The 112,457-nt window shown below is 68.0% G+C and carries 114 protein-coding genes (2 of these 114 only partly in view); 52 read left to right on the top strand and 62 right to left on the bottom strand.

What is annotated here, in order from left to right; translation table 11 throughout:
* From DEU34_RS02880 to DEU34_RS02865, 4 genes are all read right to left on the bottom strand, one after another.
* Nucleotides 1-75: the 5' end (the start) of a hypothetical protein gene (locus tag DEU34_RS02880; protein WP_121148698.1), read on the bottom strand. The gene continues 645 nt to the left of window position 1, outside the view; only the first 75 of its 720 coding nucleotides appear in the window; its start codon is at nt 73-75; its stop codon lies beyond the left edge, outside the window.
* 8 nt (nt 76-83) lie between these two features.
* On the bottom strand, nt 84-527 hold the full coding sequence (locus DEU34_RS02875) for a hypothetical protein (RefSeq protein WP_121148696.1): 444 nt from the start codon (nt 525-527) through the stop codon (nt 84-86).
* 111 nt (nt 528-638) lie between these two features.
* On the bottom strand, nt 639-1,271 hold the full coding sequence (locus DEU34_RS02870; RefSeq protein ID WP_121148694.1) for a YoaK family protein: 633 nt from the start codon (nt 1,269-1,271) through the stop codon (nt 639-641).
* 117 nt (nt 1,272-1,388) lie between these two features.
* Nucleotides 1,389-1,793, bottom strand: coding sequence for a YccF domain-containing protein (locus DEU34_RS02865; protein WP_121148692.1), 405 nt, complete (start codon nt 1,791-1,793; stop codon nt 1,389-1,391).
* A gap of 84 nt (nt 1,794-1,877) precedes the next feature.
* Here DEU34_RS02865 and DEU34_RS02860 point away from each other — a divergent pair, with 84 nt between their 5' ends.
* The 3 genes from DEU34_RS02860 to DEU34_RS02850 all read left to right on the top strand — a co-directional run bounded on the left by DEU34_RS02860 (nt 1,878) and on the right by DEU34_RS02850 (nt 4,799).
* Nucleotides 1,878-2,168 carry a hypothetical protein gene (locus DEU34_RS02860; RefSeq protein WP_147423996.1) on the top strand — a complete coding sequence of 97 codons (291 nt, stop codon included), beginning with the start codon at nt 1,878-1,880 and terminating at the stop codon, nt 2,166-2,168.
* Between the two features lie 148 nt (nt 2,169-2,316).
* Nucleotides 2,317-3,105: a DUF4239 domain-containing protein gene (locus tag DEU34_RS02855; RefSeq protein WP_121148688.1), complete on the top strand. Its 789-nt coding sequence runs from the start codon at nt 2,317-2,319 to the stop codon at nt 3,103-3,105.
* 167 nt (nt 3,106-3,272) lie between these two features.
* Nucleotides 3,273-4,799, top strand: a complete 1,527-nt coding sequence (locus tag DEU34_RS02850; protein WP_121148686.1) for a sugar transferase — start codon at nt 3,273-3,275, stop codon at nt 4,797-4,799.
* 793 nt (nt 4,800-5,592) lie between these two features.
* On the opposite strand, the gene DEU34_RS02845 is transcribed toward DEU34_RS02850, so the two are convergent.
* The 8 genes from DEU34_RS02845 to DEU34_RS02820 form a co-directional block, all read right to left on the bottom strand.
* Nucleotides 5,593-6,759 carry an O-antigen ligase gene (locus DEU34_RS02845; protein WP_183042332.1) on the bottom strand — a complete coding sequence of 389 codons (1,167 nt, stop codon included), beginning with the start codon at nt 6,757-6,759 and terminating at the stop codon, nt 5,593-5,595.
* Nucleotides 6,760-6,887: 128 nt separating this feature from the next.
* Nucleotides 6,888-7,643: a hypothetical protein gene (locus DEU34_RS16080; RefSeq protein WP_147423995.1), complete on the bottom strand. Its 756-nt coding sequence runs from the start codon at nt 7,641-7,643 to the stop codon at nt 6,888-6,890.
* A complete protein-coding gene (locus DEU34_RS02840) occupies nt 7,640-8,782 on the bottom strand; it encodes a lipopolysaccharide biosynthesis protein (protein ID WP_183042331.1) in 1,143 nt (380 codons plus the stop codon). Before DEU34_RS02840 ends, DEU34_RS16080 begins: the two co-directional genes overlap by 4 nt.
* Nucleotides 8,783-8,832: 50 nt before the next feature.
* Nucleotides 8,833-9,969, bottom strand: coding sequence for a glycosyltransferase (locus tag DEU34_RS16075; protein ID WP_147423994.1), 1,137 nt, complete (start codon nt 9,967-9,969; stop codon nt 8,833-8,835).
* A 19-nt stretch (nt 9,970-9,988) separates the two neighbouring features.
* Nucleotides 9,989-10,675, bottom strand: a complete 687-nt coding sequence (locus DEU34_RS02835; protein ID WP_396652110.1) for a glycosyltransferase family 4 protein — start codon at nt 10,673-10,675, stop codon at nt 9,989-9,991.
* A 410-nt stretch (nt 10,676-11,085) separates the two neighbouring features.
* Nucleotides 11,086-11,781 (bottom strand): glycosyltransferase, encoded by a 696-nt coding sequence (locus DEU34_RS16170; protein ID WP_183042330.1) that lies wholly within the window; start codon nt 11,779-11,781, stop codon nt 11,086-11,088.
* Nucleotides 11,782-12,164: 383 nt separating this feature from the next.
* A complete protein-coding gene (locus DEU34_RS02825; protein ID WP_121148677.1) occupies nt 12,165-13,265 on the bottom strand; it encodes a glycosyltransferase in 1,101 nt (366 codons plus the stop codon).
* On the bottom strand, nt 13,265-13,834 hold the full coding sequence (locus DEU34_RS02820) for an acetyltransferase (protein ID WP_121148675.1): 570 nt from the start codon (nt 13,832-13,834) through the stop codon (nt 13,265-13,267). Before DEU34_RS02820 ends, DEU34_RS02825 begins: the two co-directional genes overlap by 1 nt.
* A 51-nt stretch (nt 13,835-13,885) precedes the next feature.
* On the opposite strand from DEU34_RS02820, the gene DEU34_RS02815 reads away from it, so the two are divergent.
* Genes DEU34_RS02815 through DEU34_RS02800 form a run of 4 tightly spaced genes read left to right on the top strand, consistent with a single transcriptional unit; the run spans nt 13,886 to nt 17,468 of the window.
* A complete protein-coding gene (locus DEU34_RS02815) occupies nt 13,886-15,169 on the top strand; it encodes a glycosyltransferase (RefSeq protein ID WP_121148673.1) in 1,284 nt (427 codons plus the stop codon).
* A 12-nt stretch (nt 15,170-15,181) separates the two neighbouring features.
* Nucleotides 15,182-16,210: a GDP-mannose 4,6-dehydratase gene (gene gmd, locus DEU34_RS02810; RefSeq protein WP_121148671.1), complete on the top strand. Its 1,029-nt coding sequence runs from the start codon at nt 15,182-15,184 to the stop codon at nt 16,208-16,210.
* Entirely contained in the window at nt 16,207-17,187 is a 981-nt protein-coding gene (locus DEU34_RS02805; protein ID WP_121149682.1) for a GDP-L-fucose synthase, read from the top strand. The genes gmd and DEU34_RS02805 overlap by 4 nt, the downstream gene beginning before the upstream one ends.
* Entirely contained in the window at nt 17,187-17,468 is a 282-nt protein-coding gene (locus DEU34_RS02800; RefSeq protein ID WP_121148669.1) for a Dabb family protein, read from the top strand. The genes DEU34_RS02805 and DEU34_RS02800 overlap by 1 nt, the downstream gene beginning before the upstream one ends.
* A gap of 32 nt (nt 17,469-17,500) precedes the next feature.
* On the opposite strand, the gene DEU34_RS02795 is transcribed toward DEU34_RS02800, so the two are convergent.
* Complete coding sequence (locus DEU34_RS02795; RefSeq protein ID WP_183042328.1) at nt 17,501-18,943, bottom strand: YcaO-like family protein; 1,443 nt, start codon at nt 18,941-18,943, stop codon at nt 17,501-17,503.
* 48 nt (nt 18,944-18,991) lie between these two features.
* Between DEU34_RS02795 and DEU34_RS16165 the strand changes: the two genes are divergently transcribed.
* The 5 genes from DEU34_RS16165 to DEU34_RS02775 all read left to right on the top strand — a co-directional run bounded on the left by DEU34_RS16165 (nt 18,992) and on the right by DEU34_RS02775 (nt 23,342).
* Nucleotides 18,992-19,255: a hypothetical protein gene (locus DEU34_RS16165; protein WP_183042327.1), complete on the top strand. Its 264-nt coding sequence runs from the start codon at nt 18,992-18,994 to the stop codon at nt 19,253-19,255.
* Nucleotides 19,252-19,842 (top strand): polysaccharide deacetylase family protein, encoded by a 591-nt coding sequence (locus DEU34_RS02790; RefSeq protein WP_121148665.1) that lies wholly within the window; start codon nt 19,252-19,254, stop codon nt 19,840-19,842. The genes DEU34_RS16165 and DEU34_RS02790 overlap by 4 nt, the downstream gene beginning before the upstream one ends.
* 369 nt (nt 19,843-20,211) lie before the next feature.
* Nucleotides 20,212-21,501: a sugar ABC transporter substrate-binding protein gene (locus DEU34_RS02785; RefSeq protein ID WP_121148663.1), complete on the top strand. Its 1,290-nt coding sequence runs from the start codon at nt 20,212-20,214 to the stop codon at nt 21,499-21,501.
* Complete coding sequence (locus DEU34_RS02780) at nt 21,498-22,427, top strand: carbohydrate ABC transporter permease (protein WP_121148661.1); 930 nt, start codon at nt 21,498-21,500, stop codon at nt 22,425-22,427. Before DEU34_RS02785 ends, DEU34_RS02780 begins: the two co-directional genes overlap by 4 nt.
* A 9-nt stretch (nt 22,428-22,436) precedes the next feature.
* The gene (locus DEU34_RS02775) at nt 22,437-23,342 is read left to right on the top strand and encodes a carbohydrate ABC transporter permease (RefSeq protein WP_121148659.1); all 906 of its coding nucleotides are present in this window, start codon (nt 22,437-22,439) and stop codon (nt 23,340-23,342) included.
* 79 nt (nt 23,343-23,421) lie between these two features.
* Here DEU34_RS02775 and DEU34_RS02770 read toward each other — a convergent pair whose 3' ends face one another.
* Together DEU34_RS02770 and DEU34_RS16160 are read right to left on the bottom strand one after the other, a co-directional pair.
* On the bottom strand, nt 23,422-23,874 hold the full coding sequence (locus tag DEU34_RS02770) for a GNAT family N-acetyltransferase (protein WP_121148657.1): 453 nt from the start codon (nt 23,872-23,874) through the stop codon (nt 23,422-23,424).
* Nucleotides 23,874-24,374 carry a DUF4916 domain-containing protein gene (locus DEU34_RS16160; RefSeq protein WP_183042326.1) on the bottom strand — a complete coding sequence of 167 codons (501 nt, stop codon included), beginning with the start codon at nt 24,372-24,374 and terminating at the stop codon, nt 23,874-23,876. Before DEU34_RS16160 ends, DEU34_RS02770 begins: the two co-directional genes overlap by 1 nt.
* Nucleotides 24,375-24,582: 208 nt before the next feature.
* Between DEU34_RS16160 and DEU34_RS02760 the strand changes: the two genes are divergently transcribed.
* Nucleotides 24,583-25,998 carry an HNH endonuclease signature motif containing protein gene (locus tag DEU34_RS02760; protein WP_183042325.1) on the top strand — a complete coding sequence of 472 codons (1,416 nt, stop codon included), beginning with the start codon at nt 24,583-24,585 and terminating at the stop codon, nt 25,996-25,998.
* A gap of 231 nt (nt 25,999-26,229) precedes the next feature.
* Here the strand turns inward: DEU34_RS02760 and DEU34_RS02755 are convergent, their stop codons facing one another.
* Both DEU34_RS02755 and DEU34_RS02750 read right to left on the bottom strand, forming a co-directional pair.
* The gene (locus DEU34_RS02755) at nt 26,230-26,685 is read right to left on the bottom strand and encodes a YbhB/YbcL family Raf kinase inhibitor-like protein (protein WP_121148654.1); all 456 of its coding nucleotides are present in this window, start codon (nt 26,683-26,685) and stop codon (nt 26,230-26,232) included.
* Between the two features lie 88 nt (nt 26,686-26,773).
* Entirely contained in the window at nt 26,774-27,853 is a 1,080-nt protein-coding gene (locus DEU34_RS02750; RefSeq protein ID WP_121148652.1) for a hypothetical protein, read from the bottom strand.
* 538 nt (nt 27,854-28,391) lie between these two features.
* Here DEU34_RS02750 and DEU34_RS16155 point away from each other — a divergent pair.
* From DEU34_RS16155 to DEU34_RS02710, 9 genes are all read left to right on the top strand, one after another.
* Nucleotides 28,392-28,553, top strand: coding sequence for a hypothetical protein (locus tag DEU34_RS16155; RefSeq protein ID WP_183042324.1), 162 nt, complete (start codon nt 28,392-28,394; stop codon nt 28,551-28,553).
* Between the two features lie 115 nt (nt 28,554-28,668).
* Nucleotides 28,669-29,703 carry a GDP-mannose--glycolipid 4-beta-D-mannosyltransferase gene (locus DEU34_RS02745; protein WP_121148650.1) on the top strand — a complete coding sequence of 345 codons (1,035 nt, stop codon included), beginning with the start codon at nt 28,669-28,671 and terminating at the stop codon, nt 29,701-29,703.
* Entirely contained in the window at nt 29,700-30,572 is an 873-nt protein-coding gene (locus tag DEU34_RS02740; protein WP_121148648.1) for an alpha/beta hydrolase, read from the top strand. Before DEU34_RS02745 ends, DEU34_RS02740 begins: the two co-directional genes overlap by 4 nt.
* Before the next feature lie 158 nt (nt 30,573-30,730).
* Nucleotides 30,731-32,101 (top strand): polysaccharide biosynthesis tyrosine autokinase, encoded by a 1,371-nt coding sequence (locus DEU34_RS02735; RefSeq protein WP_121148647.1) that lies wholly within the window; start codon nt 30,731-30,733, stop codon nt 32,099-32,101.
* A gap of 15 nt (nt 32,102-32,116) precedes the next feature.
* Nucleotides 32,117-34,297 carry a glycosyltransferase gene (locus DEU34_RS02730; protein ID WP_121148645.1) on the top strand — a complete coding sequence of 727 codons (2,181 nt, stop codon included), beginning with the start codon at nt 32,117-32,119 and terminating at the stop codon, nt 34,295-34,297.
* Between the two features lie 10 nt (nt 34,298-34,307).
* Entirely contained in the window at nt 34,308-35,279 is a 972-nt protein-coding gene (locus tag DEU34_RS02725; protein ID WP_121148643.1) for a glycosyltransferase, read from the top strand.
* Nucleotides 35,242-36,753, top strand: coding sequence for a right-handed parallel beta-helix repeat-containing protein (locus tag DEU34_RS02720; RefSeq protein ID WP_183042323.1), 1,512 nt, complete (start codon nt 35,242-35,244; stop codon nt 36,751-36,753). The genes DEU34_RS02725 and DEU34_RS02720 overlap by 38 nt, the downstream gene beginning before the upstream one ends.
* Entirely contained in the window at nt 36,734-37,885 is a 1,152-nt protein-coding gene (locus tag DEU34_RS02715; RefSeq protein ID WP_121148639.1) for a glycosyltransferase, read from the top strand. The genes DEU34_RS02720 and DEU34_RS02715 overlap by 20 nt, the downstream gene beginning before the upstream one ends.
* Nucleotides 37,886-37,973: 88 nt before the next feature.
* Nucleotides 37,974-39,089: a glycoside hydrolase family 5 protein gene (locus DEU34_RS02710; RefSeq protein WP_147423993.1), complete on the top strand. Its 1,116-nt coding sequence runs from the start codon at nt 37,974-37,976 to the stop codon at nt 39,087-39,089.
* An 8-nt stretch (nt 39,090-39,097) separates the two neighbouring features.
* Here DEU34_RS02710 and DEU34_RS02705 read toward each other — a convergent pair whose 3' ends face one another.
* Nucleotides 39,098-40,333: an Ig-like domain-containing protein gene (locus DEU34_RS02705; RefSeq protein ID WP_121148635.1), complete on the bottom strand. Its 1,236-nt coding sequence runs from the start codon at nt 40,331-40,333 to the stop codon at nt 39,098-39,100.
* A 538-nt stretch (nt 40,334-40,871) separates the two neighbouring features.
* Between DEU34_RS02705 and DEU34_RS02700 the strand changes: the two genes are divergently transcribed.
* The 3 genes from DEU34_RS02700 to DEU34_RS02690 are packed head-to-tail and all read left to right on the top strand — an operon-like array spanning nt 40,872 to nt 45,097.
* A complete protein-coding gene (locus tag DEU34_RS02700; RefSeq protein ID WP_147423992.1) occupies nt 40,872-41,675 on the top strand; it encodes a glycosyltransferase in 804 nt (267 codons plus the stop codon).
* A 2-nt stretch (nt 41,676-41,677) separates the two neighbouring features.
* A complete protein-coding gene (locus tag DEU34_RS02695; RefSeq protein WP_121148631.1) occupies nt 41,678-43,915 on the top strand; it encodes a glycosyltransferase family 4 protein in 2,238 nt (745 codons plus the stop codon).
* A gap of 6 nt (nt 43,916-43,921) precedes the next feature.
* On the top strand, nt 43,922-45,097 hold the full coding sequence (locus tag DEU34_RS02690; protein WP_121148629.1) for a glycoside hydrolase family 5 protein: 1,176 nt from the start codon (nt 43,922-43,924) through the stop codon (nt 45,095-45,097).
* Nucleotides 45,098-45,112: 15 nt separating this feature from the next.
* Here the strand turns inward: DEU34_RS02690 and DEU34_RS02685 are convergent, their stop codons facing one another.
* Genes DEU34_RS02685 through DEU34_RS02665 form a run of 5 tightly spaced genes read right to left on the bottom strand, consistent with a single transcriptional unit; the run spans nt 45,113 to nt 51,588 of the window.
* Nucleotides 45,113-46,120, bottom strand: coding sequence for an acyltransferase family protein (locus DEU34_RS02685; protein WP_121148627.1), 1,008 nt, complete (start codon nt 46,118-46,120; stop codon nt 45,113-45,115).
* On the bottom strand, nt 46,117-47,244 hold the full coding sequence (locus DEU34_RS02680) for an acyltransferase family protein (RefSeq protein ID WP_183042322.1): 1,128 nt from the start codon (nt 47,242-47,244) through the stop codon (nt 46,117-46,119). Before DEU34_RS02680 ends, DEU34_RS02685 begins: the two co-directional genes overlap by 4 nt.
* A 23-nt stretch (nt 47,245-47,267) precedes the next feature.
* Nucleotides 47,268-48,503: a polysaccharide pyruvyl transferase family protein gene (locus tag DEU34_RS02675; protein ID WP_121148623.1), complete on the bottom strand. Its 1,236-nt coding sequence runs from the start codon at nt 48,501-48,503 to the stop codon at nt 47,268-47,270.
* The gene (locus DEU34_RS02670; protein WP_220659915.1) at nt 48,500-49,963 is read right to left on the bottom strand and encodes a lipopolysaccharide biosynthesis protein; all 1,464 of its coding nucleotides are present in this window, start codon (nt 49,961-49,963) and stop codon (nt 48,500-48,502) included. Before DEU34_RS02670 ends, DEU34_RS02675 begins: the two co-directional genes overlap by 4 nt.
* Before the next feature lie 53 nt (nt 49,964-50,016).
* Nucleotides 50,017-51,588, bottom strand: a complete 1,572-nt coding sequence (locus DEU34_RS02665) for an O-antigen ligase (RefSeq protein ID WP_121148619.1) — start codon at nt 51,586-51,588, stop codon at nt 50,017-50,019.
* 230 nt (nt 51,589-51,818) lie between these two features.
* Here DEU34_RS02665 and DEU34_RS02660 point away from each other — a divergent pair, with 230 nt between their 5' ends.
* The 8 genes from DEU34_RS02660 (at nt 51,819) to DEU34_RS02625 (ending at nt 58,800) form a co-directional block, all read left to right on the top strand.
* Nucleotides 51,819-53,144, top strand: a complete 1,326-nt coding sequence (locus DEU34_RS02660) for a UDP-glucose/GDP-mannose dehydrogenase family protein (protein WP_121148617.1) — start codon at nt 51,819-51,821, stop codon at nt 53,142-53,144.
* A 250-nt stretch (nt 53,145-53,394) separates the two neighbouring features.
* Entirely contained in the window at nt 53,395-54,591 is a 1,197-nt protein-coding gene (locus DEU34_RS02655; RefSeq protein WP_121148616.1) for an NAD(P)/FAD-dependent oxidoreductase, read from the top strand.
* Nucleotides 54,592-54,622: 31 nt separating this feature from the next.
* Entirely contained in the window at nt 54,623-55,015 is a 393-nt protein-coding gene (locus DEU34_RS02650) for a DUF5684 domain-containing protein (protein WP_121149680.1), read from the top strand.
* Nucleotides 55,012-55,476, top strand: a complete 465-nt coding sequence (locus tag DEU34_RS02645) for a VanZ family protein (RefSeq protein WP_183042321.1) — start codon at nt 55,012-55,014, stop codon at nt 55,474-55,476. Before DEU34_RS02650 ends, DEU34_RS02645 begins: the two co-directional genes overlap by 4 nt.
* Nucleotides 55,473-55,652 (top strand): hypothetical protein, encoded by a 180-nt coding sequence (locus DEU34_RS02640; RefSeq protein WP_121148612.1) that lies wholly within the window; start codon nt 55,473-55,475, stop codon nt 55,650-55,652. The genes DEU34_RS02645 and DEU34_RS02640 overlap by 4 nt, the downstream gene beginning before the upstream one ends.
* Before the next feature lie 218 nt (nt 55,653-55,870).
* Nucleotides 55,871-56,806 (top strand): diacylglycerol kinase family protein, encoded by a 936-nt coding sequence (locus DEU34_RS02635; protein ID WP_121148610.1) that lies wholly within the window; start codon nt 55,871-55,873, stop codon nt 56,804-56,806.
* Between the two features lie 296 nt (nt 56,807-57,102).
* On the top strand, nt 57,103-58,095 hold the full coding sequence (locus DEU34_RS02630; protein WP_147423991.1) for a hypothetical protein: 993 nt from the start codon (nt 57,103-57,105) through the stop codon (nt 58,093-58,095).
* Nucleotides 58,096-58,440: 345 nt separating this feature from the next.
* Nucleotides 58,441-58,800, top strand: a complete 360-nt coding sequence (locus DEU34_RS02625) for a hypothetical protein (protein WP_121148606.1) — start codon at nt 58,441-58,443, stop codon at nt 58,798-58,800.
* A 150-nt stretch (nt 58,801-58,950) separates the two neighbouring features.
* On the opposite strand, the gene DEU34_RS02620 is transcribed toward DEU34_RS02625, so the two are convergent.
* The 4 genes from DEU34_RS02620 to DEU34_RS02605 all read right to left on the bottom strand — a co-directional run bounded on the left by DEU34_RS02620 (nt 58,951) and on the right by DEU34_RS02605 (nt 63,228).
* Nucleotides 58,951-59,517 (bottom strand): SIS domain-containing protein, encoded by a 567-nt coding sequence (locus DEU34_RS02620; protein WP_183042320.1) that lies wholly within the window; start codon nt 59,515-59,517, stop codon nt 58,951-58,953.
* A gap of 62 nt (nt 59,518-59,579) precedes the next feature.
* Nucleotides 59,580-60,590 (bottom strand): ABC transporter permease, encoded by a 1,011-nt coding sequence (locus tag DEU34_RS02615; protein WP_205781275.1) that lies wholly within the window; start codon nt 60,588-60,590, stop codon nt 59,580-59,582.
* 5 nt (nt 60,591-60,595) lie between these two features.
* A complete protein-coding gene (locus tag DEU34_RS02610) occupies nt 60,596-62,122 on the bottom strand; it encodes a sugar ABC transporter ATP-binding protein (protein WP_121148602.1) in 1,527 nt (508 codons plus the stop codon).
* 41 nt (nt 62,123-62,163) lie between these two features.
* Entirely contained in the window at nt 62,164-63,228 is a 1,065-nt protein-coding gene (locus DEU34_RS02605) for a sugar ABC transporter substrate-binding protein (RefSeq protein ID WP_183042319.1), read from the bottom strand.
* A gap of 224 nt (nt 63,229-63,452) precedes the next feature.
* Between DEU34_RS02605 and DEU34_RS02600 the strand changes: the two genes are divergently transcribed.
* A complete protein-coding gene (locus DEU34_RS02600; protein ID WP_147423990.1) occupies nt 63,453-64,199 on the top strand; it encodes a GntR family transcriptional regulator in 747 nt (248 codons plus the stop codon).
* 3 nt (nt 64,200-64,202) lie between these two features.
* Here the strand turns inward: DEU34_RS02600 and DEU34_RS02595 are convergent, their stop codons facing one another.
* The 4 genes from DEU34_RS02595 to DEU34_RS02580 form a co-directional block, all read right to left on the bottom strand.
* Nucleotides 64,203-65,546, bottom strand: a complete 1,344-nt coding sequence (locus tag DEU34_RS02595) for an L-fuculokinase (protein WP_121148596.1) — start codon at nt 65,544-65,546, stop codon at nt 64,203-64,205.
* Nucleotides 65,547-65,663: 117 nt separating this feature from the next.
* Entirely contained in the window at nt 65,664-67,106 is a 1,443-nt protein-coding gene (locus DEU34_RS02590) for an FGGY family carbohydrate kinase (protein WP_121148594.1), read from the bottom strand.
* Nucleotides 67,107-67,158: 52 nt separating this feature from the next.
* On the bottom strand, nt 67,159-68,604 hold the full coding sequence (locus DEU34_RS02585; RefSeq protein WP_121148592.1) for an L-fuculokinase: 1,446 nt from the start codon (nt 68,602-68,604) through the stop codon (nt 67,159-67,161).
* 12 nt (nt 68,605-68,616) lie between these two features.
* Nucleotides 68,617-69,456: a class II fructose-bisphosphate aldolase gene (locus DEU34_RS02580; RefSeq protein ID WP_121148590.1), complete on the bottom strand. Its 840-nt coding sequence runs from the start codon at nt 69,454-69,456 to the stop codon at nt 68,617-68,619.
* Between the two features lie 174 nt (nt 69,457-69,630).
* Between DEU34_RS02580 and DEU34_RS02575 the strand changes: the two genes are divergently transcribed.
* From DEU34_RS02575 to DEU34_RS02555, 6 genes are all read left to right on the top strand, one after another.
* Nucleotides 69,631-69,837: a hypothetical protein gene (locus tag DEU34_RS02575; protein ID WP_121148588.1), complete on the top strand. Its 207-nt coding sequence runs from the start codon at nt 69,631-69,633 to the stop codon at nt 69,835-69,837.
* Between the two features lie 108 nt (nt 69,838-69,945).
* Nucleotides 69,946-71,772, top strand: coding sequence for a DUF2207 family protein (locus DEU34_RS02570; RefSeq protein ID WP_183042318.1), 1,827 nt, complete (start codon nt 69,946-69,948; stop codon nt 71,770-71,772).
* 45 nt (nt 71,773-71,817) lie between these two features.
* The gene (locus DEU34_RS16150) at nt 71,818-71,958 is read left to right on the top strand and encodes a hypothetical protein (protein ID WP_183042317.1); all 141 of its coding nucleotides are present in this window, start codon (nt 71,818-71,820) and stop codon (nt 71,956-71,958) included.
* A 70-nt stretch (nt 71,959-72,028) separates the two neighbouring features.
* Nucleotides 72,029-72,967 carry an ABC transporter ATP-binding protein gene (locus DEU34_RS02565; RefSeq protein ID WP_121148585.1) on the top strand — a complete coding sequence of 313 codons (939 nt, stop codon included), beginning with the start codon at nt 72,029-72,031 and terminating at the stop codon, nt 72,965-72,967.
* The gene (locus DEU34_RS02560) at nt 72,964-73,818 is read left to right on the top strand and encodes an ABC transporter permease subunit (protein ID WP_121148583.1); all 855 of its coding nucleotides are present in this window, start codon (nt 72,964-72,966) and stop codon (nt 73,816-73,818) included. Before DEU34_RS02565 ends, DEU34_RS02560 begins: the two co-directional genes overlap by 4 nt.
* 361 nt (nt 73,819-74,179) lie before the next feature.
* Entirely contained in the window at nt 74,180-75,151 is a 972-nt protein-coding gene (locus DEU34_RS02555; RefSeq protein ID WP_121148581.1) for an LLM class F420-dependent oxidoreductase, read from the top strand.
* 6 nt (nt 75,152-75,157) lie between these two features.
* Here the strand turns inward: DEU34_RS02555 and DEU34_RS02550 are convergent, their stop codons facing one another.
* From DEU34_RS02550 to DEU34_RS02530, 5 genes are all read right to left on the bottom strand, one after another.
* The gene (locus DEU34_RS02550; protein ID WP_121148579.1) at nt 75,158-75,772 is read right to left on the bottom strand and encodes a hypothetical protein; all 615 of its coding nucleotides are present in this window, start codon (nt 75,770-75,772) and stop codon (nt 75,158-75,160) included.
* 72 nt (nt 75,773-75,844) lie between these two features.
* Nucleotides 75,845-78,676: a M14 family zinc carboxypeptidase gene (locus tag DEU34_RS02545; protein WP_147423989.1), complete on the bottom strand. Its 2,832-nt coding sequence runs from the start codon at nt 78,674-78,676 to the stop codon at nt 75,845-75,847.
* A 167-nt stretch (nt 78,677-78,843) separates the two neighbouring features.
* Nucleotides 78,844-79,809: a carboxypeptidase-like regulatory domain-containing protein gene (locus DEU34_RS02540; RefSeq protein ID WP_121148575.1), complete on the bottom strand. Its 966-nt coding sequence runs from the start codon at nt 79,807-79,809 to the stop codon at nt 78,844-78,846.
* Between the two features lie 84 nt (nt 79,810-79,893).
* Complete coding sequence (locus DEU34_RS02535; protein WP_121148573.1) at nt 79,894-80,145, bottom strand: hypothetical protein; 252 nt, start codon at nt 80,143-80,145, stop codon at nt 79,894-79,896.
* A gap of 51 nt (nt 80,146-80,196) precedes the next feature.
* Entirely contained in the window at nt 80,197-80,745 is a 549-nt protein-coding gene (locus DEU34_RS02530; protein WP_183042316.1) for a helix-turn-helix domain-containing protein, read from the bottom strand.
* A gap of 222 nt (nt 80,746-80,967) precedes the next feature.
* On the opposite strand from DEU34_RS02530, the gene DEU34_RS02525 reads away from it, so the two are divergent.
* On the top strand, nt 80,968-81,999 hold the full coding sequence (locus DEU34_RS02525) for a TerC family protein (protein WP_121148569.1): 1,032 nt from the start codon (nt 80,968-80,970) through the stop codon (nt 81,997-81,999).
* Between the two features lie 131 nt (nt 82,000-82,130).
* Here the strand turns inward: DEU34_RS02525 and DEU34_RS02520 are convergent, their stop codons facing one another.
* Nucleotides 82,131-83,300: a glycoside hydrolase family 3 N-terminal domain-containing protein gene (locus tag DEU34_RS02520; RefSeq protein ID WP_121148567.1), complete on the bottom strand. Its 1,170-nt coding sequence runs from the start codon at nt 83,298-83,300 to the stop codon at nt 82,131-82,133.
* 67 nt (nt 83,301-83,367) lie between these two features.
* Between DEU34_RS02520 and DEU34_RS02515 the strand changes: the two genes are divergently transcribed.
* Entirely contained in the window at nt 83,368-84,186 is an 819-nt protein-coding gene (locus tag DEU34_RS02515) for an endo alpha-1,4 polygalactosaminidase (RefSeq protein WP_121148565.1), read from the top strand.
* Nucleotides 84,187-84,198: 12 nt separating this feature from the next.
* On the opposite strand, the gene DEU34_RS02510 is transcribed toward DEU34_RS02515, so the two are convergent.
* A complete protein-coding gene (locus tag DEU34_RS02510) occupies nt 84,199-84,585 on the bottom strand; it encodes a DoxX family membrane protein (protein WP_183042315.1) in 387 nt (128 codons plus the stop codon).
* Nucleotides 84,586-84,672: 87 nt separating this feature from the next.
* Between DEU34_RS02510 and DEU34_RS02505 the strand changes: the two genes are divergently transcribed.
* Nucleotides 84,673-85,128, top strand: a complete 456-nt coding sequence (locus tag DEU34_RS02505; RefSeq protein ID WP_121148563.1) for an SRPBCC family protein — start codon at nt 84,673-84,675, stop codon at nt 85,126-85,128.
* A gap of 53 nt (nt 85,129-85,181) precedes the next feature.
* Here the strand turns inward: DEU34_RS02505 and DEU34_RS02500 are convergent, their stop codons facing one another.
* Entirely contained in the window at nt 85,182-85,559 is a 378-nt protein-coding gene (locus DEU34_RS02500) for a PPOX class F420-dependent oxidoreductase (RefSeq protein WP_121148561.1), read from the bottom strand.
* Nucleotides 85,560-85,671: 112 nt separating this feature from the next.
* On the opposite strand from DEU34_RS02500, the gene DEU34_RS02495 reads away from it, so the two are divergent.
* The gene (locus DEU34_RS02495; protein WP_121148559.1) at nt 85,672-86,157 is read left to right on the top strand and encodes a MarR family winged helix-turn-helix transcriptional regulator; all 486 of its coding nucleotides are present in this window, start codon (nt 85,672-85,674) and stop codon (nt 86,155-86,157) included.
* A gap of 12 nt (nt 86,158-86,169) precedes the next feature.
* Here the strand turns inward: DEU34_RS02495 and DEU34_RS02490 are convergent, their stop codons facing one another.
* The gene (locus DEU34_RS02490; RefSeq protein WP_121149678.1) at nt 86,170-86,493 is read right to left on the bottom strand and encodes an ATP-dependent DNA ligase; all 324 of its coding nucleotides are present in this window, start codon (nt 86,491-86,493) and stop codon (nt 86,170-86,172) included.
* A 316-nt stretch (nt 86,494-86,809) separates the two neighbouring features.
* Between DEU34_RS02490 and DEU34_RS02485 the strand changes: the two genes are divergently transcribed.
* Together DEU34_RS02485 and DEU34_RS02480 are read left to right on the top strand one after the other, a co-directional pair.
* Nucleotides 86,810-87,841, top strand: a complete 1,032-nt coding sequence (locus tag DEU34_RS02485; RefSeq protein ID WP_121148557.1) for a glycoside hydrolase family 6 protein — start codon at nt 86,810-86,812, stop codon at nt 87,839-87,841.
* A 130-nt stretch (nt 87,842-87,971) separates the two neighbouring features.
* Nucleotides 87,972-88,988, top strand: coding sequence for a response regulator transcription factor (locus DEU34_RS02480; RefSeq protein ID WP_121148555.1), 1,017 nt, complete (start codon nt 87,972-87,974; stop codon nt 88,986-88,988).
* Nucleotides 88,989-89,068: 80 nt separating this feature from the next.
* Here the strand turns inward: DEU34_RS02480 and DEU34_RS02475 are convergent, their stop codons facing one another.
* Both DEU34_RS02475 and DEU34_RS02470 read right to left on the bottom strand, forming a co-directional pair.
* The gene (locus DEU34_RS02475) at nt 89,069-90,544 is read right to left on the bottom strand and encodes a glycosyltransferase family 2 protein (protein ID WP_121148553.1); all 1,476 of its coding nucleotides are present in this window, start codon (nt 90,542-90,544) and stop codon (nt 89,069-89,071) included.
* 122 nt (nt 90,545-90,666) lie between these two features.
* A complete protein-coding gene (locus DEU34_RS02470; RefSeq protein ID WP_121148551.1) occupies nt 90,667-91,398 on the bottom strand; it encodes a fructose 1,6-bisphosphatase in 732 nt (243 codons plus the stop codon).
* A gap of 180 nt (nt 91,399-91,578) precedes the next feature.
* On the opposite strand from DEU34_RS02470, the gene DEU34_RS02465 reads away from it, so the two are divergent.
* On the top strand, nt 91,579-93,240 hold the full coding sequence (locus tag DEU34_RS02465; protein WP_121148549.1) for a cell wall metabolism sensor histidine kinase WalK: 1,662 nt from the start codon (nt 91,579-91,581) through the stop codon (nt 93,238-93,240).
* A gap of 12 nt (nt 93,241-93,252) precedes the next feature.
* Nucleotides 93,253-94,371 (top strand): hypothetical protein, encoded by a 1,119-nt coding sequence (locus tag DEU34_RS02460; RefSeq protein ID WP_121148547.1) that lies wholly within the window; start codon nt 93,253-93,255, stop codon nt 94,369-94,371.
* On the opposite strand, the gene DEU34_RS02455 is transcribed toward DEU34_RS02460, so the two are convergent.
* Complete coding sequence (locus tag DEU34_RS02455; protein ID WP_121148545.1) at nt 94,372-94,998, bottom strand: hypothetical protein; 627 nt, start codon at nt 94,996-94,998, stop codon at nt 94,372-94,374. It lies immediately after the preceding gene.
* A gap of 76 nt (nt 94,999-95,074) precedes the next feature.
* On the opposite strand from DEU34_RS02455, the gene DEU34_RS02450 reads away from it, so the two are divergent.
* Together DEU34_RS02450 and DEU34_RS02445 are read left to right on the top strand one after the other, a co-directional pair.
* A complete protein-coding gene (locus DEU34_RS02450; protein WP_259460008.1) occupies nt 95,075-96,850 on the top strand; it encodes a DUF4012 domain-containing protein in 1,776 nt (591 codons plus the stop codon).
* Nucleotides 96,851-96,992: 142 nt separating this feature from the next.
* On the top strand, nt 96,993-97,547 hold the full coding sequence (locus DEU34_RS02445) for an LPXTG cell wall anchor domain-containing protein (RefSeq protein ID WP_259460007.1): 555 nt from the start codon (nt 96,993-96,995) through the stop codon (nt 97,545-97,547).
* Between the two features lie 60 nt (nt 97,548-97,607).
* Here the strand turns inward: DEU34_RS02445 and DEU34_RS02440 are convergent, their stop codons facing one another.
* Both DEU34_RS02440 and truA read right to left on the bottom strand, forming a co-directional pair.
* Complete coding sequence (locus DEU34_RS02440; RefSeq protein WP_121148541.1) at nt 97,608-98,309, bottom strand: endonuclease/exonuclease/phosphatase family protein; 702 nt, start codon at nt 98,307-98,309, stop codon at nt 97,608-97,610.
* Between the two features lie 76 nt (nt 98,310-98,385).
* On the bottom strand, nt 98,386-99,237 hold the full coding sequence (truA, locus tag DEU34_RS02435; protein WP_121148539.1) for a tRNA pseudouridine(38-40) synthase TruA: 852 nt from the start codon (nt 99,235-99,237) through the stop codon (nt 98,386-98,388).
* 72 nt (nt 99,238-99,309) lie between these two features.
* On the opposite strand from truA, the gene DEU34_RS02430 reads away from it, so the two are divergent.
* Nucleotides 99,310-101,205 carry an acyltransferase family protein gene (locus DEU34_RS02430; RefSeq protein WP_121148537.1) on the top strand — a complete coding sequence of 632 codons (1,896 nt, stop codon included), beginning with the start codon at nt 99,310-99,312 and terminating at the stop codon, nt 101,203-101,205.
* A gap of 71 nt (nt 101,206-101,276) precedes the next feature.
* Here DEU34_RS02430 and rplQ read toward each other — a convergent pair whose 3' ends face one another.
* From rplQ to infA, 6 genes are all read right to left on the bottom strand, one after another.
* Complete coding sequence (rplQ, locus tag DEU34_RS02425; protein WP_121148535.1) at nt 101,277-101,837, bottom strand: 50S ribosomal protein L17; 561 nt, start codon at nt 101,835-101,837, stop codon at nt 101,277-101,279.
* 38 nt (nt 101,838-101,875) lie between these two features.
* Nucleotides 101,876-102,865 (bottom strand): DNA-directed RNA polymerase subunit alpha, encoded by a 990-nt coding sequence (locus DEU34_RS02420; RefSeq protein ID WP_116648313.1) that lies wholly within the window; start codon nt 102,863-102,865, stop codon nt 101,876-101,878.
* A 124-nt stretch (nt 102,866-102,989) separates the two neighbouring features.
* Nucleotides 102,990-103,388, bottom strand: a complete 399-nt coding sequence (rpsK, locus tag DEU34_RS02415) for a 30S ribosomal protein S11 (protein WP_116648312.1) — start codon at nt 103,386-103,388, stop codon at nt 102,990-102,992.
* 32 nt (nt 103,389-103,420) lie between these two features.
* Complete coding sequence (gene rpsM, locus DEU34_RS02410) at nt 103,421-103,795, bottom strand: 30S ribosomal protein S13 (RefSeq protein WP_121148533.1); 375 nt, start codon at nt 103,793-103,795, stop codon at nt 103,421-103,423.
* A gap of 197 nt (nt 103,796-103,992) precedes the next feature.
* Complete coding sequence (rpmJ, locus tag DEU34_RS02405; protein WP_005050492.1) at nt 103,993-104,109, bottom strand: 50S ribosomal protein L36; 117 nt, start codon at nt 104,107-104,109, stop codon at nt 103,993-103,995.
* 64 nt (nt 104,110-104,173) lie between these two features.
* Nucleotides 104,174-104,395, bottom strand: a complete 222-nt coding sequence (gene infA / locus DEU34_RS02400) for a translation initiation factor IF-1 (RefSeq protein WP_116648310.1) — start codon at nt 104,393-104,395, stop codon at nt 104,174-104,176.
* Between the two features lie 301 nt (nt 104,396-104,696).
* Between infA and DEU34_RS02395 the strand changes: the two genes are divergently transcribed.
* Nucleotides 104,697-105,659 carry a hypothetical protein gene (locus tag DEU34_RS02395; RefSeq protein WP_121148531.1) on the top strand — a complete coding sequence of 321 codons (963 nt, stop codon included), beginning with the start codon at nt 104,697-104,699 and terminating at the stop codon, nt 105,657-105,659.
* A gap of 68 nt (nt 105,660-105,727) precedes the next feature.
* Here DEU34_RS02395 and DEU34_RS02390 read toward each other — a convergent pair whose 3' ends face one another.
* The 11 genes from DEU34_RS02390 to rplE form a co-directional block, all read right to left on the bottom strand.
* Nucleotides 105,728-106,417: a thioredoxin domain-containing protein gene (locus tag DEU34_RS02390; protein WP_121148529.1), complete on the bottom strand. Its 690-nt coding sequence runs from the start codon at nt 106,415-106,417 to the stop codon at nt 105,728-105,730.
* Between the two features lie 3 nt (nt 106,418-106,420).
* Nucleotides 106,421-107,260, bottom strand: a complete 840-nt coding sequence (gene map / locus DEU34_RS02385; protein WP_121148527.1) for a type I methionyl aminopeptidase — start codon at nt 107,258-107,260, stop codon at nt 106,421-106,423.
* Nucleotide 107,261: 1 nt separating this feature from the next.
* Nucleotides 107,262-107,849, bottom strand: coding sequence for an adenylate kinase (locus DEU34_RS02380; RefSeq protein WP_121148524.1), 588 nt, complete (start codon nt 107,847-107,849; stop codon nt 107,262-107,264).
* Entirely contained in the window at nt 107,849-109,171 is a 1,323-nt protein-coding gene (secY, locus tag DEU34_RS02375) for a preprotein translocase subunit SecY (RefSeq protein WP_116648305.1), read from the bottom strand. Before secY ends, DEU34_RS02380 begins: the two co-directional genes overlap by 1 nt.
* Before the next feature lie 143 nt (nt 109,172-109,314).
* Complete coding sequence (gene rplO, locus DEU34_RS02370) at nt 109,315-109,863, bottom strand: 50S ribosomal protein L15 (RefSeq protein ID WP_116648304.1); 549 nt, start codon at nt 109,861-109,863, stop codon at nt 109,315-109,317.
* A complete protein-coding gene (gene rpmD / locus DEU34_RS02365; RefSeq protein ID WP_091484804.1) occupies nt 109,863-110,048 on the bottom strand; it encodes a 50S ribosomal protein L30 in 186 nt (61 codons plus the stop codon). Before rpmD ends, rplO begins: the two co-directional genes overlap by 1 nt.
* A complete protein-coding gene (gene rpsE, locus DEU34_RS02360) occupies nt 110,048-110,719 on the bottom strand; it encodes a 30S ribosomal protein S5 (protein ID WP_259460006.1) in 672 nt (223 codons plus the stop codon). The genes rpmD and rpsE overlap by 1 nt, the downstream gene beginning before the upstream one ends.
* Before the next feature lie 20 nt (nt 110,720-110,739).
* A complete protein-coding gene (rplR, locus tag DEU34_RS02355; RefSeq protein WP_121148520.1) occupies nt 110,740-111,099 on the bottom strand; it encodes a 50S ribosomal protein L18 in 360 nt (119 codons plus the stop codon).
* Nucleotides 111,100-111,101: 2 nt separating this feature from the next.
* Nucleotides 111,102-111,638, bottom strand: coding sequence for a 50S ribosomal protein L6 (gene rplF / locus DEU34_RS02350; RefSeq protein ID WP_121148518.1), 537 nt, complete (start codon nt 111,636-111,638; stop codon nt 111,102-111,104).
* Between the two features lie 6 nt (nt 111,639-111,644).
* The gene (gene rpsH, locus DEU34_RS02345; protein WP_116648301.1) at nt 111,645-112,043 is read right to left on the bottom strand and encodes a 30S ribosomal protein S8; all 399 of its coding nucleotides are present in this window, start codon (nt 112,041-112,043) and stop codon (nt 111,645-111,647) included.
* Nucleotides 112,044-112,112: 69 nt separating this feature from the next.
* Nucleotides 112,113-112,457, bottom strand: the 3' portion of a protein-coding gene (gene rplE / locus DEU34_RS02340; RefSeq protein WP_116648300.1) for a 50S ribosomal protein L5. It continues 246 nt past the right edge of the window; the window shows 345 of its 591 coding nt (coding positions 247-591); its start codon lies beyond the right edge, outside the window — the gene reads right to left on this strand; it ends in the stop codon at nt 112,113-112,115.

The raw sequence follows: 112,457 nt of genomic DNA, 5'->3' as shown, positions 1-112,457 counted from the left end.
GAGGGCGAGGGCGAGCACGCCGGTGAGCGCGAGGCCGGCCAGGGTGGAGCGAGCGGAACGGGTGCGGGTCGTCATCAGGCGCCTCAGCATTCTGCGTCGAGGTAGTCGCGGATGACCCCGGTGGGCTCGTCGAGCTCGCCGACGATCTCGATCACCCGGGAGTCCATGACGGGCTCGCTCGGGGTGGTCTGCTCGGCGATCTCGACGCTCTCGGCGTAGAGGTCGCGCGTGGTCTGCCACTCCGTCGCGATCTCGTCAGGTGCGGTGACCGCGTCGAAGACGGCGATGCGCTCGCTCAGGTCGGCGATCGTCTGTTCGGCGGGCAGCCCGATCTGGAAGTTACTGGGTGTCGCCAGCGTGCCGCCGACGTCGGAGTAGTCGGCGCAGAACGTGCTCGAAGCGGATGCTTGCGACTCCTCGGCGGCGGGGGTGACCGGCGAGACTTCAACCTCGGCGGCCGAGCAACCGACCAGCAGAGATAGGGCGGCACCCGCGATGACGATCAGGCTGACAGGGCGCAAACGCATGAATTTCTCCTCAATGGCGGACGTTTCGACCCTATCGACGCACCCCCGACGAGCCATTTCGCCCGCGGGGCTTGACACCCCGCCCCGGTCGCCGGACCGTGCCGCACGACGTCAGCGCCGCGAGAAGACCCTCATCGTCACGGCGAGCGCGGCCGCGCCGAACGACGCCGCCCACAGCGAGGCGGAGCCGACCAGCGCATAGCCCACGGCTCCCCCGACTGCTCCCACGAGCATGGCGCTCCACAGCACCAGGTAGGGCACCCATCCCCACCGGGCTCCCCCGCCCAGGGCGAACGCCAGGTGCTCGCCGACCTTCACGAGCGCCCCGGTCATATACGTGACGCCGAACGAGACCCTTCCCCGCTCCGACAGCACCGTGTTCGACGCTCCCATCGCGAGGGCGAGCACGCCGCCGGTCGCCACCGTCAGCTGCCACGTCGCGATGACGGATGCTGCGGCCAGGGCTACGGCGATGAGCCACAGCACGGTACCCCCCGCACGACGCGCGGCGATCGCGGTTCCGGCGGCGGCGCCGACGACGAACGCGGCGATGAAGAGCCCCGCCACCGCCGCGACCGACAGGTCGATCTCGGCGAGCGACACGCCGGCACGGGTGGTGTTGCCGCTCATGAACGAGACGAAGTATCCGCCGAGGTAGACGAACCCGAAGCCGTCGACGTAGCCCGCGAGCACGGCGAGTCCGGCGGCGAACGCGAGCCGTCGCTTTGTCAGCGTATGGACCATCCCCCACCACCCCCAGCTGTGACGCTAGCCGGTCCGCGGTCGAGGACGCTCCCGGCTACTCGCTGAGCCCACCCGGCCGGTCGGTGAGCCGGTCGAAGCGCCCGGCGCTTCCCCGCCTCAGCGCTTGATCGCCTGGTCGAACGTGCCGCGGCGCGAGTCGACGATCTGCTTGCCCAGCGGCATGAGCGAGACCGAGACCAGCTTGAAGTTCGCGATGCCCAGCGGGATGCCGATGATCGTGATGCACAGTGCGAGCCCAGAGAGGATGTGTCCGAGCGCGAGCCACCAGCCGGCGAGGATCACCCAGATCACGTTGCCGATCGCCGAGAAGACGCCCGACCGCGGCTTGTCGACCACGTCGCGCCCGAAGGGCCACAGCACGTAGCCTGCGATGCGGAACGACGCGATCCCCCAGGGGATCGTCACGATCAGCACGCACAGGATGACGCCCGCGAGCACGTATCCGAGAAACAGCCAGAACCCCGACAGCACGAGCCAGAGAACGTTGAGTATGGTGCGCATGCCTCGATCATGCCCCCTCGCGTCAGCACCGCCCTAGGGGTTGCGGGCGCGATCTTGGCCGGACGCTGGCGCTACGTTTCCCTCATGACCGATTCGTCAACAAAGCTCGCGGATGGTGACCCGGGTGCGCCCCGCCGGACCCATTGGGTGTTCCGCTTCAGCGTCTACGTGATCGCGTGTCTCGTAGCGACGCTCGGGATCGTTTGGCACCCGGCCGAGTGGATCGTCGCCGTCGCAGGATTCTTGATCAGCCTTGGCATCGCGCTCTGGTCAGCGATAGTGAACCGACGCACCGCATGGACGGGCCTGGATATTCTCGCCGCCCTTGGTGCCTTCGCTTCGCTTTTCGCGCTGACCAATTCGCTCAGCAACTGAGGCCGAGCCAGTAACGAGATGGGCGTTCGCACAGTCGCCGAGCCAGGACCACCCGTTCGCCGAGTCCGACGAAGCGGTCAGCGCATCCACCAAGAAATCGCAACGCTCTCTCCCCTGTTCCGCCAAACTGCTCACGTGGAGAACACTCATGTGGCTGTATGACCTGCCGATAGCCGTCGGGCTACCGCTCTTCGTCCTCGTCGTCGTCGGCGGATCGCTCGGCATCCTCCTGGTGCTCCGACGCTGGGTGCGCAGAATGGCACGCGAAGACATCGAGTGGGATCGCGTGCTCGGCTACGCCGTCGGCGCCTACGGCGTGTTCTACGGAGTCACGCTCGGGCTCATCGCGGCCGGCGCCTACGGCAACCTCGTCGAGGTCGACGACGCAGTCTTGTCCGAGTCTTCGTCCATCGCGGTGATGTACCGCAGCGCCGACCAATTCCCCGAGCCGGTCTCGTCCGAACTGCAGGCCGCGCTCATCGATTACACGGAGAAGGTCGTCGAACTCGACTGGCCCCTGCAGCAGCGACTGATCGTGCCCGAGACGACGGATGCGGAGGTGGGGATTATTCAAGACGCGATCCTCTCGCTCGACCCGGCGTCTACGACCGAGACCACCCTGCAGGCTCAGACGCTCGTCGTCTTCAACGATTTCGTCGCCGAACGGCGGCAACGTCTCGCGCTGACGAGCCTGGCCCTGCCAGGGGTGCTGTGGATTGTTCTTGCCGTAGGCGCGGTCTTGAACGCCGTGCTCATCGGCCTGATCCAGGTCACCAACCTGCGGATACACCTCCTAATGGCGGGGCTCATCGCTCTGTTCGTCTCCCTGCTGCTCTACGCGGTGGCAGGGTTCGACCATGCCTACGCGGGACCCGTTGCCGTCGAACCCATCTACTTCCAAGACCTCCTAGATGGGCTCTTCATCCAAGTTCCCTGAGTATCCCGCCCCCTCCGCAATCCGTCGTTACGACCCGTGTTATACCGCCGACACAAACGGGTGATACCGTTCCCCCACGGGGAGATTCTTAAGGGGAAAGGGATCGCACAACTGTGACGTCGCACCTTCGGGTCGACGCGACACCGGCGTCGCAGCGAGCCATTCAAATGAGTTCCAACCGTTCCGACGAGCTGAGCGACGCCCTCGCTGAGCCCACGTCTCCCGCAGATCAACCCCCTGCCCCTGCCGTGCCAGCCTTCAACTGGCGAAAGCGCTACGCGCGCATGTTGTGGATCAGTGACCTACTCACTCTGACCTGGGTCGTTTTCGGCGCGCAGATCGCGTGGTTCGGCATGGGCAACGCGGCTGTCGCCATACGCGAAGACTCGCGCATTACAGAGTTCTCGTACTGGACGTTCTCAGTCATCCTCATCGCCGCGTGGATGTACACACTGACGTTCGTCGACTCGCGCGGATACCGCGTCATCGGCAGTGGGTCGACTGAGTACGTGCGCGTCGCGACGTCGAGTTTCCGCCTGTTTGGCGTGATAGCGATCGTCGCGTTCCTCTTCCGGGTCGATGTGGCGCGCGGCTTTCTTCTGATCGCACTTCCCGCCGGCATCCTGGTATTGCTCGCGGAACGCTGGCTGTGGCGTCAATGGCTGGGCATGAAACGCCGTAGCGGGGAGTACTCCGCAAGGGTCCTACTTGTCGGCTCCGAGTCATCTGTGGCACAAATCGCACGCGAGCTGCACCGCTCCCCCGGCTCTGGCTACCAGGTCGTCGGCGCGTGCGTACCGTCGGGCCAGGTTGCTGGAACCATAGCTGGCACGACGATCCCAATCATGGGCTCGGTCTCAGCCGTCGGTCGAGCGATTCAAGCGACTGGTGCAGACACAGTCGCAGTCACGAGCACAGACGAGCTTCCCCCTGACAAAGTCAAAGAGATCTCGTGGAACCTTGAGGCCGGCAAGCAGCACCTAGTTCTCGCGCCCAGCATTGTCGACATCGCTGGCCCGCGTATTCACATGCGTCCCGTGTCGGGCCTGCCCCTCATCCACGTCGAAACACCCCGCTTCACCAAGGGTCAGCTCTTCGTGAAGCGCACGCTGGACCTCAGCGCCTCGATCATCGGGGTCATCCTGATCAGCCCGATCCTGGCGTTGCTGGCCATCACCGTGCGCCTCACCAGCCAGGGACCCGTGTTCTTCCGACAGACCCGTATCGGGCTGCGCGGCAAGGAATTCACCATGATCAAGTTCCGGTCGATGGTGACGAACGCTGAAGACCTTCTCGAGCAGCTGCGGCGCGAGCAGCGCGATGTCGGTAACGAGGTGCTCTTCAAGATGAAGAACGACCCTCGAATCACACCCGTCGGGCGGATCATGCGAAAGTTCAGCCTGGACGAACTGCCCCAGCTGTTCAATGTCATTGGCGGGTCAATGTCATTGGTCGGTCCCCGTCCTCCGCTCCCACAAGAGGTTGCCCAATACGCAGACCACGTCCACCGGAGGTTCCTTGCCAAGCCGGGCATCACCGGCCTTTGGCAAGTCAGTGGCCGCTCATCGCTGTCGTGGGAAGATTCCGTCCGTCTAGACCTCTCCTACGTGGAGAACTGGACCTTCATCGGCGACATTGTCATACTGGCCAAGACCGGACGCGCCGCTCTGGCACCCGGAGAAACTGCGCATTAGCGGCGCAAAGGGGCTCGAGTTCGGCCCTCGTTCGGGCGCGGATCTTCGACATCAGCTCGGGGCGGGCCAGCCGTCGTTGTTGCCCGGCCAGATTTCCCCAAGCGTCTAAAGCATCAAGGCTCAAGTCGTGCGGGACGCTAAGAATCCAAGCTCACCGTCTCCGAAGAACCGCACAACAACACCGAGCGCAATTAATTCCACCATGCATTCCATCTAATCGCCGTCACGAGGAACGTTTGTGACGAATGAACAGATTGTTGGTGCACCCGCAGGTTCGAGCAATGCAACTCGATCACTCGAGCGCGTAGCTGCGCCAGGCATTCCGCGCCACCCACGCGAACAAGCGCCCCGAAAGACCGACACGGCTTGGATAACGGAGTCGCGAGAAATACGGACCCCAGCTCGACACCGTCACCCAGATTTCATTGACGGAACTCATATGTGACGACGTCGCTTCTGTGACCACTGAACTCATAGTGACCGTCGACCTTTGCGGCAAACCGCTCAACCCGGACGCCTCAAACCAGCGCAAAATCGAGGGCGTTGCTGGGGAGAGCCCACGGTCTGGTAAAGCGCGGTGCCAAGAAGGCGCGAGGTTGCCCGATAGCGGACCGCGGATCGCTCTCTAAACGTGAGCATGGCCAAACAAGCCGTGGTGACAATATTCGCTCGGAGACATTAATCCCCGGCGGCAGGATGGTCTACACAACTGCATACACAGCATTCCCGACGAGCTGTCTCAGACCAAACTCGGGAGGCGTCCCACCAGAACGCTTATTTCGTCATCCTCAAGTTATGTAATGCGTTTCAAACGTGAAAGATCACGATTGGAAACGCGCGGGTACGCCGCCACAAGACAAAGCGGAAACCAAAACGAAACCCGCTCAGCGTACCCGTTATTTAATAAGCCGAACACGAGCACAGCAAGAAGCATCAGAACGAACGCCGCCCTCCATGACACCGGAACCCCCCTCACCCGCGAAAGCAGTGCCAGCGGGAAAGTGTAGTAAGCGGCTAGTAAGACAACGCCACCAGCGGACAGCAGCAGCAGAGGGACAGATACGCCGCTCGCAGAAGTCAAACCGGTCCCGAAGATCGGCGACTGCGCCCACGTTTCTATACCCGCACCCGCCAACTCAGCGCGCCTGATATAGCTCAAATCGCGCGTCAAGTTAACCGAGAGTCGAGATTGAAAAAAGACTACCGGAGCCAGCATGATCACGGCAATCGCGATGAGGGGAACCAGCAGGAGCGCAAATCCCCCCCTCCATTCTCGGAAAGCAATAACCAGGAAGCTGACGAGCAGCGCGGGCAGCCCGACAACAAGACCAGCACGGGAATCAGCCGTGAACAGCGCATTGACAGCAAGGAGCAAACCGGCGAGAGATAGTAGGCGCACCAACACATGCCGCCCACGCATTAGGAACAGAGTTACAAGAACGGGACATGCGAGCGCCACCGACAACGAGAGCGTATTCGGATGCGCGGCCAACCCAAACGCGCGCTCCCCGGTCGTGCCTTCCACAATCCCCTCTACGTTCACCAGCTCGACGCTAGTCAAGAGCGCTACGAACGCGTTGAGCGTTACTCCCGCCACCCAAGCGCCCGCTATCCACCTAAGCCGTCGACGACTCAGCTGAGCCTGCACAAGAATCAATACGGCTGGGACAGCAGTCGTGAAAACTATCCGGCTGGCAAATCCGATCGCGGAGCCTAGAGCAACCCCCGGCACCTCTGCGAGAATGGCCCCGATTGGAGCTAGAGCGATAGCCACGAACGATGGTAATACCACCCAGAAAGGAATGCGCAAGACAACCAAACGCGCCAGCCAGAAGTAGACCAACATCGCGAGTGCAGCAAGAGCAAATGCGTCGTACAGCGGGTAAATCGTGCGCGCACCCGTCCACGAAGAGGTCAGCGCGCTTAGGGAGATAAATACCGTGAAAGCCTTGCTACTCACAGATGAATGTAACCCAGCAGAAGCAGGGGACGTACGCGCCTTCACTCGATTGCGTGAACCCGCCCGACTATCCGTCGCGGAGCTGTTACCCAGCCGACTTACCCCCGCGGCAAAATTCCGCCTATCCATCATACCTGTTTTCTCTGCGCGAGTGCAGCAAGCTTGGACTCCACATAACGCTGCGGAACGGCAATGAGACGGCGAAACTTGTTACCACCATAAATTCCCCCGGTGGTCCCGGAGACACCGAGAAATACCGGCTTCCAAGGAAAGCGCGACATCGAAATTTGACGTAGCGCAAGCCCAGTAGCGATTCGCGCCGCTAAAACATGTTCGACGTACACCCCACGCATGTCATCTATGTCAGCAACCATATCCTCGAGAAGAAATTGCCATGCCGAGCGACCAGCGCCCACCAGTCGCGTATCTACATATGAGCGATCGAGAGCAGCCCGCGCTCGAACTTCCTCATCCCTCAGCGGAACTACCAGCCGCGCCGCGTCTTCGAGTGCCAATCGCCCGGTAACCTTGTATATGGTCTGATACTTACCTCTCAATCCACTCAGGTAACGTTCCACAACCTCAAACTCCGCGGAACCCTTACCACGCCGTTCTGCTTCGGGAGATGCGGGTATCACTGTAACGACGACACGTTCACGAGCATCTATGGGAATAGACTCCCTGAGCTCATCCGTAAAACATCCGGTTGTCTCCAGAATGACTAAGTGCACTTCCGGAGGCGTGTCACGGATCCAACTTTCCAGAGCTGACCGATACTGCGAGAGCCGCACCTTAGGGTCGACGACTGCTACCGGACCCGCAGCCTTCGGCGTGATGGCCGCGGTTAGCAGAACCAACGTACGCGCTGAGCTTTCAACGGTCACTGAACTTCCCCTCCCGGATTCGGGCGCACCCGGCTGAACGCTAGGGCCATAAGACCAAGAATCACAACTTGCGCGGCGACGGGAGCCAGGCCCAGCCAGCCCGGGGAGAGAGCTACCCCGATCACTGCAACACACGCCAGACCCACCACTGCGCCCACTCCGATTGACCTGGCGACAGACCGCGCATCGCCTATCGCAAAAAGCATCGACTGATACACCTTACTGACACCGCTGACGCCCGCCGCAATTACAAATCCCGCAACAATTGGGAATGCCTCGGAGTACTCTGGCCCCAGCACCAACAAAACAGCGTAGGAAGCCGGGAACGACAGCATAATCAGCCCGAACAAGAGGCCAAACGCCGCCAGCCGAACGCGACGGAAAATGTCCAGCCTGCGAGTTTCGTCATCCTGCGAGGCAATCTCCGGCACGAGAACGTTGAGCAGAGCATTCGCCAACAAGCTGGCAGGGCTGACAACTCTATTGGCAGCCGCGTAAAGCCCGACAGGCCCCGCACCTGCGACTATTCCGATCAGAGGCGACTCGAGCTGCGATACGTTCGACAACAGAGACGCTGACCAATAGTGACGTGATCGAGCGATCAGAGCGAACAGCGACGACGGCACGGAGAGGTAGGGCAACATCCCCAGTGTCGTTACGCCCAGCGCGACACCTAAACCGAGCGAAAGCCCGCCTAGGGAGTCACCGAAAGCGGATCCGATCAGTATCCCGCAGAGAGGGGCGAGTCTTTGACCAACGAGCACAAGCGCAGCGCGAAGGATCTTGCGCTGGCCGGACATTACTCCCTGGCCAAGCTCCCCCAGGAGCTCCACCGCGGCCGAAAGAGCTCCGACTAGGACTACTGCGCTCGACGAGTCTGCAGTCGAAAGGGCGATGGCCGCGGCTACTGACACAATCGCGACCGTCGTTCCAATCCGCGTGATCAGCATTGTGGTGACGGTGGACCTGTGATTGGTACCGCTCTCCGTCATACGCAGCGCGTACGACCCGAACCCGAAGCCCAGCGCGGCGCCCGCAAGTAAACAGCCGGACAAAACCACCCCGAAAACTCCAAAGTCTGCGGGACCTGCCTCGCGGGCGAACGCTGCAAACCATATGGCCTGAAACAGCGATGCCACCACCAAAGCGAAGAGGCGGAGAGTGAACCGCGGGCCAAGCCCACGCCAATTCATGCCTCATTCCTGCTCTTGGAAGATCTTAATAACATGACCTCGCAGAACTGAGATTTGGAGGCCAGAGGTCTGGTCATGGGCAACGGTTCCACATTTCTTGATTTCGCCATCGCATACGCGAGTTCTTTCGGGGTTGACCCCGACCAGGTCGCCACCTGCCGGGCAGAAGCCCAATCACGTTTGAGGCTGCGCGCACCGCCGAGTATAAGCCGGGTGCCTGCGGCCGCTGCCTTGCCCACCACCCCGCTGGGGCCGTTGTTGGAATGCACAACCGCAACGCAATCCACCGCCGAGATTACAGCGTCAAAATCTGAATCTGAGAGCGAGCCAAAGTGCGTGATCAGCCTCCCTTCTGCCAGCAGCTGCCGCAGGAATGGTTCGGCAAGCGCTCGCGCATCGGCAGTGAGCGAACCCGCGAGAACGAGACCACCCCACGGGATCGAGGCGACTGCTTCGGCAATAGCGTCCAGGTTCTTGCGCCGGGTTATCAGGCCCAAGACGGCCACCCAATACTCGCCCTGACCCGCCTCCATCTCACGCCGAAGTTCCCTCGTAGCGATTTCACTTGGCGCGAACGACACCGGGTCTGGTACCGACGGAACCATTCTTGTCCCCTCTCGCAACGAGCTCGAAAGCGCCCGCACATGAACGCGCCTGCGCAGATTGACTGCGAGAATAAGGATCTTCTTCAGCACACCCGATCCGACGGCACGAAGCCGCCCTCCAGATGCTTGGCCATCCGGTCGCATCACTAGGAGAGAGATTCGAGAGGACGACCGCCAACCGTGGAGAAACAAATGCTTGAGATACTTGTCTCCGTCGGGGATCACTACCACGCTTGCCGCCCGTTCGTCAGCCAAGCGGGCGAACTGCTCTAAATTCTCAGACTCGTCCAACTCAACAGCACCTTCGAAAGAACCCAGGTGCAACGCCCATTCGGGTGAGTCGCGCGCAACCTTGCTCGTCAATATAGAAATATTCATCGCAGATTCGTCAGCCGCGTCTGCAAGAAGGGAGACGTAGCTCAGTCGATGCCCGGTGGGGTTCCCCTCCACGATGATAACGGACGACGGCGCACCCTCGTTCGGGGTATCAGGTAGCCCCGCATCGTATCCATTGAGGCTCTTAATCATTGCGCGACGGCCTCCTAGCCTAATTACCAACCCGCGGACCAATATCGGCAATCATTCTTGACGCGACATCTCGCCACGTCAGCCCCTCAGTCGCAATGGAGCGCTGGGCCGCATCTCCGAGCCTCACGCGAAGGCATGGATCGCCCAACAGCCGTTCCAGTGCAACCGCCAGAGATTGGTCGTCGCCGCGCGGAACAACGATGCCTGACACCTCGTCCTCGACAAGGCGCGGCAACTCGTTGGCGTCTGATACCACGCACGGGAGACCACTATTCATCGCTTCTGCGATCACAAGACCATACGGTTCGAATAACGCGGGCAGCACAAATACCGCCGCACTAGCGTATAGGTCAGCCAACTCTTGACGGTCAGATAGACGACCAACCCATCTAACTCGCGGATCCGCCGACGGTCTAGCTTCCGGTCCCACGATCACCAGCTCAGCATTAGGAACGGTCACCTTCGAGAACGCGCGGAGGAGGACATCCCCACCTTTCCGTTCGAAGTCGTAGCCGACGAACAGAACGCGGCCTTCTTGTCGCGGGACACCCGACTGCGGGACGGGATTCAATCCCCCCCCAACCGCAACAACGCGATCGAGGGGTAGGGAGTATTCTTTCGATATCTCCGCCCTCACATGGCGTCCTGCCGTGTAGGTGGCGACGCTCATACGGAACTGACGTTGTTCCGCACCGAACCGACGCACGTACTCACGGCGGGGAAGGGACCAAGGCTCCCACTCGCGTTGGCTCAAAGACGCTACGTTGTCTACGAAGTTCACGTACGCCGCGTCGGCGTACGGAGCATAGGTATTGCGCACATGTATCACCACGTCAACTTGGTGCGAGCGCAAGAGCTGATCGCGCCTCCGGGACCTCGCCCAACGCGCCAGAGTGCCCTTCCGAAAGGTCGACCGCCAGTATCTGGGGGCAGAAATGATCGCGACTGCAGCGGTGAACAGTCGAATAGCAAGTGGTGGCGTGGAGTCGACGGTGGCGACAACGTCAACGCGTGGATCGCGCCGAAGGCCACTCAAAAGGCCGGCGGCTACCCCTGAATTCGTCGAACGTTGTTCGGGGTCACCATCTGCAACTATCGCAATCCGCAATGGAGCCTTCACGCCAACATCCTATGAACGCCATGCGCAAAGTTCTCGGTCATCTGCTCGAGACTTGGAACAGTTCGCTTACGCCGCACAAATGCGCCTCCATGCACAACCCGCGCAAAATCAGCAGGTTCATCCGCAGCATAGAAAACGGAGTCACCCTCTTGTAAATATTCAGCTTCGGGAGCGTGGAATGGCCAGCGGGTCGACACGAGGGGCACCCCAAGGGCGAGAGCATCGCAAGCAATCAAACCTATCCGCCCTGGCATTAGAATAGCCGAAGATACCGCTCCGATTGCCGCCTTCGTGCTGTTGTCAGCAAAGCCGAGACGGACAACTTGCCCACGGTTCACATGACTTGAGAGCAAATCCGCATCGCGCCCTTCACCCGCCACCAGAACTCGTGCACTTCGGTCGATCTCCCACAACCGGTCTAGTGATTCAGCAAGGAAGCCGACGCGCTTACTTGCGTCTAGACCCCCGATATATCCGTATACTCGCTCGCCGGGGCGAAGTCCCCAGCGCTCCCGGAACGCCAGAACCGTGTCAGGCGCTAGCGCCTGCGATGCGTAGCTTGTGTCGAGCGTGTTCATTACGGTTGTGATTCGATCCAGGTTCACACCTGATTCCCGGGCGAATTCTGCGCCGCCCGGGGTGTATGCGAACACTTGATCCGATCGCTTCATGAGCATCCGCTCGAGCGCCATGTCCAATTGGTTTGCGGGGGCAGTGTAAGCCTTGACGTGACCCCATAGACCCAGGCGACGGCGACCGAGGGATGAAGCCAACGCTCCGAGGTGAGCTTGGGGCAATGACCCAACCAGTCCGACTATGACGCCATCTGCCTCCGAGAAGCCACGTCCGGGTTTAGGAAACGTGATGCGCTTGCGCCCGATTTGAAAGCTTTGCTGAGAGATCCTCACTTCCCACGAATGCTGCGATGACGCGTCACCGCGGCCCGCTTGTTCTCCCACCGGTGAGCCTGCGAAAACGCGAATCTGTACCCCGTCCATGAGGAGGCGGGATTGAAGCGATTCGAAAAACGGAACGCGGTAGCCTGGGACGTAGGGCTGCAGGATATGCACGTTTTTCATACCTTCACCACGCTTTCATATATCTTCTCCAGCTGAGAGCTCGCATGGTCGATGCCCCACCTTGCTTGAACCAACTCATTGCCTCTATCCCTAGCAGTGGAGATGAGACGCTCGTCGGCAAGTGCGGATCGTATCGCAGCAGTCAGCCCGGCGCGAGTGCCGTCGAATACGCGACCAAGATTGAGCGCCGCTAGCTCACGGCCGAGCGAAGATGTGTGGTCAGCGACCACCGGGGTTCCGTTGCTGACGGCCTCCAGCAGAGTCAGCCCGAAAGGTTCGTTGATCGCAGGCAAGACATATAGGTCCGCTAGAGCCATGGTCCTCGCTACATCCCCCGCATCAACGCTGCCGATACGTTCGACTGTCGCCCCCGCGCTCGCGATCAGCGTGTCTAAAAGAGCGCCCTGACCCTCGTCTGGCCCAGCTACGATGAACCGCATTCGTGCACCCTCTGCAGCTAAGTCGAGAGCTGCTTCAACAAAAAGGGTGGGGCGTTTGCGCTCGTGTAACCTCGCGAGGAAAAGGACCGTCTGAGGCCCATCTGCCGAGCCACGTGATCCGGACCCTGCACGAACGGGGTTGGGCAAGACGAACCCGGAACGAATTTTGTAGCGGGCCTCCAACTCGGCCAGCTCTGCATCGTTGAGCGCCACAACCGCGCTGGCACGCGCCACCGCATTTGCAGTCAACAATTGGTCGACTAAAAGGTGCAGAGAGGACGAGCGAGACGAGAGCATGCCGTGAGGCTGAACCACGAGCGGGATAGGCATTTTTAGTGCGATAGGGAGTGTAGTCAGATCGCGCGCGAGATGAATGTGAGCGACGTCAAATCCACGAGCAATGCGTCTGACGTACGCGGACATGCCGGGAGTGAGGCGGTATGCGTACGATCGACCGACCACCCGTCGAGACCTGAAGAGAGCTGCAGGAATATCACCGATATTCTCGGTCCCTGGCTCGAACCCCTCGCTCCCAGCGACGAGAAGCACCTCGTGCCCCCGGGCGATGAGCCCTTCGGCCTGAGTCGCAGCCACGGAGTTCGGCCCACCATACAGGCGGTCGGGCGACGCGTGCGCGAGGATATGCAATACCTTCATTACGACGCCGAGGAGGGCTGAAACCGGAGCGCTAGTCGTGCGGCGGGATTGCCGCCCCACACCTCACCCGGCGGGATATTGCCCGCAATCAGCGAGAGCGGCCGGACCAACGCGGACCTCCCAATGCGTACGCCGCCCAAAACAACACAGCGGCTCGTCACCCATGCCCCCTCTTCGATAGTGACCGGCCGCGTGACCAATGCCATGTCATGCCGATGCCGATGGCTACCCGTGGTCAAGAATGTCTCCTGGGAGATCACCACGTCGTGCCCGATACTGATGTGGTCCTGATTGTGGAACCAGACCCCCTCGCCGATCCAGGAGCGGTCTCCGATGTGGAGTTTCCACGGGAACTTGACGCGGGTGCGTGGGCGGAACACCACTGCAGAGCCGATCTCGGCGCCGAACGCACGGAGAACTCGGATACGGAGGCTCGAACTGATCTGCCATGGGTTGGTCACGAAGAGCAGCTCGCACACCGCCCACAGGTACACGACCCATGACGGACGATCCCACGCAGCGCGTTCACCGGGGGCTTTCGAAAGATCGATCACCGGAACTTCAGACATTGGGCACCTTCTGAAACGAGACGGAATCGTAGCCGCACTAAGGTCGAGACCATGCCGCGCCTCGCCCCCGCAGTCACCTTACTGGGGATCAACTACCCGCCTGAACCGACGGGCATCTCTCCCTACACGGGCGCGATGGCCCTCGGTCTTGCGCGCAACGAGCGCCGCATCGAAGTCATCACGGCGCACCCTCATTATCCGGAGTGGAAAATCCGCGAAGGTTACGGCCAGTGGTCGCGCAGGGAACATCTCGACGGGGTCGCCGTCACACGGCTGCGCCACTACGTGCCCACCAAGCCCACCGGGGTGCGACGACTCCTCTCAGAGATGAGCTTCGGCCTGCGACTCGTCGGCGCTCGCTGGCGGCGCCCCGACGCCATCGTTTTGATCTCCCCCGCCCTCTTCTCTTCCGCATTCGCCGCACTTCGAGCGCGCATCTTCCACCGGCGCACACCCGTCGTCGTGTGGGTGCAGGATCTCTACACGCTCGGCCTCTCCGAAACCGGCCAGGGATCGGGCCTCACCGGCCGCGTGATCCGCGTGGTGGAGGGATGGCTGCTGCGCCGGGCCGACCGCGTCGTCGTCATCCACGAGAGGTTCGCTCGTCGCGTCTCCCAAGACTTCTCCATCCCCCGCGACCGCATCGAGGTCGTGCGCAACTGGACGCACCTGCCCCCGATGCCGGTTGTAGACCGCGAGGCGGCTCGACGCGCACTCGGGTGGGGCGATGAAACCGTGGTGCTGCACGCGGGAAACATGGGCGTGAAGCAGGGGCTCGAGAACGTGCTCGCGGCCGCTCGCCTCGCCGATAAGAGCGGAGCCCGCATCCGCTTCGTTCTGATGGGCAACGGGGGCGAGAAGGCGCGCCTCTCCAAGGAGGGCACGGGCATCGGGGCACTGCAGTTCCTCCCGCCGCTGCCTGGCGATGAGTTCGCTCAGGCCCTCGTCGCGGCCGACGTGCTGCTGGTGAACGAGAAACCCGGTGTCTCTGAGATGGCCGTGCCGAGCAAGCTCACCTCTTACTTCTCGACTGGTCGCCCCGTTCTCGCGGCCACCGACGAAACGGGCATCACCGCCGAGGAGGTCACAACCGCCGCCGCCGGCGTCGTGGTGCCTGCGGGCGACCCGTCGCAGCTGCTGGAATCAGCGCTCGCGCTCGGTGCCGACGAGGCGCGTTGCACCGAGCTCGGGGCCAACGGACTGACCTACCGAAACACGGTGCTCGACGAAACATTCGCGATCAATCGATTCGCTACGCTTCTCTCGCTGCTCATCGATGGTGATGGCTCACACCAATCCGCAACTCACCAACGTCCTAGCAAAACCTCCATCTGAACGGGGCTTCAGTTGACCAAGCGCGCACTCATCACCGGCATCACGGGGCAAGACGGCTCCTACCTCGCCGAACTCCTGCTGTCGAAGGGTTACGAAGTGCACGGCTTGATCCGCCGCGCATCGACCTTCAACACGCACCGCATCGACCACCTCTACGTCGACCCGCACGACCCGACGGCGAAGCTTTTCCTGCACTACGGCGACCTCAGCGACGGGGCTCGCATGGTCACGCTGATGGCGCAGATCGACCCCGACGAGGTCTACAACCTCGCCGCGCAGTCGCACGTGCGCGTCTCGTTCGACGAGCCTGAGCACACCGCCGACACCACCGGCACCGGAACCATCCGCCTGCTCGAGGCCGTGCGCCTCTCCGGCGTGAAGACGAAGTTCTACCAGGCCTCGACCTCCGAGCTGTTCGGTGCGACTCCCCCGCCGCAGGACGAGAACACGCCCTTCTACCCGCGCTCGCCCTATGGCGTCGCGAAGCTCTACAGCTACTGGATCACCAAGAACTACCGCGAGGCGTACGACATGTTCGCGGTGAACGGCATCCTGTTCAACCACGAGTCGCCCCGTCGCGGCGAGACCTTCGTGACCCGCAAGATCACCCGCGCCGTGGCCCGCATCAAGGCCGGTGTGCAGAAAGACATCTACCTCGGCAACCTCGACTCGATCCGCGACTGGGGCTACGCGGCCGAATACGTCGAGGGCATGTGGCGCATCCTGCAGGCCGACGAGCCCGAAGACTTCGTGCTCGGCACGGGCGTCGGCTACACGATCAAAGACTTCCTCGAGACCTCGTTCGGTCACGTCGGGCTCGACTGGCAGGAGTTCGTGAAGTTCGACGAGCGCTACCTGCGCCCCACCGAGGTCGACGCACTCATCGGCGACCCCTCGAAGGCCGCGGACAAGCTCGGATGGGTTCCCACGATCGACGGGAAGGAACTCGCGAAGCTCATGGTCGACGCCGACGTGGAAGCGCTGGAGAAGGGCTCGGAGTGGATCGACACCGTCAAGCTCGCCTCGTGGGGCACCGCGTGACCGCCGTCGACGGAGTCGACTACTCCCCCGCCGAGCTCGACCGCGACGCGACGTTCTATGTTGCCGGGCACCGCGGACTCGTGGGTTCGGCGATCTGGCGCAAGCTCGAAGCATCCGGGTTCGAGAACCTGGTCGGAAAGCCCTCGGCCGAGCTCGACCTGAAAGACCGCGACGCCGTCTTCGCCTACATGGGCGAGACGAAACCGAAGTACGTCGTGCTCGCGGCGGCGAAGGTGGGCGGGATCCTTGCCAACAGCACCTACCCCGTCGACTTCCTGAGCGACAATATGCGCATCCAGGTAAACGTGCTCGACGCGGCGCTCAAGAACGACGTCGAGCGCGTGCTGTTCCTCGGCTCCTCGTGCATCTACCCGAAGTTCGCCGAGCAGCCGATCCGCGAAGACTCGCTGCTCACCGGGCACCTCGAAGAGACGAACGACGCCTACGCGATCGCGAAGATCGCCGGCATCCTGCAGACCCAGGCCGTGCGTCGCCAGTACGGCCTGCCCTGGATCAGCGCGATGCCGACCAACCTCTACGGGCCGAACGACAACTTCTCGCCCAAGGGTTCGCACGTGCTGCCGGCGCTCATCCGTCGCTACGACGAGGCCACGAAGTCGGGCGCGCCCACGGTGACGAACTGGGGCACCGGCACGCCGCGACGCGAGTTCTTGCACGCCGACGACATGGCCGACGCGTGCCTGCACCTTCTCGAGCACTACGACGGACCCGACCAGGTCAACGTCGGCACGGGCTCCGACGTCACCATCCGCGAGATCGCCGAGACCATCGGCCAGGTCGTCGGCTTCGACGGCGAGACCGAGTGGGACACCACCAAGCCCGACGGCACTCCGCAGAAGCTGCTCGACGTGTCGAAACTGGCTGAGGCGGGCTGGACCTCGAAGATCTCCCTCAGCGAAGGACTCGACCGCACCGTCGCCTGGTACCGCGAGCACGTCGACACCCTGCGCGGATAGTGCAGCGGCACATCGTTCTGTTCCGGGTTCGTGACGACGTCGCGAGCCCGGAGCTGTTCGCGGCCATCGACACCCTGCGCGCGCTCGAACCGGTCGCGGGGGCCGAGCTGTGGCGGGTCGAGCTGTCGACCGACGCGCGCAAGGGTCGCGTCATCGTCGAAGATGCGACCTTCACGACGGATGCTGCGTTCTCCCGCTTCCTCGCCCTGCCCGAACATCGCGCGGCGGGCGAGGTGATGGCCCGCATCTCGGACTGGTGGGTCGGCGACTACACCGAATAGCCGGCGATCGCGCTCAGCGAGCGGCGGCGTTGTCAGACGACCACGGAGTGGCGCGGCGGCTCGCGGTAGAGCGGGTAGAGGTCTCCGACGATCTGCTCTGCGACGTCGTAGGAGTACCACGCGGCCCCGCCCAGCCGCTCCTCGGCCTCGGGAGTGAGCAGAACACGCGCGGTGTGTGTCCCCGTGGGCTGGGCGCCGACGCGCACGAGGTCGAGATCATCGTCCAATGACGCTCGGGCCCCCAGCTCGCCAACTCGTCCGTAGGAGAGGATCTCGACTTCGAGGTTCGTGACGAGAACTTTCGCGACGGTCACTCCCCCGTAGGTCGTCGTCATCGCGAGCACATCGTGCGCGGGGGTGTGCCCGTCGAGCGAGCGGAGGAGGTGGCTCAGGAGGGCGGCCTGATCGGGGAGAGGGGGGAGGTCGTCCACCACGATCTGGTAGTAGGTGACCGAGCGGCCGCTGTGCGGGGCCGTCACTTCGCGCAACTCGTCGCTCGTGAGATGGGCCCACGACTGCATGGCCTCGCGGGCTCGATCCTCGCCCCTGATCGACCGTCCGGCGTCGACGGCGCTCCAGTAGGCGTCCGCACCGAGGCGGCGCGCCTCGTCGGGTGACCCGAAGCAGAACATCTTGCGCGCCCGCGAGTTCGCGAATTCGAGGAGGGCTTTCGTGAGACTGACCTCGGCGGAGGGATGGGCTGCCTCTCCGCAGGCCGACAACTCGATGCCGGCGTCCGGCGCGTCGTCGACACCCATCACGTACGTCGAGCACACGCCGAACTCGGTCGAGGCGTGTTTGAACACCGGTGTCACACCGACCGCCTGCATCCGTTCTGCGAGGTTGCGCACCGACGTGGGCAGAGTCGCGGGGTCGATGATCGGCGACAGTCGATCGAGGGCTCGGAATCGGAGCCCGTTCGTGTGCCGCTGCAGAATCTCGCCCAGGCCGTGGGCGACGGCTCGGTCAGCGTCGAGGCCGGCCCCGAGTCCGTTTGTCACCGGCGGGATGAGCGACGCACCTTCGAGGTCACCCGCATCGCTGACGAGGAAGTCGGCGGGAACGAAGACGACCTCGCCGGTGCGGACTCTGGTCGTGGGGAGCCATGTCAGCTCCGTGTTCTCGGTGTAGGAACTACCCGCGGGCAGTCCCAGCGTCCGGGGGTCGACGACGCGGTCTCCGCCTTCGCGGGTGACGAGATCGTGTCGGGTTGCGCGAACAGCGCCGGGTAGTGCCTCGCGGATCGCCCGACCCATCAAAGATCCCTCGGCCAGTTCACCCAGCCCGCCGATGCGGGCATCATTTAGCGTGAGACCGTAGCCGTTGCCCTGCGCGGCGAACCGGCCGCCGACGATGGTCGAGCAGCTCGTGACCGGCACGCCCAGGCGGTCGAGGCTCGAGACGTCGAATTCGACGATGTCACCAACATCCGTCAGCGCTGCCTCGTAGTGTGTGATGATGTCATCTGCTTTCACACGGGCCAATCTATTGGCGTCCTGTGTCGGCAAATCGGAGGTTGCCAAATGCCCAATGACACCGACTTCGTTCGCATAGTCGAGGAACAGGGCAGGCGTCCCGTCGGCGTTCCGGTGCTTCTCTTCACGGATGCGACCCTCGCCGCGACCGATGAGACCGCCGCCGCAGCCGGCGATCGACACAGCGCACACGTCATCCGCGAGGCAGCGGCGGCCATCGGCGTCGACCTCGCGGATGTCGAGCTGTTCACCACCCAGGCGTACCTCGTTCAGAGCGTCGCCGGGCACCTCGTCGCCGAAAGAGACGCATGACCGCCGACCTGCGCTGGTCCGCACCGAGGCAACACGCGTTGGCGACGCGTCCGGTGATCGCGCTGAATTTCCATGAGGTGCCTCGCGAGTGGCGGTCCACCGCGCGTCAGCGCATCTCAGAGGTCGCGGCGATGGGGCCGGCCGTCGACCTCGACCGGTACGACGAGCCGGTCGAAGGACCCAGCGTTGTCATCGGCTGGTACGACGGGTGGCGTGACACCGCGCTCTTCGGAGCCGATGTCTGCGCTGAGCTCGGGGTGCGGGCCTTCTTCTTCCCCATCACCCGTCCGCAACGTTCCGGGCGCGGCACAGTGACTGCAGCCGACCTCGCCGACATCGCCACGGCCCACGAGGTGGGCTTTCACACCGCGACGCATCGCAGCGCCCCCACCATCACGCGCACGAACCTTCGAGCCGAGGTCGATCGACCCATGGCCGAGATAGAGGAAGCGACCGGTCGACGGCCCCGCGTCGCGGCCTGGCTTCTGGGGTCGCGCTATGACCCGGATCTCGTCGGAAATCAGCGGCTCAAGGAGCTGGGCGTGCAGTTCATGATGTCGAATTGGTCTCTCGAACGCATTCCCTGAGCTAGGGACAGCAGGCGATCCTGCGCCGCGCATCACCGATGGAGCAGTCGACCTCGGCCGCGCGAAATGACTGATCCGCGAATGGTCAAGGCCCACTTTGCGGTGACCGCGCAGACCACAATGAACCCCATGAAGCTCTGCGAAAGAGTCTCCGCGGTCGTCATCGAAGACACCGTGCCGTTCGCAGCGCCTGTCATCTCGGCTCCCGAGGGCGACTGCGCCAGCTCGCTCGGGCGACCCCACGAACCCTGCCCCCCTCCGAAACCTCGACGACGTCCTCGTACCTCGCGGTCCGAAGCTCAGCGTCGAGTTCGAGCCCGACCGGCTGCCCCACAGTCGCGCGCTCACCGACACGAAAGATGAACACTCATGATCAAACGCACCTCCGGCGGTGCCGTCGCAATCGTCGCGACGGCACTGGCACTCACTGGATGCAGCGGCTTCACCGGCGGGGGTAACACGACCTCCGAGGGCACCCTCACCTTCACGACCTGGGCGAGCGAGTCCGAGAAGGCGGCCTTCGAGCAGCTCGTCTCCGACTTCGAAGCAGCGAATGACGGCGTACAAGTCGAACTGAATGTAGTGCCTTACGACCAGATGTTCAGCAACATCGACGCGCAGCTGTCTGCCGGCAATGCCCCCGACCTCTTCCGCGTCGACTACGGAAACCTGGGTGTGTACTCCAGCCAGGATCAGCTGCTCGACGTCAGCCCGTACTTCACAGACGATGAGATATCTGCTTTCACACCCGCCATGTGGGAAGCGGTGTCGTACGACGGCACTCCCTACGGGGTTCCGCACCAGACCGACGTGTCCGCGCTGGTCGTCAATACGGAGATGCTTGCAGCGGCGGGCGTCACCGACCTGCCCACGACCCAGGCGGACGCCTGGACGTGGGATGAGTTCGCCGACGTCGCCGCCAAATTGAAGACCTCTCTCCCCGCCGACGTCTACCCGTTCGTGTACAACTGGCAGCTCGGCGGCACCCCGCGCTGGCTGAGCTGGCTCTTCCAGGCGGATGGTGCGTTGCTCGCCGATGACGGAGTGACGCCGGCCATCGACTCGGCCGCCGGATCGGAAACGGTGGACTTCACCCGCTCCTTCTTCGAGAAGGGGTGGGTTCCTCCGACGAGCTCGGTCAAAGCCACGACGTACGCGGACGCCTTCTTCACGGAAGAATCGGTCGCGATGGCATTCGCCGGGTCATTCGTGGTGCCCGACATCGACAACCTCGCCGGGTTCGAGTGGACCGCGTTGCCGATGCCCGTCAACGAGCGTGGCGCCACCGATCTCGGTGGCAACGCGATGGTGGCCTCGAAGGAGACCGACCAGCCCGACCTGGCCGCGTCGTTCCTGAAGTTCATGGTGGACGCCGAGAACATGACGACGTTCTGCGCGGCGACGAACGAGCTGCCCACGCGAACCGACATCGACCCCGCCTCGATCGATTTCGCCGTACGGCCCGACGTGATGCCTGTCTTCGTCGAGCAGGCGTCCACGATCGAACCGTCCGACGTGGCGCAGTTGACCTCCCCCTACCTCGCGCCCATCGCGGTGTCGATGCAGGATCAACTCGAGGCGGCTTTCGTGAACGGGCAGAGCACGGCGGATACGATCTCCAACCTCACCGCCGCGATTCGCGAAGCAACAGGCTCATGACCGTCGCGTCCGTCCGCGGCCGCTCCGGCGTCGCTCTGCCGGGACGGCTGCGGCGGGCGCGCGTTCGCGAGACGCTGACCGGCTACGGCTTCATCGCGCCGAACATGCTCCTCATGGGGCTGTTCCTGTTCGTCCCCATCGTGTTCGCGGTGCAGCTGTCGTTCACCAGCTCGCAGGGATTCGGCGACCCGGAATGGGTCGGGCTCGCCAACTACAGTCGCATGCTCGGCGATCCGGTGTTCTGGCAGAGCCTCGGCAACACGCTTCTTTTCACCGCCATCACCGTCCCTATCGAGTTGGTGGGCGGCCTCGCCCTCGCGGTGCTCCTCAACTCGGTGTTGCCTGCCAAGGGCCTCTTCCGAACGTTCATCGTGCTACCTCTGGTCATCTCCGGGGTGGCGTCCGGAATGATCGCGGTGACGATGTTCAGCGAGGGGTCAGGTGTCATCAACAAGACCATCCAAGCGCTCGGTCTCTCCCCGGTCGCCTGGCAGTCCGACGGGACGGCGGCCTTCGTCTCGGTGATGATCACCGCGATCTGGCTGCGGATCGGTTTCAACATGGTCATCTACCTGGCCGGCCTGCAGAGCGTCTCCCCCGAGCTGTACGAGGCCGCTCGACTCGACGGCGCGAACCGGTGGCAACTGTTCCGCAGCATCACCGCGCCGCTGGTCGGTCCCTCGACCTTCTTCCTGCTGATCATGAATGTCATCGCATCGTTCCAGGTGTTCGACATCGTCTTCGTCATGACCGGAGGCGGTCCGGGATTCTCCACATCGGTGCTCGGCACCTACGCCTACCGCAACGGGTTCCAGATTCGCGAACAGGGGTACGGAGCCGCTCTGGGCGTCGTGATCCTCCTCATCACCCTGGTCTTCACATACATCCAATGGCGCACGAGTCGCTCGCGCGACACCGTCGAGTAGGAAGCATCCATGACTTCTTCCACCCTGACTCAGATCGCCCCCGTGGCCGAGCCGCCGCGTGCGGGCGCCCCACGGCGGGTCCGCGGTCGTCGCAACGGATCGACGCTCGGTCTGGTCGTGCGCATCGCGCTGGCCATCGTGGCATCGGCACTGGTCTTCTTCCCGCTGTACTGGATGCTGGTCATCGCGTTCTCCCCTCGTGGCGAGGTCTTCCGTCCGGGCGGCGTGCAACTGTGGCCAAGCGCGCTGAGCACGGAGAATTTCACCACGGTGTTCGATCGGTTCCCTGTGGCCGACTGGTTCGTGAACTCTCTCGTCATCGGCGCATTCGTCACGGCGCTCACGGTGACGGTGAACCTTCTCGCCGGGTATGCGTTCGCCCGCATCCGCTTCGCCGGACGCGGCATCCTGTTCATCCTTGCCTTGTCGACCATGATGATCCCGGTGCAGGCGATCATGGTCGCCCAATTCCGGTTGGTGACCGGGTTGCAACTGGCCGGCACCTACTGGTCGGTCATCCTCCCGGGGGCAGCTGCCGCCTTCGGACTCTTCCTCGCGCGCCAATTCTTCCTCGGCATCCCGCAGGAGCTGATCGAGGCTGCCCGCATGGATGGCGCCGGGCACGTCCGCACGTTCGTGGCGATCGTGCTTCCTCTGAGCAAACCACTCGTCGCGGTGCTGACGCTGCTCACCCTGCTCGGCAGCTGGAACGACTTCGCTTGGCCCCTCATCGCACTGAAAGATCCCGCGCTCTTCACCCTCCCCATCGGCCTTCTCTACCTCAAGGGGCAGTCGACACCCGACTACAGCGCCAGCATGGCACTGGCTCTGATCTCGGTACTGCCGATGGTTCTGCTGTTCCTGCTGTTCCAGCGGTACTTCGTGCAGGGGTTCGCCCGCAGCGGCATCCGCTGAGGTCGGCGAGTCCCACCGCCCGGCGGTTCGTCCGCGAACCAGGTCGGCGACGACACCGACGGAACGGCGATGGCGCTGCCTAGCGAGCAGCGGGCTTCATGTCGTAGGTGACCCAGGGCGTGGCCGCTGCCACCCGGTCGTACACGCGGCGTGCCGCGGCGTTATCGGATGCCGTGATCCAGCGCACGACACTCGCGCCCTCCGCTGCGGCGAGCGCGGCCGCCTCCTCCAGCAGGGCCGTCGCGACACCCGAGCCGCGGGCCTCGGGAGCAGTGAAGAGGTCGTCGAGATACAGCCCCATCGTCGCGCTCGACGGTCGCGCGAATCGACGCAGGTGAGCGAGCCCGACGAGCTCGTCGTCGACGGAGGCGACCAGCCCGACCAAACCGTGCTGCGCGGTCGACACCCACTCCCACGTGGTTCTCACCGCTCGCGCATCATCGTCGAGTGCGTAGAACGCGCGGTAGCCCTCGTAGAGCCGCGACCACGCGGCTTCGTCTGTTGCGAGAACGCGCCTGACCTGAACTCCCATCACGCCAGCCTAGGCAGCGCGAGCAATCGTTCGAACAACGCCTCGCACCCCGGCCACAGCGGCTGCGGCAGGTCGTCGACGGCGAACCACCCGAAGTCGAGCGCCTCGTTCTGCGACTGCGGATCGCCGATCGCGGTCACCACGAACGACAACCCGATCGCGTGCTTGCGCGGGTCGTCGCCGTAGCGCAGGTGCGCAGCATCCGTCGGCGGATCGTCGGGAGGAAACCACTGATACACGTATCCCGGCTGCGGATCGGCGGGCAGCTCGAGGTCGACGGCGATCGTGTCGCGCGCGTGCCGGCCGAGCGCCTCGCGAATGCTCTCGCCGCGCCCGATGCGTCCGCCGAGGTGGCACCAGACCCGGCCGTGCGGCGACTCGCGCAGGATGAGTCCGATCTCGCGGCGACCGCCGACCGAGCGTTCGGGAACGAAGTCGACGCACGCCAGCGGCACCGACCGCTCGATCAGCGCGTAGTCGTCGTCGGGCAGGAAGAGCATGGGTCGAGCATCCCAGACCTTGCCCCGGTGGCGGGTTCTTGACCCCCTCGCCCGCAACGGAGGAGATGTGAATTTCGGAGGGCCGTTTGGCGCCTGTACGCCCTCCGTAGTGCACATCTCCTCCGCAGTGAACGCGCTTCGGCGGTTACCCGGTCGGGCGGCCCGGCCGGCCCGGTTCGATGTCGGAGGTATCTGCGACACTGGAGCCATGACCACGAACCCGACCTTCGATGATCGCGACGATGCGGTCATCGACGACGTCGTGAGCACGCTCGTCGAGAACGAGCGCGCGGCCGCCGCTCTCGAGGCCGAGAACGTCATGGGTTTCGCCACCGCGATGCGCGTGGCCCTTTCTCGCTCCGCCCACAAACCCAAGACCGTGCAGGTGCGCGAGATGCAACTGCGGTCGATCGCCGCCGAGATCGGCATCGCGCTGCGGTGGAACGACCGCGTCGTGCAGCGACGCATGAACGACGCGATCGACCTCGTCGACAAGTGGCCCGCCACGCTCGACGCCTTGTCAGAGGGCCGCATCTCGATGCGCCACGCGAGCGTCATCCGCGAAGAGGGTGCGGTGATCGACGATCCGAACGAGCGGCAGGCCTTCGAAGAGGTCGTGCTCGAGCGCGCGTCGACCGACACCGTCGCGCGCACGCGCACCCTCGCCCGCGCGATCGCCGAAGAGCTGCACCCCGAGTCGATCACCGTCCGCCACGCGCGCGCCGAGAACGAGCGCCGCGTCTGGGTCAACGACGTCGGCGACGGCATCGGCGAGCTCGTCGTACGCCACTCCATCACTCTCGTGCGCGCCATGCGCGACCGCCTCACCCGGCAGGCTCACGCCGTGCGCTCGGTTGCCGCAGCCACGAGCACCGACACCGAGGCGGATGCTGCGGCCTCCGCCGAACGCGACGGTGACGCCGCATCCGACTCCGGTGACGCATCCGACTCCGACCTTCACGACGCCGACGCGGCATCCGACACCGATGACGCTTCCGACACCGTCGTTCACGACACGCGAACGCTCGATCAGATGCGCGCCGATCTCGCGTGCGACCTCATGCTGACCGGGCAACCGGCCATCGATCCGACCGCCGACGTGGTGCCCGGCGGGCTCGGAGCCATCCGTGCGCAGGTGCAGGTCGTGGTTCCCGCTCTCACGGCCGCCGGAGTCTCCGACCGCGGAGCGAAGATCGACGGAGTCAGTCCGGTCGACGCCGAAACTGCCCGCTGTCTCATGGCCGCCGCACCCGGATGGGATCGCATTCTCACCCACCCCGTTACCGGCGCCGTGCTCGCCGTCGACCGCTACCAACGCAACCGGGCGATGGAGAGGTTTCTCGCCGCACGCGACGTCCATTGCCGCTTCCCCGGGTGCCGAATGCCGGCCCGCTACTGCGATACCGACCACAATGACGACTGGGCGCTCGGCGGAGCCACCGATGTGACCAATCTCGCCTGCCTGTGCAAGCGACATCACACGCTCAAGACCGAAACCACGTGGACGGCCCGGCAGCTCCCCGACGGGTCGATCAAGTGGACCTCACCCCTCGGTCACACCACCATCGACAAGCCCGAGCGCTACGTCGCCTTCGTGCCCGACGGTGACCCGCCACCCTTCTAGGCAGACATCACCCTCATCCGCGCGCACGCTGGCGGAATTTCCCCTGGGCGCGCACGATCCACGGCGTCCCTGCCGCCAGTGCCCATGCGCGCACCGGAGGAGATGCGCACACCGGAGGAGCCCCCGCCCCCATCCGCCCTCCGAACCGCACATTCCCTCCGAACCGCACGCCCCACGCGGCGCCCCGCACCCGCAGGGGAACGGCGGCCGACGGATGCGGCGCAGCGAAGGTCAGCGCGAGAACAGGCCGACGGTGCGCGCCTGCTCGATGATGGCGTCGGCGTACTGGTCGAGGAACTCCTCGCGCGACGGCGTACCTTCGACCGGACGCGAGAGCGCGAACACCCAGAAGTAGTAGTGGTGCTCGCCGTGGCCGGCGGGCGGCTGCGGCCCGTAGTACGAGGTGACCCCCGCGGTGTTCGGCCCCTGACGGATGCCGTCGGCGTCGATGTCGAGCTCGGTGGCATCGGCCGCGACACCGTAGACCACCCAGTGCGTGAATCCCTGGGGCAACGGAGCATCCGGATCATGCACGATCACCGCAAGCTCTACGGTTCCCTCCGGAACGCCGTCGAAGGTCACGCGCGGCACGCGGTTGCCGCCGTCGGCCGAGAACTCCTCGGGGATTCGCGTGAGCGTGTCGAAATCGGGGCTGTGCACGGCCAGCTTGTCGATGGGCAGAGACATGGTCGACTCCTCTCGGGGGGTGGATCGCCTCACCCTACGACCGGCCGACGAACGACGTCGGGGGCTTGCGCCTCCCGGCAACCCGGGCTCAGCGCGACGCCGTCGTCCGAGATCGCACCGCAGCGCGCACTCCCCGTGCGCGGGTGAGTGCGAGGCCCTGCAGCATCCGCGGCACGCGCCACGGACCCGCGACCCAGCCCACGACCCCCGCCACCAGCGCCCCCACGATCGCGAGCACCGCCGCCTCGCGGAGGGGCGTGAACGCGGCACCGAGAAGGGCGTCGACCACCCCCGCGGGAACGTTCGACGAGACGATCCCGTCTGCGACCACGGCACCGACGACGGCCAGCGCCACTACGAGCACCGTCATCGTCGCGGCCACCGCGATCCCCGCCCACATCAGCGCGACCCACCGGCGCCGGGCGACCGCGACACCCGCGGCGATCAGTAGCAGCACGATCCACGGCAACCATGCCCCCGCGACCACGACGACGTCATTCCCGCGCTGGATCGCCGGGAGCGCATCCGACTGCGCCACGACGATCACCCGGTCGGTCGCGGGGATCCGGTCGGCGAACGAGAACCCGTCCGACACCAGCATCTGCGTCGCCGCGTCGACGATCGGTGCGAGCTGGATGCCGATCGAGCCGTCGTCTGCCAGATCCACCAGCGCGTCGGGGTCGCCCTCGAGGGCTGCGGTGAGCTGCACGTGCGTGATCCGCAACGCGTTCGTCCAGACCGTCTCGAACCCCTCGGATGCGACGAGGTCACCCACCTTCGACCGCACGAGCGATTCGAGTCCCTCGGCGACCGATCCCTTCACCGCCTCCAGCGCCTGCGCAGCCACGGGCCCGGTGCCGAGGCCGATGATGCCGTCGATGGCATCGGAGGTGAGCTGCGCGATGTCGACCTGCTCTGAGATGACGCGAACGGTCTCGTCGGTGACGAACGCGCGCACCGCGGGATCGCGCGCCAGCGGCGCGTAGGTCTCGACGAACCGGTCGGTGTCGGTGAGGGTCGTGTTCGCCCACGCCGCGGCTGCGGCCACCGGCGCGAGAAGCGCCCCGACCACGATGAGCACCGTCGCGACGACCGTCCACGCGCGCCCTCGCACGCGACGTCCGCCGGGCGGAGGCACCTCGGCGCCCCCACCGGTCGTGCGCGCCATCTCTCCCCCGTCGTCACAGCGACCCCCACGTTCGCTGCCCACAGGGTAGTGCCGCGCACGACCGGCCGCGAGGAACGCTCGCCGCCGACGCCGTCGTCAGAACGAGTCGGCGGCCTCGTGCTCCGCGGAGCAGTAAGGATGAGCGCCTCGCCAAACCGCACGGTGGGGGCGAAGCGGGGTGCCGCATTCTTCGCAGGTCACCGTTGTTCGTCCATAGACCATGCGGTTGATCGCATCCCGGAGGCTCGGGCGGGGGCTCGCGTGCGCTCGACGGACGGTCACGCTGACCAGCCGCGGAAAGGCAATCGTCGCCATGTCATCTCCCTAGAGGCCCGCTCCGATCAGGGGTGCCTCCGTCACGGAGCGGGCTGTCGGCGAGCATACATCCGTGTCCCCCATTCGGGGGACAAATCGCGTAAAGTCTGGACGTGGGATTGAAAGTCCACAACACTTCGCCCGACATGAGAGGTATCTCACCCGCCGCGACCGCGTGGAGGGCTAACTTGATCCACAACGGTCGATTCACTGGGGAGTCACCATGGTCGTTCATCTTCTTCTGCTGCTGTCGCTCTACGTCGTCATCGCCGGCGGGGTGGCGCTCGTCTTCGGGCGCGCCGCAGCATCCGCCGACCGTCGACAAGAGACGGAGAACCTCGAGCGCGAAGAGCGGCTTCGCGCCGAGCGGCCCGCCGTCACCTGACGGGCGACATCAGGCGAAAGGCGACGTCACGCGGCGAGCGCGCACGGATTTCGCGCGCGTTAATATGCGGTGACCGATGACGCGGGCGCCACCATCGGCGGCTAACCTCCGAGTTATGGTGCACACCCCCTCACTCGGTCCCGCTCGCCGAGTGCGCGTGCTGCACTCCCTCGCCCCGCCCGACGGCAAGACGAGATACGTCGACCAGATGACCGTCGGCGCTCCCGACGACGTCTCCGTCGCCTATTTCTCGTGGAAGGCGGCGCTGCGCGGTCGCTACGACGTGCTGCACATCCACTGGCCCGAGCTGCTCATCCGTGGCAAGACCAGGCGCATCCGCTTCGCCAAACGGCAGGCGATGCGCGCGACCCTCGCGCTCGCCCGAGCGCGCCGCATCCCCGTTGTCCGCACGGTGCACAACGTGACACCGCACGAAGCCGGATCCGCCGCCGAACGCCGTGTGCTGGCCCTCGTCGACCGCGCCACGGCGGTATCGATCCTGCTGAACCCCACCACCGAGGGCGCTCCGTCGGCGGCGACCGCCACCATCCTCCACGGCCACTACCGCGATCGCTTCGCCGCCCACCCGCGCACGCCGCGCGAGCCCGGCCTGGTGCTGTATTTCGGCATCATTCGCCCCTACAAGAACGTCGAAGCACTCATCGACGTGTACGCAGCGAGACCCCGCCCGGGATCGCGGCTGCGCATCGTCGGCTCCCCCAGTCCCGAGCTCCGCGAGTCCATCCAACGCCGAGCGCATGCTGCGCCCGGCGTGTCGGCGACGCTCGCCTTCGTCGACGACGCCGAACTGGTGCGCGAGGTGAGTGCTGCGAGCCTCGTCGTGCTGCCATACGCCGAGATGCACAACTCGGGAGCCGCGCTCGTCGCCCTCTCGCTCGACCGCCCGATCCTCGTTCCGCGCAGCCCCTCGAACTCCGCGCTCGCCGCAGAGGTAGGACCGGGCTGGGTCATCGAATACGACGGGCCCCTCACCGACGAGGTACTGTCAGCCGCAGTGGATGTTTCTGCCACCCTCGCTCCCGACCAGCGCCCCCGTCTCGAAGGGCGCGACTGGAACGAGGTAGGCCGTCGCCACCGCGACGTCTATATCGCCGCGATCGCGGCCGCCGGGGGAAGGGCACACCGATGAGCATTCGGGTCACTGGGGGCGCCCTGCGCCTGATCGCCGCGACGGTCGCCGTCGCGTCTCTTGCGGTGCTCGCCGGGTGCGGGGGCGGTCGCACCGACATCCCCGATCCGACGTCCAAGGTGGAGAAAAACATCACCTACCGCGAAGTCGACGATCAGCCGCTCGCGCTCGATGCGTGTATCCCGCTCGATACCGACGCGCCGGTCCCGGCGGTCGTGCTCGTGCACGGCGGTGCGTTCCAAGAGGGCGATCGCAAGACGATGTCGGGAATCTGCGGTGACCTCGCCGACGCGGGCTACGCCGCCTTCTCGGTCGACTACCGTCTCGTGCCGGCGATCTACCCCGCCCAGCAGGACGACGTGGCCGCCGCCGTCGAGTGGCTGCGGCAGCCGGAGCAGAAGGAACGATTCGGCCTCAGCGACTCCGTGTCGCTGCTGGGCAGCTCGGCCGGCGCCATCATCGTCATGACGACCGCAGCGACGCTCGCCGGAGCGGGTGCGCCGGTCGACGCCGTCGTCGGGCTCTCGACGGCCGCGGTGCTGACAGAGGCCGCCCGCGACCTCGGCTCCCCTCCGCCGGAGCTGGAGCAGGTCGTCCAGGGGTACCTCGGGTGCGAGAAGCTCATCGACTGTCCGAGCGCGGTAGCGGCCTCGCCCGTCACCGTCGCCGCGTCGCTGCCGCCGACCATGCTGATCCACGGATCCGACGAACTCATCCCGTTGGCGCAGGCGCAGACACTCGTCGACGCATTGAACGCCGCCGGGGTGCGCAACGAACTCGTCGTCGTCGACGGCGACAATCACGGCCTCAGCCTGCTCAACAGCAAGACGCGGCCGTCCATCTTCGACTTCCTCGCGAGCGTGCAGTGAGCTCGTGTCGCCTTCCGCGCCGCACTCGCAACATCGCGGCAACATGCGCGAGGTAGATTCAAGAAGTCTTGCGGGCCCGGGGGGAACCGCAGACGTGGTCCGTCTGACCGATCCCCCCGACGGTTCGGCCCCAGCGTCACAGACGAACGGAACACGCAATGACTAGCACCACGGTCCTTCGAGCTCTTCGCAAATGGTGGTGGGTCGTCGTGGTCCTCACGCTGGTCGGGGGTACGGCGGGGGCCCTGTCGACAGCCGTCATCGCACCGACGTACAAAGCGACCGGCTCACTCGTCGTGACCTACAACGCTCCGGTGGGCGCCAGCTCCTCCGACCTGGTGCAGGCCAACACCTTCGCCGTGCAGAAGGCTGTCGCGTACCAGCAGATCGCCCTCTCCGAGCGGGTGCTCTCGGTCGTCATCGCCGATCTCGGCCTCAGCGACACGCCTGAGGAGCTCGCCCTCGACCTCGAGGTCGAAGCCACGTTGAACACGCCGATCCTGCAGCTCTCGGGCAAAGCCGGCACGGCCGGCGACGCCGCGGTGCTCGCGCAGGCCTACATCACCGCGTTCACCGAGGTCATCGCCGAGGTCGAGACACCCTCGACCGGCGGCGCTTCGCCCGTTCGCATCGAGACCCTCCAGGAGCCGATCGCCCCGCCGAAGCCCGAGACCCCCGATCTGCTCGTCAACGTCGCCATCGGCCTCGGTGCGGGTCTCGCGGTCGGCCTCATCTGGCTCGCGGTCGCCGCGGCGACCGACCGCCGCATCCACACCCGTGACGAGATCACCGAGACGGCGGCACTGTCGAAGCGACGCATCCTCGGCGGAGTACCTGCGGCGCACGGCGCGGCCGGCGTGGCACTCATCTCCCAGCCGCTCGGTCGAGAGGCAGAGGCCTACCGCACGATCGCCGCCACCCTGGGCCACACGCCCGATGCGCGCCTGGGCGTCGTGGCGATCGCGGCCGCAACGCCCCGTGACAACACCTCCGCCCTCACCGCCAACATCGCTCTGGCCATGAACGAGTTCGGTGTCCGTGTGGCTGTCATCGATGCGAACCTCCGCTCGGGCCGCCTCTCCGCACTGCTCGGCCTGACAGGACCCGGCCTGGCGGAGGTGCTCCGCGGAGACGCCGAGCTCACCCCGTCGCTGCACCAGACCGAGGGCATCACCGTGCTGGCTGCGGGCAAGAGCGTCGACAGCCCTGCCGAGCTGCTCTCGGGGACTGAGCTCGGCAACGTGGTGAAAGAGCTCCGAGCGTCGCACGACATGGTCTTCATCGATGCTCCGCCCGCGCTCCCGCTCAGCGACACGATCTTCGCCGCATCCGTCGCCCAGTCGACGGTCTTGGCGGTATCGGCGGGCCGCGTCACGACCGGCCAGCTCGACTCGGCGGCGCAGGCCCTCGAGGCCGTCGGCGTCGAGGTCATCGGCGTGGTGATGATGAACGCCCCCGTGCGAGGCAGCGACGCCGACCCGTCGACGTCGCTCTATCGCGAGTTGCAACCGGCTCGCAAGACCGACTGACCGGAGAGCTCAGCCGTGCGCATCGCGATCCTCACGACCAAGCTCAGTGGTGGCGGTGCGGAGTTCGTCGCACGCGTCTGGGCGGAGTGGCTTGCCTCCCACGGGCACGACACTCGCATCATCACGACCTCGCCGACGGATGAGACCCGGCTGCCCGGGGGCGCTCGGGTGCGCCCGCTCGGCGCGACGGGCCATGCCCGATTGGTTCGAGCTCTGCGGCGCGAGCTCGTTCGCGAGCCGGCCGACGCTCTCGTCGCGGTGCAGAGCTATCCGAACCTCCTCGCGCTGGCCGCGACCGTGGGGTTGGCGAATCGGCCGGCCGTGCTGATCAGCGAGCGCAACATCACCTCGCGCGAGGGCGAACCCCCGACGCGCGGAGAGCGACTGAAGCTCGTGGCCGCTCAACGCTTCTATCGGCGAGCCGATGTCGTGGTGGCCATCTCCCACCCCGTCGCCGCCGAGTTGATCGGGGCGTACGGCGTGCTGCGCTCGCGGCTGGTCATCGTGCCGAACCCGGCGGGGCAACGCTCAGAGGTGAGGGCACGTCACCGCCAGCCTCCCGCGCCCTTCGACCCCGACGCACCGCTCAACCTGGTTCTACCCATGCGCCTCGTGCCTCAGAAGCGGGCTCCGCTGGCCGTGGCGGCGGCCGCGATCCTGCGGGCGCAGGGCGTGGACGCGCGGTTGGTGTGCTTCGGTCAGGGCCCGGGACTCGGGGAGCTCGAGCACGCTGCACGCGCGGCCGAGGTGCCGCTGTCCATTCCGGGGTGGACGTCGGACTGGGTCGCCGACACCCCGGCCAACGCGATCGCCGTGCTGCCGTCCTACCGCGAGGGTTTCGGCAACGTGCTGGTCGAAGCCGCGTTGGGCGGCATACCGAGCGTCGCGGTCTCGAACTCCTACGGGGTTGCCGACGCCCTCGTTCCCACGGTCTCGGGCGAGCTGGCTCTCGCGGGCACCCCAGAAGATCTGGCCGCCGCCATCCTGCGCGCGCGCTCGGCATCCATCGATCGTGTCGACGAGTGGGCTCGGCGCTTCTCGAGCGACAACAGCGGGGCGCTCCTGTTGCGCGCGATCGAGAAGGCCACGCGACGCACGTCGCCCGATCGCACCGGCCCGCGCCCCCGGCCGCCCGTCATGGTGTCGGCGGTCGGCCAGTTCGACAACGTCGGCGATACGGTCCTGCGCCGCGGTTTCCTCGACCACCTCCGTACCCTCGGATCGCTGCGCGTGTACGTCGGCGACAAGTCGGACGACTACATCAGCGGCCTCGGCCTGCAGCCGGGCGACATCGCCGTCCGCAATGGCGCCGAGTGGCGCCGGGCGGTCTCACGCCAGCTCCTCGCCGGGCGCGGCATCTACGCGTTCGACACCGGTGAGACCGAAGCACAGGCGCCGTTCGCGCGCCGGTATCTCAAGCTCGCCCCGCTCCTCGCGGTCAACCGGCTTCGCGGCGGCTACGCCGTGCAGCTGGGAACGGGCGTGCGCGAGTCGACTCCGTGGCGCCGCCCGATCGCTGCGGTGCTGCGACTGTGCACGATGGTCACCTGGCGCGACGACATGAGCCGGCGCATCATGGGCATCGGCTCGGTCACCCCCGACTGGGCGTTCGCGCTGGGATCCGACGACCAGCTCCTGTCGGACGACACCCGACCCCGCCCCTTCCTGGCCATCGCGGTGCGCCAGGGCCTCAGCCATGCCGCGCGCGACAAGCCAACGGAGGAGTGGATCGCGACGGTTCGCCGGCTGGCGGACGGTCTCGGTCTCGAGCCGGTCGTGCTCGCGCAGATCGAACGCGACGGCCCCCTCGCCGACGAGCTGGCGGAGCGACTCGGGTGCGCGGCGATCACCTGGGCCGACGACAATCACGCGCGCCAGGAAGAGCGGCTGCGCGCCGTCTACCGCGACAGCGCGATCATCCTCAGCGACCGCCTGCACGCGGCTGTCATCGGAGCCACCGAGGGCGCCGTGCCGGTCGCTCTCACCACCGGCCCGCTCGACAAGGTCACGCGCACTCTCGAGGGGGCGAACATCGTCGGCACCAGTGTGCCCCGCGCCCTCCCGTCCTACGACGAGGCCCTGTCGGTGATGACGGATGCGCTGCGTCGCCGCTCGGAGATCATGCGCTCCGTCGCACACGCTCGGACCGTCCTGAACGACCTCACCGCCGCTCTGCGCTCGCGCACCCACGGATAGGAAGCCGGCCATGACCAGTCCTCTCGTGTCCGTCATCATCCCCGCCTACCGCGCTGCCGAGCATCTGCCGGCGGCGGTGGAGCGGCTCGATCGCCAGACGGTCGAGGCCCCCTTCGAGATCATCGTCGTCGACGACGGTTCCGACGACGGCACCGCCCAGGTCGCCGAGCAACTGGCCGCGACCTACCCCCGGGTCCGTTTCTTCGCCCTCCCTGAGAACGGGGGTGTCGCGAGAGCGCGCCAGCGCGGAGTCGCGGAGGCGCGGGGCGAGTTCCTGTGGTTCGTCGACGCCGACGACACGTGGCCGGACGACGCCCTGCGCACACTCGTCGCGCTCGCGCAGCGCAACGATGCCGACGTCGTGGTCGCCGACGCGGAATTCGTGTACAGAGACGGTTCGCGTCGACGACTCTCCGCTCCTGTCTCGGCTCCCACCTCGGGTCGAGAAGGATTCCGCATGCTCCTTCGAGGAGAAATCACCGGACACCTCTGGAACAAGCTGTTTCGCCGCGACGTCATGGCAAAGGCGTCCTTCGCCCCCGCACGCGTGCAATCAGACCTCGTCATGGTCGCCGATGCGCTCACTCACGCACGCCGCGTAACATATTCGTCACCACTTGTTTACCAGTATTTACTGAGGGACGACTCGATCATAAATTCGGTATCCAAACGATCCGATAGCCTCGCTATTATCGACGCAGCAGTCAGCCGAGACGCTGCAGGTCTCGGTCTGAAGGCATCGAACGATTACCGCTATTTCCGCGCTCGGTACATCCATCTGTCGGGTTTGAAGGATGCTCTGTTCGCGGGCTATTCCCCCGCCGAGCGGGCGATTCTGATCACGGAGCGACGACGCGCCCTCACCATGCAAAACATGTGGGCGGTCGCTCGACGACGCGACCTGAGGCGCTTCGCGCTATGCATCACGGCGAAAACATCTGTGCGTGCTCACCGCGCACTGCTCGCCCTCGCCGAGAGGTAGCCGCAAGGTAGGCGAGCGCCTTTCTGTTCGCCGATCTCAGGGGCTGATGATGTTCGACCGACCCATCCGCAGGCTTAGCGCCTTCCTTCTCGCATTCCTCTTCGCCGTCACAGGTGTGCTGATCTCATCCCCGGTGACGCCCGCGCAAGCGGCGACGACCGTGTCCCCCGCAGGGACGTATGAAGACAGCTCGCCGAATATCGTCTACACCGGCACCTGGTCGAAGCTCACGTCGTCCGGGTCCAGTGGCGGCAGCATCCGTCACACGAGCTCGACGACCGCGTCCGCCACTCTGACGTTCACGGGTGCGTCGATCACCTGGTACACGTGGAACTCCCCCACCGCGGGAATCGTGAATGTCATCGTGGACGGTAAGACCGTCGCGACGGTCGACAACTACGCCCCTTCGAGCGTGACCGGCGTCGTCGGCTATCAAGCCGACGTCGGCCCCGGTACGCACACGATCAAGATCGTCGGGTCGGGACAGAAGAACGCCAAATCCAGTTCGCGCATCACGCACATGGATTCCTTCGTCGTCGGCGAGGTGCGCTCCGTGCCCAGCCTCGACACCCCGGGGCGAATCGCGGAATGCCCGGACGCGACGACGACGGTCTCCACCCCCGCCGAACTCACCGCCGCGCTCGGTAGCGCCCAGCCCGGCTCGGTCATCCGACTCAATGACGGGGTCTACACCGGCGAATTCACGCTGCAGGTATTCGGGACCGCTGACCAGCCGGTCTGGCTCTGCGGCGGCCGAGGGGCGGTCCTTCAGACCGGTTCGGTGAATACCGGCCTGGCGTTGCGGGTGCATTTCTCGACCTTCGTGCATGTCGCCGGATTCAGCGTGAACACGTCGCTGCAAGGGGTGATGGTGAAGAACAGCCGCGACGTGACCGTCAGCGACCTCGCGGTATCCAACATCGGGTACGAAGGCATTCACCTCTATTCGCAGACGACCGACAGCGCCGTGCAATACAACGTCATCAGCCGCACGGGAGTGCGTGACGTCGCGTACGGCGAGGGCGTATACATCGGCACGTCACAGCGCCGGTGGTCGGAGGTGACGGCAGGTCAGCCCGATAAGTCCGACCGCAACAAGATCATCATGAACACGATCTCCGACACGGGCGCGGAGCACATCGAGGCCAAAGAAGGCACCACCGGAGGAATCATCGGGGGCAATACCCTGACCGGATCCCTCCCCGGGTCCCGCTCGCTGGGGTGGGTGCTGGTGACCGGAAACGACTGGACGGTCGCCTACAACGACGGCTCCGACGCGGTCGAGCATGCATATTCGTCGATGGTGTGGTCGAATTGGGGGTACGACAACGAATTCTTCGCTAACACGGGGACGGCCAACTCCTCCGGGTACGGCGTCTGGGTTCACGACAAGAACCGCCGGGTGAAGGTTGCGTGCGACAACGACATCACCTCATCCGGAAGCGGGCTCACGAATGTCTTCTGCTCTCCATGACGAACATCGAGCCCTCACCGAACACCGCGAGAACGACGGGCGCCGCATCGCGGTCATCGTCACTCGGCTGACGGGCGGCGACGCCGAACACATCGGCGTCGACCGCCTGCGATGGCTGGCCGACGCGGGGTACGACGTCACCGTCGTCCCCGTGTCGGCCGACCCGGCGGACCCCTCCGCCGACCTGCCGGACGCGGTGACGGTGAGGTACCCCGATGCCGACGCCGGGCGGAACGGGAAGGTCCGCAGCATCCGACGCCTGCTGTCGGAGACGCCGTTCGACGTCGTTCTCGCTCTGCAGACGGAGCCCAACCTGCTCGCGGTGGAAGCCGTTGCCGCATTGGCGCCGAGGCCGATCCTCGTGCTGACCGAGCTCGAACTCCTCACCTCCGGCCTCGCCCGACCCGGTATCACCGCGATGCGGCGCATCCGCCGCGCTCGGCGCGCCTACGCGGACGCTGACCTGGTGATCGGCTCGTCCCACCCGATCAGCGCCGAAATGAGCGCCGCCTTCGGCGTGCCGGCGAGCCGAAGCCTGGTCGTGCATGATCCCGTGCTCCCGGCCGCGGCGCAGCGGGTCGCGCGCTCGGCAGATCCCTCGGCCGCTATCGAACTGGTCATCGCCAGCCCACTCGTCGCATCGACCCGGCCCCACCTCGCGATCCTCGCGGCGCAGGAGCTGAACTCCCGGGGTGTGCCCACGAACGTCGTGGCCCAGGCCGGCGGGCCACTCGCTCGCGAGGTGGCGGCTCTCGCGAAGCGCTCCGATGTGACGTTCACCGTCTCACCGCACGGCGAAGAGTGGGCCGCCCGGCTCGCCCCGAACGCGGTGGTGCTCCTTCCGCACCGCGCGGTCGGACTCGGCCGCGTTCTGATCGACGCCGCGGCGCACGGCGTCCCCTCGGTGGGCATCTCGACAGCCCTGGGGGTCGCCGACGCCCTCATCCCGGGCATCACCGGAGAACTCGCCTTCGATGACTCCCCGTCCGCGATCGCTGACGCCGTGCACGCGGCTGCCCGCCTGGAGGTGACGGGAATCGAAGACTGGCTCGACCGGTTCTCCTCCGCCGCAAGCGGTGCGGTACTTGGACGAGCTCTCGACTACGCGGCCGCGCAGCGCGTGGCCGCCTGAGGTGCGGGTCCGCCGCAGGTACGCGTTCGCCGCTGTCGCTCTCGCCCTTGCCTTCTTCTTCGTCACACTGTCCGTCACTCTCCCCTCGATGACCTCAGGGGAGCCGTCGCCGACGGCTCCCGAGGCGGTCGATGACACCGCCCTGACGACCGGGGATGACGCCGAGTACCTCGCCGGGTACGAGTATCTCCGGGGTGTGAACGTCTACAGCTTGATCTTCACCGGCAAAGGCGTGCCGGTGACCGCTCTGGGTGAACCCCAGTCCAGCTACGACTTCCTCGCCGAGCGTGGCGTGAAGATCGTTCGTCTCGCCGTCCCGTGGCAGCGCCTGCAGGAGATACCCGACGGCGGCGACGCCATCGACGGCCTGAACGAGCCCGTCGACCTCGAGTATCTCGAGATGGTGGCCGAGCAGGTGTCGCGCGCGGGAGCGGCGGGAATCCGCACGGTGATCGATCTGCACAACGGCTGCACGTATCCCTGGGGTGCCGGCGCACCCATCGAGGGCAGCGTCCTTTGCGGGCAGGGGATCACCGAAGCCCACGTGACCCACATCTGGTCGACCATCGCCGAGCGCTTCCGCGACGATCCGAACATCGCGGCGTACAACATCTTCAACGAACCGCGCTTCCAGGTGGGCGTCGACGTCTACATGTACTACTCGCAGGTCGCCGTCGACGCGATCCGCTCCACCGGCGACACCCACTCGATCTGGGTGGAAGGCATGCTCAGCGACGAACGCGGCCGGCTCGCCTCGATCGCCCCGTGGGGCCCGTGGATCACCGACCCGCTCGGCCGCATCATCTACTCGGAGCACTTCTACGCGGACTCGCAGCTCGAGTACATCGCGGAGGAGGAGACGGGCACCATCCTCACGCGGCTGCGAACGTTCGGCGACTGGTGCACGCGGTGGGAGGTGCACTGCGCGGTCGGAGAGGTCGGATGGGCTGCGGGCGGGCCCGGCGAGCAGTTCTCGCGCGAATCGGCCGACGGGTGGGCAGCCCTCTTCGAGGAGTTCTACACGATCGCCGATCAGTACAAGCTCGACGTCACCTACTTCGCGGCGTCGGGAACCCACCGGTTCGGAATGCTCCTCGCCTACGTGCCGAGCGAACCCGGCATCCCCGCGCGCAGCGGCATCGACACCGCGCGCTCGCAAGCCGAGGTGATCGAACGGCACCTCTCGAAGAGGGCTGAGGAGTAGAACCCGCCTCAGTTGCGGATCGTCACCCGTACGCCCGCCGAGGTGGCGGTGTTGCCCGCAGCATCCGCCGCCTTGGCCGTGATCGTGAACGTGCCGTTGGCGCGTCCTGCGGTGTCGAAGGTCACCCGCCACTCCGAGGCGCTGTACTTCACGGCCGTGGCCAGGCGGAGGGAGCCCGCGAAGAGGCCCACGTCGACGACGCCGACGTTGTCGGTCGCCGACACGCGCGCCGTCACCACTCCGCTGAGCACCGCCCCCGCGGACGGGGAGATGATGCTCACGACGGGAGCGACGGTGTCGACAACGATCGGCTGGTCGGGCACGCCCCAGCTGTTCATCGTCGCGACGAAATCGGTGACCGACCACGACGGGGTGTTGTGTCCGCTGGTGTGCGTGCGCAACGATGCTTCGCCAGCTGTCGGCAGCGCGGTGGCCCGCAGAGCGAGCCCGTGCTCCGCGGGGGGCACGACATCGTCGCTGTCGTCGGGGGCCGACACCACGATCCGCATGCGCTTGCCGGTCCACGCCGACGAGCCGTGACGTGCCGGGTTCGCCGCATCGATGCTGGCGGGGTCGCCGAAGACCGCCTGCATGGCCTCGGTCTGCCGCCCGCCGGCTTCGTAGTGCGCCCGGAGGTCGTAGCTGCCGTTGACGACGTACATCCCGGCGACGTTCGTGATGAGCTGCCTGGCGTACGTCTCGGTGCCCAGCGCCCCTCCGCCCGACGTCGAGCGCAGCACGTTCGTGGCGATCGTGAACAGACCGCGCATGTAGTCGAAGCCGGCGATCTGGAGAGCGACAGCCGTCGGGTGGGAGTACAACGTGCCACCGGCCGTCTGGCAGATGGCGATCGAACCGCGGTCGACGACCGCGTGCGCCGCCGTCTTGAACCCGCCCTCGAGCGCGTTGTGGTCGCTCCCGGAGCCGTGGTAGAACCACACGACCGGCACCGGCACGCCGCTGCCCGGCTTGGCCGTCTGAGGGAGGAAGATCCTCGCCACGTCGCCGTTGATCCGCACGTTGATGTTGTCGAAGAGCGTTCCGGCGACAGTGCGCTGATTGGCCTTCCGGTAGTACTCACCGGGCAGCTTCGGGGCGGGCGACGCCGTGTCGGCAGCGTCGGCGGCCGTGAGCAAACCTCCGGCGAGCGCGATACCGCCGAGCCCGCCCGCCGCCAGCGTCAGAAACCCGCGCCGCGAGACGGAGTCGGTGCCGATGGAGGTGCCGGCGTGCGATGCAGCCATGAGAGTGGGCCCTGTCTTGGAGGCGAGTGGATCCGGAGTCGATCGCCGGGGCGAGGCCCCGCTGGCAGCCACCATACGGGCGGCGGAGGCGAACCCGCTCCGAAAGCGCGTTACATCTTCGTTAACGCTCGCACCGGGCGCGGACACGGCCGTGGGCACGGCTCGCCGGGCACCGAGAGTGCAGGGTCGATTGTTGCACGCCGGATACCTCCACGTGAAGACCTGATCACACAGTAGGTACGACTGGTTCCGAGGCGTATCTTGACCGCAGGGGGACGCGAGCGACGCGATCTGCTTCTGGCCTGTGTGGGGGCGAGGGGCTGGGTCGCCGTTGCATCCGTCGATTGACGACGCACAGTGGGGGAAGCACGTGGGGGAAGAGATCCCGGGTTCCGGGGGAAAAGTGTTGTTCGTGTGCTCGAGCGGGGGGCACCTGACCGAGCTCATTCGACTGAGCCGGAGGTTCGGCTCCGATCCGGAGAGTCTCTGGGTCACGTTCGACACCTTGCAGAGCCGGCATCTGCTCGAGGGTCAGCGAATGGCGGTGCTGCCGTACATCGGCCCGCGCGATCTGAAGGGAACGATCGCGTCGGCGCCCGCGCTGGAGCGCATCCTGCGTCGGGAGCAGTTCGATGCCGCCATCAGCACCGGTGCGGCGATCGCCACGGTCGCGCTGCCGATGGCCGCGTTCCACGGCATACCCAGCACGTACGTCGAGAGTGCGAGCAGGCTGCGCGGGCCCTCGCTGACGGGTCAGATACTGCGCCGGATACCGGGGGTGCATCTTCGCACCCAGAACTCGCAGTGGGCCGACGACCACTGGAGGTCGCATCCGAGCGTCCTGGAGGACTTCCGCGCAGAGACGACCGCCGAGACCCCGCGGATCCGTCGCGTGTTCGTCGCGCTCGGCACGATCGAGGGGTACCGCTTCGACTCCGTCATCGATGCGTTCCTCGCCACTGGTCTGGCGAACGATGACACCGTGTGGCAGCTCGGTTACACCTCACGGGACGACCTCCCGGGCACGGTGCACGACTTCCTCCAGCCCGAGGAGTTCGCGCGTCAGGCTCGCGAGGCCGACCTCGTGATCACGCACACCGGTGTGGGAACGATGGTGGAGATGCTGACCGCGGGGATCTTCGCCGTGTACGCGGTGCGACGGGCATCACGCAACGAACACGTCGACGACCACCAGGTCGAGCTCGCCGACATCGTGACCGAGATGGGTGTGGGCATCTCGGTCGAGGGGCCCGACCTGACCCGGGAGATCTGCGAGCAAGCCGCTCGACGCCGCGTGGTCGACACCGATCTCTCGCCGAGCCCGCTGTGGCACGTCGCGTGAGAATGAGCGAGTCCTCCGGGCCGCGCGCCGAGCGCCGAGAGATCTTCGCCATCGGACGCGGGCAATACGAGAACATCGGCGACGTGCTCCTTCGCCGTCCCCTCCTCGAGTGGGCGCGCGAAGCGGGCAACCTTCACGTCTACGTCGGCCACTCTCCGCCCGGCTACGACGAGGGCCTCGGGATCGAGCCCGCCGATACGGTCTATCGATCGTTCGCGAAGTGGTACGTCGCGCTCATCCGACAGGCCTGGGCGGGGAGGGCCGACTCCCTGTACAAACCGGGAGAGGTGCAGCTCACGCTGGTCGGCATGAAGGAACACATCGTCATGCTCCCCGCTGTGGCTCTCGTGCGCGTGCGAGGCGGCAGAGTCGCCCGCATCGGGGCCGGCGCCCGCAATTTCGCCCCGCTCCCGCGCGCCATCATGTGGCCGTCCAGCGCCCTGAGCACGTACACCCGGTGGCGCGACGACCACACCGCCTCGTATCTCGGCTTCGGGCCGGCGATGCCCGATCTCGGGTACTCCGACGGCCTCTCCGACGACGCCGTGCGCGCGATGATCGCCGAGCCCGGCGACGGTCGCGATCTCCTCGTCGTCTCACTCCGTGAGGACGAAGAGGTCGCCCCCCGCCCCTACCCCGACCGGGCCTGGATGGAGGGCATCCGCGAATCCGCCCGTCGACTCGGCCTCCGCATCGCCATTGCGACGCAGGTGTTGGTGGATGACGAACGGAGCCGCCGGCTCGCGAAAGACCTGGGCGCCGACGAGGTCGTGGGGTGGCCGTCGCTCGAGGGGCACGCGGCCCAGGAGGCGCGCCTTCGCCAGCTCTACCGACGGGCGCAGGTCGTCGCCAGCGACCGGTTGCACGTCATCATCGCCGGCTACACCGAGGGGGCTGTGCCCGTCGGCCTTCAGCTCGACGACTCGACGAAGATCTCTCGTCACTTCGACACGATCGGGGTGCACGGCATCGCCGTCAACACCATCGGGCTGGAAGCGGACGAGCTGGCGTCCCGCATCGAGTCGCTCGTCGAACGGCGCGCCGAGATCCTGGGAGCCCTGCCCGCCGCGCGAGAGCGGCTGCGGGGCGTTCGTGACGACCTGCACGCCCTCATCGGCCGATCGACCGAGGAGAGCAGACCCGCCGTCGCGGACGTCGTGCGGCGGCGCAGCGCCAGCGAGAGCCTCGCACGTCCGGTCGTCTTCCACGTCGGCCGAGCCGGTGACGTCCCCGGCGGCATGACGCAGGTCATCAACGCCTACCTCGCCTGGAGATTCGACCGGTCCGACGTCGCCGTGGTCGTGTCGCGCGGAAACCCGGGCGACCATCTCACCGCGCTCCGCCGGTTCATCGCCGCCCGCCGTCGCATCACCGCGATCGCCCGGTCGCGTCGTGCGGCCGTCGTCGTCGTCCATCTCTCCGAGCGCGGCTCGTTCCTGCGCGAAGGACGCCTCGCTATACACGCGGCTCGGCTGGGGCTCCCCGTCATCGCCCACCTGCACGGTAGTGAATTCGCGCAGTACGAAGCCGCCCATCCGAAAGCCGTCGCCGACGTCCTGAACGTCTGCGCCCAGGTCATCACGCTGTCCGACGAGGCGAGCCGGATCGCCGCGCGCACGGTCGGCGAAGGACGCGTGCGTCTCATCCCGAACGCGATACCCGACGGCGACGCGAACGACAAGCGCCGCACCATCGTGTTCGGGGGGGTCGTGTCGCATCGGAAGGGCATCGACGTCCTGCAGGATGCCTGGCGTCGCGTCGCTCCGGCGCATCCGGAATGGACGCTGCTCATCGCCGGCCCCGTCCGCGACGAAGAGCTCGTCGACCCGGCTCTGCCCCAGGCGACGTTCCTCGGCAGCGTGTCGCACGAGCGTCTGATGAGCATCCTCGATGACGCCTCGATCGCCGTCCTCCCCTCCCGCGACGAGGCGATGCCGATGTTCATCCTCGAGGCGATGGCACGTCGCGCGGGCGTCATCTCGACGGCGGTGGGGGGTATCCCCGCCGTTCTCGGGGACGGACACGGGGTGGTGGTGGCGCCCGGTGACGCCGATGCCCTCGCCGACGCGCTGTCCGAGCTGATCGGCGACGAGGGGCGCCGAACGACGATGGCCGAACGCGCCCACGCCCGGTTCGTCTCGGAGCACTCCGCACACGCGGTCTTCCCCGTGGTGGAGTCCGTCTGGCTCGCTCCCCTGGGCGCGTCGGTGGCTCCCGCCCCCGTCGGCGCCCCGGAATAGAGCGCGATGGCGCGGGGTCGGCGTCCGCCGAGCGGGCGAACACACTGGCTCGCCGGGGCCGGCACCGCCGTCGCCGTGCTGGCCATCGCCGTCGCGTTCGCCGTTCCCCGGCACAGCCCACCGCTCGCCGCTGTCGACCCCGACTACCTGCGGGGGTACGACTACCTCCGGGGAGTGAACGTCTACAGCCTGATCTTCGCGGGCGCGGGCGCATCCGTGGACGATGTGGGTGAGCCGCAGTCCAGTTACGACTTCCTCGCGAGCCGAGGTGTGTCGATCGTGCGCCTCGCCGTTCCCTGGCAGCGGCTGCAGGAGATCCCGGCGGGCGGGACCGCGCAGGACGGCCTCGCCCAGCCTGTCGACACCGCCTACCTCGATATGGTCGCCGAGCAGGTGCGCCGTGCGGGGGCAGCGGGCATCCGTACGCTCATCGACCTGCACAACGGGTGCACGTACCCCTGGGGTGCGGGCGAGTACGTCGAGGGAAGCATCTCGTGCGGCGACGGCATCACCGAGGAGCACGTCACCACCATCTGGTCGACGATCGCCGACCGATTCCGCGACGACGCCGACGTGCTCGCCTACGACATCTTTAACGAACCGCGCTGGTCGGTCGGCGTGGAGACCTACAAGCACTTCGCGCAGGTGGCCGTCGATGCGATCCGTTCGACCGGTGATGAGCACACGGTGTGGGTGGAGGGGATCCTGAGCGACACCCGCGGCAGGCTCGCTGCCATCGCGCCCGACGGACCGTGGATCACCGACGAGCTCGGTCTCGTCGTGTACTCCGAGCACTTCTACGCCGAGGAACGCGGCCCGTTCGATGCGGGGGCCGCGAACGGCGCGGTCATCCAGCGCCTGCGCGAGTTCGGCGACTGGTGCACCCGCTGGGGTGTGCGCTGCGCGGTCGGCGAGGTGGGGTGGCCCTCGGGTGGGCGCGGCGGGGTCCAATCCGCGGAATCGGCCGCCGGATGGAACGCCCTGTTCGAGGAGTTCTACACCGTCGCCGACGACTATCGCCTCGACGTGACCTATTTCGGGGCGTCGGGATCGAGCGACGCCGGCACGCTACTGGCGTACGTCGGAAGCGTTCCGGGCATACCCTCCGTCAGCGGCATCGATACGGCACTCTCGCAAGCCGAGGTGATCGAGAACCATCTGTCCCGCCCGTCGGAGCGGTGAGCTCGCGCCACCCCGTCAGGTCGCGTCGGCCTGACGGGCCAGGCGACGAGCGATCGGCTGGGGGAGGTTGTAGACACCACCCACGGGGCCGAGCAGGAAGAAGAGGCCGAGTGCGACGAGGATGGCCACCGCGGTCATCGCCACAGCGACGACCACCGCCGGAACGCTTCCCACGGGGACGAGAGGCACGAGCACGGCGAGAAGGATGGCGTGCGTCACGTAGATCGGCAGCGTGCGCGTGCCGACGGCCAAGAACGGGGCTGCGAGCCATCGCACCTTCGCGATCATCGCGGCGATGACGAGACATGCGGCAACGCAGACCATCGACAGCAGCACCCGCGCGATCCCCTCCGCAGCATCCGGCAACCGCGTGAAGAGGAAGAAACCCAGCGGGATCACCACGATCGCGGGGATCAGCAGCAGGGCCGTCGACCGGGCCGCGATCATCTTCCACACCTCGGGCAACCGGGCACCCAGGACGAAGAAGAACAGATACAGACCGATCGAGCGCCATACCCCGTTGCCGCCGGTCGGAACGAGATCGTACGCCGCGAGCACCGACACCGCCCCCGACAGCACGAGGGGGATCCACAGGGGCCACCGCGCTGTGAGTCGGCCGATCACGATGTACAGCACGAGGGCGATTAGGAACCACAGACCGTTCGTCGGCCAGACCGGCGAGATCGCCAGCGCCACCCAGGGGTGGGTGTCGCCGAGGGGCCAGGGCACGACGGTGAACCAGAGGGCTCGGATCAGCGACCACAGGAAATAGATGTAGATGAGAAGCGCGAGCCGCGAGCGCCAGATCCCGCCCCAGGTGCGACGGATGGCGTTCGCCGCGAACACTCCCGAGATGAGGAAGAACAACGGCATCCGGATCGCCGTCAGGAAGATGTTCAGGGTGTCCAGCCAGCCCAGATCCCACCCGCCGACCTCCATGAGCTGCAGCGTGTGCGCGAGGACGACCAGCATCATCGCGCCGCCACGGGCGACGTCCGCCCATCCCAGCCTGCTCGTCGTCATCTCGTGATCCCCTCGTCGCCGTCGGTCTTCGGGCGGGTCGAGCCGAGCGCCTCGTCGGCGGGTACGGCACGGGCGGTGCGCGGCCGGAACGGATAGACGAACAACCACGAGACGCGGGTCAGGTACCGGGTCAGCAGGATCGACAGGGCGACCACGACGGCCGTCAGGAGGAAGATGGCCGACAGCCCTCGGTCGGGAAGGGGCCTCTCGATCCCGGGGATCAGCGACACCAGCGCCACGAGCAGCGAGATGATGAAGATGTGCACCAGGTAGATGTTAAGCGTGCGCTGTCCGACATAACTGACCCACTTCAGCGGCGCGAGCCGTACGAGGTACGAAGCCAGCGCGAAGCCGGCCGCCACCACCAGGACCTGCGCGATGAGCTCATAGCCCGGCACGCGCAGAAGGCCCGGGACCACGAACGTGGCACCGATCGTGACCGCGAACGCGACGCATACCGCCACCGCCTTCCAGGGGCGCATCCGCTCGACCGCGCCGTATACGCGTTTGTGGGCGTACGCACCGACGACGAAGAAGAAGAGGTACTCGAGCATCCGGTTGAACCCGGAGTTGTCGGTATCGAGCACCCCGGAGGCGGAGAGGGTGCTGAGCACTCCCGAGATGATGAGCAGGACGGCCGGCGGCGCCTTCCGGAAGAGCCACACGACGAGGGTGAACAGGAACAGCGCGTAGATGAACCAGTAGGAGCTGATCGGCCACACGAGGATGAGCAGGAGCGCCAGCGGATCCTGGGCGGAGTCGCCCGCGCCGTCGGAGCGCACGTTCGGGGCGACGAGGTAGAACACGAACCGGATGATCGACCACAGAACATAGAGGTAGAGGTACTGACGCAACCGTCGGCGCCAGAGATCAGCGAACGACCAGCTCCCCACCCGGGTCTGGAACATGCCCGAGATGAGGAAGAACGCGGGCATCGGAAAGAGGTCGAGCACCAATCGGGCGCGGCCGATCCCCGCAGCATCCATCCCGATCGAGGTCAGGAAGAGCGCCACGTGATAGGCGACGATCAGGATGATCGCCGCTCCTTTCACGAAGTCGACCCAGTCGCGTTTCCCCACGTCATCGCGCAGCAGCACGCTGCTGCGCACTTTCGTTGTCCCCACTGTCCATTCCCCCCGTCGGCCGGCTACCCCGAGGCGCCGGCACCGATTCGTTCGATGTTCGCCCGCGCCGCCCCACGGGCACGGACCAGTCCGCGTTCGACACGCGCTCGACTGTCGTCGGAGTCGAGGATGCTGCGCACCACCGCGACCATCTCCTCCCCCATTCCACGTCGCGGCGCGACACACAGTTGCGGCCAATCGAAGAGCCTCATGAGGCCCTCGACCTTCCCCTGCGTCGCGACGGTGACCGCCGGCACTCCCCTCGAGAGCGACATCACCGCGAGATGCATCCGGCCCGTGATCGTCACGGTCGCCGCGTCGGCCAGCGTGCGGATGACCGACGGAGCGAGCATCTCTTCGATCAAGGTCACACCGGCGCCACCGACCGAGGCGGCGACACCGCGGCAGGCCGAGAGATCGTCGGCCGTTGCGCGTATGACGTGCGGCAGCAGAACCACGTGCAGCCCGCGTGAGCGCAGCTCCTCAATGAGCAGCGCATACTCGGGCACCTGATCGACCGTGCGGGCGATCAGACCGCTCGCGTTGACGAGCGCGTACGGGCGCGGCAACGACGCGGCCACGTCGGGGAGCGCTGAGGCCAGCCGGTCGTCGGTGAAGACGATGTCGGCCGTTTCGACCACCCCGACGATGCCCGCCTCCCGCACCCTTCTCGCAGATTCCGGGTCACGCAGCAGCAGTCGCGCCCCCGCCTGCCCGGCCGCGCGCAGGGCGTCCCACGCGGGGCGGGGTGCGGCGCCGTTCCAGCTGAACCCGATGACCGTCGTGTCGAATCCTCGGCGCGCGGCGGAGGCGGCGAGGGTCGCGCGCCGTATCGAGGGGCGCAGGGTGTAGACGCCGTCCATGATGTCGGCACCGATGATCGACACGGTCGCGGCGCCGGTCAGGACACGGCCGAGGGCGCGGACGTCGCGTTCGTGCGCGGACCCCTGCCCGTAGAAGAGGTTCGGCAGCGCCTGGATCGTCGCTTGGTCGGCGAGATCGACGGGCAGACGGAAGTCATTGTCGGTCCGGGTGATGATCGTGACGGGCTTGTCGGCCGCGGCGACGAACGCCTCGACCATCGCCTGGTCTCCGATGTTCCCGGCACCCGGAGGGGCGACGAGCACGTGATGCGACGCCCCCGGGCTCCCCACGGACGCCTCGACCAGAGCACCGAACCGGCGGCGCGTGTGTCCCACACGATCGACGAGCCCGCGGAGCTCCTTCTGCACACGCTTCGGAATCCTGCGGAGTTTCATACGTCGGCCTCCTGGGGCTCGGTCGACGGCGGGGCGGTGCGGGCAGACCTCTGCCGGCGAAAGAAACGGCGTGCGCCCGCCATGGCGACCACGTCGCGGCGGAAAGGGGGGAACACCAGGGCGACGAGGGCCAGTGCGGCGAGGAAAACGACCGCCCCGACGAGGATGCGCACGATCGACAGACTCTCCGGGATCGCCATCGTCGACGCGTACGAGGCCACGGCAGCCAGCGCGTAGACCACGATGGTCCGCAGCGCTCCGACGAACAGTCGCCCGGCCGGGGCGATCGATCCGCGCACGAGCCAGATGATGCCCATGGGCCACAGGAGGGCGTTCCCCAGGGCGTACGCCCAGGCGACGCCCTCGACCCCCCACACCGCTCCGCCGATGATCAGGCCGATCACGAGCGGCCGCGTGATGAGGGTGTACCAGAACTGCCGCTTGGTGCGGCCGAGGGAGAGCACGACCCAGTACGTGGCGAAGGATGCGGCCTGGAAGAGTCCGGCCACCGCCAGGATCTGGAACAGGGGCACCGACGGCGCCCACTGCGATCCCAACGAGATGGCGATGATCGGCGCTGCCTGCGCCACGCAGAGCGCCAGCACGAAGCTCACGATGTTCAGGAGCGTGATCTGCCCGAACGTGAGGAACTCCCGGTACCGCGCCGGCTCCTCGCGGAGCCTGGACAGCGTGGGAAGCGCGACTCGCGACGAGGGCGCATTGATCTGATTGAGGGGCAGCGTCATGAGCTGGAACGCCCGATTGTAGAAGCCGAGGGTCGACGCCCCGAAGACGCGTCCGATCACGAGGGCGTCGACGTTGCGACTCGCGTAGACGAGCACCTGCGAGGCGACGAGCGGCCCACCGAAGTCGAAGAAGCTGCGCATCTCCTCGCCCCGTCGAGGCAGCCCCGGCATCCACCGTGCCACGAGCGGCAGGACCAGCACCTGGAAGAGCACCTGGATGACCTGTTGGGCGACGAGCGCCCAATACCCGAAGCCCACGACCGCCATGATCACGGCGATACCGAGCCCGACGGCCTGCGCCGAGATCTCCACCGACGCGAGTGCACCGAAACGAAACCGGCGGTTCAGATCGGCCCGGAACTGGGTCGAGATGCCGTTGAGCAGGAACGTCGCCGACAGCGCCAACGTCACGGCGACCAGTCGATCGTCGTCGTAGAACGCCGCGATCGGCACCGCGAGCGCGGCGACGACCGCGGTCAGGAGCGCTCCGATACCGGTATTGATCCAGAACAGGTTCGATCGCTGCCCGACGGAGAGCGTCTTGGCCTGGATGGCCGCGCTCGACAGACCGAAGTCACGGAGGATCTCTCCGACTCCGATGATCGCGATCACCATCGTGGTGAGCCCGTAATCGGCCGGGGAGAGAAGTCTCGCCAGCAGCACGATGCCGCCCAGCTGCACGAGGATGCGCACCCCCTGCGCACCGAGTGTCACCGCGGCTCCCCGCGATGCGACCGCCCCTAGACCTCGCCCCCCCGAGCCCACCGTCACCCCCTCCGCAGAACAGGTTCAGGTGCGAGGCGTTCGGGGGGTGCCGTGCTCCGAAGATCTGTCGGTTCGAAAGCCGCCCGGGGAGCATCCGGCCCGCGCCCCCACCGAGCCGCATCGTCGCCCCGACCGTGGACGGCCAGGATCACGAGGAACCCGAGAAGGATGTGCATCGTGCGTACCGCATCGATCGAGTTGAACCCGGCGAGCGCGACGACGTAGGCCACCATCGCGAGGATGACGCTCAGATTGCCCCGCGTGCACGCCTGCCAGATGAGGGCCGTCATGAACAGCGCGAACAGGATCAGCCCGGGGATGCCGATGCTGATCAGCAGCTGGAGGATGGAGTTCTCGATGATGATCGTGTCGAACAGCCGCGACGTGATTCCGGAGGTACCCGGTCCGGTGCCGATCCATCCGGAGAGGTCGGCCGCCCGGAAGGCCACGTCCACGGCGCGGTCACGGACGTCGGCCGAGATCTGCGACTCGATCGAGTCGGATCTCTCCACCAGGGGCCCGGCGTTCAGCACGACGACCGCGCCGATGACGGAGACGACCAGCAGCTGCGCCCACCGCGAGATGTTCTTCCACCCCAGGAACAACGGCGCGAGCAGAAGGGCGAACGCCACCGCGACACCGACCCCCGCAACGGAGCCGCGGGACACGGTCGCCACGATGCCGCCGACCGAGATCGCGCCGGCGAAGAGCGGCCAGAGCTTTCCGGACTGCAGCCACGCGCCGATGCCGATCGACGCCGGAATCGTCATGAACGCCGCCGCGAACAGGGGGTGGGAGAACGCGGCCCGTGCCCGATAGACCGAGAACTCGAACTCCTCGGTGGGCGGGCCGTACACCGGCGAGAACTTGAGCACCATCTCGACGAGCAGGTAGAGGCCCACCAGCACACCGACGACCAGGACGACCTGTGCCAGCAGACGTGCTTCGGCGCGGGCGTTCGGCACCAGGAGCGGCATCAGCACGCTCACGGCGAAGGCGAGGGTCCAGCCCACGGTGGTGTCGGATCCGCCCTCCAACGCCGTGCTCGCGATGAGCCAGAACAGCAGCAGCACGGCGATCGCACCGATGGCGAACCGCGGACCCATGGGGCGGCGCTCGCCGACGACCGGGAGGTTCTCGGCGGGGGTCTGGTTCAGCACGATGCGCCTGAACACCCAGATCCCCATGAGGATCGCCAGCGGCGGCAACGCGTTGAACGGGCCGTCGCTCGGGATGAACCGCGTCGGTGCGAGGGTGAGGATCACCAGCGCGATCGTCGGGATGACGTGCACCGGGATCACGAAGAGCGCGATCATCACCAGCGCCGCGACCGGCAGCGCGACAGCGATCACGAGCCCGACGAGCTCGGGCGGGATGCCAGCGACGCGCACGATGATGTTCAGGAACCTGAGGATGCCGAGGGTCATCGCACCGGCGAAGAGACCGCCGAGCACGATCAGCAGTGCGATGCGCGCGCCGCGTCGCCACCCGCCGCCGACGACGAGATGGCCACGACGACGCGTCGGGCGATCGCCCTCGCGACGCGGCGTGAGCCGATCCATCATCGAGGTCATCGACGCCCCCACCCCGGACGAGATGCCTGTTCCATAGTCATGAACCTAGCCGCCCGGAATGAAATCCCTGTTTCGGAGCGATTAATCCTCCTCACGCCGGTCGGGCGCGCGACATCCGCCGGTGATGTGCGTCTGCTAGAAAGAGGCATCGCCTTTCGGTGCGCTTCTTCGTCCGCCGCCAACGATCGCCGGCTTCCAGGCAGTCCCTTTCGTCCCTCTTGAGGAGTCTCATGCGTCTGTCCGTGATCGGTTGCGGGTACTTGGGTGCGGTGCACGCCGCCGCGATGGCATCCATCGGCCACGAGGTGGTCGGCATCGACGTCGACGAGCGCAAGATCGCGCAGCTGTCGAGGGGTGAGGCGCCGTTCTTCGAGCCCGACCTGCAGGAGCTGCTGACCGCCGGCATCGCGTCGGGCAACCTCACCTTCACCACCGACATGTCGGCGGCGAAGGGCGCGAAGGTGCACTTCGTCGGCGTCGGAACACCGCAGCAGAAGGACGGCTACGCCGCCGACCTCACCTACGTCAACGCCGCCGTCGAGGGGCTCCTCCCCTACCTGAGCGAGGGAGACCTGGTCGCCGGCAAGTCGACCGTGCCGGTGGGCACCGCCGCGCGCCTGGCCGAGAGCGTCACCCCCACGGGGGCGACCCTGGTGTGGAACCCCGAGTTCCTCCGCGAAGGGTGGGCGGTGCAGGACACCATCGACCCCGACCGCCTCGTCGCCGGCGTCCCCTCCGACGCCAACGGCGCCACCGAGGAGGGCGAACGCGCCGCATCCGTGCTCCGCGAGGTCTACCACCCGTCGATCGCGAAGAACACGCCGTTCATCATCACCGACTACGCCACCGCCGAACTCGTGAAGGTCTCCGCGAACGCGTTCCTCGCGACGAAGATCTCGTTCATCAACGCCATGGCCGAGATCGCCGAAGTCACCGGCGCCGACGTCACCACCCTCGCCGACGCCATCGGCCACGACGCCCGCATCGGCCGCCGGTTCCTCGGCGCCGGCATCGGCTTCGGCGGCGGGTGCCTGCCGAAGGACATCCGCGCCTTCGCCGCCCGCGCCGAGGAGCTCGGCCGCGGCGAATCGGTCGCGTTCCTCCGCGAGATCGACGCGATCAACCTCCGCCGCCGCGACCGCGCCGTCGACCTCGTCGTGCAGGCTTTCGACGGGCAGGTCTTCAAGAAGAACATCACCGTGCTCGGCGCCGCCTTCAAGCCCCACAGCGACGACATCCGCGACTCCCCCGCCCTCGACGTCGCCGTGCGCCTGCACGGCCTCGGCGCCTGGGTCACCATCACCGACCCCGCCGCGATCGACAACGCCCGCCGCATCCACCCGCAGCTGAACTACGTCGAAGACCGCGACGAGGCCCTCCGCGGCGCCGACGCCGTCATCGTCGTCACCGAGTGGGACGAGTACCGCCGCGAGCTCTCCGCCGAGCACGCCGCCTCGCTGACCAACGGCCACATCGTCATCGACGGACGCAACTGCCTCGACGCGGGCGCCTGGCGCGCCGCGGGATGGACGTACTACGGGATGGGACGCCCCTGACGAGGCCCACCGATGGCAAGAGTGAGCCCCCGGTTCGTTCTGGGGGGATGAACGTCGCCGGGGGCCGGCGCTCAGATCGGAACAAGTACGTGGGGGGATGACTTGCCCGATGCGCGAGTGAGCGCCCCTTCAGGTTACGTGCGGCCTCACGACACCGATGTAGGCATTTTGGGGGACACGGCACGCTCGCCGCAGCGCTCGCACTGTCAAGCGGTAGCCGCGGGGCCGTTCATCGCGTTGAGTTGATGGAATGCAGCCACCCGCGAACCTCCCGCTCCACCCCGTCGTCATCATCGGCGGTGGGAACGCCGGACTGTCGGTCGCGGGCAGGTTGCGCCGTCAAGGCATCGGCGACGTCGTCGTCATCGAGCCGCGGGAGCAGCACGTGTACGCGCCGATGCAGTCGCACATCGCGGGCGGGCTCGCCCGCGCGTCCGATGTGGTGCGCCCCCAGGCCGACGTCACACCGTCCGGGGTCGAATGGATCCGCGACCGCGTGACGAGCGTCTCCCCGCACGACGACAGCGTCACCCTCTCATCGGGCGCCGTGGTGCGGTACTCGCACCTCATCGTCGCCGCGGGAATCGAGCTGCGGTGGGATGCGGTGGCGGGCCTGGCCGAGGCGATGCGCACCCCGCTCGGCATCTCGAGCTACACGCACGACCTCGCGGCGAAGGCCTCTCTCGCCCTGCGCGACATCCGTGAGGGCACCGTGGTCTTCGTCCAGCCACCCGAGCCCGCCACCTGTGCCGGCGTCGCCCAGAAGCCGATGTATCTGGCGAACGACTGGTGGCGGCGCGATCCGCGACGCCGCGTCCGATCCGTCTTCGTCTCTCCGCAGTCGCAGGCGTTCCGCATCGACGAGATCTCCGACGAGCTGCAACGGAAGATCGACGAGTACGGCATCGAGACGCGATATGCGCACGACCTCATCGAGGTGCACCCCGAGAGCCAGGAGGCCGTGATCGGGCGCGGTGGCGTGAGCGAGACCGTGCGCTACGACCTGCTGCACGCGGTCCCGCCGCAGGCCCCCGCCGCCTGGATCGCCGAGAGCGGTCTCGGTGACGCGGACGGTTTCGTCGATGTCGACGAGCGGATGCTGCACCATCGCCGCTTCGACAACGTCTGGGCATTGGGCGACGCCACCGCGATCACCCCGACGCGATCGGGCGGCGGCATCCGCCCGCAGGCGAAGGTGCTCGTGAAGAACCTCGTGGCGGTCGTGGCGGGCAGGAAGCCCCACGCCGTCTACGACGGCTACACGGTGACCCCGATCACGGTGAGTCGACACACCCTCGTGTTCGCCGAGTTCGATCGAGAAGACCGCCTGGCCCCGACCGTACCGATGTGGCGGACGCTCTTCCGCGAGCGCCGACTGACGTACCTGCTCGACCGGTGGGTGCTGCCGTGGGTGTACTGGAATCTGATCCTGCGCGGGCGCGCATGAGGCGACTCCGGATACCCCTATGCTGGGCGCCATGATCACTCTCAGCAGAATCACAGACCAGGCCGAATTCACCGCCCTGAACGGCGTCACGGGCTTCTTCGGGTTCCTCATCTACGTCGTCGTGGTCATCGCGCTGTGGCGTGTGTTCACCAAGGCGGGCTACGCGGGATGGCTCGCCATCATCCCGATCGTCAACGTCTTCGTGCTGGTGAAGGTCGCCGGATTCTCCGCGTGGTTCGGCCTGCTGTACCTCATCCCGATCGTCAACATCGTCTTCCACATCATCGTGTCGTTGCGCATCGGTAAGGCGTTCGGTCAGGGCGCGGTGTTCTCGATCTTCCTGCTGTGGCTCTTCTCGTTCATCGGGTACCTCATCCTCGGCTTCGGCTCCGCCACCTACGACAAGCGCCGCATCGACGCTTGAGTCCCGCCTCGCGAATCGACGAGCACCGCTCGCGCACCGAGCGCCGGCAGCGCACCGCGCTGCTGGCGCTCGTCGTCTACGGCGTCGCCGTGCTGCTCATCGCGTTCTGGCCGGTGCCCGTCGACAGCGGCGCCGTGGGGCTGCTCGACCGCATCGAGCGGCTGCTGCCGTGGGCGACGTACGGGCGCATCGAGGTCGCCGCGAACGTCGTGTTCTTCGTGCCCCTGGGGTTTCTGCTGAGTCTCGTGCTCGAGCGCTCCCGCTACCTCGTGCTGCCCATCGGCCTGCTCACGACGATCGCCATCGAGGGGCTGCAGGCCGAGCTGCTCGACGAACGCACGGCGAGCATCTCCGATGTGCTCGCGAACACCGCGGGCGCCTGCATCGGCATCCTTCTCGCCGCCGCGATCACCCACCGGCGCGACGCCGATCCTTCGGGGCGGCGTAAGGTCGCGGGATGAGCAGCAACGAGAACGACACCGCCCCGTCCGGCTCCGACACCGACCTCGGCAAGCTGATCGCGAAGGTCGACGACGAGCACGGCGAGGACGGCGCCGCCGCGATGGCCGACCAGCTGCGCGGCAAGGTCGAGGAGACCGAGGCCGAACCCGAGGCGCCCGGCGACCTCGAAGACTGACGGTATTGCACTGAAAGCCCAAGACACCCGGGCGCGCTTCGCGCAGCATCCGGGTGTCTTGGGCTTTCAGTGCGAGCGACACCCTTAGCGGGCACACGACCCGGAAGTCGAGCTCGCGCAAGGAGTTGGCGCTCCCGCGCGGCGGGGGTCAGACTGTGGCGACATCATGACGACACCTGTCGTCGCGAGGATGTCCTTGATGAGGGGGAAACACGAGAATGAGCACCCGTGTGGCGGTCGTCTGGAACCCGTCGAAGACCGAGCGGGAGGCGCTCGAGACGCCCGTGACCGCGACGCTCGGCGCTGACGCCGATGTCCAGTGGTTCGAGACCAGCGTCGACGACCCCGGCCAGGGGGCCGCGCGCCGCGCCCTCGAGGCGTCACCCGACGTGATCATCGTTGCGGGCGGCGACGGCACCGTGCGTGCGGTCGCCGAGCACCTCGCCGACGAGAAGGCCGACGTCGACCTCGGCATCGTGCCGCTCGGCACGGGCAATCTGCTCGCGCGCAACCTCGGCGTGCCGATCAACGACATCGACAAGGCTGTCGACCGCGCGCTCACCGGCACGGCCACGGCCATCGACGTCGGCTGGGTCGATGTCGACCTCGACACCGGAACCGAGCGGCACGGCTTCGTCGTCATGATCGGTTTCGGCATCGATGCGCAGATGATCGCCGAGACCGACGACGAGCTCAAGAGCAAGGCCGGCTGGCTGGCCTACGTCGAGTCGCTCGGGCGGGCCCTCGCCGCCAGCGACATCGTGCCCTTCCACCTCACCGTCGACGAGCAACCCGGTCGCGACGAAGAGGGGCACACGCTGCTGATCGCGAACTGCGGCACGCTGCAGGGCGGCTTCACGCTCCTACCCGACGCCGACCCGGCCGACGGCGAGCTCGACTTCCTGCTGCTGAGCGCCGAAGGACTCGGCCAATGGATGGGAACCCTCAAGACGATGATGTGGGACAACGGGCTCATGCGCCTCATCACCAAGAAAGACGACACGACCAGCTCCGAGTCGGTCACTCACGGGCGGGCGAAGAAGATCCGCGTGACCCTTCCCGATCCTCGCGCGTTCGAGATCGACGGCGAGGAGATCGGCGAGACGCGGGAGTTCACCGTCTCGCTGCAGCCGTCCGCGGTGAAGGTGCGCTGACCCGGGAGAGAAGAGGGACCCCCGCCCTGTCGAGACAAGACGGGCGGGGGTCCGATACCTACGTGCGACGATTCGCGGTGCCGTGCGTCTCGTCGCTGAACACAGACACTAGCCGATCCTGTCCCCTGAATGGGGGACAAAAACCCCTCCTTTTCCCCCTTCCCCCGATCCAGGGGGGCATCCTGCCGCACGGCGCGCGCTCACCATCGCCGCGGCACGTCCAGGCGATCCTCGCCGCGTCGCATAGGATCTTCGAGCCGGGCGGGGGGCCTCCCGGCAAAGGGGGAATGACGCCGGTGCCGACGGACGACAGTACGAACGACGATTTCGACGACATCGCGAGCAGCCTGCGGGAGCTCCGCGCTCGCGCCGGCGGACCCTCGTACGCAGAGATCGGCAGCCGGATCGCGCAGGCCCGGATCGAGCGCGGGGTGCCCCTCTCGGCGTCGGCACCCGCCAGGACGACGGTCTACGACGCCTTCCGTCTCGGTCGCTCCCGGATCAACGCCGCGCTCGTGGGTGAGATCGTGCGCGCGCTCGGAGCCGACGACGCCGAGGCCGAGAAGTGGGAGGCCCGCTGCGGTCTCGCCCAGAAGGCCCGGCACGCGGCACCCGTCCCGGCGCCATCCGTTCCGGCGAAGGCATCCGCGGTGCCGCGCTCCGCGATGTGGACCGCGGTGCTGATCGTCGGCTGCGTGCTCCTGAACTTCTCGGGGAGCGCCGCGGTAGCCGCGCTCGGCCTCCCCCTCTTCCTCGACATGATCGGCACGGCCGTTGCCGCGATGGCGTTCGGCCCCTGGTGGGGGGTGCTCGTCGCGTGCGGCTCCACCGCCATCGAGACGGTCACCGGCACCACCGACTCCCTGCCGTTCGTGCTCGTGAACATCGCCGGGGCCCTGGCGTGGGGGTACGGCGCTCGGGCCCTCGGAGGGGCGCGGTCGCTGCCGCGGTTCCTCGCGCTGAACCTCATCGTGGGCGTCGTCTGCACGATCGTCTCCGTGCCGGTGCTCATGATGATCTTCGGCGGTGAGACGGGTCACGCCAGTGACCAGATCGCCGAGGGGCTCATGGCCTCGGGCGAGCAGCTCGCCCCGTCCGTCTTCACGGCTAACCTGCTGACCTCGCTCGCCGACAAGCTCATCTCGGGCTTCATCGCCCTCGCTGTCATCGGCCTGCTCCCGGCCCGCATGCTGACGCACGACCTGGTCGGGTCGATGGTCGGCCGTATGGCGACGGGCGAGTCCCGGCGCGACGGCGAGACGCGGACGGATGCTGCGCTGCCCGCCTGAGGCACCGCGGGGCGCAGCATCCGTCGCGCACGGATCCACCGACATCGTCGGCGGTGAATCACTCCGCCCGCGGGCGGAGGAGGAAAGACCGGGATCCCCCACGGCTCGGTCTCTCCACGAAAGCGAGGCCTGTGAGCGGGCCGGGGGACAAAGGGGCTGCCGTCCCGACCCGCTCGTCTTCGACGCTAGGCCGGTGCCGCCGCTCTCGCAGCCCGATGGGCCTACTCCGAACAACCCCGAACACCCCCGAACACGTCCCGATGCGACGCACGGCGGCCGTATCCCACCGCCTCCCCGATGGCAATGGGTCGGCCCCGAGAGGGGGGCGAACAACAGAGTGGAACGATGAGAAGCATCACGTACGCGGGCGAGACGATCATCACGACCGACGAGGTCGCCGAGGCACTGGTGAAGCTCACAGCCGCCATCGCGAACGACGGCCGGGCGGAGGCGGTGACGATTCCGATCGTCTCGCGCACGACCGACGACGGGGGCACGGCGGAGCTCGTCATCGGGGTCGGGAACGACGTGCTGTCGGCCCCGACCGAGTGGCAGGGCGACGAGCTCGACTTCTCCGAGGCGGCCGAGACGCTCCGCTCGCACCCCAGTTACCCGCGCCGAGCGGCGACGGCCCCCGATCTGTATGCCGTGAACGATCCCGACGCGAGCTGGGACCCCGACCTCGACGGCTTCACCCGCGCCTAGCGGCCGCGCCGTTCGCGCTCGAGCAGGAGATCGGCGGCCGCACCGCGCCGGCCCTGTACGGCCCCCTGGGGTGACCCGCGCATGAAGGAAGGGCCTCCCGGTACCGACCGGGAGGCCCTTCTCTCTGTGCGCGGCGACGACCGCGTCAGATCATTCGAAGTTGCGGTGGCGGGCGACGAGGTCGTCGAACTTCGCCCCGGTGCGGCGAACGAGCATGAGGTACAGCACGTCCCAGAAGATCCAGAGCGACTGCTCGAACAGGCTCCCCATCGCCTGGATGGTCGGCACGAGACCGCTGGGGTCGTCGGCACCGTAGGTGTGGGCCGGAACGGTCAGCACGATGTCGGCGAGCTGCGCGGTCGGCCCGTCGGGCACGGCGGTGGCCACGAGCAGCGTCGCACCGGTCTTCTTCACCTGCTCCGCGATGTAGTGGAGGTGAGGGATGTTCGCCGGACCCGACGGCATGATGAACAGGTCATCGGCGGTCACCGCCGGCGTCGTGTCGTCCCACCCCCAGTGCACGGTCTTGCCGAAGTGCGTCAGGCGCATCGCGAACGCCTTCGACCCCAGGCCCTCGCGCCCGATGCCGAGCACGAAGATGCGCTGGTGGCTCTCGAGCGCGTCGAGGGCGGCGTCGATGTTGTCCAGCGGCACCCGGCGGAAGACCTCGCCGAGCTCCTGGACGACAGTGGCGCTGATCTCGCGGAATTCCGACATGTCCACTTCCTTCTCTTCTGGTTCTTCCCGGTGCGGTGTACCGAGGTCGTGCTGATCGCGGATCATCTCACGCCCGGCTTGGCGCCCAGCCGCCCGACGAGCAGGGCGAGCAGGATGACGGCGCCGTAGACGGCGTTGATCCAGAAGGTCGGGACGCCCGCGAGGGTGAGGACGTTGGTCAGCGTACCGAGGAGCAGCACGCCCATCAGCGCGCCGACGATGCGCCCCTGGCCGCCCGTGAGCTGCACGCCGCCGATGACGGCAGCGGCGAGGGCGCTGAAGATGAGGTTCTCTCCCATGCCGCTCGTGACCGAGGCGAGGCGCCCGGCGAGCATCAGACCGGCGAACGCGGCGAGCGCGCTGGCCGCGACGAAAGCCGTGATGAGCACGAAGTCGACCCGGATGCCGGCGGCGCGCGCGGCCTCGGCGTTGCCGCCGATCGCGTAGAGGGCGCGTCCCCACGAGGTGTAGCGCAGAAGGAGTCCGGCGATGAGGAAGAGGATGCCGGTGATCCAGATAGCCGCGGGGATCCCCGCCCACCGGGCCGATCCGACGTAGCGGAAGGCCTCGGGGAGGCCGGCGAGGGTCTTGCCCTCGCTGATGCCGAGGGTGATGCCGCGGAGGAGGATCAGCATCGCCAGAGTGACGATGAAGGGGTCGAGTTTCACCTTCACGACGAGGAACCCGTTGAACAGTCCGACCAGCATCCCGATCCCGATCGTGATGCCGATCGCGCCGAACTCGTTGATCTCGGTGCCGAGACCGCCGACGGCGGCGGGGATGAGCAGCCACGCGGCGACCATCGGCGCCAGCCCCACGGTCGATTCGAGCGAGATGTCGAGCTTGCCGGTGAGCAGGATGAAGGTCAGGCCGATCACGACGATGCCGAGCTCGGCCGACTGGCGGAGGATCAGCGTGAGGTTCGCCGCCGAGAGGAACGCGGGGCTCACGACCGCGCCGATGATCGCCACGATGACGAGGCCGGGCAGCACGCTCAGCTCGCGGACGTTCTTCACGACGGTGCGCGCGAAGGGGTTCTTCGCGGCGGGGGTACGGATGACGGTGGTTCGCACGATGTTCACTCCAGGCCTTCGATGGCTCGAACGATGTCTTCTTCGGTCGGTTCGCGGAGCTCGGCGCCGATGCGCCCCTCCCGCATGATGAGGACGCGGGGGCTGACGAGCAGCTCCTCGACGTCGTCGGAGATCAGCACCACGGCGACGCCGTCGCCGAGAGCGCGGAGCATGAGCGCGTAGATCGCGTCCTTCGCGGCGATGTCGACGCCCGCCGTGGGCGAGATGAGCACGAGCACACGCGGATTGCGGGCCAGGGCGCGCGCGAGCACCACCTTCTGCTGGTTGCCGCCGCTGAGGCCCGACACCGCCAGCGACGGGTCCGGTGGCACCAGGGCGACGTCGGAGATGAGGTCGCGGGAGATCTCGGTGCGCTTCTTCGGAGAGAAGAACCCCCGCGGGGCGATCTGGTCCATCACCCCCATGGTCATGTTCTCGGCCACGCTCAGCTGCGGCACGTACCCGTCGCGGTGCCGATCGGCGGGCACGAATCCGATGCCGGCGCGCTGACTGGCCTTGACGTTTCCTGCGGCGACGGACTCGCCGTTGACGACGATGCCCCCGGCAGCGGTCTTACGCAGGCCCGCGATGGCCTCCCCGACGGAGTACTTGCCCGATCCGCCCACTCCGCCGATGGCCACGATCTCGCCGGGCGCGACCGTGAACGAGACGTCGGTGAACGCGCCCTCCCGGTCGGTCGCGTTCTCGACGGCGAGGGCGACGGCGGGCGATGCCTGCGCGTCCGAGGCGGTCGTCGACTCCGCCCGGTGCCGCCGCTGCTCCTGGCCGGCGAGCAGCGCGTCGACGAGGTCGTCGGATCGGATGTCGTCGCCCAGCCGCGACCAGAGCAGTCTGCCGTCGCGGAGCACCGTCGCGGAGTCGCAGATCGCCGTGACTTCGCGGAGGAAATGGGAGACGAAGACGAACGTCACGCCCGCCGCCTGGAGCTCCTGAACCTTGTCGAAGAGCCTGCGGATCGCCGCGCCCTCGAGCTGGACGGTCGGCTCATCGAGAAGCACGATGCGGGTGCCCGCCTCCAGCGCCTTGGCGATGGTCAGCATCTGCCGCTCCTCCAGTGGAGCGTCGGAGAGCAGCATCTTCGGATCGAGCTGGATGTTCCACTCCGTGAGGATGCGCTCGGACTCCTCCTGCATGCGCCGCCACGACACCCCGGCGCCGCGCTGCGGAAGCCGGCCCGTGAAGAGGTTCTCGGCGATCGTGAGGTTCGAGAAGACGGAGGGACGCTGGTAGACGCAGGCGACACGCTGCTGCCAGGCCTTCGGATCGGACGCGGGCGGCGCTTCGGATCCGAAGAACTTCACGCTCCCGGTGTCGGGGGTCTCGAGGCCGGTGATCATGCGCAGGAGCGTGGACTTGCCGGCGCCGTTGCGGCCGATGAGGCCGTGCACCTGCCCGGGCAGGATCGAGACGGAGACGTCTTGGAGGGCTCTCGTCGCACCGTACGTCTTGCTGACGCCATCGATCTCGATGGCGGGCACGGTGACGGGCACGGTGGTCGGTGAAGCGGTCATGACGTCTCCGTCTCGGATGCTGCGCGGTCGGGCGGTGGGTGTTACGCGACGCCGAAGGCGTCCAGGGCGAACTGCTTGTTGCCCCAGAGCTCAGGGTCGTCGACGTTCTCCTTGGTGACGACCGGGGTCGGCAGCAGGTCGACGAGGTTGCCGTTGCGCTCCTCGATGACGCTGCCGTGGTCGGTCTCACCGGGTGCGAAGGTCTCGCCCTCGATGGCGCGCGTGAGGTAGTCCGCGCCGTAGTCGATGTAGTCGGTCATCGGCTGGGCGATGGCCGCGTCGAGCCATCCGTCGCGGATCGCGGTCATGGCCATGGGGCTCGCGTCGACCGAGACCTGCACGATGTGACCGGCCTCGCCGACGGGGATGAGCTTGCCGATCGACTGCAGGGTGTCGAGGATCGTCGGGAAGAAGGTCGCGTCGCTCTGGTTGTAGATGCCGGCGACGTTCGAGTACTGGTTCAGCGCGGTCTCGATGCCGGTGGCGGCCTTGGCCGGGTCCCACTCGGTGGCGACGTTCACGAGCTGCACGTCGGGGTAGTTCTCCTTCATGCAGTCGTTGAAGCCGTTGGTGCGGTCGCGACCGTTGGAGGTGACCGGGTCGCCGTCGAGGGTGATGACTGCCGAGCCGGCGGCGACGCGCGAGCCCATCTCCTCGCAGGCCAGAGCGCCCATGTTGACGTTGTCGGCGCGCACGATCATCGCGATGTTGCCCGAGGCGGGCGCCTCGTCGATCGCGACGATCGGAACACCGGCGTCGTTCGCGTACTCGATCGCGGGCACGATCGCGTCGGCGTCGCCCACCGAGATGACGAGGCCCTTCGCGCCCTTGTTGATGAGCGTCTGGATGTCGGTGATCTGCTGCGCGGCATCGCGGTCGGCGTTGGTCGCGGGGATGGTGGCGTAGCCCAGCTCGGCGAAACGCTCCATCGAGCCGACGTTCTCGGCGTTCTGGAACGGGTCGGTGTGCGGCTGCGAGTAGCTCAGCGGCGTGGATGCCGGGTCGCCGCCGTCGGTGCCGGCGCCGGCGGTGTCGCCGGAGCACCCGGCGAGCAGGAGGGCGCCGGCTCCGAGGAGTGCGACACCGGTGATCATTGAAGTTCGCATGCGACTTCCTCTCTGAAGTGCGGGACAGGTGACGGCTGCTGCCGACGTCATTCTGAACGTATCGTACGCCTTGTACGTACAGAATGTACAGCTAACCCCGCTGAAAGCAAACCGGGAGCTCCCCGACCGCTCGGGTGCGGCCGGATCGTGCTTGTCTGTACAGTCGGACGACAACGTACCGATAGATCATTCTCGGCCGTTCATCGACGCAAAGGAGTGTGGCCGTGTCCCAGATCATCGAACGCACCTCTCCGGTGCCGTACTACGAGCAGCTGTTCGAGATCCTGCGTGCCCGCATCGTGGCGGGAGAGGTGCCCGCCGACGAGCGGCTCCCCAGCGAGCTCGAGCTCTGCCGCGAATTCGGTCTGTCGCGCGCGACCGTGCGACAGACGCTGTCCAAGCTCGAGTCCGACGGGTTCGCCCGTCGGGTGCCCCGACGCGGCGTGTTCGCGACGTCGCCGGAAGCCCCCTCCGGGTGGACGGTGCAGGAGGGTTTCCTCGAGTCCCAGATCCGGCACGGTCGCACCGGCATCGAGACCGAGGTCACCGACGCCGGCTTCGTCACCCCGCCCGATCACGTGGCCGAGGCGCTCCGTGTCGCCTCCGACGACCGTGTGTTCGCGATCGAACGCGTGCGGTCGCTCAACGGGCGCGTGGCCATGTTCAGCACGAACTGGTTCCCCGATGCGGTCGGTCGCACCATGTCGACCGCCGACGCCGTGCTCGACGGCACCGGGTCGGTCAACGAGAGGCTCCGCGAGGCCGGATTCGTCACGAGCGGGGCACGACGGCTCATCCACGCCACCCTGCCTCCCGCGGTCGTGGCGCAGCACCTGCGCATCCACACCGATCAGCCCGTCCTGCGCGTGCGGTCGCTCTCGTGGGACCACAGCGACACGCGTTTCGACTACTACGAGACCTGGGTGCTCACCGACGTCATCCCGCTCGAGGTCAGCGTCGCGGCGAGCTGACACTCACCCGAGCATCGACGCGGTGAACCCGCCGAGGGAGACGACCGCGTCGGGCCGCCACCCGCGGGCCGTCGCCGCCAGCAGGGCCGCACCCACCGCCGTCACCTCCGGCTCCAGGATGGGCGCCGCCCGCAGGCGGTGCACGGCCGACTTGATCTCGATCCACCCCGGCGAGCGCACCCACCCGCCCGCCAGGCGCACCTCGGCGCGACCGGGCATCCCCGCCGACACGGCGTCGACGGCGTCGCGTCCGGCCACGGCGAGCGCGCCGAGCACGGCCGAGGCGCGGGCGCGTGGATCACGGGGAGCGTCGGACGAGTACGAGGGCGCTCCCCCGCCCCTCTCCCCCGGCACGAAGTAGCCCGAGTCCCACAGCGGCAGCGGTTCGGCCGCACCCTCGAGCAGGGCCCGCACGTGCGCTGCGACGTCCGCATCCTGCGACGCCCACTGCACGTTGCGGGCGAGTTCCTCCACGCGCAGGAGCGTGCGCCCGTCGGAGCGTATGCCGGGGGCGACGTCGACGTGCTCGCCGCGCGCGACCGGCAGGCCGGGAACCTGCGCGACGACGACCTCGGCGGTTCCCATCGAGTCGAGGATCGCGCCGGGCACGATCTGCTGCACGCCCCATCCCGCGATCGGATGATCGTGACCGCCCGCGACCGTGATCGCGTCGGCGGCGATGACGCCCGCGGCGCGCAGGGTCGTGGACTCCAGGGCGCCCACGATCTCACCGGTCGCGACGACCGGGGGGAGCAGCTCGGGCGAGCCGAGGGTGGCGGTGACGCGGTCGAACGCCCAGACCCGGTCGCTCGATCGCCACGCCGCGGTGCGGGAGGCGAGGGTGTCGCTGAAGAACGGACGTGCGGCCCACCGGCACGCGGCGAGGTCGGTCAGCGCGAGCCACGACCGCGCGCGACCCGCGGTCTCGTGCGCGCGCGCCCACGCCCACCCGACCACCGTGCGTACGGGGTCGGTCTCCGAGTCGAACGTCTCGTCATCGACCAGCTGCGGCCGGAGCGCCCGGAAGAGGTCTTGGCGGCGCGGGTCGAACCACGTCAGCGCGGGCGTGAGCACGCGGAGTCTCTCGTCGACGAGAACGCCGTCCTCCCCGACACCCGCGACGCAGATCGCGTGCACCTCGAAGATCTCCCCGCAGACCTCCACCACCATCTCCTCGACGGCGTCGAAGAGACGGTCGACCTTCACCGACAGATCGACGGCGTCACGCGGTGTCGGGCGGCTGGCACGAGCGACGACCGCGCCCGACGGGTCGATGGCGACGACTTTGGAATTGGTGCTCCCGACATCGACACCGCAGGCGACGGGCACGCGCGAACTGGCGGACACGTGACCACTCCTCCCCGGGGCGCCTCGCGGGCCGCCTGCCGAAGACGCCGACCGGGCTGTGGCCGCGCCTCGTCCACGACCATAACCGCCCCCGCGACCCGGGGCCGCCCGCGACGGTCAGGAGGGCACGGCGAGCACGGGGTCGAGGTAGCCGAGGGCGCGCTGCGCCTCGACGTGCTGCCGGGCAATCTGCGGCTCGAGCGGCACGCGGGGCAGCTCCGTCGCGGCCAGCTCCCACGACGGGAACGCTCCGTCGAGAGCCGCCGCGGCCTGCATGGCGGCGCCCTTCGTGACGTACTCGTCGAACTCCGGCACGACGATCGGCAGGTCGACCATCTGACCGAGTACGCGTTGCACGGCGTGGTTCTTCGCCGCCCCGCCGATCAGCAGCATCCGCGTCGTCGATACTCCGCACACGTGCAGCGCGTCGAGCATGGCGACCTGGCTCGCGAGGGTCCCCTCCACGACGGCGCGGGCGAAGTTCGCGCGGGTGAGGTTCGTGAGCGTCGCCCCCTGGAGCGACCCGCGGGCGTGCGGCAGGTCGGGGGTGCGTTCGCCCTCGAAGTAGGGCAGCAGCGCGAGCCCTCCCGCGCCGGCCGGCGCCTCCAGCGCGAGGTCGGACAGCTCGGCGTACGTGCATCCGAGCAGGCCCGCCCCCAGGTGCAGATTGCGTGCGGCGTTCAGCGTGGCGACCAGCGGCAGGTGCGCGCCCGTCGCGTCGGCGTAGCTGCACACGTACCCGGAGTAGTCGTGCACGGGCGCGGGCGTGCGGGCGTAGACGACGCCCGACGTGCCGAGGCTGAGCACGGCGTCGCCGTCGTCCAGTCCGAGCGCCAGCGCCGCGGCCGCGTTGTCACCGCTGCCCACACCGATCGGTATGCCGGCCGGCACACCGGGGATCCCCGCCCCGGTCACCCCCGCTCGAGCGAGGGGCCCGAGCACCTCCGGCAGGATGGCCGACGCCCCGAAGGCGTGTGCGAACAGGTCGGGGGTGTAGGCCTCATCCTGGCCCGACCAGTAGCCGGTGCCGGATGCTTCGGATCGATCCGTCGTCACGCGGTCGACGCCGCCCGTGCCCGGCCCGTAACCCCGGAGGCGCCAGGTGAGCCAGTCGTGCACGACCGCGACGGCGGCGGTGCGTCGAGCGGCGTCCGGATCGGTGTCGCGCAGCCACCGCGCTTTGACCACCGTGTCGGAGAGCGTGAGCGGCAGCCCCGTGCGACGGATCCACTCCTCCCGCCCGAGCTCGGCGTTCAGCGCCACCATCTGAGGGTGCGACCCGGTGTCGTTCCACAGGGGCGATCTCGCAACGGCCGCCCCCGAGGCGTCGAGGAAGATCGGCGTGTGCTGCTGACCGCTCACCGAGACGGCGGCGACGTCGTCGAGTCCGCCCGCCGCGCGCACGGCCTCCAGCAGCGCCGCCCACCACACCTCCGGGTCGACGACGGTCGCGTCGGGATGGGCGGCCTTGCCCTCGCGCACCCGGACGCCGGTCGCGAGATCGCGCACCGTGACCTTGCACGCCTGCGTGGACGAATCGATTCCGGCGACGAGCGTCATCGCTTCTCCCCCTGGTCTTCGTGGACGGTGTCGCCGTACGTCAGCCGACGGCTCACCACGGCATGGCCTTCATGTGCTCCCAGCGCGGGGCGACCGACGCCGCCCAGGCGGCGACACGCTCGGCGTTCGCCGGATCGACCTCGACCTCGCGCGGCTCGCTGCGCGCCCAGGGCACGACCTCGCCCGACGCGAGGGCCTGCGCCCCGCGCGAGACCACCTCGGGAAAGCGGGACACGCTCAGAGGCACACCCAGCAGATCGGCCTTCAGCTGGAGCCAGAGCGGATTCACGGCGGCCGGTCCGATGACCTTGACCCGATCCACGGGGTGGTGGTCGAACAGGCCGAGCACGTCGCGGAACTGCAGCGCCATGCCCAGGAAGCAGCCGAGCACGATGTCGGCGGCGGTCGTGTCGCTGCGGACCCCGGCGATGACGCCCCGCGCGGCGGCGTTCTTGTCCGGTGGCGGGCTCCCGCGGAACTGCGGCAGCACGACGGGCACGGCGTCGAAGTCGATCGCGCCGCGGGCGTACCGCCGGGCGAGGTCGTCGACGCAGGCGGTGAGCTCGTCGGCGGTGAGCGAGAGCATGCCCTGCAGCGTCGCGAACGCCGACCCGCCCGTGGGGATCGAGGCGAACAGGGTGAACCCCTCCCCGTCGCAGTCGATGCCGTTCGCCAGCTTCGCCGCGGCGGCGGTCTCGTCGAGCCTCGGGCGCTGACCGACGAAGAGCAGACCCTCGGTGGTTCCGGTGGAGTTGAGCAGCTCGCCCGGCTGCAGGTCGGCGCCCGCACCGCCGACCATGTGATCGTGACCGGCGACGTGCACCGTCACCTCGTCGCCGAGACCCAGCCGTCGGGCGGCGTCGGCGGTGATCGCAGACCCGTCGACGGCGGCCCGCAGCGACGGGAACAGCGACGTGTCGAGCCCCATGAGCCCCACGATCTCGGCCGACCACCGGCGTTCGACGAGGTCGAGTGCCATGGTGCGGCTCGCCAGCGAGTACTCCGACCACCGATCCCCGGTCAGCGTGCCGGCGAGGTACTCCGCCACGTTCAGCCACTGCGCATCGCCCGCGTCATCGGCGTGGGCGACGGCCCACGCGACCTTCGACAGCCCGTAGTTGGCGTTGATCGGAAGCCCGGTCACCTCGTAGACGCGACGACGCTCGCGCGCGCCGAGGCGGTCGAGGTGACCCGAGCCCCGATGGTCGTGCCAGAGGATCATCGGCGACGCCAGGGACATGTCGCCGCGCACGAGACCCCCCGATTCCCCGACGCCCGTGAAGGCGATGCGGCGGACCGTCGCCCGTTCGGCCGCGTCAAGGGAGAGGACGAACCGTTCGATGCCCGCCGTGAGCTCGGCGAGATCGTAGACCTCACCGAAGCCGTCGCCCGTCGTCGGCGTCGCCAGACGGGAGGTCGCGCGCGGGTCGCCGGATGCGTCGAACAGGCAGAGCTTGACGCTGGTCGTTCCGACGTCGACGGTGATCGTGGGAAGCATGGGGCCGACCGCTCAGGCCGCGGAGGGATTCAGCATCCGGATGCGTCGCTCCACCACATCCGAGATCGCCGCGACCGCCTGCGTGGAGACGCGGATCAACGACACCTCCTGCGGATTGGCGGCGTAGGCCTCGCCGAAGGTGCGGATCATGGCGTTGCGCAGGTCGCTGGCGACGTTCACCTTCACCACGCCGAACTCGTGCAGCCGCGCGAGCTGCTCGGGCGGCAGGCCCGAACCGCCGTGCACGACGAGCGGCACGGAGCTTGCCGCGCGCACCCGCCCGAGCAGGTCGAAGTCGATCGCGGCATTCGGGGAGTACCCGTGCACGTTGCCCACGGAGACGGCGAGCATGTCGGGGCGCACGGACGCGACGAACCCCTCGACCTGGGACGGGTCGGTGCTCAACTCCACCTCCGGGCCGTGGTCGTCCTCCTTGCCGCCGATGCTGCCGAGCTCCGCTTCGAGGGCGAGGTCGTTCGGGGTCATCTCTCTCGCGATCGTCGAGATCCGCACGTTCTCGTCGTAGGGCTCCTCGGAGGCGTCGATCATGATCGACGTGAACTCGGCGGCGAGGGCGTCCTCGACGGCGCCGAGCGACTTGCCGTGGTCAAGATGCAGCGCGACGGGCACGCGGGTGCCGGCGAGCCGTCGGCTGACCATGTCGTAGATGTACTCGAAGCCCGAGAGCGCCGCGTTGGTCGGAGCGACCTGGATGAACGTCGGCACCCCGACCTTCTCGATGGCATCGACGATCCCCATCGTGGTCTCGATGTTCGTGGTGTTGAACGCGCCCGCGACGAGCCCGCGCGCGGTGCATTCCTGGATGACGTCGAGGCCGCTGACCAGTGGCATAGGGGGTCCTTTCGAAGAGACAGCGTCACTCTAACCCGAACAGTACAGATCGTCCAGTCTGTACGTACAAAGCCGTCCCCGACGCCCCCATACCCCGTGCGCGGCTGCGCGTCCAGGCTCCGGGCCCGCCGCGCGCATCCGCATAACCTGGCCCGACCGTCGGAAAGGACGCCCGTGCTCACCGGACTCGTCACCTCGCTCACCCTCTTCACCGCTGTGCTGTCGGGGGCGCTCGCCGACGGCACGCCCGAGACGCCCGCCGACGGTGCCGCCGGCGTCGTCTACGTCTTCGTCGCCATCGCGGGGCTCGTCGCCGTCGCCGCGGTCGGCGGGATCGCCTTCGTCCTCCTCCGCGGGCGACGCGGCCGCAAGCGCCGCTGAGTCCACACCATCGCGCTCCGATCACCACCGAACGGCAGCATCCGGGCGTGGACTCGCGCGGCGATGTGTGGATTCGGTTCCGCGTCAGCCTCGCCTAGGGTCGGAGGCATGACCTCGCTCCTGGGCCGGTTCGTGCTCGCGCTGCTGATCGCGGTCGCGGCGGTTCTCCTGCCGGTCTCGGCGGCGACCGCCGACGCCGACGACTTCGCGTTCGACTCGTTCCACGCCGACATGCTGCTCACGCGCGCCGCCGACGGGCACGCCGAACTCTCGGTCACCGAGACGCTCGTGGCCCGCTTCCCCGACAGCGATCAGAACCGCGGCATCGTGCGCGCGATCCCCGACGACGACGGCGGTGTGCCGCTGCACACCACCGTCACATCGGTGACGTCGGGCGGCGGCGAGCCCATCCCCTACGAGGTGAGCGAGCGCGGCGGTTTCGTCGAGGTCGCGACCGGCGACGACTCCTACGTGCGCGGGGTGCAGACCTACGTGATCTCGTACACGCAGCGCGACACCATCCGTGCGTTCGCCGACACCGACGCCGACGAGTTCTACCGAGACCTGAACGGCACCGGATGGGAGCAGCCCTTCGGTGAAGTCAGCGCCTACATCGTCATCGACCCCTCCCTGTCCGACGCGCTCACGGGCAACGCCGCCTGCTACGTCGGGGTCGAGGGCTCGACCGACACCTGCGAGATCGTCGAGCGCGAGACCGCCGAGGGCGAGCCTAAGGAGTTCTTCCCCCAGGCGTTCGACCTCGAGCCCCGCGAGAACGTGACGATCGCCATCGGTTTCGCGCCGGGCACGTTCGTCCCCGGCGAGGTCGAGCGCAGCGCGGTGCAGGACTTCGCCGCCGGTGCTGCCCCCGCGTTCCAGGCCGGGGCCGTCGCCGCGATCATCGCGAGCATCGCGGCGGCGGCCGCGGCGCTCCTCGCCCGACGCCGCAGCCGCGACGCGGAGGGCCGCGGCATCATCGTGGCCGAGTACGATCCGCCGCGCGAGGTCTCGGTCGTGCAGGCCGCGCACCTCGTCGGACGCCCCGCCGCAGCGGTGCCCGCCGCGATCGTCGATCTCGCCGTCACGGGTCACGCCCGCGTCATCGCGCACGACGATGCGGCTTCCGACGTATCGCTCGAATACCTCGCCCCGAGCCCCGACGATCCGGCCCGGCAGCGCACGCTCGACGCGGTGTTCGGACTCGCCCCCGCGCCCGGCCGCCGGCTGCGGCTGAAGGGCGCCGACACCGAGATCGCGTCGCGTTTCACGAGCCTCTCGGCCTCGGCCGTCGGCGAGCTCCACGCGGCCGGCTTCACGCGGAAGCGGTCGCATCGACTGCCCGGTGCGGCCTTCACCGTCGCTCTCGTGGCGTTCGCCGCGGCCATCGTCTGCGCCGTGTTCGCCGCGATGGGCGACGCCTCACGGTGGGTGCCGGGGGCCGCCGTCGTCGTGGCAATCCTCGCCGGGATCGTCACGGTCACCACGTGGCGCACCCGCGACCGCATCACCGAGCTCGGCGCGCCCGTGCGCGACCATCTCCTCGGCCTGCGCGACTACCTGCAGCTGGCCGAGGCCGACCGCATCCGCATGCTGCAGAGCCCGGAAGGGGCCGAGCGCACCGGACCCGAGGAGGCCGAGGTGCTGCACCTCTACGAGCGCCTCCTCCCCTACGCCGTCATCTGGGGCATCGAGAAGGAGTGGGCGGGTGTGCTCGCGATGCAGGCCGAGAGAACGGATGCGCCGCTGGACTGGTACCGCGGAACCCAGCCGTTCTCCTCCGCCCAGCTGGTGGCCGTCATGGCCGCGTCGCGGACGGCCGCGAGCCCGCCCGCGTCGACCTGGAGCTCCAGCGGCGGGAGCAGTTTCTCGGGGGGCTCCATGGGGGGCGGGTTCTCGGGCGGTGGCGCCGGAGGCGGCGGAGGAGGCGGCCGGTAGCGTCGACGTCACGCGAGCGTCACGTGCGGCCCCTACACTTCGACCATGTCTGCCCGAAGACGTACTCGCCGCCGCTCCTCGTCCACCCGCCCGCCGCACCGCCAGCCGGTGTGGCTCATCGTCGGGGCGGTGATCATCGCGCTCGGAACCGTCCTGCTGGTCACCGCCGCCCTGCTCATCCGATAACGGTTTAGGGATACCCCGGTATCGACCCGGCGAACCCCCTCGCTACGGTGGGTGGCATGGAGTTCCTGTCGTGATCGAAGCCCATTCCCTGACCAAGCGCTACGGCGCCAAGACCGCCGTCGACACCATCGACTTCACCGTCCGCCCGGGACACGTGACCGGATTCCTCGGACCGAACGGTGCGGGAAAGTCCACCACGATGCGCATGATCGTGGGCCTGGACCGCCCCACGAACGGATCGGTCACGGTGAACGGCAAGCCGTACGCCGAGCACCGAGCACCGCTTCACCAGGTCGGCGCGCTGCTCGACGCCAAGGCCGTGCACACCGGCCGCAGCGCGCGCAACCACCTGCTGGCCATCGCCGCCACCCACCGGATCGGCGCGAAGCGCGTCGACGAGGTCATCGGCCTCACCGGACTCGAGTCCGTCGCACGCAAGCGGGTCGGCGGGTTCTCGCTCGGCATGGGCCAGCGCCTCGGTCTCGCCGTGGCGCTGCTCGGTGACCCGGCCACCCTGATCCTCGACGAACCGGTCAACGGTCTCGACCCCGAGGGCGTGGCGTGGGTGCGTCAGTTCGTCCGTCACCTGGCCAGCGAGGGCCGCACCGTGTTCCTGTCGTCGCACCTCATGAGCGAGATGGCCCAGACAGCCGACCACATCATCGTGCTCGGGCGCGGACGGATCGTGGCCGACGCCCCCGTCAACGAGATCCTCGCCAACGCCTCGGGCGGTTCGGTCAAGGTGCGCACCCCGCAGATCGCGCAGCTCGGCCCGCTCCTCGAGAGCGAGGGCGCCACCGCCACGGCGACCGCACCCGACCTGCTGTCCGTCACGGGCATCGCCGCGCAGCGCGTCGGCGAGGTCGCCGCGAGCGCGGGCGTGGTGCTGTACGAGCTCACCCCTCTCACCGGCTCGCTCGAGGACGCCTACATGGAGCTCACTCGCGACAGCGTCGAGTACGCCACCGCCGACTACGACACCCCCACGACCGCGGAGGCGAACCGATGAGCACCTCGACCCCCACCCCCGTGTTCACCCCCACCGGGCGCGACCTCAGCTTCGGCGGAGCCGTGGCGTCGGAGTGGATCAAGTTCCGCAGCATCCGCTCGACCTGGTGGTGCTACGCGATCCTGCTCGTCCTGACGGTCGGCTTCACCCTGCTGCTGGCCTCATCGCTCAGCGTCGATCCCGCGCCCACCGGCGATTCGGCGCAGGCGCTGTCGGTGCAGGCGGTGACCATCAGCACCACCTTCGGTGCGCTCGTCGTCAGCGTGCTCGGCGTGCTCATCATCTCGGGCGAGTACGGCACCGGCATGATCCGTTCCACGCTCACGGCCGTGCCGAAGCGCACGCCCGCGCTCCTGGCGAAGGCCCTCGTGTTCGCCGTCGCGACGTTCGTCGTGGCCGTGATCTCGTTCGGCATCTCGATCGTCGTCGCCGTGGCACTGCTGTCGGGCAAGGGACTCGAGACCGACCTCGCAGACCCGCAGTACTGGCTCTCCATCCTCGGCGGCGTCGGCTACCTCGTGCTCGTGGGGCTGATCGCGTTCTCGCTCGGCGCGATCATCCGCAACACGGCGGGCAGCGTCGCCGTGGCGCTCGGCCTCGTGCTCGCGGCCCCGATCGTGCTGAACATCGTGGGAGTACTGACCCAGCTGGTGTGGATGCAGAACCTCGAGAAGATCCTGCCGTCGTCGGCGGGGAGCGCCCTCGCGGCCTACCCCGTCGACTCGCCGGGCGCCCCCACCACGGAGGGGCTCTGGACCATCGAGCCCTGGGCGGGCGGGCTGATCCTCGTCGTCTGGGTCGTCGTTCTGTTTTCGACGGCGATCGTGCTGCTCAAGCGCCGGGACGCGTGAGGCTCGCGCTCGGGCCCCTCCCGTCTCGGGGCCCGAGCGCGAACCTGTGAGCACGTACATGTGAAACGCATAGCGTTCGGTGATGGACAATCCCTCAGAACGTTCAGCTTCCCGCCCCACCCCTCCCGCCAGTGCGGAGCGGTTCGACCCCGCCGTCGGCTCGACCCGCAGAGCCGCGGCCCCCACCCCCGCCCGCTCGAAGAAGCCGCGGACCATCGTCGGTCGCCAACCCTTCTGAGCCCGGCAGGATGCCCTAACGCATCCGCTTCGGCAACCCCGGCATGAGGTCGCGCCGCCCCGCTTATCGTCGGGAGTGCCGCGCGGGATAACTCCGCGACGCACGACGACGAGGGAGCACAGCATGACCCGTTTCGGCTACACCCTGATGACCGAGCAGAGCGGCCCTCGCGAGCTCGTGCGGTACGCCGCGTCGGCCGAGGACGCGGGATTCGACTTCCTCGTCTCGAGCGACCACTTCTCCCCGTGGCTCACGAGCCAGGGCCACGCCCCCTACGCGTGGACCGTGCTGGGTGCGGTCGCGAACGCGACGTCGAAGGTGGAGCTGATGACCTACGTCACCTGCCCCACCCTGCGCTACCACCCCGCCGTCGTCGCGCAGAAGGCGGCGACGCTGCAGATCCTCTCCGACAACCGCTTCACGCTCGGCCTCGGTTCGGGTGAGAACCTCAACGAGCACGTGATCGGCGAAGGCTGGCCGTCGGTGCAGCCTCGGCAGGAGATGCTCGTCGAGGCGATCGAGATCATCCGAGCGCTGCACACCGGCGACCTCGTCACCTACGACGGCGAGTACTTCCGCGTCGACTCGGCTCGCATCTGGGACGCGCCCGACGCCGGCGTGCCGATCGGCGTGGCGGTCTCGGGAGCGAAGTCGATCGAGAAGTTCGCCCCGCTCGGCGATCACCTCATCACGACCGAACCCGACGCCGACCTGGTCTCCGCATGGGACGACGCGCGGTCGGGTGAACCCGCGTCGCGCAAGATCGGCCAGATCCCCATCAGCTGGGACCCCGACAAGGATGCGGCGATCGCCCGGGCCCACGATCAGTTCCGCTGGTTCGCGGGCGGCTGGGCGGTGAACTCGGATCTTCCGACCCCGGCCGGTTTCGAGGGTGCGAGCCAGTTCGTGCGGCCCGAGGACGTCGCCGAGTCGATCGCGTGCGGCCCCGATCTCGACGCCCTCGCCGAAAGCGTCCGCCCGTTCGTCGACGCCGGTTTCACCGACATCGCGATCGTGCAGGTCGGCGACGAGCAGCAGGAACGCTTCGTCGCCGAGATCGCCGAGCCGCTGCTCGAGAAGCTCCGCGCCCTCTGATCCCGGTCAGAGGAGCGACCGCGTGACCGAGACGGAGCTGCTCGTCGTCCCGCCCGGCCCGCGCACGGTCAGCGTGTACAGCTGCTCCTCCTCCCGACAGTCGAACGCGAGTCCGGCGTAGCCGTCGGACGACACCGGCACCGCGGCGGACGGGACGACCGACGCATCCGTCGTGCCGACTCCGATCCACGCGTCGTCGGCGCCGGTCGCGCTCCACGTGAAGGTGAGGGCCGCCGTTGCGGACCGGTCGTCGGCGCACTGGGCGGAGGTCGTGCTCACCGCGAAAGCATCGATGAGCGGTGAGGCGGGCGCGGATGCCCCCGTGTTCCCCGGTGCGTCACCGGCGGTGGGCGGTTCGGTGGACGACGCCGGGCCGGAGGGCGGGTCGGAGGCCGGGGCGGAGGATGCTGCGGACGATCCCACCGGCGGCGACGATGCGGTGGGCGCCGTCGACGCCGAGGAGACGGGGGCCGCCGGCGCGGCCCCGTTCGCTATCGCCCACCAGGCCAGCAGGACCGCGACGGCGATCAACGCGGCGCCGCCCACGTAGCCCCAGACGATCCGCCGACGCACGGTCGATGCGACGGTCTCGGCGTCGGCCGGGTCGTTCGATTCGATCATCGGGCACTCCTCGGTCAGGCGGGACGGCGAGGGGAGGATGGGATGCGATGATCCCGCCCTCCCCTCGGTGGATCACTCGGCCGAACGCCGCGCCCGCGTGCGGGCGAGCACGAACGCGCCCGCTCCGAACATCATGAGCGCGGCCGCCCCCGCCCAGAGCGACCCCGGGCTCGACCCACCCGTGGTCGCGAGGCTCGAGTCGCTCGGCGGCACCACGAGCGCCGGCGCACCCGTCGTCGTCGGCTCCGGCGTCGGCTCCGTCGTGGGCTCCGGCGTCGGGACCGTCGTAGGCTCCGGCGTCGGGGTCGCCGTCGGCTCGGGCTGGACGACGGGCGGCTCGATGCTGCTCGCCGTCTCGGTGGCCCAGAAGATCGACCGTGCGATGTCGCTGAACGCCCCGACCGGGTGGTTGCGGTACGTCGGCGAGGTGCCGAAGAGGAACAGGCGGTTGCCCGCGAGCGACGAGGTCGCCGACACCGCCGCCGCCTGCCCTGCCGCATCGACTGACGAACGTCCGTCCGACGCGGCCCAGTGACCCGATACCAGCGGGTCGGTCGCCGCGTAGCTCGCCTCGACGGTCACACCCGCACCTAGACCCGTGAACCACGTGGCCGGGGAGACGAACGCGGTGTCCTGCGCGTAGTCGCCGAGCACGCCCGCCTCGGGGACGTCGATCGACACGATGCCGTTCGATCGGTTCGTACCGGAGGTGGCGGTGAGGGCAGCGAGACCGAAGGTCGACACGAACGACGCACCGGCAGTGCCTCGTCCGACGACGGGCTTGCCGGACTCCACGTAGGCGCGCATGGCGCCGAACGCCGTCGCCTGCGTCGCCGGGTCGATGGTCACCGCCGAGCCGATCCACAGGACGTCGATCGACGCGAGGTCGACCGCGCCCGACTCGATCGTCGCCGCCGTCACCGGCACGAGGTCGGTGAACCCGAGCTTGGTCAGCGCGTCGCGGTCGTCGGTGTTGCTCGCGTAGCCGACGCGCAGCGGACGCAGTCCGGCGACGCCCTCCTCGCGCAGCTCCGATCCGTCGGAGGCCGCGACGTCGACACCGTAGATGTCGGCGACCGCTCGGGCCGCAGCATCCGCCGCCGCATCGCGGCGGAAGACGACGGTGCCGTCCTCGAGCTGCGACAGTGCGATCCCCTCACCGAGCAGCTCGTTGATCGCCTGGTAGTCGGCGACGCCACGCGGCTCGAACGAGAGGTAGTCGCTCGCGGGAGCCACCGAGCCCGTGAGGGGCGCCTCGGAGATGGGCTCGAGGGCCGTCGTCGGGGCGGGGTCGGTCGTGTAGCCGAGTGCCTCGACGTCGGCTCCCCACAGCAGCGACAGGCTCCACGCGGAGATGTCGTACATGTCGGGCACGCGGTCGGTGATGTCGGTGCCGTCGGCGAGCAGCGCGTTCGCGAGCCCGCGGACGGGCTGGTGCATGTCGACGTAATAGGAGCCGGCGGGGTAGGTGACGCCCTCGGCGGTGAACGGCGCCGTGGTGCGCGAGACCTCGATGCCGTTGACGAGCAGCTGCTGCACGAGCGTCTGCGCGTCGGAGTCGGAGCGCTGCCCCGCACCCAGCGGGATGACGTAGGCGCGCGGGAACTCGGTCGTGTAGATGTCGTTCTCGTCCCAGATGTCGGTCCATTCCGTGGGCACGCCCTCGGCGAGGTCGTCCGGCGAGACGTCGGCGGGGATCTCGACGCTCTCGGTGCCGGTGAGCCCGCGCGCGAAGATCTCGATCTGGTTCTCCAGCAGCGAGGCGCTGTTGTCCTGCACGTAGTCGGCGACCGTGTCGATGACCACCTCGGCGACCTCGATGTTCACCTTCGCGCGCGCCGGCTGGTCGCCGCTACGGCCCAGCGGCAGCTCGACCGTGTTGGTCACGGCACCCTGGTACGCGACGTACTGCGGGGCGAAGATGGGCGGCCAGTCATCCCATCCCGAACGCTGGTCGCGGTAGGGGATGTTGATGAAGCCGGTGTTGGTCGACGTCACGTCCCCCGCCTCGGGGTCGTAGTAGGTGTTGCCGGGGATGTTCGCCTCGGTCACGGCCTTCTCGATGTCGAGTGCGGTCGCGTAGGCGTGCGGTACGAACAGGTCGTACTCGTAGTTCTCACCGTGGGGCGGACCGCACGGCTCGACCTGCAGCACGCTGGTGTATCCGTGCAGATCGATGAAGTACGTCGGCTGGATGATGCTGGCGAGGTCGCGGACGATGGACGCCTCCTTCGTCGCGCCGGTGATGAAGTCGCGGTTCGGGTCGTACCCGTTGGCGGTGCCGCGCTGTCCGAGCGCGCGCCCGTCGGGGTTGTTGGTGACCGTGAAGTAGATGCGGTGGTTGTCGAGAAGGTCTTGGACGACGGGATCGGCGCTCGTGGCAAGATCCTCGATGTAGTTGAGGGTGGCGTCGGTGCCCTCCCACTCGTTGCCGTGGATGTTCGCGTTGAACCACAGCGGCACCTTGTAGCCCTCGGCGAGCGCGGCGTCGGAGGCTGCCGCGGCGGGGTCGTACTTCACCTTGGTACGCCAGGCGTCCTGCTGAGCCGTCTCGGCGGGGGTCTCGCGCGACGTGACCGTCACCATGTAGATCTCGCGACCCTGGTAGGACGTGCCCACGACCTGCGACGACACACGATTGCTGCGGTCCATCAGGCGGTTGAGGAACGGCGCGATCTCGTCGTACGGCATCACGCCGCGCGCGATCGACGCATCGGTGGGCAGGTCGGGGACGACGGTGAGACGGGGCTGGGAGGGGTACTGCGTCGGCATCTCGATCGACGACGTGGGGCGCACGATCGAGAGCGCGGGCGGGTCGACCGCCGCGGTCGCCGGCGCGAACGCCAGCATGGAGGAGGCGATGGCGACGACGCCACCTATGGATACGAGGGCACGGGTTCGCACGAAGCGGACTCCATTCGAGAGGGGGAACTCGACGCGCGCTCGGATGTGAGCGCGCGAGACCACACCGTCCGGTGGGACGCGGATCGGGGAGACAGGCGGTGTCCCCACCCTAGGAAGCGTGTGTTTCGCTCCCGTGTCGGTCGGGTGTCGGGAAGACTATGCGCGGGCTATGCGGGAATCGGACGGTCGGCGATGCGCGCGACGCGGTCGGGTTCGACCGTCACCACGAGGGACGGCGTCCGCGCGACGCCGTCGACCGCCACGGCGTAGCGCCCCGGGGCGAGCCCTTCGAAGAGCACGCGCCCGGTGTGGTCGGTGAGTCCGTCCCGCTCGACGCGGAGGCAGCCCTGCCGCGCCAGCGTGACGTCTGCGTGCGTGGCGAACGCCCCGTCATCGGCGCACAGGTGGAGCTCGACGGCGCCGGCCATCGGCACCACCACCGGAGCGACCTCGACGTCGCTGCGACTCGAGAGCTCCACGCGCTCCTCCGAGAGCGCGTAAGGCAGCCACTCGTGGCCGCAGCGCCGGTATACGAGCAGCTCGTACCCGCCGGCCGGAGCCCGGAGGGCGAAGCGCCCGGCACGGTCGATCTCGACCACGAGCGTGTCGCCGTCGAAGGGATCGACCGGGGTGGGCTCGTCCAGCAGGGCGACGGCGTACTCGCCCGCCGCGCCCGACACGACACCCGATACCCGCCCGGCGGCGCTCAGCACCGCGTCGACGTCCACGGTCTCGACACCGGCGTCCACGATCACGCGGGCCGCATCATCGCCCCGACGGACGTTGGGGAACCAGGCCTCCGCGTATCCGAAGGGAGCGCCGGGCAGAGCGATGTCGGCGGGACGGAACAGCACCGCGTAGCGACCGGCGGGGACGTCGCTGATCGCGTAGCCGCCGTCGGATCGCGCCGTCGCGCTGTACGCCCGGCCGGTGGTCTCGTCGATCGCGACGATGTCGCCGGCGATCGGCTCCCCCGTCTCCGAGGCGAGGCGTCCGAGGATGCGGCCCGTCCCCGGCTCCGCGGCAACGGCCGCGGTCGGTGCGAGGAACGATCCCGCGACGACCGCGGAGGCGAGGAGGGCGGCGGCCCGGCGCAGCGCCCCGGGCCGGTGCGAGCCGTTCGAGTGGTTCACGTGCCCGCTCCCGCTGAGGTCGATCCGCCGCCGTGGTCGGCCGCGGTCGCCGCACCGTAACAGTTCCGGATGGCGCGGAGGTGACTACTCGGTGTCGCTTTCGTGCTCGATCTCGCCGGCGGCGATCGCGTCGGCGTAGGTGCGCAGGTCGGGTCCGGGTTCGTAGTCGATGAACCGGTCCTTCAGGCGGGCGTTCAACTCGGCGAAGGCTTCGTCGGCCGTCGCCTCGGGGTGGGTCTTCGCGACGTCGACGACGGCTTCGCGCAGCACTCGGTTCGCGTCGTCGATGATCTTCGCACGCGCCGGTTCGTTCCAGGAGATCTCTGAGGTCTTCATGCCGCGAGCGTACGTCGCACGAAGTCGGCGAAAGTCGGGGTTGCGCGCGCGCTACCGACGGTGAGAGGCGGCGTCGGGCCCGGTCTTCTCGTCGACCCAGCCCTGCAGTTTCCACGCCGGCACGCGGAAGACCCGGGCGATCGCCGCGACCGAGTACCGCGCCTCGAGCACGGCCGCGACCGCGAACTGCGGCAGGGTGTCGAACGTGCGTCCGGCGAGTGCTCCCTTGCGCAGGTCGGCGAACGTGCGCGGCGCCCGCTCCGTCGGCCCGTGGTCGCCCCCCGTGGCCGGCACCGGGGTCGGGTTCGGGACCGGCGCCGCGGGCGCAGCATCCGCCGACGTGTCGCCGACCGAGACGAACGCCCCCGCCGGCACCCCGAGCGCATCCGCCGCCGCGTACAGCGTGAACAGCGTCGTCGCACCCTCGCCGCGCTCGAGCGCCGACAGCGCGGGAGCATCGACGCCGGCGAGCGTCGCGAACTCCTGCAGCGACAGTCCCTGCGCCGTCCGTTGTGCATGGATGCGGCGGCCGACGGCCGCGACGCCGGCACCCGCTCGCGCGGCCCTCTCCGAGCGTTCGTGCGATGCGATCGTCCCCATACGATCCTCCCCGCCTCGGATCGTAGCGCTACCACAGGAACGCCGCATCACCGAGCCCCTCGTGGATGCCGTATCCTGGAGGAGCAAGGGGAGTACTCCCACTCGCGGCGCTGCCGTCATTACGGACTCGACATCGGGTCCCGGCACGTCGGTCCCGACCCCGGTCGTGATGGAGGAGACCTTGACGTCACTGCTACGTCCTCTCACCCCTGGAGCTCTCCCATGGAGATCACGCCTCTCATTTGGCTCATCACGATCGCGGTCACCATCGCGTTCTTCGTCTACGAATTCTTCGCGCACGTGCGCACACCGCACGAACCGAGCGTGGGCGAATCCGCCCGCTGGTCGGCCTTCTACATCGGGCTGGCGCTGCTGTTCGGTGTCGTCATCGGCGCGGTATGGGGCTGGGACTTCGGCGGCGAGTACTACGCCGGATACCTGACCGAGAAGGCGTTGTCGATCGACAACCTCTTCGTGTTCCTGCTGATCATGACGGGCTTCGCGGTGCCCAAGAAGTACCAGCAGAAGGTGCTGATGATCGGCATCGTCATCGCGCTCATCATGCGTGGCGCGTTCATCGCCGTCGGCGCGGCGCTGATCGACAACTTCTCGTGGATCTTCTACCTCTTCGGCGCGCTGCTGCTGTTCCTCGCGTACCGCCAGGCCTTCTCGCACGGTGAGAGCGACCCCGCCAACGGCAAGTTCATGCGGTTCGTTCGTCGCCACCTCGCCGTCACCGAGGAGTACCACGGAGACAAGCTCACGGTGAAGCTGGACGGCAAGCGGTTCGTCACCCCGATGCTGCTCACCATCGTCGCGATCGGCTTCATCGACCTCGTCTTCGCCGTCGACTCGATCCCCGCGATCTACGGCCTCACGAACGAGGCCTACATCGTGTTCACGGCCAACGCCTTCGCGCTCATGGGTCTGCGTCAGCTGTACTTCCTCATCGGCGGTCTACTCGAGCGTCTCGTCTACCTCGCCCAGGGGCTGGCGGTCATCCTCGCCTTCATCGGTGTGAAGCTCGTCTTCCACGCCCTGCACGTCAACGAGCTGCCCTTCATCAACGGCGGCGAGCCGCTGCTGTGGGTGCCCGAGATCCCGATCTGGTTCTCGCTGCTGTTCATCGGGGCGACCATCGCCGTCGCCACGGTCGCGAGCCTGGCGAAGACCCGCAACGACGCCCGGAAGAAGGACCGCACCCGCATCGAGGGCGAGCCCGTCATCCACGCCGACGAGGACTCGAAGCACTAGCCCCCCGCCTCTCGCCCGCAGCCTTTCGGTCGCGAGGGGCGGAGATCTCACGAGCGGAGGACGATTCCCCAGGGATTCGTCCTCCGCTCGTGATTTGCCCTCCTGCGGTGACGGATGCTGCGCCCGCGCGCTCAGCCCAGCGAGGCCTTGGCCTCGACCACCCGGCGGGCGGCGGCGTCGACCTTCGCCGCGAACGCGTCATCGGTCTGCGCGCGCGACAGCACCGCCGCGTACATCTCCGGGAACACCGTCGGGTCGGCCGAGACGAGCACCAGGTCGACCCCGGCCTCGATGGAGAGCAGGGCGCGGTCGCCGGGCGCCCAATCGCGGATCTGTGCGGCCGCCGAGAGGTCGTCGGTCGTGACCACGCCCTCGAACCCGAGCTGCTCGCGCAGCAGCCCCGTCACGACGGTGGGCGAGAACGCGGCGGGCGCGGCAGGGTCGATCCGCGCGTAGACCGCGGTCGACATCATCACGACCGCCGGGCCCTCGGCGAGGAGATCGCGGTAGACGGCCACGTCGGGCGAATCGGCACCGACCGCGTCGTCGACGACGCCCGACCGCGTGTCGGTGTTCTGCGTCGCCCGCCCGAGACCGGGGAAGTGCTTCAACGTCGGCATGACGCCGGAGGTCCGCATCCCGGCGGCGAAGGCTCCGGCTTTGTCGGCGACGGTCGCCTGGTCGAAACCGTACTCGCGGTTCAGAGCGCCGATCGGCGGATTCTGAGGTCCGGCCTCGGCACTCGTGACGATGTCGGCCACCGGAGCGAGGTTCATGTTCACCCCCGCCTGCGCGAGCTGGGCGCCCCAGCGGGTGGCGTCCGTCTCGAGCGTCGCGGTATCGGAGCGCGCCTGGGTGAGGGCGGTGGGCATGTCGTCGAAACCGGGACCCGAGAGCACCTGCACGTCGCCGCCCTCCTGGTCGGTCGCGACCCACAGTGGCGGGTCGCTCTCGAGGTGGGCGTCGTGGAAGGTCTGCACGAACGCCGCGGCGGGTTCGACGCCGGCAGAGGAGCGGCCGTGCAGGAAGATCCCGCCGACATGCTGCTGCGACACCGCGTCGAGGGTGATCGGATCGGGCCCGCCGACCGCCGTGCCCACCATGAACAGCTGCCCCACCCGCTGTTCGAGCGACAGGTCGGCGATCGGGTCGGCGGGCGTGGGGGTCGGGGACGCGGGTGCGGCGGTCGTGGGGGCGATGCTCGACGGCTCCGCGGTCGGCGACGGGGACGACGCCGCGCATCCGACGAGTCCGAGGAGCGCGACGACGGCCAGGGCTGCAGGGGGGAGGATTCTCGTCACTTCTCCATGGTGGCAACCCGATCGTCCCGCGGGGCCCGGGTTGCGCGTGCGCGTTAAGCTCTCCCCGATGACGAGCGCTCGGATCGGCCTGAACCTCCTCGCCCTGGCGCTCGGGGCCTGTGCGGTGACGTCATGCACGTCCCCCGACCCGCCCGCCCTGACGGTCACCCCTCCCCCGTCCGCCGGGGTCGCCGACTATCAGCTCGGTGAGGCATACGCACCCGATGACCGGGTGCGGATCGTCGGACGAGACCGGTCGGCCGAACCCGCGGACGGGCTGTACTCGATCTGCTACGTCAACGGGTTCCAGACGCAGCCCGGCGAGCGCAAGGAGTGGCCGGAGCACCTCCTGCTTCGCACCGACGCCGGCGAGCCCGTCATCGACCCCGGCTGGCCCGACGAGGTCATCCTCGACACGAGCACGGCAGCGAAGAGGGATGCCATCGCAGACATCGTCTCCGCGTGGATCGAGGGGTGCGCAGCATCCGGGTTCCAGGCCGTCGAGTTCGACAACCTCGACACGTTCACCCGCACCGGCGGCGCACTCTCGCTCGACGACAACCTGTCGCTGGCGGCGGCACTCGTCGACGTCGCCCACCGGGCGGGGCTGGCCGCGGGGCAGAAGAACGCGGCCGAGTACGCGGCGCACCTGAGAGGCACCGCCGGATTCGACTTCGCCGTGACCGAGGAATGCGCCGCCTACGAGGAATGCTCGGACTACGCCGCCGTCTACGGGTCGGCCGTGATCGATATCGAGTACTCCGACGCGCTCCCCCGAACGTTCGCCGAGATGTGCCGAGACCCCGAGTCGCCCGCGTCGATGGTGCTCCGAGATCGACAGCTCACCGCGCCCGGCGATCCCGACCACGTCTTCGCGGTCTGCTGACCGCCCGGCCTGCTACGCGCAGCGACGCGTCGACCACCACGCCCATGCCACCAGCACAGGCTGGAAGAACAGCCTCACGTACCGCCGGCGATCGGTGTCGAGGCCGAAGGCCGAGCGCCCCTTCCGCCACTGGTCGAGGTTTCCCGGGAACACCGCCACGAAGAACGCCGCGAGAAGCGCACCGATGCGCCGGCGCTCCCCGGGGAGGGCGACCAGCGCCAGGCCGAACGCGACCTCGACAACCCCCGAGGCGACGACGACGGTGTCCTTGTCCAGCGGCATGCCGTCGACGAGGGCGTCGGGCACCTGTGCCTGGAAATCCTTCCTCGCCCACAGGAGGTGACTCAGTCCGGCGAAGACCATGGCGGCGGCGAGCACCCATCGGGCGACTGTTCTCATGCATTCGAGGGTAGTTGTCAAGGCCGGGGCACGCGACGGCCGGCCCGCGCCACGATGGGAGCACATCCCGTAACAGGAAGGCAGAACATGGCCCGGATCATCGAGACCATCGACGTGGACGTCCCCGTTCGTGTCGCCTACAACCAGTGGACGCAGTTCGAGGAGTTCCCCGAGTTCCTGAGCTTCGTCGAGTCGATCGTGCAGACCGACGACAAGACGCAGCACTGGAAGGTGAAGATCGGCGGCCAGGAGCGCGAGTTCGACGCCGAGATCACCGAGCAGCACCCCGACGAGCGCGTCGCCTGGAACAGCATCGCGGGCGAGGAGAACCACGCCGGCGTCGTGACCTTCCACAAGCTCAGCGACACCACCTCCCGCGTCACCGTGCAGATCGACTGGGAGCCCACCGGCCTGCTCGAGAAGGCCGGAGCGCTGGTCGGCGTCGACGACATCGCCGTCAAGCGCGACCTCGCCAACTTCAAGAAGTTCATCGAGTCGCGGGGATCCGAGACTGGTGCGTGGCGGGGCGACGTCGAGAACTGACGCTCTCTCGCGAGTGGACGGCGGCGGGAGCGATCCTGCCGCCGTCCGTCGTCTCACGCCCGGAAGTCGGGCGAGCCCAGCACCCGGTCGGGACGGATCTCCAGCACGACCCGCTCCGGGTTCACACGCGGCTGGCGGTAGCGCCGCGCATACAGGTCGACCGCGTGCGCGACGGCGTCCGCATCGTCGAGCACTCTCGCGGTCCCCTCGAAGCTGATCCAGCGCCGACCGTCCACCGAGCAGATCGATGCGCGCCCGCTGCGCTCGGCGTTAAGGAACTTCTGCGAGCCGCGCGCTCCGATCACCCGCACCACGTCGTCCTCCCAGGTGAAGCCCACGGGAACCGCGTGGATCCGGTGGTGCCGCCCGATGGTCGAGAGCGTGGCGAGGTGGTACTCGGACAGGAAGGCGCGAGCGGCGGCGGTGATCATCGTCCCAGCGTGCCAGAGTGGAAGTTCTTCACTCGCCTAGTAATCACCGAGCCTAAGTAGAATGGCCCCGGCACGAACCAAGCACCCTGAGCCCACAGGGAAGGAGTGACCGGTGACCATCACTGACACCGACACCGACACCGACGACAATTTCGAGACGAACGAGGCGATCCACGACGCCGCCCGGTCGGTGGAGCTGCTGCGACTGTCCGAAGCACGCCTCTCTCGACGCCGGCAGACCGACTGCGGTCCCAGCGAGAACGCCCGCGCGGCCATGCGCTACATCCTCGAACGGGCCGACGTCGGCGAGAGGGTGACCCCGAGCGAGATCGCCGCTCATCTCGGGGTGTCGGGCGCCTCGGTCACCGGGATGCTCGACCGACTGCACGCCGGGGGGATGATCGCGTTCGAGGCGCACCCGCGAGACCGGCGCAGCAAGCTGGTCGTCCCCTTCGACCGATCGACCGACGCGGATGACGTCGACCCGGTGACGGCCAAGATCCGCCAGTTCGCCGGCGACCTCTCGCCCGAGGCGGCGGCCCAGATCGCCGATTTCCTCGAACGCGTTCGCGAGGTCGTCGACGCGGAGTGCGCCTGAGAGCGGCGAGCGTCAGCCGACGATGGGCTCCGACGGGGCGTCGGCGTCGGGCTCGGGCGTCACGGCCAGCCCGTTCGGGCTCCCGGCCTCCAGCATGAGCTGGTCGACCCAGCGACGGTTGAGCGACGGCGCGCGGCTTCCATAGAAGTGGAAGACCAGCGGGATCGACGGATGGATCCAGATCGACCGCGAACCGCTTCCGTCGCCCGCGGCGAACTGGAACATGAACGACTCGTTCCGGCGCAGCTTGTTCATGAACACGATCCGCAGGTGAGACAACGCGCGGTCCTCGATGTCGAAGGAGTGACCTTGCGCGTTGTAAATCAGTTTGCCCACGATCACAGACTACCGCGCGGCCCGACTTAACTAATCGGATCGCCGGGGGTTAACTATCTCCCACAGCGCGGAATCCCGCGGCATCTCGCGGCCCCGCGGGGCCGTCCGACCTTCCCGCGAGTTCGCCGAGAATCGATGCACGAGAATCCACTTTTGTCCCCCAAACGGGGGACCGCGAGCCTATGATGGGCGGGACGGCCCGGCACCGGTCGTCAGCCCTCGCCGGCGTGTGACTCTGTCCACCCGACGAGGGCACTCTTTTTCCGTTCCCCTCCGGATCGCACCGGTCGGCCCACCGCGAGTAGAGTCCCTTCTGATGGGTACCCCGACGTCTCGTCCGACGACGCGTCGACGGACCACAAAGACCCTGCTGATCGCCGCCGCCGCGCTGCTGGCCATCGGGCTCGTCGCCGTGATCGCGTTCGTCGGGATCAACGCCCAGACCTTCTTCCACGCACTGGGCGCCCGCCCGCCCGCGGTCGGCACGACGATCGTCGCCCCGGACGAGTCCAAGGCCGCCCGGTCGGCCGCCTCCCCGACGGGGTTGAGCGACGACGAGACCGCCGCGGCGGCCTACCTCGCGGCACAGCCGACCGCCTATTGGTTGACACCCGAGCTCGACCCGATCGACGAGGTCTGGGACCGGATCGCGCATCTGGCCGACGAGGCGCGCGGTCAGGATGCTGCGCTCGCCGTGGTCGTCTACGGTCTGCCGGGGCGCGACTGCGGCAACCATTCCGCCGGCGGCCTCGACCCCGACGCGTACGTCGAGTGGACCGACCTCATCGGGCGGGCCCTGCGCAACGCTCAGGACGTGCAGAAGATCGTCGTCCTCGAGCCCGATAGCCTCGCCCTCGCTCCCGACTGCGGCAACGTCGACGAGAGGGTCGAGCAGCTCTCCGGCGCCGCCGACCGCCTGGCGGGCATCGATACCTGGATCTACCTCGACGGCGGGCACTCCGATTGGCTGCCCGCCCAGCAGATGGCCGACCTGATCCGCCGGGTCGGTGTCGCCGACCACGTGCGAGGCTTCGCCACCAACGTGTCGAACTACCAGACCACGACCGCCGAATTCGCCTACGCGCACGAGGTGGCCGCCCTCCTCGGCGGCGACGTGCACGCGATCGTGGACACGTCGAGGAACGGCGCCGGTCCGGCCGGCAGCGAGTGGTGCAATCCCGCAGGCCGCCTGGTCGGAGACCCCGGGGGCACGTACGGCGACGACGTGGTCGACACGAACCTCTGGATCAAGCCGCCCGGCGAGAGCGACGGCTCCTGCAACGGCGGCCCCGACGCCGGCGTGTGGTGGCCGGAGGGCTCCGCCGAGCTCACACGCGAGGTTCGGTGAGGCTGCGGAGCCCCCGCTCACGCCGTATGTACAAGTATGGAATGATAACGCTGGACCGAGCGGTGCCACCGGTCTGCGCGACCTCCGGTTCGCAGCATCCGCTCACCCGATCAGCCCGGAGAGCAGGGACATGAGCGATTCAGCGGACGTCAAGACCGCCGTCATCGTCGAGGACGATCCCGACATCCGGCACCTTCTCGTCGAGGTCCTCGAATCGGCCGGCTTCTCGACCGTGTCGGTCGGCAACGGCATCGACGGCGTGCGGGCGGTCATCGCCTACCAGCCGTTGATCACCACCCTCGACGTGAACATGCCCGGCATCGACGGATTCGAGGCCGCTCGCCGCATCCGGGCGCAGAGCGACACGTACATCATCATGCTGACCGGCCTGGAGGACGAGGCCGATGTCGTGCTCGGCCTCGGCGCGGGCGCCGACGAGTACGTCGTCAAGCCGTTCCGGCCGCGCGAGCTCCGGGCGCGCATCGAAGCACTCCTCCGCCGTCCCCGCGGCGGCGACGCCCAGGCCAATGCACCTCGGCAGGATTCCGTCGGCCCCTCGTTCCCCGGGGCGCGTTCGACAGGTCAGACGCAGTCGATACCGACCGTCCGTCAAGCCCCCGACGCCCCGTACCACCAGGGGGCCACGGCGCAGCCGTCCGCGGCGGGATTCGAGGAGCACCGCCTGCCGCCGACCGCCGCGATGCCCGGGTCGGCCGTCGTCGTCCCGTCCTCGCAGGGCCCCGCCTCCTACCCGCCTGCGGGATCCGAGGTGGCGGTCCGCCCGAGCGGCGCCGTCGTCCCCGCCGGCGCGAACTGGGTGCTGCACCGGGACCTGCAGCTCGACCCCGAGACCCGCATCGTCCTGGTCGCCGGCCAGGAGATGGATCTGACCCGCACCGAATTCGACCTGCTCGCGACGCTGCTCGAATCCAAGCGGCGCGTGCGCAGCAAGGCCGACCTCACCCTGGTGCTGAGGGGCGAGTCCTACGTGACGAGCTACTTCGTCGGCGACGCCGACAAGCGGGCCATCGAAGCGCATATGACCAACCTCCGCCGCAAGCTGGGCGACAACCCGGCCGCGCCGCGCTACATCGAGACGGTGCGCGGCGTCGGCTACCGCCTGACGTCCGAACTCACCTCGGCGTGATCCGCACCCACCACGCATAACGGATGCCTCGGCCCTCCCCAGGGCCGAGGCATCCGTGTTTCTGACACGTCGGGTCGTGATCAGACCTTGTATCCGTGGTAGCGACGGACGAGCTTGAAGAACATTCCGAGGGTCTGGAGCACGGTGACCACGCCGACGATCGGCCAGCCGATCCACAGGATCGTGGACTGGGCCATCGGGCCGATCAGGATCCAGACGATCGTCATCGCGATGGCGACGGCGATGAGGACGATCAGCGGCGTCCAGTGCCCGAGACCGCCACCCTTCTCGGCCTTGGCCTGCATGGCCCAGTTGTCGACCTTCTTCCGCGAGAAGAAGCGGCTCCAGGAGCGGACGAAGTGGCTGAGCCGCACCCACATGAACATCTCGGCGGGAAGGAAGGTCGCCGCGAAGAGGACGTCTCGGCTGTTGCTGTCCTTCATCGTCCGCGCGATGCGAACGTTCAGCAGGATCGCCATCCCCGAGGGGATGAGCCACCACGGCGAGAAGACGAAGGCGTTGATCGACAGCGAGCCGGCCAGGAGCGTCACGAAGGCGACGCGCACGAACAGGTTGGTGAGCATGCCGAAGTTCTCGAGCCACCGCAGACGCAGGTTCGGGTGAAGGGGCTGACCCTTGGTGTCACCGCGCTGGCCGGGCCACATGAGCTCGATCGCTCCGTAGGTCCACTTGACCTGCTGCGCGTCGTAACCGGAGAGCGTGGTCATGCCGCCGACGTTGGCACGGGCGTAGGGACTGATCTTCGTGAGGTAGCCGGCGCTCTTGATCTGCAGCGAGAGGAGCGAGTCCTCGACCTCGGAGTCGCGCACCCAGGGAGAGTTCTGGTGGTTCTGCCGCATGGCTTCGCGCAGCGCGTGCGTGGAGAAGATCGAGAACTGCCCGCCGAGAACGGCCATGTTGCGCCCGCGCAGCAGGTTCTGCAGGTTGAAGGCCGCGAACTGCGTGCGCTGGCCGGCGATGAGGAACTTCGCGATGGTGCCCTTGATCGGGCGGTCGTCGATCGAGTAGATGGCCGAGATCCCACCGATGCGCGAATCGGCGACGGCTTCGCTCTCGAGGTACTCGACGGCCTGCTTGTCGGCGATGGTGTCACCGTCGACGCCGAGCAGGTAGTCGTACCCCTCCACGAGCGAGTAGCCGTAGTTGAGCGCGCCGACCTTCTTGTCGGGGTTCTTGCCGATGTCGTGGACGAAGACCTCGGTGAACTGCTCCCCCAGGTCGGTCGTGATCTCGTGCGGACCGCTGTACTCCGAGGCGATCTTGACGGTCGCGTCGGACGTGTTGTTGACGACGACGTGGATGACGTCGGGCACGCGGGTCTGCTTCAGGAGCGCCTCGATCACCTCGGCGATCGACTCCTCCTCGTTGTACGCCGGAATGACGCATCCGATGGTGGAGCGGTGGCCGCCGTTGTCCTCGAGCACCGCGGAGAAGTCGTCGGCGAAGCCCGCCGCCGAGTTCGCCTGGATGGGCTCGTGGGTGAACGAGGAGGGCGCGAACGCCTGCGTGGCGAGGGAGGTGCGCGTATCGCTCATGGGGTGTCTTCCAATCGGGTTCTTCGACCTTCCGGCCGAGACCCACTCTGGCGGACCCCCCTCAGGGATTCAGCGCGCGTACCTCATGCTTTTCCGCAAGATTGCCTCAAGATCGTCGCGGCTCATCCGGCCGAGCCGGCGGGGTAGATCGCGATGGGCACGTACTGGTAGACCGTCTGCTGCGAGAAGGAGTTCTCGTCGTTGGCGCCGCCTTCGACCCAGATGTTCATCGCGAACTCCAGAGTGACGCCGTAGGTGTCGTTCGGCATCTGGTGCATCGTCGTCTCGGGGACGAACAACCCGCCCTGGAAGCTGTTCAGCAGCAGACCGCGGTCGGACCGGTTCGTGTCGGCCGGCACCAGCGTGCGCGGGTCGGCGCTGAACTGGAACGGGCTCTGCACCTGACCCGACGTCTGCGCGGTCTGAGACGTGATCGAGATCGACGAGATGTAGACGCGGCGCTTCTGGGTGAGCACCGCCTTCTCGTCCACACGGTTGTCGTGGGCGTTGACGGCGAATCCGAAGGTCTTCTCCCGATCGGTCGTCCACTCCTGGGTGCGCCGCGAGTCGACGGCCCACATGTCGAGCGTCACATCGAGCCCGTCGGCGACCTCGGTGGTGAGCGAGACCGACCCGTCGTAGGTGAACTGGGAGGCGAAGTCCATCGACTCCGAGGACTGCGGCTGCGGGGTGACGACCGCGCTCGGCGCGCTCGCCGGCTCAGCGATGCCCTGCACGCTGTTGAACGTGTCGACCAGCTGCGCGCACCCGGTGAGCGACAGGCCGGCGAGGGTGAACGAGGCGACGACGGCCGCGACGCGGACGGCGCGGCGCGAGGAAACACGAAGGCTCATGGGCCCACTCCTGAGGATGTGATGCGCGGGTGCGCGAAGGGTCGATTCGGCGACCATCACGCTGCGGGATGCAGGCCTCAGGGGGAGTCTGACCGGGGTCGATGAGCCGAGAGCATACATCGGCCGGAGCAGAGACAGGATGGCGCGCAAGAGAATACACCACCGTCGTAGACTCGCCGCATGGGTGCCGCGATTCGTCTTCCGGTGTCGTCGCCGGTCGACATCGTGGAAGACCCAGACAACGCGTCTCCGAGCAGCCGTACGCGATCGATCTGGCTCTTCCAGCTCGTCCTGGCCGCCAGCGTGATCGTCACGGTCATCGTGGTCCAGGCGCTGCAGCCGCAGCTGTTCGCCGCCTGGACCTTCGCCGCCGGGGTCATGACGATCATCGTTCTGACGGTCGCGACCCTGGTCGTGCCCTGGCAGCGCGTGCCCCGCAACGCCGTCGTGATCATGCCTTTCCTCGATCTGATCGGCATCGGGCTCCTCGCCTTCGACAGCGACATGCGCTTCGGCTTCTTCTGGGTGTTCCCGGTGACCTGGATCGCCTCCTACTACTCCCTCCTGCACCTCGGCGGCGCGCTCGGGACGGTCGGCGCGATCATCCTCATCGATGCCAGCCTCAACGGCCCCACGCCCTTCTCGGCGCTACGGCTCCTCGTCGTGATGCTCTCGCTCACCTTCATCGGCCTCACCACCTACCTGACCGCACGCCAGAACAACGCGTTCAAGAACCTCCTGCGCCGTCAGGCCTCCCGGCTCCAGAGCACGCTCCAGCGCGTCACCGGGCAGGAGAGGCGCGTGTCCGAGATGCTCAACGGCCTCGACACCGGCATCGCCCGCCTGTCGTCGGACGGAGAGGTCCTCGCGCTCAACGACACCTACGTCACGCTCTATGCCGTCGACCGCGACGACCCCAAGCGTCCGGGGGCGTCGGTGGAGTACGCGACCCTCCGCGGCGAGCCCCTGCCCGAGCCCGACCGGCCGTTCATGCGCGCGGCCCGGGGCGAGCAGTTCGAGGACGAGCGCGTCTGGCTGTACGACACGCACGGACAGTGGCACGCACTGTCGGCATCGACGCGTCGCCTCACCTCGAGCGCAGACGAGCCGGCCACGACTCTCCTCATCATCCACGACGTCACCGCCCTCATCGAGGCGGAGCGCGCGAGGGAGCAGATCGCGACGGTCGTCTCGCACGAGCTCCGCAACCCCCTGACGGCGATCATCGGTCACGCCGACCTGCTCCTGGACCACGACGATCTCCCGGCCCGCGTCCGGGAGCAGATCGAAGTCATCGACAACGCCGGCCAGCGCATGCAGAAGCTGATCTCGGAGATCCTCGCGGGCTCCCGCGCGCGGTCGGACGAGTCGAGCGCCCAGAGCTCCGCCGACGTGCGACGCATCATCGATGCATCCGTCCAATCCTTCCGTCCGGCCTCCGACGGGCGTCGCATCGCGATCATCCTCGACGTGCCCGGTCACCTCCCCGTCGTGGGCGACGCGTTCCGGTTACGGCAGGCGTTCGACAACATCCTCAGCAACGCGATCAAGTACACCCCCGGCGGCGGAACCGTGCGCATCAGCGCGACGAAGACCGACGACCGCCTCGTGATCGCGTTCGCCGACACCGGCGTCGGCATCTCGCCCGCCGACCTGCCGCGCATCTTCGACCCGTACTTCCGCACGCAGTCGGCGCGCGAGAGCCCCACCCCCGGCACCGGCCTGGGGATGGGGATCGTCCGCGATATCGTCGAGCAGCAGGGCGGTACGCTCGACGTGGACAGCGAGCAGGGAACCGGTACCACCGTGACGGTCTCGTTGCCGATCGAGACAGAGGCATAAACGGGGTTCTTCATGGGGTCGATCGCCGTCGCCAACCTCGGCATCGCCCAGGCGGTCGTCGCGTCGCTGGGCACCGTGATGATCGTCGGTCTCGGCTTCCTCCAGCGCCCGTCGAGGGCGTCGCTGCTGTGGTCGCTCGCCTTCATCCTCGCCATGGTCAGCACGTGGATCACCCTCGCGGGCGAGGCGTTGGGGCTCGAGGAGCTCCGGCGCCTGGGCCTCGGCCTCATGCTCGGGGCCCCGGCCCTGATCTGGTCGGGCTTCCGCGCCCGACGCCGGGCACGCGCGTTCCCGTGGATCGCCGCCCTCCTGGCGGCCGGGTGCGCCGTCGTCCTCATCGTGCTGACCGACCCCCCGGCGTACAGCCTCGGGTTCCGCACGGTGTTCCTCGCCTCGGGCGTCTTCGCCGCGCTCACCGTCGTCGAGATCCGGCGCTCCCCCGACCGGCACGAGCGGCTCGTGCTCCCCCTGCTGCTGGTCTCGTCGGCCTTCGTGGTGCTGGGCGTGTTCTCCCTCCTGGCGGGTCTGATCTCGCCGCCCGGCAGCGTCGAAGACCTCGCACTCGTGCGGCTGCTCAATTCGCTCGGGATGCTGGCGTACCTCGTCTGCGTGACCGTGACCCTCCTGTTCTTCACCTCGGTGTCGAGTGCGGGCGTTCAGACGGCCCGATCGTGGACGCAGTTCGTCGTCGCCGCCACCGACCGCCTCGCGCGCGCACGCGCCGCCGGCGAGACGAGCTGGGTGCTGCTGTCGGTGCAGATCGACGACCCCGACGAGATCCGCGCGGCCGCCGGTGAAGCATCCTTCTCCCGCATCGCGGAACGGTTCGACCACGCCGTCGTCTCCTCGTTCCCCGCCGAGGCCGACATCGGACGCGAGGGGCGGGGCCGCCTGGTCGTGCTGACCGCGCGGCCCGGTCCGGTGATCCGCGAGCACATGCGCACCCTGCTGCGCGAGGTGTCGACCATGGACGCCGCCCAGCAGATCTCCGTGCAGCTGTCGGCCAGCATCGGATGGGCCCCGGCCGACGTCGTCGGTTACGACTTCCCCGCGCTGCTCACCGCGGCGCAGCAGGCGTCGGCCGAAGCATCCGCCCTCGGTGGCGACCGCTGGCAGCGGATCGGCGCCTGACTACTCCGCGCCGCTGGCGATGGCGACGGTGAGCGTATCGGTGGCGGTCTGCTTCGCGTACTCGCTCGACGTCGGCGTCGTCTGCACGAGGTACTCGTACGTGAACTGCAGCGTGACGAAGGTCGCGCCGTCGGGCACCTCGCCCACGTTGAACGTCTGGGAGTAGCTGTAGGGGTCGAGCACGGGATACCCGGGGCTCACCGTCGACTGATCGACCTGCGCGGTCAGCGGCGCGAACGACTCGGTCGCGTTGCCGGGCACGGCGATCATCGACGCACGTTGCAGGTAGACCTGCTGGCCGTCGTTCGGTGTGACAGTGGTCACCATCGAGAGCTGGATCGGCTTCAGCGCCGTCGCCGTCCACCTGTCCATCGACAGGGTCGACCAGTAGTTCACGTCGGCGGCGACCGATCCCGCCTGGATCTTGCGCTCGGTCGAGCCGCTGGAGAGGTCGTTGGGCACCGGCTGCGGCGCCGCCGACTGCGTCGGGGAGGGCGAGGTCGAGACCACCGGCTCGTCGGTGCTGCCGACCGCCCAGGGCGGGGTCCCGCATCCGGTCATCACGATCGCGGCCGTCAGCGCGATGGCGCCCGCGCCCACCGTGCGGCGTCGATTCGAACCAAACATGTGCGGGCCTCTCCCTGGATGACTGCGATTCTATCCGCGGGCGGATGATCCGCCCACGACCGCCTAGGGTGATCGGGTGAGCGCATCGACTCCCGACGCCCCCCGGAGCCTGCCGGGCCGCGTCGTCGCGTGGTCGCTGGCCGCGATCCTCGCCCTCGCCGTCCTCGGTGCCCTGTGGATCGGCGTGCGCGGCGCGATGGCCTACGGGCACCTGACCGATGCACAGGATGCGGCGGCCGAGGTCGCCGCGAGTCTGAACGACCCCGCCACGGCCGCCGATGCGATCGCCGGCATCTCCGCCGACACCGCTGCGGCACGCTCTCTCACGAGCGACCCGATCTGGCGGGCTGCGGAGTCCCTGCCGTGGATCGGTGCGCAGCTGTCGGCCGTGTCGACGGTGACCGCCGCCGTCGACGACGTCGCGAGCTCGGCGCTCACCCCGCTGGCCGAGGTCGCGTCGTCGTTCTCGGTCGACGCCATCCGCCCGCGCGACGGCGCGATCGACCTCTCTCTGTTCACCTCGCTCGCTCCCGCGGCGCGTACCGGTGCCGACGCGATCGGAGCCGCCGCAGCATCCGTCGATTCGATCGACGCGTCGCGGTTGATCGGCCCCCTGCAGGCGCCGATCCTCCAGGCGCAGGAGCTGCTCGGGACGACCACGGTCGGCGCTGAGACCCTCGCCCGCGCGACCGAGCTCATGCCCGCCATGCTCGGCGCCGACGGGCCCCGGAACTACCTGGTGATCTTCCAGAACAACGCCGAGTGGCGCTCGCAGGGCGGCATCGTCGGCGCGATGGCCGTGATCAGCACCGACGGCGGACGGATGTCTCTCTCCGCGCAGGGATCGTCGGGCGACTTCCGGCGGTACGACTCGCCGGTGGTGCCGTTCTCGCCCGAGCTTCTCGGCGTGTACGGCGAGCGCCCCGGGCTCTACATCCAGAACGCCACCCAGGTGGCCGACTTCGCGCTCACCGGGCAGATCGCCAAGGAGATGTGGGCGCGCGAGTTCGGCACGCAGGTCGACGGTGTCATCTCCCTCGATCCGGTCGCCCTGTCGTACCTCCTCACGGCCACCGGTCCGATCACCCTGCCCACCGGTGACGTGCTGACCAGCGACACCGCGGTCGATCTCCTCCTCAACGGCGTCTACCAGCGGTACGAACGACCGGCCGACCAGGACGCCTTCTTCCAGGCGGCGGCGGCGGCGGTCTTCTCGGCGCTGTCGTCGGGCGCCGCCGAGCCGCGCCCCCTCCTCGAGGCCCTTGCGCGAGCCGGCGACGAGAACCGCCTTCTGCTGTGGAGCGCGCGGGACGACGACCAGGCGATCCTCGACGGAACCACACTGCAGGGCGGCCTGCCGGTGACGGATGCGGCACAGACGGCGTTCGGCGTCTACCTGAACGACGGCACCGGCTCGAAGATGGACTACTACCTGACCGCCGGCGCGGGTGCCGCGTGGTGCACCGGCTCCGACGGCGGATCGACCGCCGAGGCCGTCGTCACGATTCGCAATGACGCGCCCGCCGATGCGGCGAGCCTGCCGACGTACATCACCGGCGGGGGCAGCTTCGGGGTTCCGGAGGGATCGGCGCGCACGGTCGCCTACGTCTACCTGCCCTCCGGGGCCGAGCTCGTCTCGAGCGAGGCGTCGAACGCCGGCGATACGCCCGTTTTCGGCGGCGGCGTCGATGCGGGCCGCCAGGTGATCTCGTGGACGAGCGAGCTCGCGCCGGGCGAGGAGGCGACCCTGCGCGTGCGGGCGAAGACGCCCGAGACACCGCAGTTGGTCATGCACATCTCACCGACTGTTAACACGAATGAAACGCCGCGAGTTGCAACAACCTGTGAGTAGCCTCGATAATCCTTTATAGGGGACCCTCAGGATCCACCTCCACCGTCGTTCCCCTGCCTTGCACAACGCTGCGATTCCGCGGCGACATGCTGACCAAGAGACAGGTGCCCCCATGAAAAATAGTTTTGCAAAGGCAGCCGCGGTGATCACGCTCGCCGCCGCAGCCACATTCGCCCCCCTCGCGGCTCACGCCTACCCCACGGGTGAGGAAGCCAGCGTCTCCAGCACGACCGTTGCGCCCGGCGGAACCGTCGAGTTCACGGTGGCCGACGGAACGTTCGATCCGGGCGAGCCCGTCACGATCTCCCTCACCGGTGAGAACGCCTCGGGCGCGAGCCTGGCCGTCCTCAAGACGGCCGTCGAGACCGCAGCGCTCGGAACCGTCCCGGCCGCGGCCGACGGTTCGATCAGCACCGGCATCAAGTTCCCGGCGAACGCCTCGGGCGTCTACACCATCACCGCGACGTCCCCCTCGGTTCCCGAGGGTGTCAGCGTGACGGTCTCGGTCGCCGCGGCCGGCGCCGGTACCGGCGGTTCGAACGCCGGCGGCTCCAACGCCGGTGGCAGCCTGCCGGCTACCGGTATGGACTCCGGTTCGCTCCTCGGCCTCTGGGTCGGCGGCGGCGCGCTCGTCCTCGCCGGTGGTGCCGTCGCGGTCGGTGCTGCAGTGCACCGTCAGCGCAAGCACGCCGCGTAAGACACAGCGGTTCGCAGAAGGGGTCGTCCGGAAACGGGCGGCCCTTTCTCGTTGCCGCGGTCAGGCTGCGTCGTCGCCGACGGGGGCGTGAGAGTCCGACACCTTCGCCGTGATGAGGATCGGGAGGTGGTCCGACAACCCCTGGGGTAGCGTACGGATGCGTTCGATGTCGAATCCCGATGACGTCGCGAAGTCGTAGTGCCCTCGGAAGAACCGGTACCTGGTGTAGGTGCGCGCGTCGCTCAGTGTCAGCTCGTAGCCCTGCGCGCGGATCTTCTGCCCGAGGTACTCCTTGAAGACGGGGTAGTTGTAATCGCCGACCATGAGCGTCGGCAGCCCCTCCCCCAGGTTCTGCAGGGCCGACAGCGCCGTGCGGATCTGGTGGCGTCGCAGTGAGTTCAGCGCCGTCAGCGGCGCCGCGTGGAACGAGGCCACGATGATCTCGCGCCCGTGGTCGATGTCGAACAACCGCACCGCCAGCATCCGCTCCTCGGCGGGCTTGAGCACGTAGTCGTGGAGCGACTTCTTCAACGCGAGGGAACGCACCTCGACGGCGCGGAAGGTGTTCGCCCGGTAGTAGACGGCCAGACCGAGCCGGTTGCGCTGCGTGGCCTCGGCCAGGCGGAGACCGGCGATCTCGGCGGGGAGGCCCGTCGTGTCGCACTCCTGCAGGCAGAGGACGTCGGCCCCGTGGGCCTCGACGAGCTCGGCGAGCTCGGTAGCCGCGCGGTGCTTGCGCAGGTTGTAGGAGATGACCTTCATAGCGGGTACAGCCTAGGCACACGAACCATGGGGCCGGGCCAGGTTGACACCGGCTCGCCGTCGATCGACGCGGCGCTCACTCCTGGTCTCGGCGGCGGCGCGTCTGCTCGGCCCGATCAGCGAGCAGGTCGGCCGCCGGATAGCCCACCGCGGTGAGCGTCAGGCCGCGGGCGGCGAGCACCTTGGTCTCGCTGGTGCGCACCGCCCCGTCGCGGATCGACACCACCTCGTCGACGCCGAGCCGCCCCTCCCCGACCGCGACGCAGGCCCCCACGAGGGCGCGCACCATGCTGTGGCAGAACGCGTCCGCCCTCACGTGCGCGAGAAGCACCCCGTCATCGGTGCGGCGCCAGTCGAACTCGAGCAGGGTGCGGATCGTCGTCGCCTCGTCTCGGGGCTTGCAGTAGGCCGCGAAGTCGTGGAGTCCGATGAGTGAGCGCGCCGCAGCATCCATGCTCCTCACATCGAGCGCCCCCCGGACGCTCGTCGTGCGCAGGCGTTCGAGCGGCTCGTACCGAGCGGCACCGTCGGCGATCCGGTACTCGTAGCGACGCCAGACGGCCGAGAAACGCGCGTCGAACCCCTCCGGAGCGACCGCGGTAGACCGGACGGTCACGTCGGGGTAGGCGCCGAGCACGCCGCGCACGCGACCCGCCAGTGCCGTCGCAGCCTCGTCGGGCTCGGGGGCCGCCGCGCCCCTCCCCCGCGGGAGGCGCCGCACCTGTTCGGGATCCAGGTCGAGGTGCGCGACCTGGCCGGTGGCGTGCACGCCGGCGTCGGTCCGCCCGGCGACGACGAGCCGTGGCGCGCCGCCCACGATGCGCGCGAGCGCGTCTTCGAGCGTGCCCTGCACGGTGCGAAGACCGGGCTGCCGGGCCCATCCGCGGAACGCGGTGCCGTCGTAGGCGATGTCGAGACGGATCCGCACCGACCCAGCCTATGCGTCCCGCCGGCCTGTTTAGACTGGCATGTCCGCGAGTCTCGGAGCCTCCCCCCGCCCATGACAGAACGTCCGCCACGCCCTGCCCGCTACGCGGGTCTCGACGGTATGCGTGCCATCGCCGTCGCCCTCGTGATCGTGTACCACCTCTTCCCGGGGTGGGTCTTCGCGGGCGGCTTCGTCGGCGTCGACGTGTTCTTCGTCATCAGCGGTTTCCTCATCACCTCGCTCCTGCTCGTCGAGCACCGGACGGCGGGACGCATCAGCCTGCGTGCCTTCTGGACGCGCCGCGCGAGGCGGCTGGCGCCCGCGCTCCTTCTCGTGGTGACCGTCTGCGCGAGCGCCGCCTGGCTGGTCGGGGGCGACGTGCTCGCGCGCATGGGGGCGCAGATCCTCGGTGCGGCGACCTTCGGCTACAACTGGGTGTCGATCGCCGGGGGCTCCGACTACTTCGCCGCGACGTCGCCCGAACTCTTCCGCAATCTCTGGTCGCTCGCCGTCGAGGAGCAGTTCTACGTGCTGTGGCCGGTGGTGCTTCCGCTCCTCCTGCTCGTACGCTCCCGCGTCGTGCGGGTCGCCGTGGTGCTCCTGGCCGCCGGCGCGTCGGCGGCCTGGATGGCGCAGGTGATCGGCGGCGGCGACCTCACGCGCGCCTACTTCGGCACCGACACCCACGCGTTCGGCATCCTCATCGGTGTGGCTCTGGCGCTCGTCCTGCGGGCGGCCCTGGCCGAACCGCCGTCGTGGATGCTGCGACGCCGCGCGAAGACGCTCGTCGGTTCCGCCGGCGTGGTCGCCCTCGCCGCGCTCCTCGTCGTGGCCGTCCTCCCCGCCACCGACTCCGCGACGACGTTCCCCGGTGCGATGCTCGCCGCGAGCGTGCTCACCGCCGCGGTCATCACCGCCGCGACCTGGCCGGGGTCGGTGCTCGGCCGATGCCTCGACGTCGCACCGCTGCGGTGGATCGGCGACCGCTCCTACGGCCTCTACCTGTGGCACTGGCCCGTGCTCGTGCTCCTCACCGCGACCTCGGGGGTCACACCCGCCGCGGTGCCGCTGAGCATCGCCGTGGTGACGCTCGCCGTGACCGTCGTCGCCGCCGAGCTGTCGTACCGCCTGTGGGAGGCCCCCGTGCGCCGGCGGGGCTTCCGAGGCGCCGCGAGGGCGGCCTGGAGCGCGCTCCGAGGATCGCCCCAGCGCCGGCTGCGTGCGGTGGCCGCCGCCGGCGCCCTGCTGCTCGTGCTCGGAGGAACGACGGCCGCCATCGCCGCGGCCCCCGCCGAGACCTCCGCCGAATCCGCGGTGCAGGCGGGCATCGACGCTCTCAACGACGCGCAGGGCACGCAGCCCGGCGCCGCAGCCACGGCCGCCCCTCTCCCCGTACCGACGCCGGCGCCCACGCCCGTCGGGGGCGCGGAGATCACGGCCGTGGGCGACTCCGTCATGCTCGCCTCCGCACCCGCGCTGGTCGAGCGCTTCCCCGGAATCCAGGTGGATGCGGCGGTCTCCCGCTCGATGTGGGCCGGACCGGGCATCCTCGAACAGCTCGCCTCCGCCGGTCAGCTGCGCCGGTACGTCGTCGTCGCCCTCGGAACCAACGGGGCGATCGAGCGCGGCACGCTCGAAGAGATCGAGCGGATCGTGGGACCCGACCGCGAGCTCGTCGTCGTGAACGCCCACGCGCCGCGAGACTGGATCGCCGGGGTCAACGCCGAGCTGCAGACCTTCGCCGCCGACTACCCCACGGTCGAGCTCGCGGACTGGTCGGGGGCGATCGGCCCGCACGAGGACCTTCTCGCCGGCGATCGCATCCACCCCGGATCCGCGGGAGGGCGCATCTTCGCCGACACGGTCGCCGCGGCCGTCGACACCGCGCAGAAGGACCGGCTCGACCGCCAGTACGCACTGGATCTGCGCAGCTACGAGCTCAACCGGCGCCTGCTGGGGAGCAACTGAGCCCGGAACGCCGAACGGCCCGCGCATCTCGCGATGCGCGGGCCGTTCGTTGCCGGGGATCCGGCGGGGTCTTACTTCTTGTCGTCCTCGACGACCGCGTCGTCGGCGGCAGCCTCGGCTGCGGCGCCTTCTTCGGGCGACTCCGAGCCTGCGTCGGCGGCCGCGTCGTCCGCAGCATCCGCGTCGGCGACGGTGGCCTCGTCTTCGACGGGCTCCTCGACCGGGGCGGCAGCGGCCGGAGCCGTGCGCTTCGCCGAGCCCGCCTTCGGCGTGACGGGCTCGAGAACGAGCTCGATCACGGCCATGGGGGCGTTGTCGCCCTTGCGGTTGCCGATCTTCGTGATGCGGGTGTAGCCGCCCTGTCGCTCGGCGACCAGGGGCGCGATCTCGGTGAAGAGCGTGTGAACGACGTCCTTGTCACCGATGACGCTCAGCACGCGACGACGCGCGTGCAGGTCGCCGCGCTTGCCGAACGTGATGAGCCGCTCAGCGAGCGGACGCAGGCGCTTGGCCTTCGTCTCGGTCGTCTGAATCGACTTGTGCGTGAACAGTGCCGCGGCGAGGTTCGCCAGCAGGAGACGCTCGTGGGCCGGACCGCCGCCGAGGCGGGGACCCTTCGTGGGCTTGGGCATAGTGATTTACTCCAGTGGAATCGAGGCGGAAGCCGGGATCAGACGGTCTCGTCGTCGTAGCCGCTGTAGAACTGGGCGCCGTCGAAACCGGGCACCGAATCCTTGAGCGACAGTCCGAGCGACGTGAGCTTGTCACGAACCTCGTCGACCGACTTCTGACCGAAGTTGCGGATGTTCATCAGCTGCGTCTCCGAGAGGGCGACGAGCTCGGACACCGTGTTGATGCCCTCGCGCTTCAGGCAGTTGTACGAACGGACCGAGAGGTCGAGGTCTTCGATCGGCATCGACAGCTCGTTCGAGAGGACGGTCTCGACCGGCGCGGGGCCGATCTCGATGCCCTCGGCCTCGACGTTCAGCTCGCGAGCGAGGCCGAACAGCTCGGTCAGCGTACGACCGGCCGACGCGACCGCGTCACGCGGGGCGATGGACGACTTCGACTCGACATCGAGGATGAGCTTGTCGAAGTCGGTGCGCTCACCGGCACGAGTCGCCTCGACGCGGTAGCTGACCTTCAGCACGGGCGAGTAGATCGAGTCGATCGGCACCTGGCCGGCCTCGGCGTACTCGTTGCGGTTCTGGGTGGCCGACACGTATCCGCGGCCGCGCTCGATCGTCAGCTCGAGCTCGAACTTCGCGGTGTCGTTCAGGGTCGCGATGACGAGCTCGGGGTTGTGCACCTCGACGCCGGCGGGGGCGGAGATGTCGGCCGCGGTGACCTCGCCGGAGCCGGTCTTGCGCAGGTATGCCGTGATGGGCTCATCGCGCTCGCTCGAGACGACGAGCTGCTTGATGTTGAGGATGATCTCGGTGACGTCCTCTTTCACACCCGGGATGGTGCTGAACTCGTGCAGCACTCCGTCGATACGGATGCTGGTGACGGCTGCACCGGGGATCGACGAGAGGAGGCTGCGACGCAGGGCGTTGCCGATCGTGTAACCGAAGCCGGGCTCGAGCGGCTCGATGATGAAACGGCTGCGGAACTCCCCGACCTTCTCCTCGGTCAGAGTGGGACGCTGTGCGATAAGCACGATGTGTTCCTTTCGATCACGTATCCGCTATATGACACGTGCAATGGGTGAGGTATTGAGTTGTGGTCGAGCGGATGCTGCGGCCACCGAAACGGGTGGCCGCAGCATCCACGGTCGACGGGTGTCAGACGCGACGGCGCTTCGGCGGGCGGCAGCCGTTGTGCGCCTGCGGGGTGACGTCCTGGATCGATCCGACCTCGAGGCCGGCGGCCGTGAGCGAACGGATCGCGGTCTCGCGGCCGGAGCCCGGACCCTTCACGAAGACGTCGACCTTCTTCACGCCGTGCTCCTGCGCCTGGCGGGCGGCCGACTCGGCGGCCAGACCTGCGGCGAAGGGCGTCGACTTGCGCGAGCCCTTGAAGCCCACGCCGCCGGACGATGCCCAGCTGATGACCGCACCCGAGGGGTCGGTGATCGAAACGATCGTGTTGTTGAACGTCGACTTGATGTGGGCGTGGCCCAGCGCGATGTTCTTCTTCTCCTTGCGGCGCGGCTTGCGCGCTGCGGACTTGGGGGTAGCCATGATTCTCCTGAAACCTCAGCGCCGGCGCAGGCCTAGCGCGCCTTCTTCTTGCCGGCGACGGTGCGCTTCGGGCCCTTGCGGGTGCGAGCGTTCGTCTTGGTGCGCTGTCCGCGCACGGGAAGACCGCGACGGTGGCGGATGCCCTCGTACGAGCCGATCTCGACCTTGCGGCGGATGTCGGCGGCGACCTCACGGCGGAGGTCACCCTCGACCTTGTAGGCGGCCTCGATGTGATCGCGCAGCGCGATCAGCTGGTCGTCGGTGAGGTCCTTCACACGGATGTCGGGGCTGATGCCCGTCGCCGTGAGGATCTCGTCGGAACGGGTACGGCCAACGCCGTAGATGTAGGTCAGGGCGATGACCACGCGCTTGTCACGCGGGATGTCTACGCCGGCGAGACGTGCCATGCGACTCTCCTAGGAGTGTTGTGGAGGTGTGGAGCAGGATCGGTGCCCGGGCCTCCGCCCGAGGTGTCACCTCCGTCCTCGGTCTTCGAGCTGGTCGAAGGGCCGATGGCGGAGGATCTGATCCTGCCGGTGTGTATTCAGTTGCGAGTTTCGAGGTGCGGCGCAGGCGGCGGTGAGACGGCCTGGCGCAGCATCCGTCAGCCCTGGCGCTGCTTGTGACGCGGGTTGCTCTTGCAGATCACCATCACCCGGCCGTGACGGCGGATGACCTTGCAGTGGTCGCAGATGGGCTTGACGCTGGGGTTTACCTTCATGATTTCCTGCTTCGCTGTCTTCGTTCCCCGCACCGCGGCACGGGGACGTTACTTCTCGACCGGCCTAGCGGTAGCGGTAGACGATTCGACCGCGCGTGAGGTCGTAGGGGCTCAGCTCTACGACGACGCGGTCTTCGGGGATGATGCGGATGTAGTTCTGTCGCATCTTGCCCGAGATCGTGGCGAGCACCTTGTGTCCGTTGGTCAGCTCGACGCGGAACATCGCGTTGGGCAGCGCCTCGGAGATTGTGCCCTCGATCTCGATGACACCGTCTTTCTTCGCCATATACTCGCTATCACTTGGAGACCGGTCGGTCTGCGGTGGATGGGTGTCGGTGCAGAAGCACGCCAAAGTAGGCGCAACGCACCAAAGAACGAGCATACGCCACGCGTCACCTTCCGGCAACTTCGCCCCGCCGCGCCGCCCCTGAGACACGTCGATCGGGCAGCACTCACCGCCTGGCGTGGTTTCTCAGCCGATCGGTGTGTTTCGCGGGTGGTCCTCCCCAGGGACGGGACCGACGGAGCCATCCACACCCCCGACATCCGCGCCGCCGCCGAGCCGCTTCGGCGGCCACGCTGTCGGAATGATCGGTCACACCTCGCCGCCCGCCGCCTCCTCGCCCCTCGGGTTCATCACCCGCGCCGACGAAGAGCTCACGCACGTCCGCGCACGGAGCGGGCCGACGCTCGAGCGCGTGCGTCCCGGTGTCTACGTCGATCGTGCGGCGTGGGCGACCCTCGCCCCGTGGGACCGATACCTCGTGCGAGTCCACGCGTTCGCTCTCTCCCACCCTGGCGCCGTGTTCTGTTTCGAGTCGGCCGCAGCGTTGCAACGGCTGCCGATCTTCGGCGAACCCCGCGACATCCATGTCTTCGACCACGCGCGGACGCGCTCACGTCGGTTCGGCGATGTGCTCGTGCATACCGGCGCCGATTCGCGCCGCATCGTGGGCGACGGCCCGTACATGACGTCGAGAGACATCACGGCCCTGGACCTGGCCCGCGTGCTACCACCGGCGTTCGCGCTGGCCGTCGTCGACGCCGTACTTCGACAGGCCGGCCCGGCTCTGTCCGTGGCCGAGCTCCGCGACCTCTCCCGTTCGCAGGCCGCGCGGCGCGGGCGCGCTCGCGTGGAGTGGGTACTGCCCCGCGCGGACCCCACGGCAGAGTCGCCGGGCGAGTCCGTCAGTCGAGCGGTGATCGAATGGCTCGGCTTTCCGGAGCCGGAGCTGCAGCAGCGGTTCGTCTCCGGAGGCGTTGAAGATCGCGTCGACTTCCTCTGGCGGCGATGGCTCGTCATCGGGGAATCCGACGGGTACGCCAAGTACACGGCCGCAGGTGGCGATCCCCTGTCGGCGCTGCGCCGCGAGAAGACGCGGGAGGACCGCCTCCGACGATACGTCGATGGATTCGCTCGGTGGGACTGGGGCGATGCCATGCGCGCCACGCCGCTTCAGACCGCGTTACTGACGGCCGGCCTGCCACAGCTCTATGCCCCGCAGCCGGGGCTGCTCGCGACACTTCGATCGCATCCGCGCTCCCGGTGACCGAGACACACAATTCGGCTGAGACGCGCCGCCAGGCGGGGCGTCTCAGCCAGAAATGGTGTTTCGGGTCAGCTGAAGCGGGCGACGATGTCGGCCTGCGGGTCACCCGTGAGGTCGGTCTGGTTCGTGAGGGTCTGACCGTTCACGACGATCGTCGGGGTCGAAATGCCCCCGGCGCCCGACTGCACGGGGGTCTCGCGGGTCTTCGCGGCGACGTAGCGGCTGTAGGTGCCGTCGGTGATGCAGGATGCGACGCCCTCCCCCGCTCCGACGCCCTCGGCGATGCTGGTGAGGGTCGCGTCGTCGAGACCGGTGGACTGCTCCTGCGGCTGGTTCTCGTAGAGGGCCTGCAGGAACGGCAGCGCGTTGGCCGGATCGTCCGCCGCGACGCAGTACATCGCGTTCGCCGAGCGCGTCGAGTACTCCGTGCCCTGCGAGGCGCGGTCGAGGATCGAGATCGGGTGGATGTTGAGGGTGATGGTGCCGTCGTCGGCGAGCTGCGAGAGCGTGGAGCCGTAGGTCTGCTCGAAGTTGTTGCAGATCGGGCACATGAAGTCGACGTACGTGTCGACCGTATTTGGACCGCTTCCGACCGCGATCGCGCCGGTCTCCTCGTTGATCGCCGAGCTCTCGGGCGCCGGGCCCGGCGAGGACGCCTGCGAGTTCGAGAACCACACGATGCCCCCGACCGCGACGATCACCACAACGACAGCGGCGCTCACCCAGATCGCGAACCAGTTCGTCTTACCCGCAGCCATGCTCTATCCGATCACTCGTGGAACGACGCCGAAGGGCGCCAACTTCGCGGCTCCTCCGTCGGGCGACGTCAGAACCCAGATGCCTCCATCGTGCACCGCGACGCTATGTTCCCAGTGTGAGCCGGGCGACCCGTCGACGCTCGTGACGGTCCAGTCGTCGTCTTCGACGAAGGTCTCCTGATCGCCCGCGACCACCATCGGTTCGATCGCCACGGCGAGCCCCGGTCGCACCTCGGGACCGGGATCGCTGATGCGGTAGTTGAAGACGCTGGGCGCCTCGTGCATCTTGCGTCCGATGCCATGACCGACGTAGTCGCGCAGGATGCCGTAGCCGCCCTCGGGGGCGTTCGCCTCGACGTAGGCCTCGATCGCCGTGCCGACCTCGCCCAGTCGCGACGCGGACGCCAGCGCGGCGATCCCGGCCCACAGCGACCCCTCGGTCACCTCCGACAGACGCCGGCGCTCCTCGACGACCGCGGCGGGAGCATCGCCGGGCACGATCATCGTGAACGCGGAGTCGCCGTTCCAGCCCTCGAACTGGGCACCGGCGTCGACCGAGACGATGTCACCCGGCTCGAGCACGCGCTCCCCCGGGATGCCGTGCACGACCTGCTCGTTCACCGACACGCAGATCGTGTGGCGGTACCCGCGCACCATCTGAAAGTTCGACTGTGCACCACGGGCCCGAAGGACGGCGGATGCTGCGGTGTCCAGCTCGATCGTCCGCACACCCGGTGCGATCTTCGCCCGCACCGCGTCGAGCGCGGCGGCGGTGATCAGTCCGGGTTCGACCATCGCCCGCAGCTGGGCGGGCGACTTGTAGATCGAGGTGCGGAAGCGCACGTCAGACGGAGCGGGACAGCCCGCGGGCGTCCAGCGCCGCGAAGATGCGTGCCGTCACCTCGTCGAACGACCCGACGCCGTCGATCTCGTCGACCACGCCACGGGTTCCGTAGACACCGAGGATCGGCGCCGTCTCGGACTCGTAGATCGACAGGCGGTGCGCGATGACCTCTTCTGTGTCGTCGGCACGCCCCTGCTCCTCCGCGCGCTTGCGCAGTCGGTCGATCGACTCGTCGCGGGGAACCACGAGAGCGATCACCGCATCGAGCGACTCGTCGCGCCCCTCGAGGAACTCGTCGAGGTGCAGCACCTGGCCGAGGTTGCGCGGGTATCCGTCGAGAAGGAAGCCGCCCGCAGCATCCGCCTGGGAGAGACGGTCGCGGACGACCGCGCTGGTGAGCTCGTCGGGAACGAGGCGACCGGCGTCGATGATCTCTTTGACCTGCAGGCCCAGATCGGTTCCTTCGGCGACGTTCGCGCGGAAGACGTCGCCCGTGGAGACCACGGGGATGCCGAACGACTCCGCGATGCGCACGCCCTGCGTGCCCTTGCCGGAACCCTGGGGGCCGACGATGAGAAGGCGCGCCATCAGCGGAGGAGGCCTTCGTAGTGACGCTGCTGCAGCTGTGCGTCGATCTGCTTCACGGTCTCGAGGCCGACACCGACGATGATGAGGATCGAGGCGCCGCCGAACGGGAAGTTCTGGTTGGCACCGACCGTCGCGAGGGCGATGAGCGGCAGGAGCGCGATCAGACCGAGGTAGATCGAGCCCGGCAGCGTGATGCGGGTAAGCACGTAATCGAGGTACTCGGCCGTCGGGCGCCCGGCACGGATGCCGGGGATGAACCCGCCGTACTTCTTCATGTTGTCCGCGACGTCGACCGGGTTGAACGTGATCGCGACGTAGAAGTAGGTGAAGCCGATGATGAGAAGGAAGTACGTCGCCATGTAGACCGGCTGGTCGCCGGAGGTGAAGTACTGCTGGATCCACGCGACCCAGCCCGGAACCTCCTGGCCCGGCTGCGGCTGGTTGAACTGCGCGATGAGCGCCGGGATGTACAGCAGCGACGAGGCGAAGATGACGGGCACGACGCCGGCCATGTTCACCTTGATCGGGATGTACGTGTTCGATCCGCCGTAGGTGCGTCGGCCGACCATGCGCTTGGCGTACTGCACCGGGATGCGTCGCTGCGACTGTTCGACGAACACCACCAGCGCGACGACCACGACGCCGACGGCCAGAACCATGAGGAAGACCTCGAAGCCGCGGGCGGCCCAGATCGACCCCATCGCCGACGGGAACGTCGCGGCGATCGAGGTGAAGATGAGGATCGACATTCCGTTGCCGACACCGCGCTCGGTGACGAGCTCGGCGAACCACATGATGAGGCCGGTGCCGGCGGTCAGCGTGATGATCATGAGCAGCTGCGCCCACCACACGTCGTTGGTGAGGAGCTGCTGGCACTCGGGGATGCTGGTGGCGCCGAAGAGCTGGCCCGACCGTGCGACCGTGACCAGAGTCGTCGACTGGAGGAGCGCGAGGGCGATCGTGAGGTAACGCGTGTACTGCGTCAGCTTGCTCTGGCCCGCCTGCCCCTCCTTGTAGAGGGTCTCGAAGTGCGGGATGACCACGCGCAGCAGCTGCACGATGATCGTGGCGGTGATGTAGGGCATCACGCCGAGCGCGAAGATCGACAGCTGCAGCAGTGCACCGCCGGAGAACAGGTTGACGAGCGAGAGGAGGCCCTCAGTGCTTCCCGACTGGTCGAGGCACGACTGCACGTTCGGGAAGTTCACGAACGGCGTCGGAACGTGCGCGCCCAGACGGTAGATGGCGATGATCGCGAGAGTGAAGCCGATCTTCCTCCGCAGGTCGGGTGTGCGGAACACCCGCGCGATGGCGCTGAACAAGGGGACTCCTCCGGAATGGTTCCGCGCGCACAGAGAGCGCACAAGAAGCCAGCGTAGCCCAGCCGGGCGCGCGGGGTGGTCCGCGCCTCCCGACTGGAACGGCAACAGGGGCCGGAGGAAGCCTCCGACCCCTGTCATGGGTGTTACTGAACGGTGCCGCCCGCGGCGACGATCTTCTGCTCGGCGGAACCCGAGACCTTGTCGACCGACACGGTGAGCTTCACCGAGATGTCGCCGGTGCCGAGCACCTTGACCTTCTCGTTCTTGCGAACCGCGCCCTTGGCGACGAGGCCCGCGATGGTGACCTCTCCGCCCTCGGGGTACAGCTCGGCCAGCTTGTCGAGGTTGACCACCTGGTACTCGACGCGGAACGGGTTCTTGAACCCGCGCAGCTTCGGCGTACGCATGTGGAGGGGCATCTGCCCGCCCTCGAAGCCGACGCGAACCTGGTAACGAGCCTTCGTTCCCTTGGTACCGCGACCGGCGGTCTTACCCTTCGAGCCCTCACCGCGACCCACGCGGGTCTTGGCCTTGTGAGCGCCGGGGACCGGACGGAGGTGGTGCACCTTCAGCACACCCGGGCGGGTGGCAGGAGCTTCCTTCGTCTTGGCCGCAGCGGCCGGCTTCTTGGCGGCGGGCTTGCGCGCCGGAGCCTTCTTGGGCTCGGCGGCTTCGGTTTCGTTCTCAGCCATTAGTCGATCTCCTCAACCTTGACGAGGTGGGCGACGGTCTTGACGTAGCCGCGCGTCTGCGCGTCGTCGGGACGAACGACCGAGTCGTTGATCCGCTTCAGACCGAGGCTGCGCAGCGTGTCGCGCTGGTTCTGCTTCTCGCTCACCTTGGACTTGATCTGCGTGACCTTCAGACGGGCGGCCATCAGGCACCTACCTTCTGGGCGGCGATGGCGTCGGCCTCGGCACGGACGAGCCGGGCGGGTGCCACCTGGTCGAACTCCAGGCCGCGGCGGGCGGCCACGGCGCGGGGCTCTTCGAGCTGCTTCAGCGCGGCGACCGTCGCGTGCACGATGTTGATCGTGTTCGACGAGCCGAGCGACTTCGACAGGACATCGTGGATGCCCGCGCACTCGAGGACGGCGCGCACCGGACCACCGGCGATAACACCGGTACCGGCAGCGGCCGGACGCAGCAGCACGACGCCGGCAGCGGCCTCGCCCTGCACCGGGTGCGGGATGGTCGATGCGACGCGGGGAACGCGGAAGAAGTTGCGCTTGGCCTCTTCGACACCCTTCGAGATCGCCAGGGGGACCTCGCGGGCCTTGCCGTATCCGACGCCCACGACACCGTTGCCGTCACCGACGACCACCAGGGCGGTGAAGCTGAAGCGCTTTCCACCCTTGGTGACCTTGGCGACACGGTTGATAGTCACGACGCGCTCGAGGAACTGGCTCTTGTCGTCGCGCGAACCACGGTCACGCTGGTTGGCGTTGCGCTCACGGCCACCGCGACGCGGCTCGCGCTCGCGCTCGGGCGCCTGAGCTGCAGCAGCCGGCGCCTCGGCGGGCGCGGTCTGCTCGGCATCCACTGCCACTTGGGTCTCCTTGTTGTCGCTCACAGGTTCAGCCCCTTCTCGCGGGCGCCATCGGCGATCGCTGCAACGCGTCCGGCGTAGCGGTTGCCGCCACGGTCGAACACGGCGTCGGTCACTCCGGCGGCGATGGCACGCTCGGCGACGAGCTCGCCGACCTTGCGCGCCTTGGCGGTCTTGTCGCCGGCGAGGCCGCGCAGATCGGTCTCGAGCGTCGAGGCGGAGGCCAGCGTGCGGCCCTTGCTGTCATCGACGAGCTGCACGAAGACGTGACGCGCCGAGCGGGTGACGACGAGACGAGGACGAGCCTCGCTGCCGACGATCTTCTTGCGAAGGCGGGCGTGACGACGCGCGCGGGCTTCGCTCTTTGTCTTGAGAGCCATGGCTACTTACCACTCTTTCCGGCCTTGCGGCGCACGACCTCGCCCGCGTACCGCACACCCTTGCCCTTGTACGGCTCGGGCTTGCGGATCTTGCGGATGTTGGCGGCGGCCTCACCGACGGCCTGCTTGTCGATGCCGCTCACGGTGACCTTGTTGTTGCCTTCGACCGTGAGGGTGATTCCCGCGGGGGGCTCGACGAGAACCGGGTGCGAGAAGCCGAGGGCGAACTCGACCGAGCTGCCCTTCTGGGCGACGCGGTAACCCGTGCCGACGACCTCGAGACCCTTGGTGTACCCCGTGGTGACACCGATGATGTTGTTGCTGATGAGCGTGCGGGTCAGTCCGTGGAGCGACCGCGACTCGCGCTCGTCGTCGGGACGGCTGACGAGAACCTGGTTCTCCTCGACCTTGACCTCGAGCGGGCGCGACACGGTGAGCGTGAGCTCACCCTTGGGGCCCTTGACTGCCACATCCTGGCCGGCCACCGAAACGGTGACGCCGGCGGGGATGTCGATGGGAAGACGTCCGATTCGCGACATGTCAGATCACCACACGTAGGCGAGGACTTCCCCGCCCACGCCCTTCTGGTCGGCCTGGCGGTCGGTGAGAAGACCGGAGGAAGTGGACAGGATGGCAACACCGAGGCCACCGAGGACGGTGGGGATCTCGGAGGACTTCGCGTAGACGCGGAGACCGGGCTTCGACACGCGCTTGATGCCGGCGATCGACCGCTCGCGGTTCGGGCCGTACTTCAGCGTGAGTGTCAGGGTCTGACCGACGCGGGCGTCTTCGACGATCCAGTCGGAGATGTACCCCTCCTGCTTGAGGATGTCGGCGATGTGGGTCTTGAGCTTCGAGCTCGGCAGCGACACGGAGTCGTGGTGCGCCGAGTTCGCGTTGCGCAGACGGGTCAGCATATCTGCGACCGGGTCTGTCATCGTCATGTGATGCTTCTTTCGTTCATGAGGTTTCGGCTGCCGTTACGCGGCAGACGACCTTCGATGATGGATGGCTTATGCCTGGGTCTCGGCGGCCTGGAAGGGGAAACCGAGCTGCCGCAGCAGCGAGCGGCCCTCGTCGTCCGTCTTCGCGGTGGTCACGACGGTGATGTCGAAACCGCGAACACGGTCGATGCGGTCCTGGTCGATCTCGTGGAACACGGACTGCTCCTGGAGGCCGAACGTGTAGTTGCCGTTGCCGTCGAACTGCTTCGACGACAGACCGCGGAAGTCGCGGATACGGGGAAGCGCGAGGTTCACGAGACGGTCGAGGAACTCCCACGCGCGGTCGCCGCGGAGGGTGACGTGAGCGCCGATGGCCTGACCCTCGCGCAGCTTGAACTGCGCGATGGACTTGCG

Origin of the sequence: Microbacterium sp. AG1240 (assembly GCF_003635115.1) — a bacterium.
Classification (GTDB): Bacteria; Actinomycetota; Actinomycetes; order Actinomycetales; family Microbacteriaceae; genus Microbacterium.
This window is presented reverse-complemented; position numbering and strand designations above follow the sequence as displayed.

What these genes read in the sequence shown, in the direction of transcription:
- DEU34_RS02865 (WP_121148692.1), bottom strand. Translation starts at nt 1,793, where the DNA reads ATGCGCACCATACTCAACGTTCTCTGGCTCGTGCTGTCGGGGTTCTGG.
- rplQ (WP_121148535.1), bottom strand. Translation starts at nt 101,837, where the DNA reads ATGCCCAAGCCCACGAAGGGTCCCCGCCTCGGCGGCGGTCCGGCCCAC.
- DEU34_RS02760 (WP_183042325.1), top strand. Translation starts at nt 24,583, where the DNA reads ATGACCACGAACCCGACCTTCGATGATCGCGACGATGCGGTCATCGAC.
- DEU34_RS02820 (WP_121148675.1), bottom strand. Translation starts at nt 13,834, where the DNA reads ATGTCTGAAGTTCCGGTGATCGATCTTTCGAAAGCCCCCGGTGAACGC.
- DEU34_RS02870 (WP_121148694.1), bottom strand. Translation starts at nt 1,271, where the DNA reads ATGGTCCATACGCTGACAAAGCGACGGCTCGCGTTCGCCGCCGGACTC.
- DEU34_RS02625 (WP_121148606.1), top strand. Translation starts at nt 58,441, where the DNA reads ATGAGAAGCATCACGTACGCGGGCGAGACGATCATCACGACCGACGAG.
- DEU34_RS02715 (WP_121148639.1), top strand. Translation starts at nt 36,734, where the DNA reads ATGTCTTCTGCTCTCCATGACGAACATCGAGCCCTCACCGAACACCGC.
- DEU34_RS02395 (WP_121148531.1), top strand. Translation starts at nt 104,697, where the DNA reads ATGATCGGTCACACCTCGCCGCCCGCCGCCTCCTCGCCCCTCGGGTTC.
- DEU34_RS02705 (WP_121148635.1), bottom strand. Translation starts at nt 40,333, where the DNA reads ATGGCTGCATCGCACGCCGGCACCTCCATCGGCACCGACTCCGTCTCG.
- DEU34_RS02770 (WP_121148657.1), bottom strand. Translation starts at nt 23,874, where the DNA reads ATGGGAGTTCAGGTCAGGCGCGTTCTCGCAACAGACGAAGCCGCGTGG.
- DEU34_RS02735 (WP_121148647.1), top strand. Translation starts at nt 30,731, where the DNA reads ATGACTAGCACCACGGTCCTTCGAGCTCTTCGCAAATGGTGGTGGGTC.
- rpsH (WP_116648301.1), bottom strand. Translation starts at nt 112,043, where the DNA reads ATGACGATGACAGACCCGGTCGCAGATATGCTGACCCGTCTGCGCAAC.
- DEU34_RS02380 (WP_121148524.1), bottom strand. Translation starts at nt 107,849, where the DNA reads ATGGCGCGCCTTCTCATCGTCGGCCCCCAGGGTTCCGGCAAGGGCACG.
- DEU34_RS16160 (WP_183042326.1), bottom strand. Translation starts at nt 24,374, where the DNA reads ATGCTCTTCCTGCCCGACGACGACTACGCGCTGATCGAGCGGTCGGTG.
- rpmD (WP_091484804.1), bottom strand. Translation starts at nt 110,048, where the DNA reads ATGGCCGCCCGTCTGAAGGTCACGCAGATCAAGTCCAAGGTGAGCGAG.
- DEU34_RS02485 (WP_121148557.1), top strand. Translation starts at nt 86,810, where the DNA reads ATGGGTACCCCGACGTCTCGTCCGACGACGCGTCGACGGACCACAAAG.
- DEU34_RS02790 (WP_121148665.1), top strand. Translation starts at nt 19,252, where the DNA reads ATGACCGCCGACCTGCGCTGGTCCGCACCGAGGCAACACGCGTTGGCG.
- DEU34_RS02390 (WP_121148529.1), bottom strand. Translation starts at nt 106,417, where the DNA reads ATGGCTGCGGGTAAGACGAACTGGTTCGCGATCTGGGTGAGCGCCGCT.
- DEU34_RS02685 (WP_121148627.1), bottom strand. Translation starts at nt 46,120, where the DNA reads ATGACGACGAGCAGGCTGGGATGGGCGGACGTCGCCCGTGGCGGCGCG.
- DEU34_RS02775 (WP_121148659.1), top strand. Translation starts at nt 22,437, where the DNA reads ATGACTTCTTCCACCCTGACTCAGATCGCCCCCGTGGCCGAGCCGCCG.
- DEU34_RS02650 (WP_121149680.1), top strand. Translation starts at nt 54,623, where the DNA reads ATGATCACTCTCAGCAGAATCACAGACCAGGCCGAATTCACCGCCCTG.
- DEU34_RS16150 (WP_183042317.1), top strand. Translation starts at nt 71,818, where the DNA reads ATGTCTGCCCGAAGACGTACTCGCCGCCGCTCCTCGTCCACCCGCCCG.
- DEU34_RS02465 (WP_121148549.1), top strand. Translation starts at nt 91,579, where the DNA reads ATGGGTGCCGCGATTCGTCTTCCGGTGTCGTCGCCGGTCGACATCGTG.
- DEU34_RS02470 (WP_121148551.1), bottom strand. Translation starts at nt 91,398, where the DNA reads ATGAGCCTTCGTGTTTCCTCGCGCCGCGCCGTCCGCGTCGCGGCCGTC.
- DEU34_RS02605 (WP_183042319.1), bottom strand. Translation starts at nt 63,228, where the DNA reads ATGCGAACTTCAATGATCACCGGTGTCGCACTCCTCGGAGCCGGCGCC.
- DEU34_RS02550 (WP_121148579.1), bottom strand. Translation starts at nt 75,772, where the DNA reads ATGATCGAATCGAACGACCCGGCCGACGCCGAGACCGTCGCATCGACC.
- DEU34_RS16155 (WP_183042324.1), top strand. Translation starts at nt 28,392, where the DNA reads ATGGTCGTTCATCTTCTTCTGCTGCTGTCGCTCTACGTCGTCATCGCC.
- DEU34_RS02590 (WP_121148594.1), bottom strand. Translation starts at nt 67,106, where the DNA reads ATGACGCTCGTCGCCGGAATCGATTCGTCCACGCAGGCGTGCAAGGTC.
- DEU34_RS02695 (WP_121148631.1), top strand. Translation starts at nt 41,678, where the DNA reads ATGAGCGAGTCCTCCGGGCCGCGCGCCGAGCGCCGAGAGATCTTCGCC.
- DEU34_RS16075 (WP_147423994.1), bottom strand. Translation starts at nt 9,969, where the DNA reads ATGATTAAGAGCCTCAATGGATACGATGCGGGGCTACCTGATACCCCG.
- DEU34_RS02515 (WP_121148565.1), top strand. Translation starts at nt 83,368, where the DNA reads ATGACGAGCGCTCGGATCGGCCTGAACCTCCTCGCCCTGGCGCTCGGG.
- DEU34_RS02570 (WP_183042318.1), top strand. Translation starts at nt 69,946, where the DNA reads ATGACCTCGCTCCTGGGCCGGTTCGTGCTCGCGCTGCTGATCGCGGTC.
- DEU34_RS02675 (WP_121148623.1), bottom strand. Translation starts at nt 48,503, where the DNA reads ATGAAACTCCGCAGGATTCCGAAGCGTGTGCAGAAGGAGCTCCGCGGG.
- DEU34_RS02640 (WP_121148612.1), top strand. Translation starts at nt 55,473, where the DNA reads ATGAGCAGCAACGAGAACGACACCGCCCCGTCCGGCTCCGACACCGAC.
- DEU34_RS02725 (WP_121148643.1), top strand. Translation starts at nt 34,308, where the DNA reads ATGACCAGTCCTCTCGTGTCCGTCATCATCCCCGCCTACCGCGCTGCC.
- DEU34_RS02610 (WP_121148602.1), bottom strand. Translation starts at nt 62,122, where the DNA reads ATGACCGCTTCACCGACCACCGTGCCCGTCACCGTGCCCGCCATCGAG.
- DEU34_RS02665 (WP_121148619.1), bottom strand. Translation starts at nt 51,588, where the DNA reads ATGACCTCGATGATGGATCGGCTCACGCCGCGTCGCGAGGGCGATCGC.
- rplF (WP_121148518.1), bottom strand. Translation starts at nt 111,638, where the DNA reads ATGTCGCGAATCGGACGTCTTCCCATCGACATCCCCGCCGGCGTCACC.
- DEU34_RS02530 (WP_183042316.1), bottom strand. Translation starts at nt 80,745, where the DNA reads ATGGGGACGATCGCATCGCACGAACGCTCGGAGAGGGCCGCGCGAGCG.
- DEU34_RS02460 (WP_121148547.1), top strand. Translation starts at nt 93,253, where the DNA reads ATGGGGTCGATCGCCGTCGCCAACCTCGGCATCGCCCAGGCGGTCGTC.
- DEU34_RS02535 (WP_121148573.1), bottom strand. Translation starts at nt 80,145, where the DNA reads ATGAAGACCTCAGAGATCTCCTGGAACGAACCGGCGCGTGCGAAGATC.
- DEU34_RS02510 (WP_183042315.1), bottom strand. Translation starts at nt 84,585, where the DNA reads ATGAGAACAGTCGCCCGATGGGTGCTCGCCGCCGCCATGGTCTTCGCC.
- DEU34_RS16165 (WP_183042327.1), top strand. Translation starts at nt 18,992, where the DNA reads ATGCCCAATGACACCGACTTCGTTCGCATAGTCGAGGAACAGGGCAGG.
- DEU34_RS02475 (WP_121148553.1), bottom strand. Translation starts at nt 90,544, where the DNA reads ATGAGCGATACGCGCACCTCCCTCGCCACGCAGGCGTTCGCGCCCTCC.
- DEU34_RS02660 (WP_121148617.1), top strand. Translation starts at nt 51,819, where the DNA reads ATGCGTCTGTCCGTGATCGGTTGCGGGTACTTGGGTGCGGTGCACGCC.
- infA (WP_116648310.1), bottom strand. Translation starts at nt 104,395, where the DNA reads ATGGCGAAGAAAGACGGTGTCATCGAGATCGAGGGCACAATCTCCGAG.
- DEU34_RS02755 (WP_121148654.1), bottom strand. Translation starts at nt 26,685, where the DNA reads ATGTCTCTGCCCATCGACAAGCTGGCCGTGCACAGCCCCGATTTCGAC.
- DEU34_RS02710 (WP_147423993.1), top strand. Translation starts at nt 37,974, where the DNA reads ATGACCTCAGGGGAGCCGTCGCCGACGGCTCCCGAGGCGGTCGATGAC.
- DEU34_RS02620 (WP_183042320.1), bottom strand. Translation starts at nt 59,517, where the DNA reads ATGTCGGAATTCCGCGAGATCAGCGCCACTGTCGTCCAGGAGCTCGGC.
- DEU34_RS02875 (WP_121148696.1), bottom strand. Translation starts at nt 527, where the DNA reads ATGCGTTTGCGCCCTGTCAGCCTGATCGTCATCGCGGGTGCCGCCCTA.
- DEU34_RS02525 (WP_121148569.1), top strand. Translation starts at nt 80,968, where the DNA reads ATGGAGATCACGCCTCTCATTTGGCTCATCACGATCGCGGTCACCATC.
- DEU34_RS02850 (WP_121148686.1), top strand. Translation starts at nt 3,273, where the DNA reads ATGAGTTCCAACCGTTCCGACGAGCTGAGCGACGCCCTCGCTGAGCCC.
- DEU34_RS02555 (WP_121148581.1), top strand. Translation starts at nt 74,180, where the DNA reads ATGACCCGTTTCGGCTACACCCTGATGACCGAGCAGAGCGGCCCTCGC.
- DEU34_RS02740 (WP_121148648.1), top strand. Translation starts at nt 29,700, where the DNA reads ATGAGCATTCGGGTCACTGGGGGCGCCCTGCGCCTGATCGCCGCGACG.
- DEU34_RS02430 (WP_121148537.1), top strand. Translation starts at nt 99,310, where the DNA reads ATGACAGAACGTCCGCCACGCCCTGCCCGCTACGCGGGTCTCGACGGT.
- DEU34_RS02690 (WP_121148629.1), top strand. Translation starts at nt 43,922, where the DNA reads ATGGCGCGGGGTCGGCGTCCGCCGAGCGGGCGAACACACTGGCTCGCC.
- DEU34_RS02440 (WP_121148541.1), bottom strand. Translation starts at nt 98,309, where the DNA reads ATGAAGGTCATCTCCTACAACCTGCGCAAGCACCGCGCGGCTACCGAG.
- rplO (WP_116648304.1), bottom strand. Translation starts at nt 109,863, where the DNA reads ATGGCTGAGAACGAAACCGAAGCCGCCGAGCCCAAGAAGGCTCCGGCG.
- DEU34_RS02655 (WP_121148616.1), top strand. Translation starts at nt 53,395, where the DNA reads ATGCAGCCACCCGCGAACCTCCCGCTCCACCCCGTCGTCATCATCGGC.
- DEU34_RS02635 (WP_121148610.1), top strand. Translation starts at nt 55,871, where the DNA reads ATGAGCACCCGTGTGGCGGTCGTCTGGAACCCGTCGAAGACCGAGCGG.
- DEU34_RS02585 (WP_121148592.1), bottom strand. Translation starts at nt 68,604, where the DNA reads ATGCTTCCCACGATCACCGTCGACGTCGGAACGACCAGCGTCAAGCTC.
- DEU34_RS02500 (WP_121148561.1), bottom strand. Translation starts at nt 85,559, where the DNA reads ATGATCACCGCCGCCGCTCGCGCCTTCCTGTCCGAGTACCACCTCGCC.
- DEU34_RS02750 (WP_121148652.1), bottom strand. Translation starts at nt 27,853, where the DNA reads ATGGCGCGCACGACCGGTGGGGGCGCCGAGGTGCCTCCGCCCGGCGGA.
- DEU34_RS02580 (WP_121148590.1), bottom strand. Translation starts at nt 69,456, where the DNA reads ATGCCACTGGTCAGCGGCCTCGACGTCATCCAGGAATGCACCGCGCGC.
- DEU34_RS02560 (WP_121148583.1), top strand. Translation starts at nt 72,964, where the DNA reads ATGAGCACCTCGACCCCCACCCCCGTGTTCACCCCCACCGGGCGCGAC.
- DEU34_RS02785 (WP_121148663.1), top strand. Translation starts at nt 20,212, where the DNA reads ATGATCAAACGCACCTCCGGCGGTGCCGTCGCAATCGTCGCGACGGCA.
- DEU34_RS02455 (WP_121148545.1), bottom strand. Translation starts at nt 94,998, where the DNA reads ATGTTTGGTTCGAATCGACGCCGCACGGTGGGCGCGGGCGCCATCGCG.
- DEU34_RS02825 (WP_121148677.1), bottom strand. Translation starts at nt 13,265, where the DNA reads ATGAAGGTATTGCATATCCTCGCGCACGCGTCGCCCGACCGCCTGTAT.
- rpsM (WP_121148533.1), bottom strand. Translation starts at nt 103,795, where the DNA reads ATGGCACGTCTCGCCGGCGTAGACATCCCGCGTGACAAGCGCGTGGTC.
- DEU34_RS16170 (WP_183042330.1), bottom strand. Translation starts at nt 11,781, where the DNA reads ATGGCGCTCGAGCGGATGCTCATGAAGCGATCGGATCAAGTGTTCGCA.
- DEU34_RS02815 (WP_121148673.1), top strand. Translation starts at nt 13,886, where the DNA reads ATGCCGCGCCTCGCCCCCGCAGTCACCTTACTGGGGATCAACTACCCG.
- DEU34_RS02700 (WP_147423992.1), top strand. Translation starts at nt 40,872, where the DNA reads ATGGCGGTGCTGCCGTACATCGGCCCGCGCGATCTGAAGGGAACGATC.
- rpmJ (WP_005050492.1), bottom strand. Translation starts at nt 104,109, where the DNA reads ATGAAGGTAAACCCCAGCGTCAAGCCCATCTGCGACCACTGCAAGGTC.
- DEU34_RS02860 (WP_147423996.1), top strand. Translation starts at nt 1,878, where the DNA reads ATGACCGATTCGTCAACAAAGCTCGCGGATGGTGACCCGGGTGCGCCC.
- DEU34_RS02480 (WP_121148555.1), top strand. Translation starts at nt 87,972, where the DNA reads ATGAGCGATTCAGCGGACGTCAAGACCGCCGTCATCGTCGAGGACGAT.
- rpsK (WP_116648312.1), bottom strand. Translation starts at nt 103,388, where the DNA reads ATGGCTACCCCCAAGTCCGCAGCGCGCAAGCCGCGCCGCAAGGAGAAG.
- DEU34_RS02855 (WP_121148688.1), top strand. Translation starts at nt 2,317, where the DNA reads ATGTGGCTGTATGACCTGCCGATAGCCGTCGGGCTACCGCTCTTCGTC.
- DEU34_RS02780 (WP_121148661.1), top strand. Translation starts at nt 21,498, where the DNA reads ATGACCGTCGCGTCCGTCCGCGGCCGCTCCGGCGTCGCTCTGCCGGGA.
- rplR (WP_121148520.1), bottom strand. Translation starts at nt 111,099, where the DNA reads ATGGCTCTCAAGACAAAGAGCGAAGCCCGCGCGCGTCGTCACGCCCGC.
- DEU34_RS02505 (WP_121148563.1), top strand. Translation starts at nt 84,673, where the DNA reads ATGGCCCGGATCATCGAGACCATCGACGTGGACGTCCCCGTTCGTGTC.
- DEU34_RS02745 (WP_121148650.1), top strand. Translation starts at nt 28,669, where the DNA reads ATGGTGCACACCCCCTCACTCGGTCCCGCTCGCCGAGTGCGCGTGCTG.